Source organism: Pantoea sp. B566 (assembly GCF_024793925.1).
In the GTDB taxonomy this organism is placed as follows: domain Bacteria; phylum Pseudomonadota; class Gammaproteobacteria; order Enterobacterales; family Enterobacteriaceae; genus Pantoea; species Pantoea ananatis.
This window is the reverse complement of the sequence record NZ_JANUQL010000002.1, coordinates 230,686-341,935: the sequence shown is the minus strand read 5'-3', so window position 1 is coordinate 341,935 and position 111,250 is coordinate 230,686. Positions and strand designations below refer to the sequence as shown.

General features: G+C 48.2%; 125 protein-coding genes and 2 pseudogenes (2 of these 127 running past the window's edge). 58 read left to right on the top strand and 69 right to left on the bottom strand.

Annotated features, from left to right (window positions below; genetic code table 11):
* The 4 genes in view from NYE92_RS01690 to NYE92_RS01675 are tightly spaced (at most 4 nt apart) and all read left to right on the top strand, a layout consistent with a single transcriptional unit that may run on beyond the window.
* Positions 1–160 carry the 3' portion of a sodium:solute symporter family protein gene (locus tag NYE92_RS01690; RefSeq protein WP_013027813.1) on the top strand. The gene continues 1,262 nt to the left of window position 1, outside the view, so the window shows 160 of its 1,422 coding nt (coding positions 1,263–1,422); the start codon falls outside the window, past its left edge; the stop codon is at positions 158–160.
* Position 161: 1 nt separating this feature from the next.
* Positions 162–1,319, top strand: coding sequence for an exo-alpha-sialidase (locus NYE92_RS01685; protein ID WP_259018426.1), 1,158 nt, complete (start codon positions 162–164; stop codon positions 1,317–1,319).
* Positions 1,320–1,323: 4 nt separating this feature from the next.
* Entirely contained in the window at positions 1,324–1,794 is a 471-nt protein-coding gene (locus NYE92_RS01680) for a YhcH/YjgK/YiaL family protein (protein ID WP_013027811.1), read from the top strand.
* Between the two features lies 1 nt (position 1,795).
* Positions 1,796–2,476, top strand: coding sequence for an SDR family NAD(P)-dependent oxidoreductase (locus NYE92_RS01675; protein WP_078829093.1), 681 nt, complete (start codon positions 1,796–1,798; stop codon positions 2,474–2,476).
* A 184-nt stretch (positions 2,477–2,660) separates the two neighbouring features.
* Here NYE92_RS01675 and NYE92_RS01670 read toward each other — a convergent pair whose 3' ends face one another.
* On the bottom strand, positions 2,661–3,023 hold the full coding sequence (locus NYE92_RS01670) for a cupin domain-containing protein (RefSeq protein ID WP_259018438.1): 363 nt from the start codon (positions 3,021–3,023) through the stop codon (positions 2,661–2,663).
* Between the two features lie 287 nt (positions 3,024–3,310).
* On the opposite strand from NYE92_RS01670, the gene NYE92_RS01665 reads away from it, so the two are divergent.
* Positions 3,311–4,108, top strand: coding sequence for a MetQ/NlpA family ABC transporter substrate-binding protein (locus NYE92_RS01665; protein WP_013027808.1), 798 nt, complete (start codon positions 3,311–3,313; stop codon positions 4,106–4,108).
* A gap of 56 nt (positions 4,109–4,164) precedes the next feature.
* Here the strand turns inward: NYE92_RS01665 and NYE92_RS01660 are convergent, their stop codons facing one another.
* Positions 4,165–4,872, bottom strand: coding sequence for a phage antirepressor KilAC domain-containing protein (locus NYE92_RS01660; protein WP_014333068.1), 708 nt, complete (start codon positions 4,870–4,872; stop codon positions 4,165–4,167).
* A 435-nt stretch (positions 4,873–5,307) separates the two neighbouring features.
* Here NYE92_RS01660 and NYE92_RS01655 point away from each other — a divergent pair, with 435 nt between their 5' ends.
* The gene (locus NYE92_RS01655) at positions 5,308–5,742 is read left to right on the top strand and encodes a 6,7-dimethyl-8-ribityllumazine synthase (protein ID WP_013027806.1); all 435 of its coding nucleotides are present in this window, start codon (positions 5,308–5,310) and stop codon (positions 5,740–5,742) included.
* Positions 5,743–5,823: 81 nt separating this feature from the next.
* Positions 5,824–6,297, top strand: a complete 474-nt coding sequence (locus NYE92_RS01650; protein WP_014333065.1) for a nuclear transport factor 2 family protein — start codon at positions 5,824–5,826, stop codon at positions 6,295–6,297.
* Positions 6,298–6,530: 233 nt separating this feature from the next.
* On the opposite strand, the gene NYE92_RS01645 is transcribed toward NYE92_RS01650, so the two are convergent.
* The 4 genes from NYE92_RS01645 to budA all read right to left on the bottom strand — a co-directional run bounded on the left by NYE92_RS01645 (position 6,531) and on the right by budA (position 10,468).
* On the bottom strand, positions 6,531–6,968 hold the full coding sequence (locus tag NYE92_RS01645; protein ID WP_072137346.1) for a hypothetical protein: 438 nt from the start codon (positions 6,966–6,968) through the stop codon (positions 6,531–6,533).
* Between the two features lie 223 nt (positions 6,969–7,191).
* On the bottom strand, positions 7,192–7,965 hold the full coding sequence (locus tag NYE92_RS01640) for a (S)-acetoin forming diacetyl reductase (RefSeq protein ID WP_014604596.1): 774 nt from the start codon (positions 7,963–7,965) through the stop codon (positions 7,192–7,194).
* A gap of 24 nt (positions 7,966–7,989) precedes the next feature.
* The gene (gene alsS, locus NYE92_RS01635; protein ID WP_014604595.1) at positions 7,990–9,669 is read right to left on the bottom strand and encodes an acetolactate synthase AlsS; all 1,680 of its coding nucleotides are present in this window, start codon (positions 9,667–9,669) and stop codon (positions 7,990–7,992) included.
* A gap of 16 nt (positions 9,670–9,685) precedes the next feature.
* Positions 9,686–10,468, bottom strand: a complete 783-nt coding sequence (budA, locus tag NYE92_RS01630; protein ID WP_259018425.1) for an acetolactate decarboxylase — start codon at positions 10,466–10,468, stop codon at positions 9,686–9,688.
* Positions 10,469–10,572: 104 nt separating this feature from the next.
* On the opposite strand from budA, the gene NYE92_RS01625 reads away from it, so the two are divergent.
* Complete coding sequence (locus tag NYE92_RS01625) at positions 10,573–11,466, top strand: LysR family transcriptional regulator (protein WP_019105852.1); 894 nt, start codon at positions 10,573–10,575, stop codon at positions 11,464–11,466.
* Between the two features lie 530 nt (positions 11,467–11,996).
* On the top strand, positions 11,997–13,271 hold the full coding sequence (locus NYE92_RS01620) for a Glu/Leu/Phe/Val dehydrogenase (protein ID WP_013027799.1): 1,275 nt from the start codon (positions 11,997–11,999) through the stop codon (positions 13,269–13,271).
* A 55-nt stretch (positions 13,272–13,326) separates the two neighbouring features.
* Here NYE92_RS01620 and NYE92_RS01615 read toward each other — a convergent pair whose 3' ends face one another.
* The gene (locus NYE92_RS01615; protein WP_259018424.1) at positions 13,327–15,258 is read right to left on the bottom strand and encodes a methyl-accepting chemotaxis protein; all 1,932 of its coding nucleotides are present in this window, start codon (positions 15,256–15,258) and stop codon (positions 13,327–13,329) included.
* 159 nt (positions 15,259–15,417) lie between these two features.
* Here NYE92_RS01615 and NYE92_RS01610 point away from each other — a divergent pair, with 159 nt between their 5' ends.
* Complete coding sequence (locus NYE92_RS01610; protein WP_019105854.1) at positions 15,418–15,756, top strand: cupin domain-containing protein; 339 nt, start codon at positions 15,418–15,420, stop codon at positions 15,754–15,756.
* A gap of 333 nt (positions 15,757–16,089) precedes the next feature.
* Here the strand turns inward: NYE92_RS01610 and NYE92_RS01605 are convergent, their stop codons facing one another.
* From NYE92_RS01605 to fhuE, 4 genes are all read right to left on the bottom strand, one after another.
* Positions 16,090–16,416: a YebG family protein gene (locus NYE92_RS01605; protein WP_014333057.1), complete on the bottom strand. Its 327-nt coding sequence runs from the start codon at positions 16,414–16,416 to the stop codon at positions 16,090–16,092.
* Between the two features lie 136 nt (positions 16,417–16,552).
* Positions 16,553–17,347, bottom strand: coding sequence for an SIR2 family protein (locus NYE92_RS01600; RefSeq protein WP_013027795.1), 795 nt, complete (start codon positions 17,345–17,347; stop codon positions 16,553–16,555).
* Positions 17,344–17,904 (bottom strand): non-canonical purine NTP pyrophosphatase, encoded by a 561-nt coding sequence (locus NYE92_RS01595; RefSeq protein ID WP_013027794.1) that lies wholly within the window; start codon positions 17,902–17,904, stop codon positions 17,344–17,346. Before NYE92_RS01595 ends, NYE92_RS01600 begins: the two co-directional genes overlap by 4 nt.
* 213 nt (positions 17,905–18,117) lie before the next feature.
* Positions 18,118–20,331 (bottom strand): ferric-rhodotorulic acid/ferric-coprogen receptor FhuE, encoded by a 2,214-nt coding sequence (fhuE, locus tag NYE92_RS01590; protein ID WP_259018423.1) that lies wholly within the window; start codon positions 20,329–20,331, stop codon positions 18,118–18,120.
* 1,177 nt (positions 20,332–21,508) lie between these two features.
* On the opposite strand from fhuE, the gene NYE92_RS01585 reads away from it, so the two are divergent.
* Positions 21,509–21,904, top strand: a complete 396-nt coding sequence (locus NYE92_RS01585) for an H-NS family nucleoid-associated regulatory protein (protein ID WP_022623038.1) — start codon at positions 21,509–21,511, stop codon at positions 21,902–21,904.
* A gap of 61 nt (positions 21,905–21,965) precedes the next feature.
* On the opposite strand, the gene NYE92_RS01580 is transcribed toward NYE92_RS01585, so the two are convergent.
* The 3 genes from NYE92_RS01580 to NYE92_RS01570 form a co-directional block, all read right to left on the bottom strand.
* On the bottom strand, positions 21,966–23,066 hold the full coding sequence (locus NYE92_RS01580; RefSeq protein ID WP_014604590.1) for a site-specific integrase: 1,101 nt from the start codon (positions 23,064–23,066) through the stop codon (positions 21,966–21,968).
* Between the two features lie 467 nt (positions 23,067–23,533).
* Positions 23,534–23,725, bottom strand: coding sequence for a hypothetical protein (locus tag NYE92_RS01575; protein WP_259018422.1), 192 nt, complete (start codon positions 23,723–23,725; stop codon positions 23,534–23,536).
* 112 nt (positions 23,726–23,837) lie between these two features.
* Entirely contained in the window at positions 23,838–24,131 is a 294-nt protein-coding gene (locus NYE92_RS01570; RefSeq protein ID WP_033766331.1) for a hypothetical protein, read from the bottom strand.
* Positions 24,132–25,158: 1,027 nt separating this feature from the next.
* Here NYE92_RS01570 and NYE92_RS01565 point away from each other — a divergent pair.
* The gene (locus tag NYE92_RS01565) at positions 25,159–25,764 is read left to right on the top strand and encodes an Ail/Lom family outer membrane beta-barrel protein (protein WP_072006675.1); all 606 of its coding nucleotides are present in this window, start codon (positions 25,159–25,161) and stop codon (positions 25,762–25,764) included.
* 99 nt (positions 25,765–25,863) lie between these two features.
* Here the strand turns inward: NYE92_RS01565 and NYE92_RS01560 are convergent, their stop codons facing one another.
* From NYE92_RS01560 to NYE92_RS01490, 15 genes are all read right to left on the bottom strand, one after another.
* Positions 25,864–26,433, bottom strand: a complete 570-nt coding sequence (locus tag NYE92_RS01560; protein WP_259018421.1) for a tail fiber assembly protein — start codon at positions 26,431–26,433, stop codon at positions 25,864–25,866.
* Between the two features lie 4 nt (positions 26,434–26,437).
* Entirely contained in the window at positions 26,438–27,922 is a 1,485-nt protein-coding gene (locus tag NYE92_RS01555) for a hypothetical protein (protein WP_052651547.1), read from the bottom strand.
* A 75-nt stretch (positions 27,923–27,997) separates the two neighbouring features.
* Positions 27,998–28,807, bottom strand: coding sequence for a hypothetical protein (locus NYE92_RS01550; RefSeq protein ID WP_029569555.1), 810 nt, complete (start codon positions 28,805–28,807; stop codon positions 27,998–28,000).
* A 12-nt stretch (positions 28,808–28,819) separates the two neighbouring features.
* A complete protein-coding gene (locus tag NYE92_RS01545; RefSeq protein WP_029569556.1) occupies positions 28,820–29,041 on the bottom strand; it encodes a hypothetical protein in 222 nt (73 codons plus the stop codon).
* 203 nt (positions 29,042–29,244) lie between these two features.
* Positions 29,245–29,907, bottom strand: a complete 663-nt coding sequence (locus NYE92_RS01540) for a hypothetical protein (protein ID WP_029569557.1) — start codon at positions 29,905–29,907, stop codon at positions 29,245–29,247.
* Positions 29,908–31,035, bottom strand: a complete 1,128-nt coding sequence (locus tag NYE92_RS01535; RefSeq protein ID WP_029569558.1) for a baseplate J/gp47 family protein — start codon at positions 31,033–31,035, stop codon at positions 29,908–29,910. It abuts the gene before it with no gap.
* A 4-nt stretch (positions 31,036–31,039) separates the two neighbouring features.
* Positions 31,040–31,405, bottom strand: coding sequence for a hypothetical protein (locus NYE92_RS01530; RefSeq protein ID WP_029569559.1), 366 nt, complete (start codon positions 31,403–31,405; stop codon positions 31,040–31,042).
* Positions 31,406–31,417: 12 nt separating this feature from the next.
* Positions 31,418–32,014: a baseplate assembly protein gene (locus tag NYE92_RS01525; protein ID WP_029569560.1), complete on the bottom strand. Its 597-nt coding sequence runs from the start codon at positions 32,012–32,014 to the stop codon at positions 31,418–31,420.
* Positions 32,011–33,126, bottom strand: a complete 1,116-nt coding sequence (locus NYE92_RS01520; protein WP_029569561.1) for a phage late control D family protein — start codon at positions 33,124–33,126, stop codon at positions 32,011–32,013. Before NYE92_RS01520 ends, NYE92_RS01525 begins: the two co-directional genes overlap by 4 nt.
* Positions 33,127–33,128: 2 nt before the next feature.
* Positions 33,129–34,109, bottom strand: coding sequence for a hypothetical protein (locus tag NYE92_RS01515; protein WP_029569562.1), 981 nt, complete (start codon positions 34,107–34,109; stop codon positions 33,129–33,131).
* A gap of 185 nt (positions 34,110–34,294) precedes the next feature.
* A complete protein-coding gene (locus NYE92_RS01510; RefSeq protein WP_072006686.1) occupies positions 34,295–34,585 on the bottom strand; it encodes a hypothetical protein in 291 nt (96 codons plus the stop codon).
* 220 nt (positions 34,586–34,805) lie between these two features.
* Complete coding sequence (locus NYE92_RS01505) at positions 34,806–35,471, bottom strand: thioredoxin domain-containing protein (RefSeq protein ID WP_029569563.1); 666 nt, start codon at positions 35,469–35,471, stop codon at positions 34,806–34,808.
* A 149-nt stretch (positions 35,472–35,620) separates the two neighbouring features.
* Positions 35,621–37,903: a hypothetical protein gene (locus tag NYE92_RS01500; protein WP_029569564.1), complete on the bottom strand. Its 2,283-nt coding sequence runs from the start codon at positions 37,901–37,903 to the stop codon at positions 35,621–35,623.
* A 147-nt stretch (positions 37,904–38,050) separates the two neighbouring features.
* Positions 38,051–38,335 carry a hypothetical protein gene (locus NYE92_RS01495; RefSeq protein ID WP_029569565.1) on the bottom strand — a complete coding sequence of 95 codons (285 nt, stop codon included), beginning with the start codon at positions 38,333–38,335 and terminating at the stop codon, positions 38,051–38,053.
* Positions 38,316–38,846: a DUF2778 domain-containing protein gene (locus NYE92_RS01490; protein WP_029569566.1), complete on the bottom strand. Its 531-nt coding sequence runs from the start codon at positions 38,844–38,846 to the stop codon at positions 38,316–38,318. Before NYE92_RS01490 ends, NYE92_RS01495 begins: the two co-directional genes overlap by 20 nt.
* Before the next feature lie 495 nt (positions 38,847–39,341).
* Between NYE92_RS01490 and NYE92_RS01485 the strand changes: the two genes are divergently transcribed.
* The 3 genes from NYE92_RS01485 to NYE92_RS01475 all read left to right on the top strand — a co-directional run bounded on the left by NYE92_RS01485 (position 39,342) and on the right by NYE92_RS01475 (position 40,359).
* A complete protein-coding gene (locus tag NYE92_RS01485; RefSeq protein WP_029569567.1) occupies positions 39,342–39,605 on the top strand; it encodes a hypothetical protein in 264 nt (87 codons plus the stop codon).
* A 73-nt stretch (positions 39,606–39,678) separates the two neighbouring features.
* The gene (locus NYE92_RS01480; RefSeq protein ID WP_029569568.1) at positions 39,679–39,870 is read left to right on the top strand and encodes a hypothetical protein; all 192 of its coding nucleotides are present in this window, start codon (positions 39,679–39,681) and stop codon (positions 39,868–39,870) included.
* A gap of 48 nt (positions 39,871–39,918) precedes the next feature.
* Entirely contained in the window at positions 39,919–40,359 is a 441-nt protein-coding gene (locus NYE92_RS01475; protein ID WP_033774738.1) for a hypothetical protein, read from the top strand.
* Positions 40,360–40,410: 51 nt separating this feature from the next.
* Here the strand turns inward: NYE92_RS01475 and NYE92_RS01470 are convergent, their stop codons facing one another.
* The 16 genes and pseudogenes from NYE92_RS01470 to NYE92_RS01390 form a co-directional block, all read right to left on the bottom strand.
* Entirely contained in the window at positions 40,411–40,788 is a 378-nt protein-coding gene (locus NYE92_RS01470) for a hypothetical protein (RefSeq protein WP_029569570.1), read from the bottom strand.
* On the bottom strand, positions 40,785–40,997 hold the full coding sequence (locus NYE92_RS01465; RefSeq protein WP_029569571.1) for a hypothetical protein: 213 nt from the start codon (positions 40,995–40,997) through the stop codon (positions 40,785–40,787). The genes NYE92_RS01470 and NYE92_RS01465 overlap by 4 nt, the downstream gene beginning before the upstream one ends.
* Positions 40,998–41,245: 248 nt before the next feature.
* A complete protein-coding gene (locus tag NYE92_RS01460; RefSeq protein ID WP_029569572.1) occupies positions 41,246–41,683 on the bottom strand; it encodes a hypothetical protein in 438 nt (145 codons plus the stop codon).
* 181 nt (positions 41,684–41,864) lie between these two features.
* Entirely contained in the window at positions 41,865–42,236 is a 372-nt protein-coding gene (locus NYE92_RS01455; RefSeq protein WP_259018420.1) for a hypothetical protein, read from the bottom strand.
* Between the two features lie 10 nt (positions 42,237–42,246).
* Positions 42,247–42,678: a hypothetical protein gene (locus tag NYE92_RS01450; RefSeq protein WP_029569574.1), complete on the bottom strand. Its 432-nt coding sequence runs from the start codon at positions 42,676–42,678 to the stop codon at positions 42,247–42,249.
* Between the two features lie 33 nt (positions 42,679–42,711).
* Positions 42,712–44,265: a tail protein gene (locus NYE92_RS01445; protein ID WP_029569575.1), complete on the bottom strand. Its 1,554-nt coding sequence runs from the start codon at positions 44,263–44,265 to the stop codon at positions 42,712–42,714.
* A 43-nt stretch (positions 44,266–44,308) separates the two neighbouring features.
* Positions 44,309–45,112 carry a hypothetical protein gene (locus tag NYE92_RS01440; protein WP_029569576.1) on the bottom strand — a complete coding sequence of 268 codons (804 nt, stop codon included), beginning with the start codon at positions 45,110–45,112 and terminating at the stop codon, positions 44,309–44,311.
* A gap of 1 nt (position 45,113) precedes the next feature.
* On the bottom strand, positions 45,114–45,755 hold the full coding sequence (locus tag NYE92_RS01435; protein ID WP_029569577.1) for a hypothetical protein: 642 nt from the start codon (positions 45,753–45,755) through the stop codon (positions 45,114–45,116).
* 1 nt (position 45,756) lies between these two features.
* The gene (locus NYE92_RS01430; RefSeq protein ID WP_029569578.1) at positions 45,757–46,149 is read right to left on the bottom strand and encodes a hypothetical protein; all 393 of its coding nucleotides are present in this window, start codon (positions 46,147–46,149) and stop codon (positions 45,757–45,759) included.
* Positions 46,150–46,201: 52 nt separating this feature from the next.
* A complete protein-coding gene (locus NYE92_RS01425) occupies positions 46,202–46,348 on the bottom strand; it encodes a hypothetical protein (RefSeq protein WP_259018419.1) in 147 nt (48 codons plus the stop codon).
* A 68-nt stretch (positions 46,349–46,416) separates the two neighbouring features.
* A complete protein-coding gene (locus NYE92_RS01420) occupies positions 46,417–47,562 on the bottom strand; it encodes a P22 phage major capsid protein family protein (protein WP_029569579.1) in 1,146 nt (381 codons plus the stop codon).
* Positions 47,563–47,576: 14 nt separating this feature from the next.
* A complete protein-coding gene (locus NYE92_RS01415) occupies positions 47,577–48,329 on the bottom strand; it encodes a DUF6651 domain-containing protein (RefSeq protein ID WP_029569580.1) in 753 nt (250 codons plus the stop codon).
* 108 nt (positions 48,330–48,437) lie between these two features.
* Positions 48,438–49,781 (bottom strand): DUF4055 domain-containing protein, encoded by a 1,344-nt coding sequence (locus tag NYE92_RS01410; protein WP_029569581.1) that lies wholly within the window; start codon positions 49,779–49,781, stop codon positions 48,438–48,440.
* Between the two features lie 70 nt (positions 49,782–49,851).
* Positions 49,852–50,826 (bottom strand): annotated as a pseudogene (locus NYE92_RS01405) (DNA-packaging protein); the annotation flags it as partial.
* 6 nt (positions 50,827–50,832) lie between these two features.
* Positions 50,833–52,368 (bottom strand): annotated as a pseudogene (locus NYE92_RS01400) (hypothetical protein); the annotation flags it as partial.
* Positions 52,355–52,927 carry a terminase small subunit gene (locus NYE92_RS01390; RefSeq protein WP_116584903.1) on the bottom strand — a complete coding sequence of 191 codons (573 nt, stop codon included), beginning with the start codon at positions 52,925–52,927 and terminating at the stop codon, positions 52,355–52,357. The gene NYE92_RS01390 and the pseudogene NYE92_RS01400, both read right to left, overlap by 14 nt.
* Positions 52,928–52,952: 25 nt before the next feature.
* On the opposite strand from NYE92_RS01390, the gene NYE92_RS01385 reads away from it, so the two are divergent.
* On the top strand, positions 52,953–53,558 hold the full coding sequence (locus NYE92_RS01385) for a hypothetical protein (protein WP_133242602.1): 606 nt from the start codon (positions 52,953–52,955) through the stop codon (positions 53,556–53,558).
* Here NYE92_RS01385 and NYE92_RS01380 read toward each other — a convergent pair.
* The 7 genes from NYE92_RS01380 to NYE92_RS01350 all read right to left on the bottom strand — a co-directional run bounded on the left by NYE92_RS01380 (position 53,536) and on the right by NYE92_RS01350 (position 59,249).
* The gene (locus tag NYE92_RS01380) at positions 53,536–54,006 is read right to left on the bottom strand and encodes a lysis protein (protein WP_029569586.1); all 471 of its coding nucleotides are present in this window, start codon (positions 54,004–54,006) and stop codon (positions 53,536–53,538) included. The genes NYE92_RS01385 and NYE92_RS01380 overlap by 23 nt on opposite strands.
* Positions 53,990–54,493, bottom strand: a complete 504-nt coding sequence (locus NYE92_RS01375; RefSeq protein ID WP_029569587.1) for a lysozyme — start codon at positions 54,491–54,493, stop codon at positions 53,990–53,992. Before NYE92_RS01375 ends, NYE92_RS01380 begins: the two co-directional genes overlap by 17 nt.
* A 9-nt stretch (positions 54,494–54,502) precedes the next feature.
* Entirely contained in the window at positions 54,503–54,724 is a 222-nt protein-coding gene (locus NYE92_RS01370; RefSeq protein ID WP_029569588.1) for a phage holin, read from the bottom strand.
* Between the two features lie 209 nt (positions 54,725–54,933).
* Positions 54,934–55,638 carry an antitermination protein gene (locus NYE92_RS01365; RefSeq protein ID WP_029569589.1) on the bottom strand — a complete coding sequence of 235 codons (705 nt, stop codon included), beginning with the start codon at positions 55,636–55,638 and terminating at the stop codon, positions 54,934–54,936.
* Between the two features lie 68 nt (positions 55,639–55,706).
* Positions 55,707–55,976: a hypothetical protein gene (locus NYE92_RS01360; protein WP_029569590.1), complete on the bottom strand. Its 270-nt coding sequence runs from the start codon at positions 55,974–55,976 to the stop codon at positions 55,707–55,709.
* A gap of 17 nt (positions 55,977–55,993) precedes the next feature.
* Positions 55,994–56,593, bottom strand: coding sequence for a LuxR C-terminal-related transcriptional regulator (locus NYE92_RS01355; protein WP_029569591.1), 600 nt, complete (start codon positions 56,591–56,593; stop codon positions 55,994–55,996).
* Positions 56,594–57,467: 874 nt separating this feature from the next.
* Entirely contained in the window at positions 57,468–59,249 is a 1,782-nt protein-coding gene (locus NYE92_RS01350) for a GGDEF domain-containing phosphodiesterase (protein ID WP_259018418.1), read from the bottom strand.
* Between the two features lie 543 nt (positions 59,250–59,792).
* Between NYE92_RS01350 and NYE92_RS01345 the strand changes: the two genes are divergently transcribed.
* Positions 59,793–60,056 (top strand): hypothetical protein, encoded by a 264-nt coding sequence (locus NYE92_RS01345; RefSeq protein WP_029569593.1) that lies wholly within the window; start codon positions 59,793–59,795, stop codon positions 60,054–60,056.
* Positions 60,057–60,129: 73 nt separating this feature from the next.
* Here the strand turns inward: NYE92_RS01345 and umuC are convergent, their stop codons facing one another.
* Both umuC and NYE92_RS01335 read right to left on the bottom strand, forming a co-directional pair.
* Positions 60,130–61,392 carry a translesion error-prone DNA polymerase V subunit UmuC gene (gene umuC / locus NYE92_RS01340; RefSeq protein WP_259018417.1) on the bottom strand — a complete coding sequence of 421 codons (1,263 nt, stop codon included), beginning with the start codon at positions 61,390–61,392 and terminating at the stop codon, positions 60,130–60,132.
* A 47-nt stretch (positions 61,393–61,439) separates the two neighbouring features.
* Complete coding sequence (locus NYE92_RS01335; RefSeq protein WP_259018416.1) at positions 61,440–61,631, bottom strand: DNA polymerase V; 192 nt, start codon at positions 61,629–61,631, stop codon at positions 61,440–61,442.
* A 645-nt stretch (positions 61,632–62,276) separates the two neighbouring features.
* Here NYE92_RS01335 and NYE92_RS01330 point away from each other — a divergent pair.
* The 4 genes from NYE92_RS01330 to NYE92_RS01315 all read left to right on the top strand — a co-directional run bounded on the left by NYE92_RS01330 (position 62,277) and on the right by NYE92_RS01315 (position 66,408).
* A complete protein-coding gene (locus NYE92_RS01330; protein WP_029569596.1) occupies positions 62,277–62,669 on the top strand; it encodes a hypothetical protein in 393 nt (130 codons plus the stop codon).
* Between the two features lie 131 nt (positions 62,670–62,800).
* On the top strand, positions 62,801–62,965 hold the full coding sequence (locus NYE92_RS01325) for a hypothetical protein (RefSeq protein ID WP_161780561.1): 165 nt from the start codon (positions 62,801–62,803) through the stop codon (positions 62,963–62,965).
* Between the two features lie 444 nt (positions 62,966–63,409).
* Entirely contained in the window at positions 63,410–64,033 is a 624-nt protein-coding gene (locus NYE92_RS01320) for an AraC family transcriptional regulator ligand-binding domain-containing protein (RefSeq protein WP_052651553.1), read from the top strand.
* A 437-nt stretch (positions 64,034–64,470) separates the two neighbouring features.
* A complete protein-coding gene (locus NYE92_RS01315) occupies positions 64,471–66,408 on the top strand; it encodes a methyl-accepting chemotaxis protein (protein ID WP_029569598.1) in 1,938 nt (645 codons plus the stop codon).
* 308 nt (positions 66,409–66,716) lie between these two features.
* On the opposite strand, the gene NYE92_RS01310 is transcribed toward NYE92_RS01315, so the two are convergent.
* Entirely contained in the window at positions 66,717–66,842 is a 126-nt protein-coding gene (locus tag NYE92_RS01310; protein WP_259018415.1) for a hypothetical protein, read from the bottom strand.
* A 211-nt stretch (positions 66,843–67,053) separates the two neighbouring features.
* Here NYE92_RS01310 and NYE92_RS01305 point away from each other — a divergent pair, with 211 nt between their 5' ends.
* On the top strand, positions 67,054–67,338 hold the full coding sequence (locus tag NYE92_RS01305; protein ID WP_029569599.1) for a hypothetical protein: 285 nt from the start codon (positions 67,054–67,056) through the stop codon (positions 67,336–67,338).
* A 353-nt stretch (positions 67,339–67,691) separates the two neighbouring features.
* On the opposite strand, the gene NYE92_RS01300 is transcribed toward NYE92_RS01305, so the two are convergent.
* The 4 genes from NYE92_RS01300 to NYE92_RS01285 form a co-directional block, all read right to left on the bottom strand.
* Positions 67,692–68,792 (bottom strand): ABC transporter substrate-binding protein, encoded by a 1,101-nt coding sequence (locus NYE92_RS01300; protein WP_029569600.1) that lies wholly within the window; start codon positions 68,790–68,792, stop codon positions 67,692–67,694.
* 15 nt (positions 68,793–68,807) lie between these two features.
* Complete coding sequence (locus NYE92_RS01295; protein ID WP_259018437.1) at positions 68,808–69,584, bottom strand: ABC transporter permease; 777 nt, start codon at positions 69,582–69,584, stop codon at positions 68,808–68,810.
* 62 nt (positions 69,585–69,646) lie between these two features.
* Complete coding sequence (locus tag NYE92_RS01290) at positions 69,647–70,516, bottom strand: ABC transporter permease (protein ID WP_029569602.1); 870 nt, start codon at positions 70,514–70,516, stop codon at positions 69,647–69,649.
* Positions 70,513–71,580 carry an ABC transporter ATP-binding protein gene (locus tag NYE92_RS01285; protein WP_029569603.1) on the bottom strand — a complete coding sequence of 356 codons (1,068 nt, stop codon included), beginning with the start codon at positions 71,578–71,580 and terminating at the stop codon, positions 70,513–70,515. The genes NYE92_RS01290 and NYE92_RS01285 overlap by 4 nt, the downstream gene beginning before the upstream one ends.
* Before the next feature lie 209 nt (positions 71,581–71,789).
* Here NYE92_RS01285 and NYE92_RS01280 point away from each other — a divergent pair, with 209 nt between their 5' ends.
* From NYE92_RS01280 to NYE92_RS01255, 6 genes are all read left to right on the top strand, one after another.
* Positions 71,790–72,623, top strand: coding sequence for a glycerophosphodiester phosphodiesterase family protein (locus NYE92_RS01280; RefSeq protein WP_029569604.1), 834 nt, complete (start codon positions 71,790–71,792; stop codon positions 72,621–72,623).
* 31 nt (positions 72,624–72,654) lie between these two features.
* Positions 72,655–73,773, top strand: coding sequence for an ROK family transcriptional regulator (locus NYE92_RS01275; protein WP_029569605.1), 1,119 nt, complete (start codon positions 72,655–72,657; stop codon positions 73,771–73,773).
* Positions 73,774–73,844: 71 nt separating this feature from the next.
* The gene (locus NYE92_RS01270) at positions 73,845–74,549 is read left to right on the top strand and encodes a DUF1868 domain-containing protein (RefSeq protein ID WP_052651555.1); all 705 of its coding nucleotides are present in this window, start codon (positions 73,845–73,847) and stop codon (positions 74,547–74,549) included.
* 152 nt (positions 74,550–74,701) lie between these two features.
* Positions 74,702–75,106 carry a hypothetical protein gene (locus NYE92_RS01265; protein WP_029569607.1) on the top strand — a complete coding sequence of 135 codons (405 nt, stop codon included), beginning with the start codon at positions 74,702–74,704 and terminating at the stop codon, positions 75,104–75,106.
* A gap of 171 nt (positions 75,107–75,277) precedes the next feature.
* A complete protein-coding gene (locus tag NYE92_RS01260) occupies positions 75,278–75,697 on the top strand; it encodes a hypothetical protein (protein WP_029569608.1) in 420 nt (139 codons plus the stop codon).
* A 279-nt stretch (positions 75,698–75,976) separates the two neighbouring features.
* The gene (locus NYE92_RS01255) at positions 75,977–76,615 is read left to right on the top strand and encodes a response regulator transcription factor (protein ID WP_072006677.1); all 639 of its coding nucleotides are present in this window, start codon (positions 75,977–75,979) and stop codon (positions 76,613–76,615) included.
* A gap of 254 nt (positions 76,616–76,869) precedes the next feature.
* On the opposite strand, the gene NYE92_RS01250 is transcribed toward NYE92_RS01255, so the two are convergent.
* Positions 76,870–77,181 (bottom strand): hypothetical protein, encoded by a 312-nt coding sequence (locus NYE92_RS01250; RefSeq protein ID WP_072006678.1) that lies wholly within the window; start codon positions 77,179–77,181, stop codon positions 76,870–76,872.
* A 781-nt stretch (positions 77,182–77,962) separates the two neighbouring features.
* Between NYE92_RS01250 and NYE92_RS01245 the strand changes: the two genes are divergently transcribed.
* Positions 77,963–78,289, top strand: a complete 327-nt coding sequence (locus NYE92_RS01245) for a hypothetical protein (RefSeq protein ID WP_152551335.1) — start codon at positions 77,963–77,965, stop codon at positions 78,287–78,289.
* A 223-nt stretch (positions 78,290–78,512) separates the two neighbouring features.
* Here NYE92_RS01245 and NYE92_RS01240 read toward each other — a convergent pair whose 3' ends face one another.
* Positions 78,513–79,742 (bottom strand): ROK family transcriptional regulator, encoded by a 1,230-nt coding sequence (locus tag NYE92_RS01240; RefSeq protein WP_259018413.1) that lies wholly within the window; start codon positions 79,740–79,742, stop codon positions 78,513–78,515.
* Positions 79,743–79,927: 185 nt separating this feature from the next.
* On the opposite strand from NYE92_RS01240, the gene NYE92_RS01235 reads away from it, so the two are divergent.
* The 4 genes from NYE92_RS01235 to NYE92_RS01220 all read left to right on the top strand — a co-directional run bounded on the left by NYE92_RS01235 (position 79,928) and on the right by NYE92_RS01220 (position 84,735).
* Positions 79,928–80,884 (top strand): extracellular solute-binding protein, encoded by a 957-nt coding sequence (locus NYE92_RS01235; RefSeq protein ID WP_029569610.1) that lies wholly within the window; start codon positions 79,928–79,930, stop codon positions 80,882–80,884.
* Positions 80,885–81,090: 206 nt separating this feature from the next.
* Entirely contained in the window at positions 81,091–82,887 is a 1,797-nt protein-coding gene (locus NYE92_RS01230) for an iron ABC transporter permease (protein ID WP_259018412.1), read from the top strand.
* Entirely contained in the window at positions 82,880–83,941 is a 1,062-nt protein-coding gene (locus NYE92_RS01225) for an ABC transporter ATP-binding protein (RefSeq protein WP_029569612.1), read from the top strand. Before NYE92_RS01230 ends, NYE92_RS01225 begins: the two co-directional genes overlap by 8 nt.
* Positions 83,938–84,735, top strand: a complete 798-nt coding sequence (locus tag NYE92_RS01220; protein ID WP_029569613.1) for an inositol monophosphatase family protein — start codon at positions 83,938–83,940, stop codon at positions 84,733–84,735. Before NYE92_RS01225 ends, NYE92_RS01220 begins: the two co-directional genes overlap by 4 nt.
* Before the next feature lie 558 nt (positions 84,736–85,293).
* On the opposite strand, the gene NYE92_RS01215 is transcribed toward NYE92_RS01220, so the two are convergent.
* Entirely contained in the window at positions 85,294–85,752 is a 459-nt protein-coding gene (locus NYE92_RS01215) for a hypothetical protein (RefSeq protein ID WP_231858595.1), read from the bottom strand.
* Between the two features lie 771 nt (positions 85,753–86,523).
* On the opposite strand from NYE92_RS01215, the gene NYE92_RS01210 reads away from it, so the two are divergent.
* Together NYE92_RS01210 and NYE92_RS01205 are read left to right on the top strand one after the other, a co-directional pair.
* Positions 86,524–87,066: an RES family NAD+ phosphorylase gene (locus NYE92_RS01210; RefSeq protein ID WP_072006679.1), complete on the top strand. Its 543-nt coding sequence runs from the start codon at positions 86,524–86,526 to the stop codon at positions 87,064–87,066.
* Positions 87,067–87,351: 285 nt separating this feature from the next.
* Positions 87,352–87,561, top strand: coding sequence for a DUF6434 domain-containing protein (locus NYE92_RS01205; protein ID WP_072006680.1), 210 nt, complete (start codon positions 87,352–87,354; stop codon positions 87,559–87,561).
* A 164-nt stretch (positions 87,562–87,725) separates the two neighbouring features.
* On the opposite strand, the gene NYE92_RS01200 is transcribed toward NYE92_RS01205, so the two are convergent.
* Complete coding sequence (locus NYE92_RS01200; RefSeq protein WP_259018407.1) at positions 87,726–88,217, bottom strand: hypothetical protein; 492 nt, start codon at positions 88,215–88,217, stop codon at positions 87,726–87,728.
* A gap of 283 nt (positions 88,218–88,500) precedes the next feature.
* On the opposite strand from NYE92_RS01200, the gene NYE92_RS01195 reads away from it, so the two are divergent.
* Positions 88,501–89,202 carry a lecithin retinol acyltransferase family protein gene (locus NYE92_RS01195; protein WP_259018406.1) on the top strand — a complete coding sequence of 234 codons (702 nt, stop codon included), beginning with the start codon at positions 88,501–88,503 and terminating at the stop codon, positions 89,200–89,202.
* Positions 89,203–89,415: 213 nt separating this feature from the next.
* Here the strand turns inward: NYE92_RS01195 and NYE92_RS01190 are convergent, their stop codons facing one another.
* Together NYE92_RS01190 and NYE92_RS01185 are read right to left on the bottom strand one after the other, a co-directional pair.
* Positions 89,416–90,600: a DnaT-like ssDNA-binding domain-containing protein gene (locus tag NYE92_RS01190; RefSeq protein ID WP_259018404.1), complete on the bottom strand. Its 1,185-nt coding sequence runs from the start codon at positions 90,598–90,600 to the stop codon at positions 89,416–89,418.
* Between the two features lie 62 nt (positions 90,601–90,662).
* Positions 90,663–90,914 carry a helix-turn-helix transcriptional regulator gene (locus NYE92_RS01185; RefSeq protein ID WP_033774741.1) on the bottom strand — a complete coding sequence of 84 codons (252 nt, stop codon included), beginning with the start codon at positions 90,912–90,914 and terminating at the stop codon, positions 90,663–90,665.
* Positions 90,915–91,024: 110 nt separating this feature from the next.
* Between NYE92_RS01185 and NYE92_RS01180 the strand changes: the two genes are divergently transcribed.
* The 17 genes from NYE92_RS01180 (at position 91,025) to map (ending at position 101,779) form a co-directional block, all read left to right on the top strand.
* Positions 91,025–91,672 (top strand): LexA family transcriptional regulator, encoded by a 648-nt coding sequence (locus NYE92_RS01180; protein WP_033774744.1) that lies wholly within the window; start codon positions 91,025–91,027, stop codon positions 91,670–91,672.
* A 799-nt stretch (positions 91,673–92,471) separates the two neighbouring features.
* Positions 92,472–92,759: a hypothetical protein gene (locus NYE92_RS01175; RefSeq protein WP_072006682.1), complete on the top strand. Its 288-nt coding sequence runs from the start codon at positions 92,472–92,474 to the stop codon at positions 92,757–92,759.
* A 118-nt stretch (positions 92,760–92,877) separates the two neighbouring features.
* Positions 92,878–93,075: a hypothetical protein gene (locus tag NYE92_RS01170; protein ID WP_029569621.1), complete on the top strand. Its 198-nt coding sequence runs from the start codon at positions 92,878–92,880 to the stop codon at positions 93,073–93,075.
* Positions 93,076–93,145: 70 nt separating this feature from the next.
* Entirely contained in the window at positions 93,146–93,412 is a 267-nt protein-coding gene (locus NYE92_RS01165; protein ID WP_033774746.1) for a hypothetical protein, read from the top strand.
* Positions 93,413–93,744: 332 nt separating this feature from the next.
* A complete protein-coding gene (locus tag NYE92_RS01160; protein ID WP_052651563.1) occupies positions 93,745–94,353 on the top strand; it encodes a pentapeptide repeat-containing protein in 609 nt (202 codons plus the stop codon).
* Positions 94,354–94,750: 397 nt separating this feature from the next.
* Positions 94,751–94,936, top strand: a complete 186-nt coding sequence (locus NYE92_RS01155) for a hypothetical protein (RefSeq protein ID WP_029569624.1) — start codon at positions 94,751–94,753, stop codon at positions 94,934–94,936.
* Positions 94,933–95,229, top strand: a complete 297-nt coding sequence (gene gamL / locus NYE92_RS01150; RefSeq protein WP_259018401.1) for a host nuclease inhibitor GamL — start codon at positions 94,933–94,935, stop codon at positions 95,227–95,229. Before NYE92_RS01155 ends, gamL begins: the two co-directional genes overlap by 4 nt.
* Positions 95,226–96,029 carry a PD-(D/E)XK nuclease-like domain-containing protein gene (locus NYE92_RS01145; RefSeq protein ID WP_029569626.1) on the top strand — a complete coding sequence of 268 codons (804 nt, stop codon included), beginning with the start codon at positions 95,226–95,228 and terminating at the stop codon, positions 96,027–96,029. The genes gamL and NYE92_RS01145 overlap by 4 nt, the downstream gene beginning before the upstream one ends.
* Positions 96,030–96,043: 14 nt before the next feature.
* Positions 96,044–97,147, top strand: a complete 1,104-nt coding sequence (locus NYE92_RS01140; protein WP_259018399.1) for a RecT family recombinase — start codon at positions 96,044–96,046, stop codon at positions 97,145–97,147.
* A gap of 22 nt (positions 97,148–97,169) precedes the next feature.
* Positions 97,170–97,409, top strand: coding sequence for an ANR family transcriptional regulator (locus tag NYE92_RS01135; protein ID WP_033774748.1), 240 nt, complete (start codon positions 97,170–97,172; stop codon positions 97,407–97,409).
* Between the two features lie 172 nt (positions 97,410–97,581).
* Positions 97,582–97,890 carry a hypothetical protein gene (locus tag NYE92_RS01130; protein ID WP_052651565.1) on the top strand — a complete coding sequence of 103 codons (309 nt, stop codon included), beginning with the start codon at positions 97,582–97,584 and terminating at the stop codon, positions 97,888–97,890.
* Between the two features lie 132 nt (positions 97,891–98,022).
* Positions 98,023–98,829 carry a YadA C-terminal domain-containing protein gene (locus NYE92_RS01125; protein WP_259018398.1) on the top strand — a complete coding sequence of 269 codons (807 nt, stop codon included), beginning with the start codon at positions 98,023–98,025 and terminating at the stop codon, positions 98,827–98,829.
* Positions 98,830–98,961: 132 nt separating this feature from the next.
* Entirely contained in the window at positions 98,962–99,225 is a 264-nt protein-coding gene (locus tag NYE92_RS01120) for a hypothetical protein (protein ID WP_029569630.1), read from the top strand.
* 77 nt (positions 99,226–99,302) lie between these two features.
* Complete coding sequence (locus NYE92_RS01115) at positions 99,303–99,575, top strand: excisionase (protein ID WP_072006685.1); 273 nt, start codon at positions 99,303–99,305, stop codon at positions 99,573–99,575.
* A complete protein-coding gene (locus NYE92_RS01110; protein WP_259018396.1) occupies positions 99,544–100,629 on the top strand; it encodes a site-specific integrase in 1,086 nt (361 codons plus the stop codon). The genes NYE92_RS01115 and NYE92_RS01110 overlap by 32 nt, the downstream gene beginning before the upstream one ends.
* A gap of 122 nt (positions 100,630–100,751) precedes the next feature.
* Positions 100,752–100,994 carry a ParD-like family protein gene (locus tag NYE92_RS01105; protein ID WP_013028065.1) on the top strand — a complete coding sequence of 81 codons (243 nt, stop codon included), beginning with the start codon at positions 100,752–100,754 and terminating at the stop codon, positions 100,992–100,994.
* The gene (map, locus tag NYE92_RS01100; protein ID WP_013028064.1) at positions 100,994–101,779 is read left to right on the top strand and encodes a type I methionyl aminopeptidase; all 786 of its coding nucleotides are present in this window, start codon (positions 100,994–100,996) and stop codon (positions 101,777–101,779) included. The genes NYE92_RS01105 and map overlap by 1 nt, the downstream gene beginning before the upstream one ends.
* Before the next feature lie 98 nt (positions 101,780–101,877).
* Here map and NYE92_RS01095 read toward each other — a convergent pair whose 3' ends face one another.
* On the bottom strand, positions 101,878–102,936 hold the full coding sequence (locus tag NYE92_RS01095) for a diguanylate cyclase (RefSeq protein ID WP_259018395.1): 1,059 nt from the start codon (positions 102,934–102,936) through the stop codon (positions 101,878–101,880).
* 189 nt (positions 102,937–103,125) lie between these two features.
* The gene (locus NYE92_RS01090) at positions 103,126–103,437 is read right to left on the bottom strand and encodes a hypothetical protein (RefSeq protein WP_014333049.1); all 312 of its coding nucleotides are present in this window, start codon (positions 103,435–103,437) and stop codon (positions 103,126–103,128) included.
* 170 nt (positions 103,438–103,607) lie between these two features.
* Here NYE92_RS01090 and NYE92_RS01085 point away from each other — a divergent pair, with 170 nt between their 5' ends.
* Positions 103,608–104,294, top strand: a complete 687-nt coding sequence (locus NYE92_RS01085) for a hypothetical protein (protein ID WP_014598185.1) — start codon at positions 103,608–103,610, stop codon at positions 104,292–104,294.
* 290 nt (positions 104,295–104,584) lie between these two features.
* Here the strand turns inward: NYE92_RS01085 and NYE92_RS01080 are convergent, their stop codons facing one another.
* Positions 104,585–105,406, bottom strand: a complete 822-nt coding sequence (locus tag NYE92_RS01080) for a Cof-type HAD-IIB family hydrolase (protein WP_041457923.1) — start codon at positions 105,404–105,406, stop codon at positions 104,585–104,587.
* A 222-nt stretch (positions 105,407–105,628) separates the two neighbouring features.
* Here NYE92_RS01080 and NYE92_RS01075 point away from each other — a divergent pair, with 222 nt between their 5' ends.
* Together NYE92_RS01075 and NYE92_RS01070 are read left to right on the top strand one after the other, a co-directional pair.
* Positions 105,629–106,888, top strand: a complete 1,260-nt coding sequence (locus NYE92_RS01075) for a DUF1479 domain-containing protein (protein ID WP_259018394.1) — start codon at positions 105,629–105,631, stop codon at positions 106,886–106,888.
* 36 nt (positions 106,889–106,924) lie between these two features.
* Positions 106,925–107,683 carry a DNA-binding transcriptional regulator YciT gene (locus NYE92_RS01070; RefSeq protein WP_041458051.1) on the top strand — a complete coding sequence of 253 codons (759 nt, stop codon included), beginning with the start codon at positions 106,925–106,927 and terminating at the stop codon, positions 107,681–107,683.
* Between the two features lie 5 nt (positions 107,684–107,688).
* Here the strand turns inward: NYE92_RS01070 and NYE92_RS01065 are convergent, their stop codons facing one another.
* Positions 107,689–108,696, bottom strand: a complete 1,008-nt coding sequence (locus tag NYE92_RS01065; protein WP_013028057.1) for a LacI family DNA-binding transcriptional regulator — start codon at positions 108,694–108,696, stop codon at positions 107,689–107,691.
* A gap of 312 nt (positions 108,697–109,008) precedes the next feature.
* Here NYE92_RS01065 and ascF point away from each other — a divergent pair, with 312 nt between their 5' ends.
* Both ascF and NYE92_RS01055 read left to right on the top strand, forming a co-directional pair.
* Positions 109,009–110,457 carry a PTS cellobiose/arbutin/salicin transporter subunit IIBC gene (ascF, locus tag NYE92_RS01060; RefSeq protein WP_028716053.1) on the top strand — a complete coding sequence of 483 codons (1,449 nt, stop codon included), beginning with the start codon at positions 109,009–109,011 and terminating at the stop codon, positions 110,455–110,457.
* A 29-nt stretch (positions 110,458–110,486) separates the two neighbouring features.
* Positions 110,487–111,250, top strand: the 5' portion of a protein-coding gene (locus NYE92_RS01055; protein ID WP_259018392.1) for a 6-phospho-beta-glucosidase. 667 nt of this gene lie beyond the right edge of the window; only the first 764 of its 1,431 coding nucleotides appear in the window; its start codon is at positions 110,487–110,489; its stop codon lies off the right edge, out of view.

Below are 111,250 nucleotides of genomic sequence, written 5' to 3'. Positions count from 1 at the left end.
CTCCATCTGGTATCTGTTAGGCGATCCTTTTGGTATCAACAACATGTATATCGCGCTACTGACACCAGCATTGATTATGGCTATTGACCATATGATCCCAAGTAAAGCCCGGACCCAGGCCGCTGAAGAGGCAAAAAATGCAGCAAGCAAAGGAGAATAAAATGACCGTAACCGTAATTCGTGATGGCCATCTGAAGCCATGGGAAAAAGATGGCCGAGTAATGACGGCAATGTTGCCTTCGTCATGCCCGCAAAACCACGCCGCCAATATTTTGCCACTGCAGGACGGTTCCCTGCTCTGCGTCTGGTTTGGCGGAACACAGGAAGGGATTGCCGATATCTCCGTCTGGTGCTCTCGCTTGCCGGCAGGCGCTGACACCTGGAGCGAAGCCGTCAAACTGTCTGACAATCCCACGCGGTCTGAGCAAAACCCTGTGCTGTTTCTCGCGCCCAATAATGTTCTCTGGCTATTGTGGACGGCGCAGATCTCCGGCAATCAGGATACGGCGATTGTCCGATACCGCCAGTCCAGCGATCTTGGCCAAGCCTGGGGCCCGATCGATACGCTGTTAGATAAGCCAGGCACCTTTATCCGTCAGCCCATTACCGTTCTGGATAACGGTAACTGGTTACTGCCCGTGTTCTACTGCCGTACCCAGCCAGGTGAAAAATGGGTAGGTAATGATGATATCAGCGCGGTGAAAATTTCGTCTGATCAGGGCAAAAGCTGGCGAGATGTGGTCGTGCCAGACAGCCTGGGGTGTGTACACATGAATATCACCGCCTTGCAGGATGGTTCGCTGGTTGCCCTTTACCGCAGCCGCTGGGCGGATCATATCTATCTGAGCCGCTCCACCGATGGCGGAGAAACCTGGTCATCGCCCGAGGCCACTGTTTTACCTAACAACAACTCTTCTATTCAGGTGACGACGCTGCACAGCGGCGAGCTGGCGCTGGTATTTAACAATATGAGTGCGGCCGGGGCCACAGAACGTCGTGCCTCTCTATATGATGAGATCGATGACGGTGATGGCAGAAAAGAGCCGGAAACGACAGGCCGTACCGCATTCTGGGGGGCACCGCGCGCGCCCATGACCGTGGCTATTTCAGCGGATGGGGGCAAGACCTGGCCATGGCAGAAAAACCTCGATGAAGGCGATGGATACTGTATGACCAATAACTCTCAGGAAAAACGCAACCGTGAATTTTCCTATCCCAGCATCAAGCAGGATGCTGGGGGGACTTTGCATATCGCTTATACCTATTTTCGTCAGGCAATTAAATACGCGCGCGTCACGCCTGAGTGGGTGAAGGAGTAATCTGATGATTGTTGGAAACCTGAACAACCTGGCCCTGGCAGGATTACCTGAACCCTTACTGGCCCTGCTCCGTTTACCCTCATGCACGTTTGAGGCACTGGCAGCAAAAGATATCGGTAAATGGCAGCCAGAAAATGTTGCGTGGTTTTGTAATATTCAGCAGGCCACTACCGAAGATGCCGCGTTACGGCACACCGAATATCACCATCTTTGGGCGGATATTCAGGTGATGCTGGAAGGCGAAGAGATTATCAACGCCGGTACGCAGTCCGTCGCGAAGACGGATGATGAAGAGAAGAAACCCGATCTGTTCATCACCCGCCCCCGCGAATGGCCCGTGAGCATAACGCTACGCAAAGGGGACTTTGCGGTATTTCTGCCCGGTGAGCCTCATCAGGCGCTGTGTGCGGTCAACGAACCGATGACGGTCCGCAAAGCGGTGTTTAAAGTGCCAAAATCTATGTTAGGAGACTGAGATGCGTCACGCTATCGTCACGGGATACAGTTCCGGTATCGGCCAGGCCATCACCCATCATCTGCTAAATAACGGCTGGAAAGTGACGGGACTTAGCAGAACCCAGGGAGAGATGGCCTCACCGAACCTTAACTGGGTTGCCGTGGATTTAACGGATGCGGAACAGCTTAAGTCGGTTATCAGCACACTCGATACGCCGGATGCGTTGATACATGCAGCAGGGATGATGGTGGCCGCCCCGTTAGGCGAACTTGATAGCGCTGCCGGCACGCGCCTGTGGTCGTTGCACGTTCAGGCGGCGGAAGTCCTGGTGAACCACTTTGTGCCGATGATGCAGCCTGGCAGCAGGATTGTCATTATAGGTAGCCGCACGTCGCGAGGTGCCGCTAACCGCTCGCAGTACGCTGCAACCAAAGCGGCGCTGGTTGGCATGGTTCGCTCGTGGGGAATGGAGCTGGCACCGCGTAACATCACTGTTAACGTTGTTGCGCCTGGTGCGACCGAAACCCCCATGCTCACCCGACCTGAACGTACGTCGTCGGCCCCTATGGTTCCGCCGATTGGCCGGCTCATTCAACCAGAAGAAGTCGCCTCGCTAGTGGGTTATCTACTTAGCGAACGCGCCGCAGCCATTACGGGCCAGGAACTGGTTATCTGCGGCGGCGCCTCGCTGAAAGCGTAATGAAAGTTGCATACAAACGTAAACCAGCCTTCACCGGCTGGTTTTTTTGCGCCATGACCCTACACAGTATTCCAGATGCCAAATGCGCACTCTGAATCAGGTTTTCTGCCCCGTTCACGCGATCTGCAAAGGACTGGCTCCAGCGAGTGTTTAACCCGAAACTGTACCGGTAGGCATTCTCACGCTAGAACTCCTCAGGTTCGCCGGGAAGCGGGTCGGTCAGCTCCATCCCTTTCACCCCCGCATAGGTAATCACCAACTCGGCAGGCGTGTTCAGCGTAAAGCCGCGATGTGCGCTGTTCACCGTTTCATTTAACGCTTCGCCAGCCTGAAAGGTTTGCTGCTCACCCGTTTCTTTATCCTCAACTACAAGCGTACCTGACAGGATAAAACACGCATTCGGCATGGGATGCGTATGCCAGGGTAACGAAGAATGAGCCGGAATGGTCAGGCGCATCACGGTCAGTTCGGGTTCACCCTGCGGATAAGCGTCAATGTGTTGACCGTTCCATGCTTCACTACTTTTTAACACCTGTACGGCAACGATTTTTTTCTCTGATGATTTATCTTAATGATTCCCTGACATGGTTTCTCCTGACTCGCGTCGGCAATACTGAAATGAATAACGTGTTTAAACGTAGCCTATGATCGTGTTCGACGACGTCAATTACCCTGCCAGCGGTTAAAAACGCCAGGATAGCGCCTGATGACCATGCGGTGAATTTTTAGACAAATCATGCAGTAATGGTTATATCTTATATCGCCGCGTCAGTACGCAAGGCGGATAAATTGTATTAGGCTTTTGACATCTTTTACTGATGGGAATCGCTACTAATGAAAGGTTTATTTACGGCGCTAATCGCCAGTTCCGTATTACTGTTGTCCGCCTGCTCACCTGATAACGATCATAAAGTTAAAGTGGCGATCAACACCGGTCCCGACGAAGCTATCTGGCAGGAAGTTCAGAAAATTGCCAAAGACAAGTATCAGCTGGATGTTGAAGTGCTTAACTTCAACGATTACGTACTGCCAAACGAAGCGCTGAACAATAAAGAAGTTGATGCCAACGCCTTTCAGAGCCTCCCCTATTTGGAAGAACAGTCTAAAGAGCGTGGCTACAAATTTGCCGTTGTCGGTAAAACCTTTGTTTTCCCTATCGCTGCCTATTCTCACAAGATTAAAAACATCAGCGAACTCAAAGATGGCGATACTATTACCCTTTCTAATGAGGCCACAACGCTGGGCCGCAGTCTGTTGCTGTTGCAGGCTCAGGGCTTAATTAAGCTCAAAGACGGCGTGGGCTATTTGCCGACCTCGCTGGATATCATCGAAAACCCTAAGCATCTGAAGCTGGTTGAGGTGGATACGCCGCAGTTAACCCGTACTCTTGACGATCCAAATGTCACGCTTTCAATCATAAATACCAACTTCTCTGCCCAGGCTGGCCTGTCGGCGCGTCGCGATGGGTTGTTTATGGAAAGCGCCTCATCGCCTTACGTCAATGCCTTGGTATCACGTCAGGACAACAAAGACAGCGATAAAATCCAAAAGCTGAAGTCTGCGTTACAGTCTCCGGAAGTCGCGGCCAAAGCAGAAGAAGTTTACAAAGGTGATGCGATCAAAGGCTGGTAAAAGGCTGGCTGAAACAGGCCGCATCGTCAGCGGCCTGTTCCACGCTAGAAGTGAGGCTAAGCCGCCGCACCTTTGAGTTGAGCAGAGAGATGTCCGGCCCACAGGCTGGCAATCCATCTGACACCATTGGCGGTAAAGCGAGCCTGCGAGAAAGCATGCTGATTGTCCGCCGTACCTGAATGCAGTGTAAAGTAACCCGCCTGCAGATGGTAATGCTGGGGCCTTAAGGCTCCCTTGTCACGGAACATAATATTGCGCTCCAGCAGAAACTGGCGAAAATCTGGCTCTTTGGCTTTCAGCATTTTGCACAACTGACGGAAACCCAGAGACGTTTCAACGTTGACAAAGTGGTCAAAAAAAGCGGCTTTTGGTGCCGATTCTGCCAGTTGTTTCTCTGCTGCGCGTCGCTGTTCAAACTGTTCAGCCCAGGCACGAGCGGCTTCAGCAGGGTTCGTAAAATCTGGCAGATGAACACGCTCTTCAAGGGCCTGCCAGCGATCGAGCGCATCGGCCGTAAAACCCGGCGAAAGTCGGGCGACAGCCAGCAGAGAGTCGCGTTTATTCAGGCAGAACTCCTCACGCGTCTGGCCTTCGCGCTCATAGAGATTGACTGAAAGCGGCTGAGAAAGGCGCTGCGCCGTTTCAAGACTTTTAATTAAGCGTTTAACTTCGCCGTGCGTATTGCCGGTCATTTGGGCAATTTCACGGCTTGTCATCGTAATGGCATGATCCGTTGCTTTGAAGATTTCTGTCGATATCATCATGGGCTTTACCCCCTAATCATTCCAGACAACACCCAACGGGCAGTGGAATAATTATACAATTACCTGTTTAAATATCCAGTACTATTTTTAAGCTGATATATTAATGGAAAGCGTTACGCAAAAAGCGAGCATTGGCCAGACGGATAAAACACGACAGCGCTCTGGCGGATGATCCGCGCAAGATCGGTGCCGTCCGTAACGGTGGATGGCGGTAAAAGCGGATTAAAGATAAGCACGGATTATTGACATCAGTTTATAATGTCGGCCATAAGCAAGAGACGTCATCCGGCTCCGGCGCTCAGGTAGCCAGGTGATTCAAGAAGTGCTGAGCGAATTTACTGTGCTGCTCATCAGACAGCTTTATTTTTGATTCGGAAGAATGCGATCGTTTTGCGATTTCACGTGCACCGGATGTCACGTTTACTGGAGTAAGTTATGCAACCGTTAAGAGTCGCCTTTATCAAGGCAAACTGGCACAGCGACATTGTTTCTCAAACTCTGGCTGGCTTTAATCAGGAAATGGAAAACAGCGGCACGCCTTACGAAATTAAAACCTGGGACGTGCCTGGTGCCTTTGAGATGCCTTTACTGGCGCAGCGCCTGGCGCAGACAGGTCAGTTTGACGCCATTGTTTGTGCGGCCCTGGTCGTTGATGGTGGCATTTACCGCCACGACTTCGTGGCCCAGGCCGTGGTCAGTGGACTCATGCAGGCTCAGCTGGCTACCAATGTTCCCGTGTTTTCTGTTTCACTGACGCCGCATAATTTTCAGCCTGCCGACGAATTCGTGCGTTTTTATACCGAGCATTTTGTGAAAAAAGGTAAAGAAGCGGCACGCGCCGTTTGTCAGGTTCACGCCATTTCGCTCTAAAACCTGCCCGTCCATGAATGTCATCAGCCGGCACTCCAATGCTGAAGTGCCGCTGAGTCTGCCAGCGTTTCAGGAGACCTTATGGAATCACCACGTCAGCCTTTACCCCCGTTTAACGATGTACAGGATGCGATAAAGAAAGTGCGCCTGGCAGAGGATGCCTGGAACAGCCGGGATCCCGAACGTGTTTCTCTGGCCTATTCTCCCGACAGCGCATGGCGAAATCGCGATAGGTTTATTACGGGCCGGGCCGAAATTGTGGCGTTTTTACGAGACAAATGGCAAAGGGAAGCAGAGTATCGGTTGATCAAAGAGTTGTGGAGTTTTCATTCAAATCGTATCGCCGTGCGCTTTGCCTATGAGTGGCATGACAGCCAGGCAAACTGGTTCCGTTCCTACGGCAATGAGAACTGGGAATTTGATGAGAATGGCTACATGGTGAAACGCCATGCCAGCATTAACGACGTGGCCATTACCGACAGTCAGCGACTGTTTCACTGGCCTCAGGGCCGCCGACCGGACGATCATCCCTCTCTCAGTGAACTGGGGCTATAGGCATTCATTAACAGGCGCTATGGGTGATCCAAATTGCCATCGTGCCTCATGTGTCATGTGTCATCAAAAGCACAACGGCTGTCGTCAAGGGCGAGATTAACGCCATAAAGCACTGAGGTCACGGGCACTACACGGCAGGTCGACGTCAGCAGAGAGATAACCTGCTGCCGTCGTAACGCTATCTGAACGATCGCCAGGCAGTGAAATTCACGACCTGGCGTTAGCAGGACAGATTAGCCCTGTTCCTGCGTCTGTGCCGGCTGGGGTTCTCTCTGTTTAGGTTGTTCAACAAAGGTCGCCTTATTACGAGTCACGGTATAAGCCACTTTTTTAACGTCTTCAGGTGACGTTGTCACTTCAAGTGGATCAATAGTTACCCGCCCCAGGCCAAACAACGTGCGCACATAACCGCCGACTTCATGTTTACCCGCGGGAACATGAAGGATTTTGCTTTCACCATTGGGCAGTTCGCCTGCATCTTTACCATCTACCGTCAGATAAATATGTGAACCGTCATCCGCACGCGTAATCACGTGTGAAACATCGATCTGGGTCTGTCCGGTCGTAAAATCATCCGCTGCCGCAGCGGGGGGATTGGCGGCGGGATGCCGGGCGCATCCGGCTAATGTTGTGGCGACCGCAAGTGCGGTAAAAAGATTACGATAACGCATTATAGCTGTCTTACTCCCTGGCAAATGAACGCATTATTTTAGCCGTTTCACTGAACGATGGAAGCCCGGAAACGCTCGGTATGCTCTTAAAATTGTCAGGAAATGAGGGAAAAAGTAAGCGGCGTTATTTTTTCACAGAACGTCATGCAGGATATCAGCCTACCTCATGCGAGGTGACAGAATACCGGGCAGTCTGGCGCCGTAGCGCCAGACATTTTTCCGGTTAGCTAAACACCATGCCACCGTCTACCAGTAACGACTGTCCGGTGATGTAATCAGAATCCGGGCCGGCAAGAAATGCGACACAGGCTGCGACATCTTCGGGTTCTGATAACCGACCAAGCGTGATTCTTTTCGCAAACTCCTGAGTACCATAACCCACGGGTTTGCCTGCCGCTTCGGAAATCTGCCTGTCGATCTCCGCCCACATCGGTGTTTTAACAATACCAGGACAAAAGCCATTTACGGTGATCCCCGCCGGTGCCAGATCCCGTGCGGCAGTTTGTGTCAGGCCCCGAACAGCAAACTTGCTTGAGCTGTAAACTGCCAGCTCGGGATTGCCGACATGCCCGGCCTGAGAGCAGGCGTTAATAATTTTTCCGCCATGACCTTCAGACGCGAACGCTTTTATCGCGGCCTGCATGCCCCAGATCACGCCTTTGACATTAACGTCGTAAACCTTGTTGATGACCTCTTCGGTGATTTCATCAATGGGCGTTGAGGGCGCGACACCTGCGTTATTCACAATGACGTTAAAATCACCCAATACGCTGCGCGCTTCTTCAACGGCATGAAATACCTGATCCCGTTTTGTTACATCCACCTTGATGGCCAGCGCACGGCCGCCATCTTTCTTGATCTTTTCCGCAACCTGCGACGCGGTTTCAATATTGTAATCAGCCACGGCCACGGCAAATCCGTCTTTTGCCAGACGTAAGGCTATCGCCTCACCAATGCCCTGACCCGCACCTGTCACAAGCGCAACCCGCATTTTCATCATCGTTTCCTTATTCCGTTGAAATTAAAGTAACTGGCTGAGATGAAGCTGCCCCATCAGCAAGTGGTTATCGGCGTAATCCACTGGCACTGCCACAACAGCAGGCCCCTGAACATCCATCGCTTTGCGCAGCGTGGGTTCCAGTTCGGAGGCACTGTTCACCGCGAATCCCGCCGCACCGAATGCTTCCGCATAGGCTTTAAAATCAATGGGCCCAAAGTTCACGCCTGAAACACGCTGATATTTTTTCTCTTCCTGCATCGCCACCATGTTGTAAGCATTATCGACCCAGACAATGTGTAAAATGTTGGCGTTGAGCCTGACGGCGGTTTCCAGCTCCATGCTTGACTGCAGGAAGCCGCCATCTCCTGAAACCGAGACGACTTTACGCTGTGGATCGACCAGCCAGGCACCAATCGCCCAGGGCAAGGCCACGCCCATGGTTTGCTGCCCGTTAGAAATCATGATTTGGCGCGCGCGGAAGCTGTAGAGATAGCGGGCAATCCAGATATGGAAGCTGCCCATATCAACGGTGAGGCTGACGTCGCTGTTGATAATGTCCTGCATTGCACGCACGATGCGCAGCGGATGAAGAGCAAACTGATTCAGGCTCGCGCCCTGTAATGCAAGTAACTGCCGCTGCTGCTGACGGTCCTCAAGGATACTGGCAGCCTCCTTGCTGAGCTGTAACGGCTGGCTGACCTTTTGTGCCAGTTTACGCAGCGTGGCGGCGATGTTGCCGACCAGCTCCGCATCTGGCAAATAGCGGTTGTCCGTTTCCGCTGGCACAACGTCAATGTGGATTAAGGTGGCATTCCCGCTGTTCCACATGGCAGGTTCATACTCAACCGGGCTGTAGCCGATGGTAATAATCAGGTCGGCCTGTTGCAGCAGCTTGTCGCCTGCCTGATTGTTGAAAAGTCCCACGCGACCGGCAAAACGGGAAAAGTGCTCCTGACGAACGGCACCCGCAGCCTGATACGTGCTGGTTACCGGGATATGGCTGCGGTTTAACAGATCGTGAATGGCTTCGCTATTCTCAGGCTGGCTTGCCATCAGGCCCAGCAAGATCACGGGATTTTTTGCGTGGGCGATCTCACGACTGACCGCATCAATCATCACATCCGGTGCCGCACCCAGCGTGATGCGGCCGTGATGGCTCAGCACCTTACCCGTGACCGGCTGATCAACGATATCCTGTGGCAGGCTGACAAACGCACCGCCGCCGCGACCGTGTTCAGCGTGACGAAACGCGTTTGATACACATTCCGCCAGTGCCGACGAGTCGGTGACTTCAACCGCATATTTTGTCACCGGGCGGAACATGGATACGGTATCAAGACTCTGGTGAACCTGCTTGGCGCTGTCGGAGCGTTTGACCGCGCCCCCAATAGCCACCACCGGGTCGCCCTCACTGGTTGCGGTAGCCATACCGGTTACCAGGTTTGAGCAGCCCGGGCCGGATGTGACCAGCGCCACGCCAGCGTTACCCGTCAGACGGCCTACTGCCGCGGCCATAAAGGCGGCATTCGCCTCATGCCGCACGGGGATGGTCTGAATGGAAGAATCCAGCAGGGAATCAAATACCTTATCAATTTTTGCACCAGGGATGCCAAACACATGGCTGACGCCTTGCGCTTCAAGTTGCGCGACAACCAGGTCTGCACCGCAGTGCCAGAGTGTCGTATCAGAGAGAGTTTTCATATTTCAGGCCTCGTGATTAGCTTTCGACAGAACGGATGGCATCATCCAGATTTTCCGGCGTCAGGTTGGCATTAAGAAAGTCGGCGTTTTCAGGTAAATCGATCACCAGCTTGCTGATGGCACCAAAAGTCAGCGTGCCCTGCTCCAGCACATAATCCAGGATATGCCCACCGCCGGTTCTGTCGTCTGTGATGAAATGTTCGTGATATCCCGCGACGTTGATACCCTGCATGTACTGCGGCGTGCGGAAGCCAATAAGCTCGCCATGGCGGTGCATGAATTCAAATATGGGCTGGTTTCCCAGAACTTCAGGCATCGATCGGTAAGGCCGGCACTGGCACGGAACGGTACGCGTCTGGACGGATGAAAAATGTCCGCTTACACGCAGTGCACAAAACTGGTTGTCGGAGGTGATTTCACTGTCGATAAGCTGGTGCAGCGCATCGCGCTGAACCGCGCGTTCAAAAACGTGTTTATGCTGGGGTTGAAAAAAGGTCATTACCGCAAATGGCGTTTTCTGGTCAGGATCAGCAGGCCGGGCACTGCCATCGGCGCGCAGCTGATACACATTGCTGTCGAACGCAATGAGTTCACCATCCAGCTGATTGAAGGTTCCCAGACCAAAGTCACCTTTGCGCAGTAAGTCAGCAATCCTGGTTTCACCGTCATAAACACCACTCAGCAGCGCACTCATCAAAGAGGTTTGATACATAACACTTTCTGGCATGTTTTTTCGCAGCTTTTGAACGGTATCTTTTAGTTGATCCTCGCAGGAACAATCAGTTACAAAATTGCTCATCGGATGCCTCGTAGGTTAACTGTTAAGCCGTGTTAACATAATGGTGACCCTGTTTGCGGACAGAATCCAATAGCAAAACCTGTAAACTTTGAGACGTTTTTAATATGGAACTGCGCCATCTACGTTATTTCGTTGCTGTCGCTCAAACGCAGCACTTTACCCGAGCGGCCGAACTGCTTGGCATTTCGCAGCCGCCACTCAGTCAGCAAATTCAGCGACTGGAGCATGAAATCGGTACGCCGCTGTTAAAACGACTGACGCGCGGTGTGGAACTGACGGATGCAGGAAAAACATTTCTGGCGGATGCGATTGAAATCATTCAACTCGCCGATCATGCGCTGGAAAAGGCGAAAGGCGTTGCCCGGGGGATCTCTGGCAAAATGTCGCTGGGCTTTGCCAGTTCGGTGGCATTTGATCCCAACGTCTTTGAGATTATACGGCGATTTAAAGATCGCTATCCCGCCCTGGAGCTGATGACGCGGGAAGAGAACATGTCATTGCTTATTCAGGATCTCCAGGAGGGGTTGCTGGACGCGGCATTTCTTCGTCTTCCCTGCGAAAGCAGTAAATCGTTTAATTTGCGCGTCATTTCTACCGAACGGATGCTGCTGGCTTTACCTGCTGCGCATCCTCTGCAACAAAAATCCAGCATCGCGCTGAGCGAACTGGTGCAGGAAACCTTAATTATTTTTCCGCGAGACGTTTCACCCAGCCTGTATGAGCTTATTGTCAGTGCCTGTTTGCGCGCGGGTTTCTCCTCATCGTCTTTTCAGCAGGCTCCGCAAATCAGTTCTTCTCTAGGTATGGTCGGCGCAGGTTGCGGTATAGCCCTTATACCTGAATCGATGGTTTGCGTGCAGAATCCGCAGATTTGCTTCCGGGAAATCGCTAACAATACGCTTTTTACCGATGTGGCTTTTGCCTGGCGGCGGAATAATGCGTCTAAAGCGGTTAACCATCTGTTGTCGCTGATTTCAGAAGGTCACAGCGTAAACTGATGCACTGCTGTTCGCAGCCTTTTTCATCCGCTCATGGCCGTCTTCCTTATTCAGGGTAAAAATTTAGCGGTTGAGTTCCATCCCGTTTTAATAAACACATTTTGCTGGCACGTCTTATTTTCTGCTCTGCCGTCGATGAAAAAAGCGTGAGATATTGTCCGTTAGCCTCTTCGCATAAGTGAAAGTAACCTTCGCATTACTTTTATTTATGCACCCTGGCGGTGCAACAAAGTCAATATCCTTTGAAACAATTCATTAACTTTTTGACCCCCTTCAAAGAACTGATAAATCATAAAATTTTTGGTTTATGCACTAACAATGCCTTATTTATGCACGAAACAGCCGCATCCGGGGCAGATAAGTCGAAATATTATTCACTCTTATTCACCGTTAATCGAAATAGCATGGGGATAATGACCGCCTGGTCGACATCATATTTTCTCTGGTAATGATAAATTATGTCGGCGCGCTTAAGCGCGCGTCATTCCACGGCTCAACACAATAAATAACTTCGATAAGAAAGGTTTTGTATGGATAAGTTATCTTACGCGTCTGACAGTAGTACTTCAGCCTGGTCCACCTACCTACAACAAATCGATCGCGTTGCGCCTTACCTGGGCGACCTTACGCGCTGGATTGATACTTTACGTCATCCTAAGCGTGCATTAATTGTTGATATTCCTCTGCAAATGGATGACGGCTCCATTCGTCATTTTGAGGGTTATCGTGTTCAGCACAACCTTTCACGCGGTCCGGGTAAAGGCGGGATTCGCTATCATCCCGATGTCGATTTAAATGAGGTCATGGCCCTTTCAGCCTGGATGACCATCAAGTGTGCCGCTGTCAATCTGCCCTACGGCGGAGCAAAAGGTGGGATTCGGGTCGATCCTTTTAAACTGTCTGAAGGCGAACTCGAACGTCTGACGCGCCGCTATACCAGCGAGATCGGTATCATCATTGGACCGCAAAAAGATATCCCGGCCCCCGATGTCGGCACCAATGGCAAAGTGATGGCCTGGATGATGGATACCTACTCCATGAATCTGGGCACCACGGTGACGGGTGTGGTGACAGGTAAACCTATTCACCTTGGCGGCTCCCTCGGCCGTGAAAAAGCGACCGGCCGTGGTGTGTTCGTCACTGGCCGTGAGGTTGCTGGCCGAGCCGGCATCCAGATTGAAGGCGCACGTGTCGCCGTACAGGGATTTGGTAACGTAGGCAGTGAAGCCGCCCGATTGTTTAGTCAGGCGGGCGCGCGCGTTGTGGCGATTCAGGATCACACTGCAACGCTGTTCAACGCTGACGGCATGGATATGGATGCGTTGACACAATGGCAGACTGAAAACAAGCAGATCGCAGGCTTCCCTGGTGCACAAAACATCGAGAAAGAGCGTTTCTGGCATACGGAAATGGATATTCTGATCCCTGCCGCGCTGGAAGGACAAATCACGCGGGAGCGTGCTGAGATCCTGAGCTGTAAGCTGGTGCTCGAAGGCGCTAACGGTCCGACCTATCCGGATGCTGATGATGTTCTGGCAAACCGCGGTGTGATTGTTGTACCCGACGTGATTTGTAACGCCGGAGGTGTGACAGTCAGTTACTTCGAATGGGTGCAGGATATGGCCAGCTTCTTCTGGAGCGAAGACGAAATTAATAAACGCTCAGACAAGATCATGACGGAAGCCATGGTTCACGTATGGGAAAAAGCCAAAGAGAAAGCGTGCTCGTTGCGTACCGCAGCCTATATCGTGGCCTGCGAACGTATCCTGATGGCACGTAAAGATCGCGGTATCTATCCGGGTTAATGACTGAAAACACAACCCGCACCGTGCGGGTTGTGTTTTAGCGGTTTACCGCGCGTTAGCGGAACTGCTCCACCGTTTGCGCCAACTGCTGCGCCTGATCTTCCAGCGAGCTGGCGGCCGCCGACATTTGCTGCACCAGTGCGGCGTTTTGTTGTGTCGTACCGTCCATCTCGTTAACTGCGACAGTGACCTGACCGATACCGCGCGCCTGTTCATCAGAGGCAGAAACGATTTCATCAATGATGCTCTGCACTGACGATACGGCCTGCGTCATCTCATGCATCGTTTTGCCTGCTTCGTTAACCAGTTTCACGCCGCTTTGAACCCGAACGCTCGATTCTTCAATCAGGGCAGCGATATCTTTCACCGCGCCCGCACTTCGCTGAGCAAGATTACGCACCTCAGAGGCCACGACAGCAAAGCCTCGTCCCTGCTCGCCAGCGCGCGCCGCCTCAACCGCAGCGTTAAGGGCCAGAATATTCGTCTGGAAGGCGATGCTGTTGATCATCGTAGTAATGTCACCAATTTTCTTCGAGCTGTCATCAATCTGTGACATGGTCTGCACCACCTGCCCAACCAGCGCTTCGCCCCGGCTGGCGATTGAGGTGGCATTTTCGGTCAGATTCGTGGCCTGTTGAGCATTATCGGCATTCAGGCGAACCGTTGCGCTGATTTGCTCCATGCTGGCTGCAGTCTCCTCCAGCGCAGCCGCCTGCTGTTCGGTACGCGATGCCAGATCGAGGTTACCACTGGCAATCTCGCTAGCCCCTTCTCGCACCGACGCGCTGGCATCTTTGATTTGGCCCACAATAGATTGCAGCTGGCTTTGCATGGTATGCAGCGCATAAAACAGGCTGCTGTTGTCGCCCGGTGCAACGTGAAAGCGGTTACTGAGCTTACCTTCCGCAACCGCCAGCGCTATTCTGGCTGCCTCTGCAGGCTCGCCGCCGAGCGGACGCATGACTTTGCGATTGAACAAGAGCCCCAGTACCGCGCCGACCAACAGGATGCTTACCAGCATCAGTCCGATAGCCCAGTAGAGTTGGCGATTCGCCGCAGCCATAACCTGGCTGACCGGTGCGACAATTCCAACGTACCAGGGCTTATCGCTATTGCCTACCGTGACCGGATACCAGGTATACATGGCTTTTTCGCCCAGCACCGGGTCGTCATGTTCCACAATTTGCTGGGTGAAATTGTCTTTTTCCCCCTTCCACGCTTTGCCCGCCTCATCTTTATCTGGCGAGGAAACGACTTTGCCTGTGTTAGAGAGCAACAGGGCATAACCGGTGTCCTGCCAGGGTTTTATCTGGTTAACTTTCTTTTGTAGTGAGGCAAGGGAGATATCGGAAGTCACCACGCCGTAAAGTTTACCCTGATCGATAATGGGTGAGGCTACAGAGGTCAATAACGTTGGTATACCGTTGTAGGCATAACTGTAGGGCTCAATCAGCGTATCTTTTCTTGTCTGCTGGGGAACCAGATAATAATCACCCTGACCCGGCGTTAAAAAGGACAGTAACGGATGCATGGCGTAATTACCGGCCTGATCGCGGTCAACAAACCAGGCATAACGGCCCTGTGGCGGCTGTCCGCTCTGACCTGCAAATTCAGCATCACGACCATCAAACGCGTTGGGTTCAAAAATCACAGACATCGAGAGATAATCAGGATTGGCTCTGAGTGAATATTCCATGATTCTGTCAGCGACTTTACGATCGTTAATGCCCGCTTTGGGCAGAGCAATCAGACTTTGGCCTAAGCTGTGCGCCATATTAAGGGCATAACTCAGCTCTTGTTGAATTTGCAGCCCGCGACTTTGAGCGATCTGCTGCAGATAATGTTCGGCCAGCGTTTTTTGTTCTTTTGCCGACTGCCAGCTCAGAACACCAATCGTCACGGTAAACCCAAGCGTAATCGTCAGGCCGCCCGCAACAAGCATCTGCGTGCGGGTACTCATGGTTTTTTTACTGGGTTGAGTGGTCATATTGATTCCCCTGGAATACACCGGCTAGGTTGACCACCCTGTCAGATACACTCTTTCATGTCCCTGGAATAACTATCGGCGCGCCAGAATTTAACTTTAATAAGATGAATCAAAGCCAGAATCGGCTCACATTATCCGTTGCGGGCAAAAAGAGGATTTATGATTTCGAAAGACAACGCAGAACATTATGTTTGGGGAAATAACTGTGATGGTTGGCATCTGCTGAAACGCCAGGATTTAAGCATTATTCATGAACATATGCCGCCTGCGACTGCTGAAACCCGACACTTTCACGTTCAGTCTCGCCAGTTCTTTTTCGTTTTAGAGGGAGAGCTGACGATGGAAATTGAGGGCATCGTCCATCTCCTGCAGGCGCAGCAAGGCATTGAGATCTCACCGGGTGCGAAACATCAGGCACGTAACGACGGAAATGACAGTGTCACTTTTTTAGTTATTTCCCATCCGACGACCCGAGGCGATCGTACCGATCTGACCTGAACATGGCCATAATAATACGCAGGAATCCGTTACTGATCTGAATAGTATTGATATGAAACAATACATAGGCGGGGATTAAATGGCAGTCTGTGCCCTCTTCTAACCAGGCATAACTGAACCGGGAACCCATTCATGCTAAACAAATCAGGCTGGTTTCATGGTTATGTACTTTGCATGACGTGCATGGCCAGATACCTTCATCACTATGCTTTTGCCGTGACGCATTTGATTCGCTGAGAAGGATCAAAAACCCACCGCTGAGTCGGTCATTGACGGATAAAAGATGGGAAAAGAGAGTGTTTATGCTGGAAGCAGGCTTCCAGCATAAACCGGTCAGGCGGCTTTGACGGCGCGGACTTTCTTGTCACTTTGCGGCGCATGATCAGCATCCGTCGCTTCAGGGGCGCTACCGCCTGAGGTTGACTGAGGCAGTTTACTGGTGCGAAGAATGTGCTGCACGGCGTCTTTTTGTTCTGCCAGCAACAGGCCGAGTGTTTCAGCCTGAGATTCATCCATCTCCGCCTGATGAGTCAGCAACCAGTCGGTGAACGCTTCCGCCATATCCAGCATTTTGTCGTAGGCATCAGCCTCTTTTTTGTTGGCAAATGTCATCTTCTCTTCACCTTTTCTGACCACTACAAATTTTGTCTCAACAGCCATAGTTTTGCCCTCAGGTACTGTGTATTTATACAGCATACCACAGTAATCCGCATTTTCCAGAGAAGAATCACCACGCCCGATAAACCTGACATGCGGTTCAGATTTTACAACGACGTGGTCAGCCCCGCCCCGCGCATCACGCCAGAAGCGCTTGCATAAAATCGGCCAGGGCTTTTCGAGGATCGTCTTCTTCAGAGACGATCATTTCAATGCCCCACTGACCCAGCACTTCTTTTGCCACCGGGTTATTGCGGTTAGTGAAAAGGTACGACTTGGGGCGCGCAGTGGCCAGGCCCGTGCGCCCCCACATTTTGGTCAGGCGATAAAACAGCAGACGAATATTAAAGTCACTGATGCTGTAGCCCACGAACAACACCGAATTCCCCATGACATCATGGGTCAGTTTGATATCCAGCGGCGAATCAAAATAGAGGCGCTCAAAGTAACTGCTTTCATCTAAAACGATGGAGGTATCATCATCAAAGTCGCCGTGCAGTTTAATGATGTGGCGCTTGTCTTCAGTTAATGACACCAGATCGGCCGCATTCGCGACTTTTGAGTAAGGCACACCGTGCGCCTCATGTGCCGCTTCCAGCCAGCGGTCATAATTGGTGGTATAGATACGCGAAAAATTGCCCTGCGTGATCATGGTGTGAATTTCAGAGCTACGAACATCAATATCCGGCCGATGCCATTCGCGATCCATCCAGCTTCTTAACGGCCCTAGCGATCCTTTTTTTTGCTTATAGTATTCGGCCAGGGAAAGGTGCGTACCATAGGTATTAAAAATTTTGGGATCGTACCCCAGCTCGTTGGCCAGATGGGCAATGAGCTCATGCCATTCTGGCAGGCCAAGATTGCGGGACAGGCCTGCACCGGCAAAGAGTATCAGCTTACCGGAGTCATAAGCCCGCTTCAGTTCAGGTTTCATGCCACGCCTCGTGCTGTTTTTAAGAAGGACGCGAAGCGGTCCAGTGCAATGCGACGGTTTGAGATTTCATTTTTCTTGTCGCCCATTTCAGCGAAGGTTTGATCGTAGCCTTCAGGAATAAACACGCAGTCCCACTGAAAACCACGCGGGCCCGCCGGTTTTGAGGCAATAGTGCCACGTAATTCGCCGTAAAACTGATACATTTTGCGCCCGTCACAATAGCCCAGTACGGTTTTGGCCGTGACGCCCTGGCTATCGAGGCCATTAACGAGGGAGGCAAAACGATCGGCATCCAGCCGGTTCCAGAATATGCGCGTCAGCCCCGCAGGCAGGCCATTCAGCCCATCGAGATAAAGTCCGGTATGCTCAACGAAGAGAGGACGCCCAATAATTGAGAAGGCTTTTGTGAGTTTGTCCCGCACCAAATCCAGCTCATTCTCTGTTTGAATTTCTTCAATACGACGAGCGATCGGCAAGACTTCGACGCCCACTGGCTCCAGGATTTCACGCACCTCCGCCAGTTTTTGCTCATTAGCCGAAAGGAATCTGATTTTCATACTTCTTCCAGGTTAATTAGTTTGCCTCAGACAGCGCTATCATAGCGGCAGAATGGAGGATTAACGCTGGTCAGTGTAGCGCAAATCCCCGACTTTCTGGCCTGGCAATTACGTCAAAACGTGATGGATCAGCGATTTGCGCCGGGTCGAGGGGGAAAAAGCAGGGGAGCAAGCGCCCCGGGTGAGGCGCTCACTGGTGAAAGTCCGGCGTCTTCAGAAACGGTAGCTGGCAGTCACAGAGACGTTACGGGGTTCACCGTAAACGATATCCCCCGCAACATTCGTGTCATAGGTTTTATCAAAGAGATTATTAATATTGCCCTGAACAGCAAAATTTTTCGTCACCTGGTAGCGGCTAAATAAATTGACTAACGCATAGCTGCCCTGCTCAGCACGCCACGTTCCGTTTCCTTCCGGTGCCGAATTATCGCTCCAGACGTGCGTTTGCCATTTCACTCCGCCACCCACAGTCAGATCAGGGAACATGGGTAAACGGTAGCGCGTAAAGACGTTTAACTGCGTTCGCGGTAAGTCGGGTTTTACCGCCGTGCCATAACGCTGTTCGGCAATATAACGCGTGCCTCCCAGGGTCATCTGCCAGTTATCTGTGATTGCGCCGTTAATTTCGAATTCAATTCCTCGGCTTACCGTACCATTTTTGCCTTCATACGCTGACTCGGTGGTACCCGGAATAATGCGACCGGTGGTCTGTGCCACATTATCCAGCTCAGCCCGAAAGACCGAGACTGACGTGGTCAAGCGGCTGTCGAACCAGTCAGATTTAACGCCGGCTTCGTAGTTCTTACCAATAACCGGCGCCAGATAGGCACCTGAGAGATCACGATATGACTGCGGTTGAAACACGGAAGTATAGCTGGCGTACGTTGACCAGTTCTCATCAATGTCATAAATCAGACCCGCATAAGGCGTGATGTTATTTTTTTCCATATCGTTGGTCAGCGTATTTTTGCTCCAACGGGTGTAACGTGCGCCCAGTATCAGATTTAACGGATCCGCCAGTGAAATACGGGTGGCAAGGTAGCCCGAGCTTTGTCGGGTAATATCCTGCTGGGACAGGGTGCGCGCCGCCCAATCCGTTTCCGGGAACTGGCCGTCAAAAAGGTTAAAATTCCCCAATTCTTCTGGCGAGATATTCGCAAAAGTACCGTAGTAAGTGTTTTTTTGTTTGCTGTAGCTAACACCGACCATTAATTCATGGGTGCGTCCGAAGAGTTGATAAGGGCCACTGGCAAAGGTATCCACAGCATCGACTTGACGTTTGGCTGCATTATATCCCGTGCCCGCAACGACAGGATAATCCGCATAGGGAGAAACGCCTGCACCCGTATTTTTGTCAAAATAGCCGGCGATATACATCATTTTGCTGTTAAGCGTTGACCGATCATGGGTGCCGTTAAGGGTCCATTGCCATCCACTTGCAAAAGTGTGTTTGAGCCGGGCAAAAAGTTTTCTGCTCTCTTTATCGTTATAAGTCCAGTCAGGGGCGGTATTAAAGCCGCGACGAAAATGGGTTTTACTACCGTCTGTGTACCAACGCGGTAAACCGCCCCACATTGGGCTGTCAGTATTCAGCTGCTGAAATTCATAGCCTGCAGATAATGTGGTGGCGTCATTGAGATCGGCATCAATCACCCCATAAACAAATTTCTTTTCAGCACCATAACGCTCAATAAAGCTATTATTATCCTGATAACCCGCAATCACCCTGCCTCGAACATTTCCTGCAGCATTCAACGGGGACTGCACATCCATAACGTAACGCTGTTTATTCCAGCTGCCATAGCTGGCGGATATCTCGCCTTCTGGCTGATGACTGTCGGCATGTTTACGTACCATGTTAACGGCAGCGGAAGGATTACCGGCACCGGTCAATAACCCGTTTGCACCCCTGACCACTTCAATGCGTTCATATAATGCGCTATCCGTCTGTGCATCACCCAAATTCCAGCGTTCTTCGAATACAGTAGGAATACCGTCAATCAGGTAATTGTCGATTAAAAAACCGCGAGAATAATAGGTCTTACGATCCATATCCGCTGTGCTGGTCTGAATAGCCGTGGTGTTGTCCAGAACATCATTTAACGACTGTAGCTGTTGGTCTTTCATGCGCTGCGCGCTGATGATGCTTACAGACTGAGGAATATCGCGCACGGTCGAAAGTAACTTATTGCCCGCGCGGGTAACAGGTACGCTGTAGTCCGAGGAAGTATTTTCGGAAACCGGCTGTTCAGCCGCAGTAACGATAAGCGTCGGGTTGCTCTTATTCACATCCGATGGCGTCTCTGCAAACGCATTATGTGAAGATACGCCTGCCACAAGGGTTGCCAAAAGTGATAAGCGTGAGGGAACCAGAGAAAAAGTGGGCTTCACGCGATCCCTGTTCAGGAGGGGGATATTCAGAAACATTCTAACGCCTCGTTTTCTTTTTTTTAGCTGCCACTGCCCTGCATCAGTCCCAGTTAACTACCGTGCGGGCTGGCCATCAGGAATAAGGACAAAAACAACAACATGTAAAAACAAATGAGAAATATACTCATTTAGATTATCATTGCAAGTTATTGTTAACATTTATCTTTAAAAGCGTCAGAAAAGCCGATGTGTGTATTCTGTTGATAATGCAGATGTTTTAGCGCAAGTCGGGCACAGTACTTCTGAACCCGAGCGCGTGACGTAACGCTGAAATTAGCTGGCCTGGATATTTTTGAGCCATCCGTTTTACCCCTGTGTGAACAGAATTATTTCTCACACTCGCTTATGTCTTTTTTCCTTATATATAATGCGGTCATTATCTGAGACAGGTGGACTGCAGGTTTAAACAATATGGAAAAAATGGGTAAAGGCTGTTATTGACAACGGTGATGTGAACGTTATTGCCCTTATTGACGCTTCGCTTATGTTCAGATAATACAGACTTATGGCCGTTGGGTTGACAGAGAAAACGTTCAGCCTGGCATGAAGCCTGGCACAGGTTACAGGTTGCTTTATCGGGTTTGTGTAATTGCGAAATCCGGAATGCTATTTTTCTCAGATCGGGTAAAGCCGCTTCTCATCTTTGCAAAGCAGCCAACAGCTGCAACGGTCGGGTTATGGAAGGTTCGAGGGATGTCTGGCATCAAAATCAGGATTTACACATAACAAAACGTTATCCTCAATAGCGGTTTTTTTAGTAAGGCATTTCGTCCGCTCAGACCAGCTTTTATTTAAGGGTGGCTATTATTAACTATACGTTATCATTTCTCTCTGACGAGACAAATCACATCATTCCAGGTTTACAACGTGACGACAAATCAAGATAGCCAGGTATTAGGTTTTGATTTTCATTGATTTTTTAACTTAAAAAAGAGATTCTATAATTCATGTTGTGTAGAACCTGCTCGCCTTTCATTGGCATGAGGCGATTTAAATATGTTTAAAACATCAATGTATTCCTAAACTTTATGCCGTTTCTCAGGTTCTGAAAGTCAGTAATAATCTTTACAGTAACAAATTTGTACATTTCGGCCTGAAGAGATATTTCCTTCTGGGAATATTTTTCGTAGAATGGCTCTGTTTAAAATATTCGCTGTAATTTAAGGATTAATCAATGGATGCGCTCAAAGCATTAAATAACCTTCGTATTTTACGTGCACAAGCCCGGGAAATTGAGCTTGATGTGTTAAATGAGATGCTCGAAAAGCTTTCTGTCGTTGTCGCTGAACGCCGTGAAGAAGAAGAAGCTGAGCAAGCCCTGCTGCGTGAAAAAGCAGACAAGCTGGCTAAATATAAAGAAATGCTGATGAATGACGGCATCGATATTTCTGAGCTGATCGATTTACCTACAGAAACTAAAACAAAAGCTAAACGTGCTCCGCGCCCGGCTAAATATCAATATACCGACGAAAACGGTGAAAAGAAATCATGGACAGGTCAGGGCCGTACACCATCGCCTATTAAAAAGGCCCTGGATGCAGGCGGTTCTCTCGATGACTTCCTGATCTGACATAATTAAGCGGTGTTGATGAGGACACCGCTTTTTTATTGGAAACAGCCTGACTGTCCCGTTAAAGGCTCATGACCATGACAGAGGAACTGTCTAATTTCAGCCTTTCGCCTTCATAACGATGATGTAGAAAATGGTAACTATCACTGTTGATAATTACCTGTAATGATTCCGAATACTTTTCCAGTGCAGCGCGCATCTGCACGACATAGTCGTGCGTATCGTAAACACGATCTATCCCTTCTAATGCATGATTCATGATTTTTCTTGCCACGTCGTTGGGCGTGTCCAGTGCAGATAACTTTGAGCGTGCCGTTCGCCGCAGGTCACGTGGTGTAAAATGTTCCAGTCCCAGGCCGCGCGGTGCGCGTAACATGCGTCGCAGAGCCTGATTAAGCGCACCTTTTGACAGCGGTTGCATCACATCGCGCGGTGCCGGTACCAGCCAGGGCGAAGCAGGATCGCTGGCCTTTAACAATGACTCGATACACAGGCGCATCAGGGAAGAGACCGGCAACGTATGTTCACGCTGCGATTTGTTCCGCGTACCTTGTTTCCACAGCCCTGACTGTAAATTAAATTCTGCTTTACGAGCCTGAACGATCTCGTCTGGTCGTCGCGCGCTCACCAGGCAAAGCCGCAGTGCCCAACGGGCCTGTTCAGAGAGTGCCCAGTTGTCCAGCCCATGCCAGAACACCCAAATCTCAGCATCCGACAACTGTCGACTGCGCGGTGAGGCCGCACGGCCTGCAATGTCACGTTTTTTCATTGAAGCAACAGGGGAATGCTCAAGATAACCCTGCATTTCTGCCCAGGATAAAAACTGTTTTGTCAACGCGAACACGCGCCGCGCCTCTCCCTTTTTACCCTCTGAAATCAGTATGTTATATAGTCTGTTTAGTCGTAATCGCGTCAGATTCTTCAGCGGGAGTGAGCCAATATTCGGTAAGACATGCCGGAGAAGGGAGGAAATCGCGATTTCAGGACGGCGACGCGTAACGAGTAATGACAGCTTTACCCAGACCTTAATGACCTGCTCGACCGTGCCCTCGTCACCAAAATTATCGACTTCAGACAGCGAAGCCTTTCTGATCTGCTCCAGCCATACCATGACGTGATGGCCGACATGCGGCGACCTTGTATTTATGCTGATTTCAGCCACTGCCCTTCCCAGATAATAAAGCCGTATTGCAGATTCTACCTTTCTGCCGACTGTGACTCCAGACCTGTTAAGTCTGGAGTCACAAAGACGTCGCTACGCTGATTCTGAAAAGGAATCAAGGCAAAGGGATGTAAAACGGCAATGACTGTGTTAACGCCTCGACGCTACGCAGAGAAGCTGCCCTTCCCCGTAACATTCGTCAGGAGAGACGTTTTTCTTCAAATCGGCATTGCCGTCGGGATTTTCAGAGGGGAATAAGGTGTTCACTGGATTGCCCGGCACTTAACACGCCGAAGGATGTGGGGGCTTTACGCGGCGCTGTGCAGCAAGCGCAACATGGCGTTGCCCCGTCATCGCTGACGAGACAACGGGAAACACGTTAATGACGGGGCGGGCGCGCTAAGCGGAGGTTTTCACCATAGCGTACATCTGCTCAGATTAAGATTACGAGACAGGAGAGGAGTCTTCTACAAACACAGCGTGCGTTTGCGTGGCAGCATCCATCTGGCTAACCGGCAACACTGACCTGAAAAATGTCCTGCCTGTGTTGATGAGGACAGCGAAATATTATCCATGGCATCGGCCAGCTCACCGGCCATACCGACAATTCTCAGAATACGTTTTCCGGTGCCGGTTGGCTCAATGGGCTTATTGATCACATCCCTCCTGAACGAAGAGGAATACGTTAACTCCCTGCACAGATCCGCAATTGTGTTAACCTGGCAATACAATCACGTTTTTTATTGTGCGCAGAGATATCGGGATAAAACGTCAGCTTTTACTGAAGGTGTAGTTAAACACTTTGCCATTTTTTGTCTGTACCGTAAGCGTTTCACCTGCCGAGGTAGCCAGCGCTCGGGCTTTACTGTATTTCCACATCAGTAACTGTTGTCCGTTGGGATACGGGGATTCCGTGTCAGGCGGGCCAAACATCGCGATCAGATCCGCTCGGGTTGTCAGGCCTGGCCTGATTTTCTGAACGGTTGCTGTATCAACATTGCGACCCACTGAGCTGGAGCATGCGGCTAGCGCAAAGATCAGGCCTGTGACGAAGAGTGCTCTCATAAGGTTAATCCCGGTGGTTAAGTGCAACGTGGACACGCGTAATCCTTTTATGATGCCGTTTTAAGGCGTAAAGCCCCGGATAAAATACCACCGCCTGCGTTAAACCTCCCGCACATTACCGCCACTCTGCACAATCCACATCGCGTCTTGGCAACGGACATCCGCAACCGGCCTGTAACTGAAGCAGGAGCAACAATCAGACAAAAACAAATCTCTGTCTGATTGTACCCAACCCATGAATTGCAGACCTCAGCGCGATGGCCAGGACGGAACAGGCGTGATGCGTCAATATCGCAGATTTTCAACAGTAGATTATGGTTCATGATCTGCTAAGTAACATGAAAAGTTAACCTGGGTAATGCCGCATAGGTTTATGAAGTTTAACCCGGTCAGAGAATGGTGTTTGACTTTGCTGATCGGTCACATCAAAGACTAACTCTGCCCGGCACGCCAATAAAAGGCGCGGGATCAGAACAGATTAAATACGCACTCAGACTGTGCCATGAAGTTAGAAATTCATCGCGCTACCGGAAGAATGGCGCTTTAGGCATTTTATGACCGGTTAATTCAGCTTTCACTGTCACCCCAATAAGCGTAACCTATATATAAAACGTATTCATGAATTAATGATAAAAAATATTTATTTATCAAGTGCCTACGCCTTATTCCCGCAGAATTCAAGGTCGCAATACTTACCAATCCATGCTATAATAATCAATTAGTTATCATCAATATCGAATCTATTCGGACAAATTTCGGACATTAACCCGATCAAAATAAAAGTCGTTCAATCAAACTTCATTATTGTATTACCCGCCTGAGATCCGTTTTTCTAAACACCCATTTCATAAAATGAAATCAGGCATCCATCCTGTAAAACAATGTCATTGTCATGAATTTCACTTATGAGAGTGCTATATGCGCTACTTTTTCGTTTTTATGAATCATGGTTAGAAAATAATGGGTATCTGTTTTGCGATATGCATACAGAAAAATGCCTATCGGTTGAGTTTTTCGAGGAGCTAATATGTTGTTCAGTAGAATTTTATTGTCACTCATCTCGGCAATCCTAATGTGTTCAACCGCGATTGCTCATGAATTCGATAGCAACCCCACCTTATCCTTAGGTTTTCAAAAGGGGGGACTGGGAAGTTTTAGCAATCTCCATGGTTCCAATGTTAAATTACAGTATGAAACATCTTTGCTGTGGGGTGTCATGGGTTCATATACACAAATGAAAAATAACTGGCAAGATGAAAGTGATGTATGCAGAATCCATGATAAAAAATGTAGCACAGATTACAATATCAATCACGCATATGATAAACATGCAGAGTATTACTCCTGGATGGCAGGTCCTACTTATCGCGTTTCGAATAATCTCAGTCTCTTCGCTCTTGCTGGTATTTCACATGCCTGGATTGGTAATCCTGTACCCTATACGAACAATGGTTTGTCGACGCAGACGATGCATTACAGCTCATCAAATCAGTTTTCTTACAGCGCTGGCTTGATGCTAAAAGCGTCCGATAAGCTCCTATTTACAGCAGGTTATGAAGGGTCACATGCTTCCTATGAGGGTGGTAAACTTGACATGAAAAGTCTGTTTATTGATATAGGCTATCAGTTCTGAATCAGTGTTAAATGGCTCCGGGCATTTGTGCCATATTATCCTTCCGTAAAAGTGACATCCTAAAAGATCACAAAACTGAACAGCGTGAGCTTCATTAATTCATTTTGGCCATTCAGGCCACACAGGGGGATTAGCAGCTTTGAGGTCAAGTGTATTGAGCTGGTCAAGATAATGCAGCTGTTTTTCCAGCAGTTCTGACTCTTCAGCGGAGAGCTGTTTTTCCAGCAGTTCTGACTCTTCAGCGGAGAGCTGTTTTTTCAGCAACAGTTTTGCCATGCCTGGCATAATTTTCGTTACGGCCTTATCTATTAAATATTCCTTTTTATCTTCTAAAAACTTTAAATCTTCATCGGGCGAAAGCTTTATTACTTTTCCACCAATATATTTCCATAATCCGCTGTTATCAATCTGACGACTCTGATCATCATGCGTTATTTCGGCTACACTCAGATGAACTGGCCAGAGTTCTGATACATCGGTGCTCAAGCTCCATATTATCCCCTCCTTATCGTATGCAATTTTCAAAGTACCATCAGCATATAAACGCTGACTTGCATACCATTCATGCCCGGCATCATCAAACAAAAACTTCATTCCATATTCTTTTTCGCTTGCAATATCATCAGCAGAAACCGGCTTTCCCGGTTTGAAGTTCTTCAAATCAATCATGGGTTTATCCTTGTTCGATTGTCTGCCATCGATTTCCAACAAAAATTTGTAAGGGCCGGGCTGTAAATTCATATCCTTTCTTCACCTTGCCCGGATTTTTGAACCCTGTCATGACATAACCCGCATCAAACGTAACAGCCTCCCCCTTTTTCCTGACCTCAGCTCCGAGTCTTACACGCTTAACGCAGTTTTTTGTAATCTCTTCTGTTGAAGGGAATGGAATGATCTTGTCGCTTATCTTTTTCAGTTCCGCCATCACCCAACTGGATAAATAGCCATTTGCCTGGGACTCTTCAGTTTTCCATCGGGGCCCATTGATATTTCCGTCCTCGCTGAATGTCATATTCCCCATGAAGATTTTCTCAGCCGTCAGTTTTCCCTTAATATCAAGTTCGCCCGTAACTACACCGCCCTTTTTCGACAGGAAATCTTTCGCTGCATCTTCCTTACTGTAGCCTTTATTGTTCTCCAGATAGCGTTTATCAGCCTGTGCAAGACTAATGGCATGATGAGGTTTTTGTGCCTCTGAAACCGGTGTTGCACCGCCTGTGTTTCCGCACATCAGCCAGGCGTTTAATGAACTGTTCCATTGGACCTCTATGAGCCCGCCATTAATTATTTCTCCACCCTGCAGCTCCTGGTGCGCATGCGAATACAACGGGTAGGCTTTGCCCCCGTTGGCCGAGAACGTACAGGCTCCTGTGTTTGCCTCTCTGGCTTTAAACGTGAGACGCATGCCATCCGTCAGCTCGGCCAGCACAGGCTTGTAAGAGGCGGAATAGCGATTTGCTGTGCCGCTATCGTGAGCAAATGTCGGGGCACACTGCTGAATGGACGGATAGATCCCACCTGACGGCAGAAACGGCGCCCCCTCAATCATGAAAATACTGGCTTCCGTAATCGCACTCATGCCCGCCGTAACAGTAATCCCCCATGCCGCGACGTATCCTGCATCAGGCTGAGGCGTAACCTGTGAACCTGTAGGCGACGACACTCCTGCTTTTAACACCAGGCGGCAGACACCTGACCGTTTCCCCGGCTGAGCTTTACCTGAGTTACCGGGCCCGCTGTAGGCCACTGCAGGGTTTGCCGCATTGTAATAAGGCAGTATGGTTTCGTCAGAATCCACATCCTCATACCCGACCTGCACCAGGTAATTCATGCTGTGACCAGCAGAAGCAGGCGCGGTGAGCGTGAGCGGGGTTGCTTCACAGATGAGTCCCTGCTTCAGGATGAGCTGCGACGTATCTGTGGGGAGTGAGGAATACGGTGAGTTATCCATATTCTGTAAACTATAAATCTGACCGGGGCCAACAATGACACGCAAGGACGCAGGACTGTCGGGTGTACAATGCAGGCCATAAAGACAGGTATCGGAACCCAGCACGGCCACAGCCAGCTTTGCCATACCTGTCATGGCGAATTTATTGGTGTTAAGCAGGTCAGTTTCGAGCGGAATAGCGCCCGGATAAACTATCTGACGGTCCATAGTTACCCTATAAAAAAACCCGCCGTAGCGGGTTTAGTGATTAGTTAAGGTTTAGTAATTTAAACAGTCATTAGCTCAGAGGTCTTTAAGCTTGTGACGTATAAATGATGCTCGATAATACTTTTTCTTGCGCTTAAATCGCGTATACATATCTGAATTAAACAATGATACCGATTCAATTTGGTCTCGTGGTATGACGTGTCGATATTGTGACAAACTCAGTGGAGAAGAGTCGTAAGTAATACCGCAATCGCTATAGTGTTCTGCGTAGTTAACTTCTTCAACAAAGCTGAGCGTGTCTTTATCACGATAACCGCTTAAAAATGGGATGATCACTATAGTATCAGTGTCATGGTCCTCTAGCCTGGCTTCGTGCACAATGCCAATGTAGACTTTGCGAGACTTCATTGATATTGAAACCATCAGATTTTGATTACTTGTCATTGATTCAAGCAGAATAGCCTCTATAGGGTTTGCGTTGGCTATCTCCTTGTATAACCTTAATCTTTCATCATTATTCCTCAGCTTTTTTTCTTCGTTTTTGGATTCCGCAAAGCTCAGTAAGGCTGTGGTGGCAACTAATAAAACGAATGGCAGACTCAGGCCAACAAACTTAACATTCAAAATGTCGTAGGCATAAGTGAAAGCTTTGTATTTGTCCGTGAATAACAGCGGCGTATTCAAAAGCCACATCGTCGCAAGGAGAAGAACCCATGTAACGAAAAGAATGATGAAAGAGATGAAAACGTAATAAGAACCTTTAAGAGCGACCTGAAAATATGATTGCCAACCCGTAGATTTTTTGAATTTATGTTTTGATGGTATGTGACTATTGATATAAAGATAGCCACACACCAAAACAATAACGATGAGTGCCGCGCTCATGAGTCACCTTTACTATTTTTTCTCAGCAAGCACCCGCACGTTGTGTGCAATCGCGCTTTGTACATCCTTATTATTTAGGTTGATACGTAAGGCGCCACTACGGTCAAAGTAGTATCTCTCGCTGGTTTCTCCACCAGCAGGGTTTTCTCTCGTGTCCCAACGATTTTTTACAAACAAATCCATGATTCGATCGGGCTCAGATGCTGCTTTAATAAACTTTTTCAGATTCAACATATTACCTCCTTCCCAGAGCTCTGTATGCAGAGGTTAGGCATCCACTAACGACATCTGATCGAAATCAACATTGTTATGGGTATCTATACAGTGAATATAATACTATTAGGAATAAATGGGCAAGGTTGTTTTATCAACAATTATTGACAGAGCCTTATTCAGACAAATGCGAGTTGATCTGTTCATATCATTAGCAGCATGGATTACATCAACTTTACCCAGACGAGCGTCCCTTCCATTTTGACGGCAGCGATAGCTGCATAAATATTTGCATCTGTAACGCCGCCAGTGAACATGTACCTTGAGATATACTGGCCACGCGAGGCCTTGCTGTATCCAGATGATGAGATGTGGTAGCCAGCCACCCACGGGATGCCTTCACCTTTGGGGCGTCTGACCACGACAAATGCCTGATAAGGCAAAAAACGGGATCCATAGCCACCAGCTGCACCATACCCGATTGCCGGTCCGCCATATGCGCCCGTATCTTCAGGGCGTAAGGGCTCAAACACATCTGGGCGACTTCCGATTAATGTCTCAAGTACCTGGATAATCGCCTGGCGCGTGCCGCGCTCCCGCAGCAGATTTGTTCTGATCTGATTACGGAACTGCTCGTCGGTCATCCCTTCGCGCCTGATAAGGCTGCTGCCGAAAAAGTCACACGCGGCGAGGTCGAGCCAGCCATTACTGGCCGATGCCAGACGTGTCTGCGCCCGGGCGTAAAGATAAAGTGCGTAGCACCAGGAAAGCGATTTCGCGCACGCTGTCAGCGTGCCGTGCATAACCGGACTTTCGTCTGCAAACCAGCCAGCAGGAAGGAGGGCCTTAAGCCGTTTGTAAAAGTCGTGTTGATCGCCTTTGGCCATTCAGATCACCTTAACCGTTCCGGGACGAATAACCTGCCTGTGCGAAGCTGCCATATCGGCGATGCCGCCATTCAGCGTCAGTGAAGAAACATTTGTCACCAGCGGACTGGCACTGTAGGCCACCTTTACCAGTTGGGTGTATGCCAGCAGTTTTCCCAGCGCCAGCTTGCCGATGAACTTAACAATTGCTGTTCTGACCTGCGTGACAATGTCGCCATGATTAGCTGTGTCATCGGTAGTGATCACCAGAATGACATCGGCTTTGATTACATCTGGCGGAAATACACCAAACGTGACGGTAAATCCCCGGACTGTTTCAATGGCCATAGCTGCACGCTGAACAAAGGTGGCATCCGGTGTGCCACTGCCATCGTCCACAACGGCATAAAAATAACCAGGCTGATACGAACCATCCCACGCGGCATTTTCCGTGAGGGTATAACTGACTCCATTCTGGAGATTACTGATAGCGAAGCCGATAGCCGTTTTAGTTGCTTTCGACAGTGAGTCGATCCACAGCACAAACCTCGCCCGGTAGCTGTCATCCCCCTCTGCATTTTTGCCGTTAGTAAATGCAGTAGTGTTGGTTACTGTGTCCACGTAGAGGATTGTCCCGGAAATGACCGTGACAGTTCCCGGCTGCGCATTACCCTCAGCACCCGCTATGTCCGCTTGCACAGGTACAACCAGAGAGCGGATGCCCGCAGCGATGACATAACCTGACTGCTCCGTATCCCAGGCATCACTCGACGTGTCAGCGATTACAGAATAGTGCTGGGTTCCGTCTGTTGTACTTACCTTCGCGCCTAAGGGAATCAGCGCCTGACTGGTTACCGTAAAGCGGCTAAACGTCACCATTCCTGTGGCCTGCACGGAAGAAAGGCGGGGAAAGCTGAAATCCGCCATCCAACTGTCCAATTCTTCACCCGAACATGTTGCCGCGCGGGTCGTTACCAGAAGTTTCACAATCAACTGTTGTATCCACATGGTGACACCGGCATTCGATTCAGCAAGAGACCTGAGAATACTGCCGATGGAGAAGTCCACCAGGTTTAACGATCTCGCCTGGATAGCGGTGACCTGTTCCCGAACAAGCTCCGAAAACGATTTGATGTTCAGTAATGGCATAATCTCACCTTGTGATGTCAAAACTCAGTGTTTCCTGAGAACCGCTCAAAGCATCTGTGTAGGTTAAGGAAACGCTTACGCCTTCCTCAAAGCGTGTGAGTTTTACCTCTGGTGGCGGTTTGCTGGCTACGGCCTCTTCTAGCAACATCTGTCCAGTAATTAATGCCTTCCATTCCCCTAGTTTCACCGCTTCCCCAACCTTTTTACCCAACCCAGCACCATAAGTGGGATGGAAAACATAGTCGCCAGGATTGGTCAGAAGCCGGCGCAGGATCCTCTGCTTAGCGCGTTCACTGCCCGATGATGTCAGTAGTGACCCTGTAGATGAAACCTCTAGGTCTCCCCCAATGACGTGAAAGATGTCGTGCATGTGTTACTACCATTAGGTCGATGTGAATTGCTGATTAGGTGGCTGGGTATTAAATCCTTTCCCTTTCTCCAGATGGGTGTGCCCCTCATAGACGGTCCGGATACGATGAACGTTGCCGTAGCGGTCATTGTTATCGCGAATATCCTTAGCGACGGTCAGATTTCCGTCCATTGTTACGTCGCCACCAGTGAAGTGATGTGCCGGAGCGTCATAGGTGAGTTTGTCTTTGGCACTCAGCAGGACTTCACCGCTGTTGAGAAACTTCAGCATTGAGCCGCTCTGGTGCACCAGCCAGAATTCCCCAGAAGGCGGGCCCGGACAGCGGTCTGCATCGTTGTAAAATTGGCATGTAGCCATTCCCACACCCATCAGGCCAGAATCAAATTCTACCTCTACCACTGCACCCATCATTGGCCCGGCGGCCAGTCCCCATCCGTTACCAACCCAAAGAGAACTAAGTGGGATCCAGCCTGTTTCTTCTCCGGTCGGCTGAAGCTGGACTTTAACAGCGTAACAGTTCGGATCATAGGCGGTGATGATGCCCTGCCGTGTAGCATTTTTACCACTCTGCCGGGCTGTAGCCGCCATGGCATTCAGCAGAACTTTCATGTCTCGACTTCCAGTGCAGGGCTTTGGTTTTTGCCAGAAATATTCATCCTGTAACCCGCATCCCAGCTCAATGTGCGTCTTACCTTGTCGCAGAGATAAACCTGATCGAAAGGGCTTTGTGTCCCTTCAATTCGAATAGGTGTATCCGGCATGAGAAGATTATCGCCTGCTGTGGAACCTGTGAATTTCATCTCATGCTGGACGATTTGATGATAAACAGATTGAGCCAACGCCTGAGCGGCTTCAGGCGTTAATCCGTTCCGTATGAGGCGGTAGACTTGCGTTTCTGCAGTGGCTTTACCGGGTGAAATGCCTTTGGTTGCTTTTGGGTAGCAGACCCTAAACTTCTTATTTTTGAGCTTCACGTTCCAGCTCATTACTTCAACTGTCACCCCTTTCGAAATGGTTAGCGCACGTGAAAAAGAGAGATCATCAGAGATATTGCACTGTGGATATGCCTGCATACCCGGCGGCTGCCAGCGTATGACATAGCTGCCTTTGTCAATATGAGCACGTTTAGGTTCAAAGTGCAGGCAATCGCCGTTTACATAAATCGAGTAATTCTCGATACTTGCCAGTGTTGTAATGATGTCCCATTCGGTCTGCTCGCCTGTCAGGTGTGCCGTATCTATTTGGTAATATTCACCCACCCGTCTGTTTGTGGCGGTGATCACCGGCGTCAGGCCGTGACGCTGTGCCAGCGTGGTGACTATCTGAGAACTGGTGAGATTCTTGAAGCATTCACCAGACGTCTTTGCATCAATCAGCTTCGCAATGAAATCCCGGCCCTCAGCCACAATTTCAAAGCGTGCTGGATCGTAATGCCAGGTATCTATGTTTCCCGTCATGTGCTTTTTCTCATCGATACCGGAATTAGTGATAACCGAGATGAAAAGCTCTACCCGTATAGTCTTTTGTAAAGCCCACCAGTTCAGTAATCGCATGACTGGCGGCAGTGCTGAGATGGCAAGGGTAAGGTCGAAGGTTCCTGCCCCGCGAAAGCCATTGGCTTCCACGCTAAACGAAACAAAGGGTGCGTTCTGGCCGTTTAAAAGACAACGCCCGCTGATTTGGCGGGCGAAAGATTTAACGATGGGATTGTTTATATGCACAACTAAGTCTTCGGGTTGGTGGGTATATTAAGGGTATGAATACCGCTCAATTGGGGATCGGTCAGATGATTGACTTCGGCGATGCTGATCCACTGTGAAGCGTCGCCATACTGCTCTGAAGCCACCTGATAGAGGTTACCGCCCGAGAGCGTTACTGCCCTGATACCTCCAGACATCTGCCCTGCGCTCACGTTTTTATTGAGTCGTCCCAGTACCTCTTGCAGACGATATAAATCAGGGATCCGCGTAACATGTTCTGACTGTAAAAGGAGGTTGCTGATGGTCTTAGATATGGGATGGCCTGGCACCAACCCACCCAGGGAGGTAATTTCTCCGGCAGCGGCTTCCAATAGGGCCAGTTCATGCTCAAGAATGTTGCGTGCAGCAATAAGTGGTCGGATAACCGACTGTACCTGAACAACCGTGGCATGTGCGAAATCTGTGACCTGTTTTACAGCCTGGTGAAGAGTTTTTACCCCTTCTTTTACCGCATCTACGTTAATAATATTTGCCAAACCCAGCGCACGACCAATGTCACTGTCAATAAGCCCTTGCAATGCGCCAGTCAGCGCATCTGTTTTATCCGGTGCCCCCTCGTTCCTGAGCACAGCAACTTCAATCGTATACGGTCTGCGCCAGACAAACTCATAAACAGAATTGAAGGCAGTGATGACAACCGTAAATCGATAGTCATCCAGTGTCAGCATCTGCGGGTTACCCATGTCCCGCATGCGCTCAAGCACACTCACCCTTGCACTTGCCTCTGGGCCGGTAATGACGCCAGACCAGGTTATGGGTTCGTATTCCGTACCCAACACATCAATGATCCGCCGTCCGCCTATAAGTTGATGCTGCACTGTCTTCTGACAGCCGCGAAAAGCAATACGCTCCGGAACTTCAAATTCCATGAATTCGAACTCGCCCAGTGTCAGTCTGGTGACAGTCGGATCAAAGCCTTGGGAGAACTGCGTCAGGTAATTCATAAATGGCAAGTGTGTCTTACACCTATGTTTGGAAACTGCAAATAAGGCAGAAAAGGCCAGTCCCGACTCTTTGCTTTATGGCGGTATTCCCATAATTCGGGGTTTTCTTGCCAGACGTTTAGCTAATGACCGGGATGCGAAGATGCATCACTGTGGCATAAAAAAACCTGCTTTCGCGGGTTTGGTTAAGCAGCTTTATTTTTACGCCACTCATCTACCATCTCTTTTGAAACTTCTTTCTTGTAGCAAATTGGGGAGTAACCACCCTGCTTACTCCACGCGCTTCTTCTTCCACAACTACTGCCATTCCGGGCGGTATTGAAAGGGCAGGCACAAACGCCTGGGTATGAAGCAATAGAATCTTCAATAATTAATTGACGAATTTGGTCGTCAGTTTGTCGAGCTGATTTAGCCTCAGAAGCGCCAACCCAAAGCAAACTCATGGCCATAACAAGTGAAACAACAACAGTACGCATATCCATATTCCCCTTTTATTGATAAGAGGAATAAATTAATTCAAGACACTGAAAATCTATTGAATGAAAAGGGACCATTAACTGTGTTTATTTTGGACAGGTCAACATGTGCTTTTTATAAGCGGTATAAGAGCCTTTACCCCTTAATCAGGCTTGTCAAAATTGTTGATGCGCTGGATTTTTTGTAATGACGATACATAGAGACTTCCATCACCCTTGCTTATGAATTTCTTAATGCCTCATCCAGGGCCTTCTCAAGGATTTGATATGGCACCACCCCAGTAAGAACGTTGTCACCAATTATCGTCGTTGGCATATCTGTTAAATGCAATCGTCTGAACAAAGCCTTGTTCACGTCAATAATGTGCTGAGTATCCTGCCTGTATGTTTTCAGTTTAACTCCCGCATCGCTGACTGCAGAACGGATGCATGAATCGTCTGGCATTCCTCTGTAGAACATCAATGCATGGTGAAAGGCATAGAATTTCTCGGGTTGCTCAATCCAGACAGAAAGGGCAGTCCGAGTAGCCGCGGTGGTCATGTCAGAACCATAGGATAGCAGCTTGTATGTGATAGCAATGTCGATATGATTTTTCAGAAGCCTTTCCAGGTTTTTCTCGAGCTTTTTGCAATCCATACAGTCATAGTTCGTGAAGGTGACAATCTTCAACGTAGGGTACTTTGCCCCTACAACTGGAGACATCGGGTCATTCAGCAGTTTAGCGCGAATCAAAGCTTCGGTCTGATCACCCCCGTCCAGTAATGGAGCATGGAGCTTCGATTTTGCACCCTCCTCCTCTGCCGGGCGATTTGGCAAGCCAGCCGAAACGGACATAGCGCCAGAGCCCATTAAAACAAGAGCAACGACAAGACGACTCTTAAGCATAATCCCATCCGATAACTGCTGTTAAATACCAGCTCAAGTGATTTCACAATCACCCCTGTAGTGAACAGCATGGCGATATCAAGATTCAGAATCCTAAGAAAGCGGGAACAGGTTGTGAGCACCCTCAGTTTTGGTCGCGCCGTATGACGTTACGGTATTGAGAGTTCACCTGGCTGCCCGGGATAGACCATCAGCATTGATGGGTCGAAGGTGCTGGTGGATGAAGGCGCTCTGGATGCCTGCTGACTTAATCCATTGATGACCGTCGCGACCAGTATCTGCCGGCCTTCATGTGTCATAAGGAGGTTGACTGGCTGCGATGTTCTCGGAACTTCCACAGGCGGTATGTTGGGATAGATACCGGTTTTACGATAAGTCTGCGCGCGCAATCTTTGATTATCGAAATCAGCCTGCGTTGGTATCCATGGTCTGTATGTGACACCATGCTCTCTCGCATTCTGCCTGGCAAGTCTTTCACGTTCGGCCATTTCCCGGCTCTGAGTCACCGTTCTTGCTGGATACAGCGCTGCGAGCGTGACGGCTGAGAGGATGCCCGGAAGGCCTGAGAGAGCAGCCGCAAGGCCAGTCAGGCCCGTTGTGGCACTCCGGCCAATTAACAGGTCAATGCCGGTATTCACAAGCTTAAAGGGTGTGATTAACGCCCCTGCCGCATGTTTAAGTGCCCAGAACCCACCGCTGAGGGTCGCCAGACCCGCAATGGCCAGTGCAGCATGCCCGGCAAACTTGGCCATGTCTGGATGGTGGCGCGCAATTGCCGTCATCATTTGAACAGAATGGGTAAGGCTTTCAAGCCAGTGCGTGAACGTGTCCAGCAGCCCCCCGTCTTTACCCATGACCAGTTGCAGATTTTGCCATTTTTTATGAAAGTCGATGAGCTTACCGTTGTAGGTCCCGCTGACCGCGCCATAGGCCTCGTTAAGTCCGCGCGCCATTGCGTACGCATCAACACGGTGATGAATGGTCTCAAGCTGTTTATCGATGAGGCTGAACATCTTGCCGCCAGTCCGCCCGAATATCATGGCATTCATGCGTTGCGTCTGTTCTTGCGTGAACTGATGATTGCGGTAAATGGGCAGGATGACGTTTTCATAGTATTCAACCGGTGACTGGCTGAATAGCTTTGGGTTGATAAGCGGATTGCCGCGAAAGCGCTTCACTCCGCCCAGGCTGTTGAGTTCAATTTTGCTGGCATCCCATATGCCCAGAGTAATCATGTCGTGCGTGACCTGATTAGGTAGCTTCACAATACCGTTTAACCGGTTATAAGCCGTCATCAGCGCATCACCCGCTGAACTGCCCTTAAGCTCGCCGATAATCGGCTCAAGCTCAGCAAACAAGGCTTTGTTGGTGAGGTTAAACGCTGAGGTGCCCGCTTTTGCCATGAATTGACGGTACTGGGTGAAGTCAACATTTCCACCAGAAGACTGAATGGCACGGAAAGCCGAATCCATTAGCTCATCAAAACGCTCTGGACTTTTAAGTCCGCCAGCGGTTTCCGTGAAGCGTAACATGTCCATTTGCTTAGCGGTCGTGGCTTCGCGCTGATGTTCATCCAGCCCTCTGGACGCGAAATTGATACGCGCTAACACCGGTGCCGCTATTTTTGCGGCGCGCAGCTGCTCATCGAGCGTTTTAGCACCGGACTCGCTGAATACCCCCTGAGCCTCCATGAGATATTTCAGCATGTCGGTTGTTGATGCTCCTCGGATTCGCGATGTTTCCGCGAAATGCTGAGCTTCACGCGTAGCAGCCGGACCCATACCGAACTGCCTGAACTTTTCATTCATAGTCTGGTACCGGGCAGCTTCATCCACAAAGCCTCTTAGCAGTTTCAGACTCAGATATCCGGTAGCCAGATTAGTCATGCCGTCTGAAAAGGAGCTCCCGCCAGCCACACGTCTATTGCCACCGCCACTCCCGCCGCCCCAGCCCCCAGGTGGTACACCATTTTTCCAGCCATGCCATCCCGCGCCCGAACCCGGAGGGGGAGGAAGACCAAGTGCGCCACCATTATTGCCGTATCCACCACCGCGCCCACCTGCTCCTGCAGTTGCTGCGCCAGCGGCCAGAAGCGGTAGCGTCATCGCTGCACTGTAGCTTCCAGCAACCAAAGGCAGATTACTTGTAACGCGGTTCATGCGCTGTGCCTGTTCGGTCACTGAACGGATAGCACCGGCATATTCTCTTGCACCTCGGGCGGCAGCACAGAATTGATTATTCAGAGAGCGGTTGAGTCCCCGCAGCGCTGACGACGCCTCTCGGGCTGCGCTGCTCAGCGCTTTGATGTTTTTAGTGATAGTTACGAACTTCTTGTTGAGCTCGATTGTATCACGGCTGACCTTCAGCATTTGGCGCGTAATCTGGTCATCCAGCGCCAGACGCACTACTACACGGTAAGCCTGAACATCCATGAGGACCTCGTTTTATAAGCATAAAAAAACCCAGTGTCAGCTGGGTCTTATCAAATTGACCTGTTTATTGGATTTCATTTAACCAGTAAACCCATACCAGAACTCACCTGAGCCAAGTTTGTAAATCAAGGGGTTGTGAAATTTAGCTTAAGAGAATTTTTTAGTGACCGAAAAAATGCGTCTTATAATTCTCGATATCAACCATCCTAGAAACAACACCGCTAACAGAGCCACGAAAAAAGTAACGGGATCTTCTCCCCACTGGTAATCACTTCCAACCCAGCCCAGTCCTCCCGGGCCGAGCTTGAAGAAAAGCCATGAACCAAAGGTGAAAATAAGATTGTTGAGTGGTGTGATGTACTTTATGAGAAGCACAGCTGAAACCAGCGAAACAACACTTACGGCGATCTTTTTAATCAACGCATTTTGCATAATCAGCTTTGCCCATCACATCTACGTAGCCATAAGCCATTAACCCACTACGTGAGCCAGGCACTGTCATTTTACTTGTTCGCAACAGGGCTTGTCTTATCTGCTCAAAATCACTCACCCTGAACAGCGTTATGCAGCCCCATGATTCACCTGTACCGTCCGGGCGCAAAGGGTGCAGCCGAAAACCAGTACGTTTTACACCATTGACATAGGTGTAATCATTCATAGTTTGGGTGTTATAGAGACCGAACCACTCTGAGTGATTAGTGTTATGCAGAAAATCGAGGAAAGCCCGCCTGGCTTGGGTGTAAACGCCACCCTGCGGTGCATCAACAATCCAGTAGCGGCCTACGGGAATTGAACCCTCGTCGGCAAGATATTCACAGTTAGGATCGTTAATGTGCTGTTTGCGGCCGCTGAGCACAGGAAACCTTCCGATTCCATAGACAATCAACTCCCCTTTGCCGCTCTTACGCGACTCATCGTCGTAAACCATTCGCATCTTGAGCATAAGGCGAAATCCATTCGTCCAGATACTGAAATGTTAACGCGGAATGCTAAGTTTTTTAACTGTTGATTTGAACAGCATTCGTGTTTTGTTCACACGAAAACCCTGTTCTTTCATCAGGATTCTTATTTCTATACTTGAGTGTATATTGCTAATGGGGCGTTCCCATATGGCAAGGTTAAGAACTTACAAATGAAAAAACAATCATAGCACTAATCACTCTGGCTCTTCTGGCTCCATCTATAAGCTATGCACGTGGCTGGCACTACGCTGGAGGACACGGCTCATCTCACAAGTATGGGAAATACAAAAATTCCCGTACTGGCAACCATTATGAGAAGCGATACTGAGTGATCGTATGGCATCTTTACTCAAAGTCCACTCTCTTGGGCTTTTTAAGATGACTAAAAGAGTGAAAATACCAAAGAACAGCTTAAGTTTTCAGTCAGGGTGCCGAAATACAATAGTACGCCTGAGCCAATCTTGTGAAAGACGAGCATGTCAGTAGAAACCATTTACCGGCACTTTGAAAAAGCCTTGGCTGAAACGCCACATGAGCCACTTAGTGATGCTCAACTCCGTTCAATCGCTGGAAACTGTCGCCGGGACGAAATCGCTGCAATTCACTTTGTCATAAAACTGTGCAATGCCGATCTTGCTACATGCCCTGACTGGAATGTTGAAATGCAATACATGCTTCACAAAAACATTCACACATTACAGCGCCTGCTTGCTCAGATTAATTTGCTACGCAACCAATGAGCAGTGTTCATCATCTGAACATTATCAGGCCTGCTGCCGATACCAAAGACGTGCAAATCAAGGAGAACGATCAATGGAACAACCAAACCCTCTCGCAGCCCTGTCGCTGATCATCTGGTTTTTAATGTTTATCCCCTGCTTTCGCATGGCTCAGAAAGCTGGTTTCGGATGGAAGATGGCTATCCTACTTTCCTGTCCAGGCCTTCACTTTTTCATGCTTTTTATCTTCGCTTATAAAAAGTGGCCAAGTCTTCCGCGCGGATAATAAAAGCACAGAATAATCTTGTTGAGATTTACGATAATGAAAAAATCAATGTTAGTATTAGCTTTTTTTTCAATGATGCTTACTTCTTTAACTGTAAATGGTACTGAAACAAGCACTGACAAAGTTGGTGCTTCAGGTAGATGCCTTGGCTACTTGTCTATGTTTAATGTAGATGAACTTCAGGCTAAACCAACCCGAACTCGAGAGCTTCTTCATTTATTCAAGTCATCTTTAGCTGAAGCCATGCAGACATCTTCAATTAGGAAGGCAATAGACAGTGGTTTTTTTGCTAAATCTGGTGCTGAATTGAACAACGATTTTTATGAAGGCTTTATACTAGCTGGTATTTTTGAAGAGAGCACAAAAAAGATTAAAGATAAAATACCTAAACAGGAAATTACCAAACTATCTTTTGCAGAGTTAAAGCAGCGATGGGGCGAAGAGGCAGCTAAAGCATATGCATCAGAAAATTGTGAGCTAATTAAATAATAAAACCGATTGATTGTGGGTTACTTGCAATCAATGAATGATTGATCTCATTTAATTCACAAACAATTCGTATTTGTCATTCGTAAAAAATGGGGCTTTCCTCATAACCGTCATCACTGTGATCTTCATCCAAGGTTTACCATGCTTTCTAGTCAACTCAACGCCACATGGTAAATTGATTTTTGATTTCTTGCACTTCAGTACGAAGGTATCACTTGCAGAGTAGCCAGACACGATTTTGGCATGAGCCGCTTTGAATTTATTGAAGATATCTTCAAGTTCTTTAAGAGTTATGGCAGGGTTATTCCTCGGGTCGTTTACTCTATCGAAAGAGAAATGTCCCGAAAATGTCATCTCTATGCACTCAGTCTCAAGGCAATCATTAATTATCGCCTCAAGATCATCCAAACCTTGACGCGTTATCGTCATAGATAGTCTGCCGTTACTCGCTCTAACTTCTCATTTAGCTCTTCGTCAGAGTATGCGCTCACTGTCCCAATGTGCTTACTCTGAGCAATAGTACCGACGCGCACATCGAATTCTTGGTTATCAAAGCTGTCAACAATCACACACTTATCACTTTCTTTAAAAAAGAAAGAAGCATAGTTCTGCTTAACCTGCATGTTAAATTTTGTCATGATTGTTCTCCTTAGCCGAGACTATTGGAGCCTGCGATAGCTTAAATGGTAGATTAAACGGACGCCGATTTTCTCTCATTTTAGAGCAAAATCCACCCATCTGTTGGATGATTGTTGCCGAAAACACGATTTCATCAACTAATGGCGTTTTATGTGTTGCTCAAGAAAAGCATAAAACATACTTCCTGAGCAACTCCCTTTTGCATCTATATCGGCAATTTCTAGCTTAACCTTAACCTCACATACATTCAGAAAACCTTCAATCCACGTGTTATCGCCAATCCAATCAAATCCGTCAACGGGTCAATCTTCCTGACGTATGCAGTTCCAATGAAAGGCCTCGGCGGAATACGGTCAGTACCCACTTCCTGCCACAACCCGATTTCACTTTTGGTTCCGACAATGGCCGCCAGCCCCACAATTTCACTCTCGATTGAGTCTCTGAGCTTTCCTGAACGCAGCAATGGGTTGTCTTCGGTATAACCCAGGCGAACGCGATCGGCTTTGGTTGATTCAGCAAGCGGGGACCAAGCTTCGAACGGCCCGTAAGCAGGCTGGTAAACGCCAATCTCTTCTTTCGCAGTTTCCTCAATCTCTTTCACGATGGCGTGAAAAGTGAATTCAAGATCAGTGGCAATTTGTGCCGAGGCTGAGGACAGTTGCCTGGCAAACTGCTCGAGGTCCATTACTTACTCTCCTCCCATCTACCCGTATTCCAGTTATAGATGCTACCTTCAAACTCACGCATTACGACACCCATGGCGATACGTTCATGGGGCATCAACACGGTTAGACTGGGAAATATGACGCTGAACGGAACCCCGGATTTCATCAACCAGCACTGGTTAATAAACTCGGGGTTCTGCGCTAGTTTTTTGCGGCAGTTTCCGTAGCCTCGTCATCCGCTTTCGACTTTTCGCGCAGCGCGGCAGTCACCGCCTTGAGGCCGCCTTTACCAAGAATGGCCAACATGCTCTCAATCTGTTTGGGAGTCTGCGGGACTGGGTACTCTTCACCATCAATGTCAGCAACCGCCGCGACCGGGAAGACATACATGTTCATGTACATGACGTTGATGGCCATTTCCGGGCCAACGGCGACAGTAAGACGGGATTCCTGAACGGGGTCCAACTCCCTTAAGGTGATAATTCGACCAGTGGCATCTTTGAGCTGGTTTGGTTTGACCTCTTCCTCAGTAATTGATGCCGTAGGTGTTTCATGAACTTTTACGTGAACCACATTTCAGTCCTCAGTTAACTTTTTTACGGCGACTTGCTGTCCAGGACAGCGTCTGGTTGACCGTTTTCTCACCCTGCTTGTTACCGGCATCGGTGAGGTGAAACGACACGCCTTCATAGCGATACACACTTAATGTTCCGCTGGCTTCTGTGATGGTTTCGGTGATGGTGCCACGGGGCTGGTCGATGCCGTTGTAGTAGTTGTCTTCCCACTTTGCCCAGAAGTCGTCCAGCGTGGCATCCATTCGCTCGGCGGTGATGGTGCCATGCCAGCCGGTCGGGATTTGCAGTTCGTCGGTGATGCCGTTTAGCGGCGTTATTTTCTGCGTCGAGACCTGTGGCTTTGAATCAAAACTGATGATTTTGGGAATGCGCAGCCTGCCCGTCGGCGTATTGATGTCGACAGCAATGTCGCGGCCTACGGTATAGCCAAGGGTTGGCATGATTTATCTCCGGATTGATTGACGTTTTACGCGTTAGTGAGTTAAGTCGTTTGCGACGGAGATGGATACGCTGCCACCGCCTTCCAGATTCACCAGGAAGTAGCGCACCACGTTAAGATATTTCACCTGCACATCTGCGGTCATGTAGCCCTGGGCAACGCGGGAGTCAGGGTTATTTACCGCATCAAGGCGCACAGTAAACGCGGGCCCGCCATTTGGGTCGCCAATCATCTTCAGGTTCTCAAGATTGGACAGGAATGATTCAAGAGTGCTCTTGGTTTCGCGGCGCAGATCAGCCGTCTGATTGTCACCGACCACGCTGCCAAAGCTCGCCGCAATCGTGAGTGACAGGAAGTTGGTCATTCGGGTATAGGTGTCGTCGTTCTGGGTCGGACAGGAAGAGGTATTTCGCCCCGATCGCATACCGAAATAATTTCCGCCCGGACAGGGATTGGTAATGACATCAAGTCGTGCTGAGTTAATGTTGCCAATTTCGGCGACTGAATAAGGGCGGCCAGCGAGCTGACGCTCAGTCGCAATGATGCCTGGTATACGTTTGTTAAGGGTAGAGATATGAGGTGATCGGGCTGCAATATTCGCTGCCTCGAACGTTGCAGGTGCGATCATGCGGTTAGTGCCGTTAGCAGTGTCTTTCCAGAATGGCCAGTCACCTACCATCAGTTTGAAGTGCCAGTCATCCACGCCTGAACTGTTGAGTGCATCGGACATGACCTTGCAGTCGGTTGAAGCCGCTCCCTGGGCGACGGCATACGCCCCTTCTGAACGAGCAAATTTCGCCATGGCTGGCCAGCATTCTTTTGCGGTAACATCCACCAGATTAATGACCTGCGAGTTGGTGCCTCTCAGGACATACATCCCCTTGCGGGGCATATCTGTGCCATCATTACCAAGTAAAATGGAATCTGTAATGCCGGTCGCGCCATCCGCGCCGCCGCTGAGAGTGACTTCTGTTACGTGTGTCTGAGCCGTTGCATCAGACTCAATTACTTTTGCGCGCACCAGTTGGCTTGGGCCCCGGATGTTTAATTGTCCCTGATTAACCGCATCGGTCATAGCCTTCCAGAGTCCATCGCCTTCACCTTTGAGGTTATCGAACACCTCAGCGCTCACACCCGGCAGACTGACTGTAAGCTTTTTAGTGTTTACCGCGGTACCGGGGCTTATTCCTGCGCGGATATTATTTCCGCGTGTACCACTGTAAACAGCCGTCAACAAGAGCGCTTTCTTAAGGGTGTTATCAGAGAGTTTGCCATTGGCCGATTTATCCTGGCCATTGGTCACACGCACACAGTTGAGATTAGAGGCACCCAGTTGAAGTGAAATCGTAGTTGCGGTGGCCAGGTCATATTGCCGGTCTTTAGGTGGGCCAAGGAGAAACGCCATGTCATTATCTGATCCTATCTTAAAGACGCTGTTAACTGGCCCCCAGCTTGCAACACCCACTAACCCCAGACCGTCGGTGGCGATGCCATTAATGAAGCGTGTTTTAGGCGGAACCACCTGAACATAAAGGTCAGGTGCGGTAAGTGCAGATGTGTTGAGGTTGCCGGTTGAATAAATCGGCATGAAGAAGTACTCCGTGTTTTGCGTGATTCGGATGGTTCGTGCTTTAGGGCTTAACAGGCTGGCCATTAACGCTGACAACAGCGTGGATAATCTCGGGTGCAGTCATGGTCTGAGTAGTGGCAAAATTCACGCTAAAAAACAGGTCTCGCCGGTAAACATGCCAGCTTTCTGCCTTATCAGAATCAAACTGTCGAAGGTAGAGCAATTGAGCGGGCACCCCATCATTGAGGTCGATATGACACTGCTCTGACAGCGTACCATCGATGGCACTGCCGATTCGTTCTCTGAGGACGGGCGAAGGCGCCCAGACCGTAACCTGAAAATCTTTAACTTGCCTGTGCAGCTCTCTGACGGCTAAACCCGCCGTAGTGACCGTGACTGAAATGTTTTCAGCGTTTAAGACGTACAGACTTCTGCCCACAGTGAATATGTGAGGAAAAGCTCCCGAGAGGATTTTAACGGCCTCTTCAGCTGTAGTTTGTGGCCTGAACTGGAAGCTGTAGTCTTTCCCGTCAAGTCTTAACCCCACGTTTGTCAATGCCGATGAGACACCTGAAAAGCTTATAACATTGCCATTCACTGTAATCTGCAAGGACGGTTCGCATTCAGGCAGAATGCGCCAGGGCCTGCCCAGTGCACAGCTGAGTTTGCGTTCTGCAGGCAACGGCCAGACAGAAATGTGCACACCACCGGCATCAATGCCTGACTCTAAGCTGCCCGGCACTGGCCAGCCTGGATAGATTTTTACTGCTGCATTAATGATGCCGGGCAAGCGATTACCCCCCGGATAAATCGTATCTTCCACCTGCTTCGCAATAAAGAGGCAGACATCACCTACGCTTGCCACGTTACACCGTCATCTTCATAGCAGTCAGACGCCAGCCTTTGTCAGTCAGCTCTGTCCCGGTAAGGACGTAACGCTGACCGGTATCATCTGTTATAGAATCGCCGCTATGTACGGCAATGTCTCTGAAAGCCGGCATCAGAATCGTATGCCACGCGCTGCTGGTTTCACCGGGGATTTTCAGCGGCGAGTGTGCACCCATTCGGGTCATCAGAATACTCGCAGGCCAGTCCGACATGATAAGTTTTTCATTGGCGGCAGTGATACCGCTGTAATCCTGAATACCCGTTCTGTGGACATTATCGCCGGTTCGCCTGAGACTAATCAGGCGTTCGGCTTTGACGCAGAGAACAGGTTGCAGCAATGGCATTGCGGCAACGTAATACGTCCCCTCTGATGAGACCAGAACATCACCTACTTCAACACCGGCTGCATCAAAAATCCCGATTCGCGCCGCCTCCCCAAATCGCGCAGAGCGCATATAACCGTAATCTTTAGTGAATGAAGCGTGCAGATGCTTGAGAGGTTCTGCTTTAAGTGGACTAAAGGCTGTTGTGGCACGGTAATGAATTGTCTTGCTGCCAAGGCGTTTTGCTGCTTTACCATTCCCCTGATTCACCTTAGAGGCAAGTTGTATTGCATCCATATCAGTTCCTGGATATGTGGACAATGCCATTGCCCAGTGACGGACCCGGCGCAATACCGAGTAAACCGCACAGCTGACGCCTCCACTGATTATAGAGGCGCGTGCGGTCTGACACTTCTGAGCGATTGCGCTGCCAGACGGCTGCTTTATCGGTATCGAGGTTATCTGCTGCGCTTGCAATGCCGCTTTCAAGGCCTGAAAGCGTGATGAGAAAACTGGACACTATCGCTTCCTCTTCATCCCGTAACGTATTCAGGCGATGAGCCAGCGTCTGAAACAGGCCTGACGTGACCTGGGCATAAGCCGCATCACTGCGATCATCAGGCAATGTGTCACCTGTCATGGGATAGCCCATATAGCGACGAGCATCGACCAACTGCTGATCAGTAAGCATCGTTCATCACCTGTTAGCTCTTACCCAATACCCAGCCACCGGAGTAGTAATTCTACACTTCATCAGGAGTGACCTGAGCAGAGTGCGGTGCCGTGTGCGTGGCTTCATCACAAACCATCTTGAAGAACTGAATGCAGCCATCATCAGCCTGAGTCTGCGCTTCAGGCTCAGCGTGCAGTTTCCGGGTAAGTCCTGCCATTTTTGTCTCCGAAAATAAAAAAGAGCCGAAGCCCTTATTTTTTATTCATCACCTTTTCAACCGGCTATCTATCCTAACAACAAACAGCTGTGCTCCGGCTTGATGTTCTGACAGCCCCATGCTGCGGCGATTTCGTAGCGTACACGGCGGTACTGTTTGTACATGGAGACTTCGAACGACATATTGGTGCGCGGGTCGGTGATCATGATACGGTCATCAGCCATATCGCCTTCCTCCGGCAGCGCGGGCGCGCGGGTGGCCAGGATAATGGCGGAACGGCTGAAGGCGAAGTTGGCGGTAAATTCATTCATAACGTCGAATTTTGCTCCTGCCTTAACATCATCCATCAAGCCGGGCGATTGAATGTAAAAGGCTCCGTCGCCAAGTTTCTCTACAACATATTGATACTTGCCCAACTGCACAATGCTTCCCGGTTTAATGGATTCCGGAATTTTTGGTTTACCTTCACCCCCCGTTCCTGCAACAGTGATGATAAACGTTCCCGCCTCAAGGTCGTCTCCAACAGACAATTTTTCTGATTTAGGGCCTGTGCTTTCCGCAACCCCCGCAGATTCACGCAGTGTAAAGCCATGCAGTTCCAGAAGTGTGCCCTGAGAACGCAGCGCAGTAGTACCTGCCTCATTGGCTTTGGTCAACTGGGCCATGGTTCGCAGTGCCGCTCCTGCTGTGGTATCAATGACGCACTGCAGATCGCTCAGCGGTGCACCATTGTCGGTGAGAATTTTACGCACCTGCGCCGTGTCGGAAAGCGTGTCTTTAAATGGCGTTTTACCCGCCTCTCCCGCTGCGCGTGATGCGCGACGGAACAGCATGCCCAAATCCTCTTCGATTTCATTGACCAGCGTGCGCATTGCCTGAGTCACCTGGTCGCGACGAATACCGTGATAACCCGGACCGGATTTAATGCCCTTCTGTTGTTCGCCTTCCCAGCGGAACGGCACCATGCGGGATTTGGTGATGACCAGGGGCACGTTACCAATATCCTGGTCGCCATCATCCGGCGGAAGCTGCCCGGGCTTGACGTCTTTAGCATCCGATTCCGGCGTGACCGGAATGCGGATAGGCTGGTTCAGCGCAGCACGTTCCGCCGTGGCGTCAAGCGTGATAGAGGGAATGAACCCGCAGAGTTCACGAGATACGATATCCAGCGACTGGTACAGGTCAGGAATGAGTTGAGTCAGGGTATTAGACATGCAGGGTTATCCTGTTAATCGGTAATCTGTACACCCGCGCACGCTCTTTCACTCTGCTCATGAGGGCTGAGAGATTCAAACTGTTCACGGGTAAGCGTGTTAGGGTTGATATTTCCATTTCCTCCGCTGGAACCGCCGCCTGATGCACCGGTGCCTTTGAGGATCTGGTCTTTATAGGGGTAATGTTCAACGAGAATGCTCAGCGCCTCATCAAATTCGGCAGCTTCGCCGGGTTTGATTGCGCTGAAGATTTTATTCCCCTGCCTGTCGAAAGCCGTGACAACGTCACCCTCGATTTTGAAGTTATTTCCAAAGCGTGCTTCAACTATGTCAGCGGGAATGCTGAGTTTTTCAGCAATGAATTTTGAACGGGCAAAACTGCCGCCAATTTTCTCAGCAGTAAGTTTGTGGCTAAGGTCATCACGTTCCTGGACGATGGGCGCATACTTTTCTTCCAGTGCACGTACGGCCTCTGCGCGAACCTTTTCAACCTCACCAGCATCCACCAGTGTTTTGTCTTCCAGATTCTTTACCGTATCCAGTGCAGCAAGGGCTGCGGCCGGGTCGGTAATACCTTCAAACGTTTTAAGTTGCGTCTCTGCCGCCTCCGCACGCTCGCGATGCGACTTTGCCTCACCGTTGAGACGTGCGATGGTGTGCAGCGTGCCGGGGGCATCAAACGCGACTTCTTTACCGTCATCGCGAACATACACAGGCATGCCTTCGTTCAGGACAACATGTCCATTCTCATCAAGTTTCAGTTTCATAAAGGTCATCCAACCAGGTAAGAGCCATCCGGCCCATGGCGCCGCGCTGCATCTGCAGCGGCCGGCAATAAAAAAGGCCCATGCATCTGCACGAGCCTGAAGAGAGAGTTATACCGGAACGGTTTTTGCCAATGAGCTTTGCAAAGGAGGCGGCATATCGCGGATACGAACCTGTTCTTCCGCCCAGCGGAGTTCGCTGTTGATGAGGCCCCGGCGCTGTATTTCGTTGAACAGCGTCTCGTCAGACAGCGCACGCGTTTTATACATGTCTACCAGGAAGTCAGCCGATGCTTCAGCCAGGGTGGTGGCACCAAAGTCACTGAAGATGGTGACGTGACCACCTTCAGATTCACCCATCCACTCCGCCATATACTGCAGCGCCAGTCGGGCCGCATCGGTAAGGTCACACACCATACGCTGAAGAGCACTGGTGCTCGCTTCATTATCTGTCAGTGTCTGCACCACGGTACGATGTCCGGGCTTAACCACCAGCAACTCGGCCCCCACCTGACGCATCTTTTCTTCAAGGTCGATGATGTCTGTGCGCCCGGCTTCGATGGCTTTACCGCTGTGTTCGACATAGCGCAGGTCTGCATCGTCTTCATCTGACATAATTGCCGAGGCAGCACCCAAAGATATAGGTCCATCGCCAAGCTTTTTGCCAAAGAGTACGGGGACGCGCGCCACATGAAGAATAGTCTGCTGGTCACTACGTGACTGCCAGTGCTCGACGTTGAGCCAGGCCAGCTCAGCAAGCGGCGGCCTGCCGTTCATAAAGCCACGCTTGTCGCCATAGACTGGGACAAAAGTAATCTTGTTAAGGCTCGTCGTGCCCTCGTCATGCAACTGCCACTCCAGTGCACCGGTTGTGGCGTTGGGTTTTTCACGATAGACACGCCAGCGGCCAGGATTCAGTACCCTGACCTGCTCAATGTCTTTCACGGCGAACTCATTCTGTGGGTCGCGCTCACTCACCTTTTCAACAAACCGCAGCAGGGTAAACGTCTCCTGCCCATTGACGCGTTTCGAGTCATAATCCAGCAGGCTGTTTGCGGTAACTTTGACAAAATAAGGTCGCAGCCCGCGCTTACGCTCTTCAGCCAGTGACAACGACTCATCGGCTGGTGGATGTTCAACCAGAATGCCACACAGACCATATGCCATGGCTTCTTCAAACGTGTCAGCCAGAAACGAGTGAAGGTTTGTGCCCTGCAGATCAACATCTACGAACATCTCACGTATGCGTGCGGGCACAACCTCTTCATTCCATGTCACCGGTCGGGAAAAAGGTTTGCCGCTTAACACCTCGACTGTTCGGGAAAACGCCGGGAATAACGTGGCGACCGAAAGTCTGTTCTGATAGAAGGCCTCCTCCTCGTTCGGCCATTTAGGCAGGTATGTTTTGCCTGCCTGCCGCATAGCAGCCGTACCACCCAGCAGTGCTGTAATCATTGGCCAGCATCCGGCCATCGACTCAATTTTCGGCGATCGCTTTCGGACGTCGTTGCTCATAGAGTTTCAGTTATGCAGTGAATGGTCGCACTGTCGTGCCTTTTGGCTGGAACAGTTCAGTGATGGCCCAGACCAGAGCATCCAGGCGGTCCGGCGATTTTTTTGCTGTTGCGGGCACATACTCCAGCAATTCGTTCTCGAGCCGGTAAAGGTTTCCGCGATGCGCCACCCGCCCCTGTTCATACAGCGCTGAAATCGGCTCTGCACGGGCAAACTTGCCCTTACTGGCATGGACACGGATGATGCGCCCGCGAAATCCAGCATTACGCAGCGTGTCTTCTGCCATATCTCCGCCCTGGTTGGTTTCAATCACAATCGCTTCAGCCCGATGTTCTTCGTAAGCCCGCATTGCCCGTTTAGCCCAGCCATTAGGTGTGAACTTGCCGGAGTAATCAGCATTAGCAGAAAAAAGCCGGTCATTACCTCGCCCGTAACTGCTTGCGACAACAATACCGGTTTCATCACTGTCTTCATTGTTAGTCGCCTGCGGGTCAATGGCGACAACCGTGCGGGATGGCTCTAGTGCAATCTCAAGCGTCCGAGCGTCGGACACCAATGCCTCAGTCCAGAGCGCACCCTCAGCGTTAAACCGTCTCGGGCGCTGCATGTACTGCGCTTCAGCAGTGCGTCGGTGCGAAAACAAAGAGATTCGATGCGATTCGTTGTGCTTATAAGGCCACAGCCAGCCGTCAGGCAGACCATGTTCGATCGGAATCGCGTGCGAGTTTTCCGGATACAGAGATAAATACGGCTCGCTGTTATCAATCAATACCGGCAAGTTGAGATGATGCCAGTGCTCACCACTACCGCCGCGCAACAGGTAACCGCTCAGGTCTTGGTAGTGGATACGCTGCATGATGACCACGATAGGCGTGGTCTCGATGGCCAGTCGGGAACGGATGGTCTCGTTAAAGCGGGTATTAACCCCGTTCCGTACCGTCTCACTAAAGGCGTCGTCAGGTTTGACCGGGTCATCCAAAACCAGACAGTTGTGGACTAGAACCTTACCATTCGAAAGAATAAAATTATGATTGGACCTAACTGACAAGCAATAGGTTTTACTGATATGACCGACGCTGCGAACGAACAATGGGCTCCTGCCAATGGATATGAGAGGATTTACGAAGTCAGCACTTATGGTCGCGTCCGCAGTTTGGACAGGCTGATAGTTTCCTCCACCGGGCAGAAGTACATGCTTCCTGGAGTTATGCTTAAGCTTCAATTGGACAGAAGGGGATATTATTGGGTGGGTTTCTCCATTCAAAGCAGAATCAAACGCAAATACGTTCACCAACTTGTTCTTGACACCTTTGCACGTCAAAAAAAACCTGGAGAGGAAGGGCGTCACCTTAATGGCTGCCCGACCGATAACAGACTTAATAATCTTGCCTGGGGTACTAAGGCTGAGAACATGGCGGATGCAAAGGCTCATGGAACCTTTCCGGTTCTTGAGCGGCGTCCGGGAGCCAAGCTTACACGTGCTCAGGTACGCACAATCTTTATCAGCAACGAATCGTCCTCTGTCCTTGCTCGCCAAAACGGAGTTGGGATAGGTGTAATTAGGCAAATTAAGCTTCGAGAGACCTGGGCATCTGTCACTGAGGGACTCACTCCCGACAGATACGAACGTCGAGGAACTTGGTTGAGTTCGGTTTCTGATGGAGCTCTTTTCGATAACACCCTGCCGATGGTTGAAACGGCCAAATTGCTCGGAGTGACTGTCGTTCAATTGAAAAGTATGCGGCGAACACGCCGGAAGCAGATCGCTGCTGGTAAGTAAATCTGCGCGAACATAACCCCTGCTTGTATAGATGCGATGATCTGGCGTGCATTGGAAAACAGTACCATCGGATAAACCCACCTCAACTATGTCGTTAGCTGGATTTTCCCACCAGCCAACGATTGGTTGCAGCTCAACATTGCCAGTTTCAATGTTGCAAGACCACACGTTGAAATCAGATCGAGACTCAACAAGTTCTTCGATTCGACGGGGTCCGCGTTCTGTTTCTACAAGCGTTCCAGCAGGAAAGCAGCCCTGCCAGCCCGGTTCCATATGCCCGGCACGAAAGCCGGTAACCTGTCCTGCCGCCGACGAGGCATACACCCCGCCACCGTATTCGGTCCACCACATGGCTTTACTATCAGCATCATCGCGCAGCGCCATCGGCCACATGCCCTGAAAGGCGGCAGACTTCACAATGCTGCGCGTGGTCGATGAGTTCAGTAACGCCAGGTTGTGGGAATAGGACAGGTGCATGAAGCGGGCACGGCGGTTCAACGCCAGCCCGCGGCCCATCATATTGATGGTGGCCAGTTCCGTCTTGGTATAGCCGGGCGGAACGTTGATGACAAGTCGCCGAATATCGCCATCAATCACCCGGTCCAACGTCTGTTGAATCACCTTATGATGGGGCGCGACAATCATTCTGCTACCGGTGCGCTGCTTAAAGAAGTAACGTGTAAAATAAAGCCCGTCCTCTTCGCACTCTATACGGCGTGCAGCATTCTTATATTCAGCAGTCGTCATCCTCCAGCATTTCCCGGCGCGCCTGCCGGTATTCCTCGCGAGTAAGCAGTGCAACATCCACCGGGCCACCGTCTTTACCCGTCAGCGCTTGAGTAGACTGTTCCCGGAATGCCTGCACTGAAATGTGTTTGCCGAGCAGTTCGAGATTTCTGACTTTGTCAGGCCACTTAATCTTTTTCAGTATGCCGACCATCTCACGCTCTTCGCCCCGGCCTTCAAACATCTCAGCCAGATCGAAACCGCTCAGGTACCGACGCCATGACACGGGCCATTGTGAGACGGGCTTAATGCTCATGTCATCGGTCATGATGTCGAGCACGTCCATCTGGTCAATTTCAACCAAGCGATGCAGCACATAATCTGCCTTTATCTCTACCCTTTCGTTACGCGCTGATTTAAGGTTAATAATACGCTGTGAAATATCAGGTTTCGTCAGGTTTTCAGAGCCGGTACGGTTTGCAGTCTTTTCGCTGTACCCCGCCCGAATGGCCGCTTGCGTGGCGTTCAAATCGATGAGGTACTCGCGACAGAACATTTCTTGTTTGTCGGTGAGTGCCATATTTAGCCTTTGGGATTATTTCGCTATGAATCTTTTTATATTTCGTAAGCTGTTTGATACAGATTCTGTCAGAAACGCCTTTATTGCATCAACTGACAGTGCAGACGATATAGGCGTAGTGCTAAGATTACACTTGGTCACAGAAAGCTTTCTTGAAGCACTTATTTGCTCAGCAATTCGTAAAGAGGACCTATTTGACACGGAACCTGAAGAAGGGAAGGCATTTAAATTAAATTATTTTAAAAAGCTAGAGCTGGCAGCCAAGTTTGGCCTCCCCTTGCCTTCATTTAAGGCATTGGATAAGTTAAACCTTTTAAGGAACAACCTAGCCCATAAAATCCAAAATGATTTTATAGAAAATAGCGTCATTGAATCTTTATCTTCTCATGTAAAATCTATTGGTGGAGAGGATAAGGTCCCTTTAGCAGAGGAAGCCGCTGAGTTTTTTAATGAAGATGGCAGCAAAAGAGCTACATATCGTTTAGTGGACGCTGATACACCAAACCGCGTCAAACTAATGATATTGATATCCTCTCTTATACGACGCACCACTGGGGAAACCTTAGGTTTCTATCAGCTTCATACCCATCATCAGTTCACTATGAAATCTACTTTAGACACTGCTCAGTAATATACTGCTGCAGGCCCGCTATTTGCTTTCCGGCGACTTCGATTCGCTGTCTGAGGGTGAAATAATCCTGTTGAGCGGCGTCAGTAAGTCGGGCGCTGGCTGCATCACCCATGCCGGAGGTGCCGGTGGCGTATTGCTTCGTGCAGGTGGCGTTGAGCTGCAGCCGGCGCCTGCCAGTAGCGACATCATCATGCAGTTGGTCGATAGTCGCTTTAGCATCGGCTAATTCCTTCGTGTATTTCTCATCAAGTGCGGCCACATCTCGCTGGCGTGTCTGTAAGTCGGTGATCGTGTCTTTTGCCAGACTGAGATTCTTAGTCGCGGTGTCACGCTGCGCCTTGTAGCCAATGGCATTGCCGCGGTAGTAGAGTGCAAATGCTGTCGAGGTGGCTGTAGAGATGATAATCACCAGAGCCAACGTCAATAGCAACTTAGCCTTTAAGGTCATCGCCGCTCTCTGTAAGGCAAAGTGCACGCTCGGTTTCTCGGCGTTTCATCAGCCCTTTCCACTTCCTGCCGCCGGCAAAGACCCAACGGCGCAGTTCATTGCATGCACCAACCTTATCACCGGCGTTAAGTTTTTTCAGGAGAGAAGATTTGGAGAAAGCTTCAGGTCCGACATTGTAAGCAAAGCTGTAAAGTGCGGCCCGCTGGTACCTGCTCAAGGGAATTGTCACCAGGCTATCCACTTTTGCCTGTATTGGCTTCAGGTCAGCATACAGGAGACTGTCACACTCCCGGTCGGTATAGGTCTTGTTTCTGACAATATCTGCGCCGGTATGACCGTCACAGACAGTCAGTACACCTGCGACGTCGCGATACGGGACATAACGCCGCCCTTCTAAACCATCCTGACCACCAAGCAGCGTCAGTGCCAGAGTGAGTGCACCCGTTCCGGCTGCGCCCAGAAGCCTTTTGCGCAGGACCGGAGAAATGGTCATGCTTCAGTTGGTCTTATCCTGGCATTCGCATCGAATTGCCTGAATTTCAGCGAGCGTCGCTTTCCGTCTGTAATACCAGTTGATGATACAGGTCACAGTGGCAATGCTGATGCCCGTTAAAACGCCCACCGCACTCCACTCCTCCGGGCTGAAATAGGTCAGGACACCATGCAGAATCTCGCCCACAGATACACTATATGCGACACCAGTTGTCAGTTTGCTCATCAGGTTTTGCCACGCAGAGAGAGGAGGAATGGAGCGAAAGGATGGTCCGGACAAAGTTTCTGCGCGACAGACCAAATGAAAAAGCCCTGACAAAAATGTCAGGGCTCAGGAAGCGTTCTGAAGAGTCATTAACCCATCATTGGGTGTAATTTAACACAAAAAATGGAAAAGTAAATAGCAGCCTATATCATAGCTAGCGCTTATATCGCTCACGACTTAGTGATATTCAAAAGTTGCTTTTCAGCCCAGGCTTCTTCTCTGTGTAACTCTGTAATCAGGAAATTCAGCAACTGCTTGACGCTTTTGTTCCAGGTATCGAGCGAAATAGCCTTCGTTACCTGAGATACAGCCCTGAAAACAACAACAGACGCAACGCGTTCATAACCTCGCCCGGAGCACCGCTTGCAGGGCTGATAAACCGGCACACCCTGCGACTGACTTTTCATCCGGTTCATCGAAAGCCCACGTCCCTTACAATCCTTACAGGCAGCACGAATCGTCCCCTTTCCACCGCATTTACTGCAGAGTTTTCCATTCCTGACGCCGGTACTTTTGCAGCCATGACATGGCGACTCAGTGTCTGGACCCCGCGCGTAATCAAGAAATGCATAATGAGCGATAATCTCAATAACAGCTTCTCGTTTTTTCTCACTCAGGCTTACGAGCGACGGATAGCGGGATGACTCTCTGAGACCGGTGGCCTTGAGCAAACGGATTGCGCGCTGCCTGTCGTGACGACTGAGGTTCATCTTGGCGAAAAAGGCGCAATAGCCGAGGGGCGCACGTTTTAGCGTCATACCCAGCGCAGCCATAATATCGCTGCCATTCATTGCATTGGGTGAGAGGGAAGAATGAGTGATAAAGGGCGTAACGGTGCATGGACTATGGTACTTAACAACACTTTCAAGTTTCATGGGATGACTCTGTGCCGGTAAGGGATTCACCGGCACTATGAGTCGCTTCGCGTTCATTTTTCTGAATGTCAGCTGTTACGTCCTGACGAGTGAAAAATGAATTTCCGCACATATTTCTCTTTCGGCAACTGGCTTCGGCTTTTTCCAGTCACCCTACACCACAACTCGATGAGCGCTTCACCGGTATGATGCCGGGGGCTTGCGCCTTTTTTCCACCCGATAAGCGTGGAAGCAACTACATCCAGTTCTTCCGCGATGTCCTGCAAAGAATAACCGTGGCGGCTAATGTCTGTAAGAAGCCGGAACCAGTCGGTTTTATGAATGTTTATGACGGGCACTTTACTTCCCCTGATGACTAAAGCCTGAGTAAATCTTTAAGATTTCTGACGCCGAGTTTGTTGGCACAGTTTTTTCGATGCTGATAGAGCGTTTTCGTCTCGATGCCAAGGTTCATTGAGTGGGTTCTTGCATCAATGCCGTTGAGGAAGCCATCGATCACGGAGAGTTCGCGCTTTGAGATTTTACAACGTACAGGCTGAGTATGCTGTTTGCTTAGATGATGCTTTAAAACCACCTTAATGGACTCAACTGGCATGGAAGCATCCATAACATCTTCAATCTCACAGAGTCGATTCAGCAACCCTTTCTTGCGCTGATTGAGCAGATCAAGACTGTCAGTAAAAACCAAAACATTTCCTTCCGCCTGCCAGGTTAACGTCAGAAATTTACTCAGCCAGCGTGGAAAAAAATCCCCATACTCTAGGCACAAAATGGCAAGTTCATAACAACTTGGAAATCTTTCGGAAGGGTGATTAAGCCGAAATTGTCTAACCTCTTTTGAGTATTGAACAAGCAGGTTTTTTTGAACGCATTCTGTTTCGATAAGTCTGAACAATCCTTGGTGCAGGATATTAATACTGCCATTAATAACTACGCCGCGCTCGTGGCTTTTCATATATTTATTCCCTTTTTATGAATGCTATGACTGACCAAAACCACCCTAAAAACGGCATCCATTACTACTCAAAATGCTCAAGACATTCAATGTGATCCTTTAGCCCGCAAATTATAGAAAAACCAGAACCCAAAGCTTACCGATTGAATACATTAGAAAAAACAACCAGCAACCTCTTAGTTAAGATAAACTTTCAGAGTCTTTTTAGTCCTTCATCCTAATAAAAAAGCAAAAGCTAAACCATTCTCACGAAATAGAATATTCAATAAGATACATATTCATATCGATTAAGAGGTATAAAGTCATAACGCATTATTTAATTGAAGCAGGCCTGTTGATAGGTCATTAAGGGAATAATACCTTCAAATTCGTCAAGAGTATATAATGACATGTTACAAGCCTTTTCAGGCGAAATTAAGCCACATAAAATTTTTTACGTTAAATATTCAATTTTTTCCAACTATACAGAGGTACTTTTAATATTAGAAAATCATAAAATTTAATGACAGATGCTGTGGCGGGGTAAAAAAAAGGGGCCAGGGGGCCCCGCAATCAAAGTTGAATTTGCTAATGAAGAATGAAGGTTCGGGTGCCTTTCTTCTTTCAGTAGATTTATCGTCAACAAAGACCATAACTTTAGAGGGTAGCAACGAAACCGGAGGCGATACTGTAGTTGAAGAATGAGAGCGCTCTTACCTCAACTCCTGACTCTCACTCAGAGCTTAAATTGCCAAATGTCGCAAGTAATTACCTGCAGTATCTCTTTGGATTTTGATAGTCAGCACGGGAATTTAATTAAAGTCATAACAGAAATTAGGCCACTGCAATTTTGTCTGTTCCTTCCAAGCAACAGCTATCAGTGAAGACCTTTGTTTCAACTATGCCCGCGTAGCCTCCAGCTCAACCACTGGTCCAGTTCGGGTTCGGCAAGAGGTCGTGAATAAAAGAAGCCCTGTGCGTGATCGCATCCATACTTCATTAAAGTCTCAACAGTTTCCGCATTTTCCACCCCTTCAGCCAGCACTTCATAGTTCAATTCCTTAAGCATGCTGATGATGCTGCGAGCAATAATGCGCGATGCTGTATCTGATGAGAGTCCGCTAATTAGTGAACGGTCGAGTTTGATAACATCTAACGGAATACGCCGTAGGTAGTTAATATTGCTGTGACCAGCACCAAAATCATCAAGCGAAATGCTGAAACCTTTTAATCTGAGCGCTTCAAGTGTCTTTATCGCAGCAGCGTTTTCGATGATTTGCTCGGTTTCCAGGCATTCAATCCCCAGCAATGAAGCTGGAAGCACTGCCCTGGTCATTTTCTGTGCCAGCATGTTGGCAAATTCCGGACGAGCGAGATCCTGACCGCTGACGTTCAGCGAGACAGGCAACTGGACAAAGTTATTGCGAAGCCGCACAAGGCGTGCAATCACCCGATCTACCACCCAGTCAGTAAGGTCACTGAGTAACTGCGTCTGCTCAGCAAGAGGAATAAAAGCAGCCGGTAAAAGCTCGCCGAACGTCGGATGACGCCAACGTATAAGCGCCTCAAGCACAACAGGAATGCCGCTCTGGAGAGAAATTTTAGGTTGGTAAACCAGATAAAGACCAGTGTTATTGCTCAAAGACAAGGCCAGATCGTTAAGCAGGTTAAAATCGCGTGTGCGACGAACGTCTGATGCTTCACTGAAACGCTCCCAGGCAATCTTATTTCCAACGGCTTCATGAAGCGCGCTTACAGAACGGCGAAGCACCTCTTGTGAGGGCAGCTCGTCTGCAAAGAAGTCAACTTCACCAGCGCGAGTGGTCAGAGCGACACTAAGACCATCACCCATATCAGCATGAATGCCCTGAAGCCTGTCCACCACCCATGATGAATTGATTTTGCTGTCAGCACGTGTAAGAAGAGCAAACCTTCCTGTGACCACAGTATAAATCGTATCGTTTGGTGCTGGCCTCAGGCGAAGCGGCATGAGCGTAGCTACGTCTTTAAGCAGGTTTTCCACCGGCTCTATTCCCATTGAACGCGCCAGCTCGTAAGCATGTGAAACATCGATACAGTCAATCAGTATCAGCCGCCTTGGCGTTTTATCACCTGCTGCTTTCAGGTACTGAAGGTCACGCATGAGGCGCTGGCGGTTTGGCAGAGATGTCACGGGATCGATAAAGCTTGTAGAGTGCCATGCCTCTAAGAAAGACATAATCAGTGCAGCTAAAAGTTTAAGTGTGGCAACTTTATCATTACCAAAATCATGAGGGGTTTTATCGGTTACACAGAGCGTGCCCAGAATGACGCCTTCGCTATTCTTTAACGGCGTGCCGGCATAGAAACGGATATATGGCGCGCCGGTTATCAATGGATGGGTTCGGAACCGTTCATCATGCAGAGTATCTGGAACCACCATTATTTTATCATTATCTACAACATGCCTACACAGGGAGTCAGCGCGCGATGATTCCTTGAGATCGAAATTTCGTGCTGCTCTGACGTACTGTCTCTCATCATCCAGCACGGAAATAAAACTACCCGATATACCGAGAGCCTGACTGGCAAGTCGCACGAACTTTTGCAGTACATCATCCCGGCTTTCGTCAGGCCTGCGCAATGTTTCGATGGCTCGAAAGCGGCGTTCTTCATCACCAGTAAGATTGGTCAGCACGTGTCTCAGTCCTCCGCGTCACCCTTGGTTCGGCGCGAAAAAAATCAAAATGAAAGCTATTAATACAGCTTCCCGCAACAATATGATTTATAAAATACATAGAGCTTTTAGTGGTATTTTTATATATCAGTCTTTTTTTTCGAGTGTAGTGAAACCCATAGATATAGTTAGACAGCAAACCATTTAGGGGAAAACTATTAGTTTATCTTTTTATTATTTTTATTGATTTCCATTAAGTAATGTGCGGCCTAAATTATGCACCCACACATTATAATAGTTGATGGCTTTTCCAGCTTTTAAAATTGTAAGTAAATTCTCATGCACGACACGCCCATCTTTTAGATGCATCAAAAGCCTATCTCGGATTTCCCAAAGTATTTACCCTCAAGATTAAACCCTCAAAATTTTCCGGAAAAGTCTGTTTTGTATGTTTTGCTGGACCTGAGACTATACTCTATAAAAAACAACATAAGCTACCGCCAAGAAGCGGCAGCATAGTCCGAGTCGTCGGACCCTTTAAAACCAGGTAATGAGGAGTATGCTATGTTAGGAGACAACGAAAAAGTGACGAATGTTGTCACTGGTGAAGCCCTTTTATCGTTGATCAAAGAAAACGCAGTTGTCAGTAACGAATCTCTTGCATCACGTCTGCAGTTTTTTCTGAGAACTGAGAAAGATGCTCAAAAACGTAGGGCAATACTCAATGCACTTCAGGCGATAAGCGTCTTGTCCGAGCATCCTGAGTCATGTGCCAATCTCAAAAAATCTGTTGCGCACATTTTCCCCCCTTCCGGGTCGATACACTGATACCAAAACTACCAAACCGTCTTGTATGACGGTTTGGTAGGAACATGACCATATTTACTTAGGGGCATTCACCTTATTTCGCAATTGGTAGGTCAGTGATTCGGGTCGTGTAGGCTGGCGAAAGCATGTCGCGTTTCATCGCCCAACACTTTTCAATCCCCTGACCCGCAAAAAATAAGCTAGCTTTACCGCTCTGATTGAGTCCATCGATGACTCGCATCAGTGTCTCACTGTTGGCATGGGGCCGATACTCATCAAACAGATTGAGCTGAACAATCCCCTGGCTGTAAAAATCGCTCAGCATGACGCCTGCTTTCATATAGCGGTGTCCGTCCATCCAAACCTGGTCGAGCGCCTCTACTGCCATACGGATGATGTCACGCGTATCATTAGAGGGGGCAAGCAGCTTACCTGTCGCCTGATTCCCGTAAAAGACCTCACCCTCTGCATGTGGACTGGTTCGGACAAAAACAGCTATCTGTTTACAATACTGTCTTTCTTTTCTCAGCTTTTCGGCCGCGCGTTCAGAAAATGAACATACGGCCTGCCGCATATCCATATATTGAGTAATTCTCGAGCCGAAAGAACGTGAGCATACAATCTGCTGTTTAGTAGGGGCAAATTCTTCCAGCTCCAGACAAGACTCCCCACGCAGCTCTCTGACGGTACGCTCAAGCACAACATTGAAATGCTTACGGATGATGTAGGTGCTTTGCTCCGCGAGATCTCTGGCTGTGGTAATACCCATGGCGTTGAGTTTTTTGCTGATACGCCGACCTACACCCCAAACGTCCTCAACTGGCACAAGCGCCAGCAATTTTTTCTGCCGTTCGATATTAGAGAGGTCAAGCACTCCTCCAGTTTTAGCCCATTTTTTAGCAGCATGGTTAGCTAATTTGGCCAGCGTTTTGGTCTGCGCAATACCCACGCCGACTGTCAGGTGTGTTTCCATTTTAACTCTGGCGCGCACCTTCCTACCCAACTCCTCAAGTGACGTCAGCCTCTCTATACCATCCAGGCACATGAAGGCCTCATCAATCGAATAAATCTCTACAGCCGGAGCCATATCTTCAAGCGTTGTCATTACGCGGTTACTCATATCAGCATACAGCGCATAGTTGGAGCTGAAGACATGAACGTTTTGCCGTCTGAATTCATCCTTAAGCTTGAAATAAGGCGCCCCCATTGGTATCTGTAACGCCTTTGCCTCCGCTGAGCGGGCAATGACACAGCCATCGTTATTACTTAGTACCACGACGGGTTTTCCACGGATGTCTGGCCTGAAAATCGTTTCGCAACTCGCATAAAACGAATTTACGTCAACCAAGGCAAACATCAGATGCCACCGTTTGGATTGAAAACCTGAAATATCCTTTCCTCACCTTATGCAGGAGAGATATCACGAAAGGTTGTCGTATGGGTTTCGATCCATTCGTTAGCCGCCCGAAGCGTGTACTGCCAGTTAAGCCGTTCGAGCTCACGTACGAAATCGAGCGTGCTGAGTGTGTAGCGACCTTTAACGTCACGTTTCATTGCCTGCCTAAAGGCGATCATAATTTCGTAGTCACGGGGCATTTCAATGCCCTCCAATAATTACTGTATATAATTACAGTAAAATCAAACTTAGTAAATGATCAAGCCGCCTCGGTTAGGAGTTTTGTAAAGCTGTTGGCTGGAAAGGGGTTTTTGTGCGGGAATAAAATGCTTGGTGCAACTTTAACCAAAACTTACCCCCTGCCACAGAAGTAGTTCTGAATCATAAATGTATGTCCTGCCCTGATTCAAACAGCAAGGTTGCGCCCCATTCATAAAAATCTGCGAGTGTGTTGTTCCGGCCAATTTCAGGTCAATCTAAAACCTATCCACTGAAGAAAATGGTGGTGTCTAGGGCAAAAAGAGTCCCCAGACAAAATTTTTATGAAACTCTTCAAGACATACCATGTGACTGAAATGTGCATGTTCTAAAGAGAAAACCACTTTATGAATCTAATAATGATATTGTCATCAACCAAAAAATGGCAATATTTAACACCCCTGCAACACGCCATTTAATTATATTAAAATCAGCAATTTACGATGATTTTCATTTTTGTTATTAGCTATAGTTTTTTATTATTTCATTCGCAAACATGATTCAATCAAATTCAGCTTAAGAGGCCCTCCCAATTTTGGTGGGACCGATTCAACGTTAAGCGGCTAAATTCTCAAAAGGAGATAAACATGCCAACATGTATAACTGAATTGACAATTCTTAATGAAGGAGAACTGGTCATAAGCCTTGAAGATGGAAGAACATATTACGGTGCGCCACTAGCTGGCTCAATGGGCTACGCCATGCCCACCTTATTCAAAAAAGAGGTAAAACTCAGCCTTAAAAGCAGTTTGGATTTGAAGGATTTATATAGAGCTTATTATGCTCGCATGATATATAAAACCCGAAAAGACAGGCCAGTAGATAATTTAATTATTAGTCTTTATACCGTTCCGTGTTTGAGTGATTCCTCGTTGTTAGCTGAGATACGAATGAATATTAAAGAAACTGAACACAGTGTAACTGCCAGGACAGCAGGACTGTGGGCCCCGTTAGACGAAATAGGGGACAATGATCTCTGATTGAGAGAAAATAAAACTTGAATATAAAAGTGCGTAATATACCCGGCCTTTATCGGCAAACCGTTGAAACAAATTTGCTTATATAAAGACAGAGTATAACGCACTTTTCATGTCGCTGTAATGGTTGAGCAATGCAAAAGCATGCTTTTAACATACAATTCATACATTTACTTTTTGGAGTAGTAATGGAAGGAGATAAAACACATACAGTAAAAATGTGGTTCGTTGCTGGCTGGGATTTAGAAAATAAAAAATTATTTCAGATAGATGAAGAAGATACCTCACTTAATAAATAATGATGTTAAAATTGAAAAAAATTTATGCCTTGTTAAGGAATATAAGAAACTAAAAAATCTCAACCTGTTACCTGAAGGGGCATATCATTTTTCTTACCAAGAATTAAGAAACTGTTGAGCTTAACTGACTATCTGCATCTTGTATCAACAACTCCGTATGTTTATTCCCTTGTCGCACCTTCTTAAGGCGGTTAGCCCGCTACTCGCTATGGCGAAGGCTCTGCGGTTAGAAAGTAATTCCTCAGCCAACAGGTGCATCCGCAACGCCAGTAAAGACCATGAGTAACGTAAAAAAGCGGATTAATTTAGCCCTGATCACATACTACCGCTTCGCTTTCATGAGAAAATCCTTTTGGAGAAGGTAGAGTAAAATGCCTTTGGCATTACATCTAGCCTGTTAGCGCAATTGTGTGCTTGTATGCCAGACTCATACGTGGAGTGATTATGGTTCTAAATACCCCCTTCCCAGTGAGTAATGCTTGGCAGACTTTGGTCAAAAATTTGAACCTTCGGCCTGAAAATATTTTGCGTCGCGCGGCACTTCCAGAAGATTTTTTTAGTAAAAGGCTGGCGCTTTCTCCTGAGGACTGTTTCCGCTTATGGCGCGCGATGGAAACTGAGTCTGGTGATGCTATGTTTCCCTTGCGAGTCATTGAAACCTTAACAGCTAAATCGTTCAACTCCGCTTTAGTCGCAGCACTGTGTAGCGGCAGCTTCATGCAAACAATCAAGCGGATTGCTGTATATATACAACTTGCATGCCCCATCGAGCTTGAGATTGATGTAAATGAAGCAGGCGAACTCAAAATTACGCCTCGGTGGATGATGGTTAAGATGGATGTGCCAACATCACTTCAGGTCGCTGGAATTGGTTTTCTTCTGCGACTTGCCCGAATCGCTATGCGTGAACCCGTTAAACCACGTCAGGTAATTCTTCCCGCCGTTCCTACCGGTGCTCATATAAGAGGCTATGGACAATTTTTCGGCATTGCTGTCAGTCAGGGTACGGTCCCCTCAATAACCTTTTCAGCCCTAGATGCTTCTCGACAATTCATTACTGCCGGTTAGCCATATCACAAGCAAAATATCCTGACCTCGGGCGAAGCCTGAAAAAAACTGGGCCTATCGATGGCACAACCATCAGTGATGGTGTCGAGGTGGGCCCAGAGGTGAACGCTCTCTTCGACAGGGCCTTGCCGCGATATGCGAATAATCTGGTGTGCCTCCGGTATCTTTTTCAGTCGACTCAGAAGCCTTAGTAAAGGTAATCAAACGAAAATCCAGTAAAGGCTAATGCTGATGTGTTCAGAACTTTATCCCATGAAATGATGATTATTTAGCTTAAGTACTTTGTTTAACGTTGCTAAAAATTAATTGCATAAAGAAGTAATTCAACCTCGCGGTATAAAGTTAATGAGTGAATTACCGATATAATGATTAAGGTGCGTTACAAATGTATCTTTTGTAATTGTCACTATAACGAATTAATTCACCAGGAATTAAAAATGAATAAGATTCTTAACAATATAAGTCTTACCGCCAAATTTGCCATTCTGGGCCTGTTTTCCCTTGTTCTGTTCTCAGTTCCTACCATGCTTTTTGTGTCCGAAGGTAATAAATACATTCAGGATAAGCAACGAGAGGTAACAGGTGTACCCGTAGAAAATAAGATTTTAGCCCTGCTCAATTTGATACAGCGCCATCGTGCAGAAACCGCCCTTGCCATTGCAACCAAAAATCCCGCAACACCGTCCCGCGTTCAGGTCAGAGATGAAATTGAAAACATCACTGATGTTATTACCAAAGATATGGCCAAGACAGAAGGCAGCGCTGCCATAATCAGCAAAATCAATGATGTGCGCACACAGTGGAGCCAGCTACAGCAGAGAATCGATTCTTCACAACTGACTCTGACAGCCAGCCTTGATGCGCATGCCCTCCTCATCCGCAACCTTTTGAACGCGAACCGTGATGTGCTGGATTTTTACGGCCTTTCACTTGATTCAGATATCAACACGTACCGTTTAATTACGAGTAATTTTTCATCATTGCCTGAGCTGACCGAAAGCCTTGGGAAAATACGTGCATTCGGCACGTCACTTCTTGCCCGAAATGAAACCATAAGTGAAGCAGACTCTGTCCGTATGGAGTCTTTAATCAGTAATGGTTCGTATAACCTGAATTTATTTGCTCAGGATTCTGAAAAACTATTTTTATCTGATAACACACTTAAGCAAAAATTTAGCGCAAATGCAGATGCAGCCGTTGAGGAGGCAAAAAGTGCTCTCAAAACCGCTGAAGCGATTTTCATTAACCGGAGCATGACGAATCAGAACCCGAAGGACTATGCAGCGCTCTTTACGCACGCTATTAACAAATTCAGCGACTACGCCATTGCCGGAGGTAATGAACTGAATGAAATGCTGAATGGGCAGATTAAGGAACACCGGTATGCACAATATGCTCTACTGACCGTTCTTGTTTTTATCGTTTTGTTAGCAGTAATTTTCGCTCTGATTATCATTCGCTCCGTTACCAAGCCTATCAGTGCAGCCTCAAAGCTTGCGCTTGAAGTCGCAGGTGGTGACCTTACGTCAACATTTACGGTGAAAGGACGTAATGAAACTGCCGGACTGCTCAAGGCATTACTGCAAATGAGTCAGCGACTTACACTTACGGTTGAAAACATCAAAAGCAACGCTGTCACTATTGCTACGTCATCTGAAGAAATTGCTCGCGGAAATGGTGATCTGTCGGCACGAACGGAAGAGCAGGCAGCCTCTCTGGCTGAAACCGCGGCCAGTATGGAGCAGTTATCGTCAATCATCGGCAATAATGCGGATAACACCCGTCATGCTGCTGAAATGGCCAATTCCGCTACCAGTGCGGCCTTAAGAGGCGGTGAGGCGATGGAGTCAGTGCTGAATTCAATGGAAAAGATAAGCAACAGTGCGGGGCAGATTAAAGAGATCATCTCCGTTATTGACGGGATAGCGTTTCAGACGAATATTCTTGCTTTAAACGCAGCCGTTGAAGCTGCCCGGGCAGGTGAGCACGGCAAGGGCTTTGCTGTTGTTGCATCTGAAGTCAGAGCACTGGCACAGCGATCGGCTGGAGCGGCGAAGGAGATTAAAGGACTGATTGAGCAGTCAGTTGAGCATGCCGAACAGGGAATTTCGATGGCCCGGGATGCCGGTGAAAAAGTTAAGCAAAGCGTGGAAGCTATTGAGCAGACATCGCAACTAGTCAGAGAGATTTCATCTTCTTCTGAAGAACAGAGTGCGGGCATATCTCAGATAAATATTGCTGTGACACAGATGGATCAGGTTACGCAGCAGAATGCCGTACTGGTTGAAGAGTCTGCATCATCTGCTGATGAACTTGCAAACAGGGCAGCAAGCCTGAGAGATGCTGTCAGCGTTTTCCGTACAAACGCTGTATAAGTGGTTAAAATATTTTAGTTGTGTGCCATTTAACGCGGCAACACTTTTACAAAACTGCGTCTGTATTTGCACTTGATAAGCCATCTTCAGGGATGGCTTATCTCATTTAAAGCCATGATAAAGTTATACTGTTGCAATTAAAGGCCCGGCGGACTAATCAAACGCCTGTTCAAATATTTGGCATTAATCACCCAATTACCCTATGAGCTTCGCTCATAACATCCGAAGTGCGGCCTTAAACGGGTTCCTCTTTAAAGTTGTTTCTGTTGCAGCTGGCCTTCATACTTCCTCTCGTGCCGGACGGCGCGTTACACCTTCCCTTTGGGGCGCTGTTCTGCACCCGCGCCGTCCGGCCGTCCAGTCAGGTTCTCACTGCGCAATTTAATCAGGTCGGTTTTTTCAAACAGTTTCTTCTTAATCAAATTGATTGTCATAACCCGGGCAGTTCCTCAGCTAAATAGATTCATCGCCTGAGTGTGAGCGCCCACGGAGCTTCAAGCGTGGCGGCATGCTACTCAATATCCAACCATGGACAGCTAAACCGTATCTGTTAGAAGGTATGACAGGGTTTGATTCATCATCAATTTGTACGCTCCTTTAAAGCGAACAACTCAGTTGCATAACCCGAAACGTAAGGATTTACCTATGTCATATACCGACGACGAGATTGAGAAACTGCAGGATTATAGTACGCTGCTCCGCAGTGCCGTTCTGGACAGCAATGAAATGCTAGGTTTAGGCATTGAAGTGCTCACGCTGGTCAAAAACGATATTGACAACGGTGCAGCTAAAAACATGGAAATCCAGACGCAATATCAAGTCAGACAAACGCTGATGTACATGAAAGAGCATAAAAAACAAAACGATCAGTTCCGCGAGGACGGAGACCCGCCGCCACGCAACTTCCAACAGATCGAGCATCCCGTTTAACTTAAAGGCCGCCTACGGGCGGTTTTGTGACATTATGCAGCGCTATAGACTTGCTCATGGCGGACAGTCTTCACCCATTATTGTGATGAGAATAATCTTTTAAGGCGCTTTTCCTCCAGCTCCTTTCAGGAGCATTTACTCTGGAGAAATTACGCCTTTGATCCCTGTTGTTATGTCTGACAAATGATAAATAACGTTAGGTTTAGCGATAGGCTCGTTTAAGTGTTCAGATTTTCACTCAGCGCGATGAAATAGTGACGGCGATTCTCATCACTTCTGATAATAATGCGGACTCATCACCGCCAATATTCCTGTACTTTCAGCATGCCCGAGAATTTCCTGTTTGGAATCTGTCATTGCCCAAGTAATACGCGATTCGAAAACTCTTTCCTGAGCTCAATGCTGTAAGCACTGTTATAAAAGCTGACCCTCTCTTGAGCTTTTTCGAATTCGTTACTGACCTTTTTATTCACAGGGACGGAACCGAATACATTTTTAAGTTCACTTTGCGTCTTTTCACTGACTAACCAGTTTATGAAAAGTGCGGCGGCGGCAGGGTGCGCTGAGTTTTTTGCCATAACGACAATATTAGCACCGGCGGGCATGCCAAAATCAGGTATGTAAAACTTGATACGTGACGTCACTGCTCCTGTTTTTTGAAGGGTTAACAAATGATCCTCCCAGGCCGGAGCAAGAGCAAGCTCTCCGTCATTAATGCGGGTCAGGCTATCAGCCTGGGATTTTGTAAGTGTTATCTTATCTTTATTATTAATGAACCATTGCCATCCTTTCTTCCATTGCTGCAAAATGACAGGGACTTTTTTATCTGCAAGATTATATTTACCCTCTCCTTTTAGCGTAAGAACTCTTTGTATAAAAGCTTCACCGGCTCCGCCATTTTGAGGATCATTGTATCCAAAAAGTTTTGGGTTGCTGTCGATGAAAACCTGAAGCTCGTCCAGCGTTTGCGGAAGTGTGTTATTTTTCATTTGCATTGGATCATATGCAAACCCCGTCTGATTACCCCAAAATGCAAGGCCATATCCCTGAAAATCCGTGCCATGCAGCTTGCTGAATCCATTTTGAAACTCAGGCAACCATGCTACAGGTGAAACAGTATGGGAATTAAGGACAACTGGCATCTGGTTTATCGTAAAACCCACAACATCAAGTTTACCGCTTTCTTTATTTTTTTCTGCTAGGAGTTTGTTTAGGTTTCCGTCAATAGTTGACTCGGGAATAACCACCCTGACGCCATACTCGTCTTCAAATCTTTTTACGAAGCTTCGCCACTGCGGTTTCAGAAACCATACATTAAAGTTCACAGTTCCTTCTTTTTTTGCCATCGCAGCTACATCGGCCCATTTCATTTCAGACACATCCGTTGCTGCTGCAGCGGATAAAGAGAAAGAAGCCAGCATTACAACAGCAGTTTTATACTGTAAAAATTTCATATAAACCTCTTGATGTTAATGTTTTCCTGTTGACTCAGCAGCATAGTTACCCTTGAGTACTCTCTCGATAACGATCATAAGTAATACGTTAGGGATAATCAGGATCATGGAGACGACTGCGGCATCCGGTCTTACAAAGGTATAACCCAGGAAGGAATACAATATTGTTGGGACAGTGATGAAATCCGGTGAACCCAGTACGTAAGAAACAGAGAACTCCTCAAGGCTTCTGACGAAACAGAGTATCAACGCAGCCAGAAATGCAGCTTTCATAAAAGGAAAATAAGCATTCCTCAGCGTTGCCCACCGGTTTGAGCCCAGATCGCGACTTGCATCAATAATTTCCTGAGGTACGGCGCGGAAGCCGGCGGAAAGTATTCTTATGGCATAGGGCAGTGCGAGAACAGTGTGTCCTGTCACGATACTAAAAAAGGGATTGTCGAAGTTGAGTTGCAAAATCATGGCACTAAAAAATATGCCGATGAGCATGCCTGGCATGACAAGTGGGATCAACGTCAGTACTTCAGCGATGGCTTTACCTCTGAACGGTATGCGGCCGAAAGCATAAGCCGTGGGGAGTGCCAACAGCACAGTCAGTGGTGCCACTGTTAAGGCCAGCGAGTAGCTGTTAAACAGAGCATCAGGAAGTGAGGCCGTCTGCCAAAGCGTTACCCATCTGGCAAAAGAGAGGCTATGCGGAAAAATGTCAGGAAAACTCCAGGGATGAGCCGGATCAACCATCGACCAGAGTACCGCCATGCTCAATGGCAGGCCAAGCCATACGACATTCATGATAATAAAAAAGACGACAGAAATTCTGACGACGACACCTGCTTTTTTTTGACTGTTATTGTTCACTTCAGCTCCCCTTTGCGTGTCATAAAAGGTGCCATCAGTAACTTAAGTAATATGCTGAACAACAGTGATGTTGCCATGATAATCACTGCAACCACGGCAGCGTTATTCCACTCCCCGTACTCCATTGCAGTTGACTGCATCAGTCGCGCGAGTGAATAGACATTATGAGGGCCGGCGACTGAATAAAAAGCAAAGTCACCGATGGCGTCGATGAAAACAATTATAAGGGCAACCTGTACAGCAGGAAGGGTGAGCGGCAACACAATACTGATAAATCGCTTCCACTTATTTGCGCCTAAGTTTGCAGAGGCGTACAAAAAATCATGTTTTACAGAATTCACTGCCCCACTAATCAGAATCAGAGCAAAGGGCATATTTTTCCATACCTGCAGAATAATAACCCCCGTTCCAAAGCTGTCATTTTGCATTCGCAGTGGCGTGCTGATAATGTGTGCAGCCAGCAGTAACTCATTGATTACACCATGAAAGGAAATAATATTTATAAACAAAAAGGCTGCAACAAGACCCGGAATAAACATGGGTATACGCAACGTAGCTATAATACCCTCTTTCATTGGCAGAGGTTTCCTCAGCCATAAAGCCAGCGGGTATGAAAGCAGTACTGCCCCCAATGCGCCGATTAGAGAAACCTTCACTGAATAGATAAACGAGCTGATTAATACAGAGTTGCGAATCATCTCAGACCAGTATTTCAGGGTAAAATGACTTTCACCCATAAGGTTAAAATAGCCAATACTCTGCGCAACCAAAACATAAAACGTTGAGCCCATGAGTAAAAGAATGGTACCAAGTCCACTGGTCATAAGTAACCAGGCCAGTAATGTCTGACGCATATCATTTTTCATGTCACCGGTTCCAAAAACACAATGGCATTTTCAGGCAAGTAGAAACATGCATGGGTGCCGGTTTCAATGGAGGGTTTTTTTAAGAGTTGAAGCCTTACGCTGGTTCCGTCACTTGTACGCCCCGAAGCCTCGGTATGGCTCCCCATAAAAGCCAGACTCTCAACGGTAATGGTAAAATAATTAGCGCCTGTTTTGTGTTCCGGCATGTAAATGACATCTTCTGGCCGCCAGCATATCCAGCAATGGTTGTTTTCAGGCTTTCTGGAAGAACTGACATAGAAATTACCCACAGAAGTAGACACCCGGTAAAAGCCCGGTTGTTCAGCCTCGGTCACGGTGGCCTTAATGATATTGGCCGCACCAACAAAATCTGCGATAAAGCGGTTTGCCGGCTGATAGTATATCTCTTCTGGCGTGCCTGCCTGCGCGATTTCCCCTGCATTCAGCACCACAATTTTGTCCGACATGGACAGCGCTTCACTCTGGTCATGCGTCACATAAACGGAAGTAAGATTGTGATGTTTCTGGAGCTGTTTAATTTCATACCTCACACTTTCACGCAACCTCGCATCCAGATTTGAAAGCGGTTCATCAAAAAGCATGACATGAGGATTAGTTACCATGGCTCTTGCAATGGCGACTCGCTGTTGCTGCCCTCCTGAAAGCTGGGAAGGCATTTTGAGTTTCTGTGATTCAAGACCCACCTGTTTCAGCGCGGCATTGACTCTCGAGCCAAGCTCTTCGAAAGATGTTTTTTTCTGCTTTAAACCATAAGCAATGTTATGAACAACATTCAGATGAGGAAATAATGCATACGACTGAAAACACATTGCAGTGCTTCGTCTCTCCGGAGGAAGCGTATTAATTGACTCTCCATTCAGGATGATCTCTCCACTGTCGGGCGTGACGAATCCCGCAATCATCTTCAGAAGGGTTGTTTTACCGCAACCGCTGGGCCCTAGCAGGGTGACGAACTCCCCTTCTTCGACATCGAATGAAATCTCCTTTGCCGCATAGTACTCATCGAAACGCTTGGTGATCTTATCAAGTCTCAGTTTTGCCATCTTACTGTACCTTCGAAAGTGTTCATTAAGTTTAATAACTAAATATTTAAATTTTGTGACAGACAGCATAAGAGCATAAAATGAGACTAAATAATTCATAAGTTATTGTTTATTCTGATTAAAAACATATAGACTTTTTTTATGTTTTCTTTATTAAGTTTAGATGATATACATAAAAAAGAAATTGCTACTTTTCGGTTAAGGAACAGATCGTGTTCAACTTCCATCAAAGCAGTGACGGCATCGTGCTGGCCAACGGTCATCGCGGATATTCCAGTCAGTATCCGGAAAATACGCTGCTCGCATTTGAAGGGGCACGTCTGGCCGGAATGTCAAGCGTTGAGCTCGATGTGCACATGACCCGGGATGAGAAAATGGTGGTATTGCATGATTACCACATTGGAAGAGTATCGGATGGCTCTGGCTATGTCGAAAGCATGGCTCTTGACGAACTTAAGGCTTTTAACTTTGGTGCCCATTCGCTTCCTGAAGGGATGGTCAATATTGCCATACCGGTTCTCGATGAAATCTTCGACTGGGCGATCAGACACAATACCGGGCTGATAGTTGAGACAAAACAGCGCAGTCGCCTTGACCGTTTTGTTGAGAAATTCTCTGAACTGGTTAATACAAAACCGGGCATAGTAGACAGGATGCAGTTACTCGGATTTAACCATGTTCTGCTTAACCGGGTTAAAGAAAGGGTTCCGGGCCTGATGTTACAGACTGTATCGCTTGAGCGTTATAACTGTCAGCTCGACGCCATTCTCAGTTCGAATGCAGACTGCGTCTGTGTTGAATATGATCATGCCCATATTGATGATCTGAGGGCCTATAAGCAGGCCGGACTGGGTGTGCGGCTCTATCTTCCTCCGGGCAAGTTCGGTCTTAATACAATGGACTACTTTAGTTATAAATTCGGACATGATGTTCGCAGCGAGATACTTTTCTGGATGAAAGAAGGCTTAATTGACATGCTGAGCCACGATGATGTTCTTTATGCAAAAAGACTCATCGAAGAAGCCGGTTTAAAATGCGCCTAGAGAAGTCCAATGCGTGTATGTAAGGATTAACATGAATTTAGATATTGCCCCGATAGAACTGAGCGCCACACAACGTAACCTGATAGACCTAATCAGAAACCACGGAACCGTCACTCGTGCCGAGCTCAGCCGCCTGTCAGGCCTCACACCGGGAGCCATAACACAGCAGTGTCGGGAGCTGATTTTCTCTGGACTGATTATCGAAGGAGAACCTGTTCATGATGGGAAGCGCGGACAACCCTCTCTACCGCTGCGTCTTAATCCATGGGGAGCCTGCTCAATTGGTGTTGCATTCAGCCCAGGGTTTATTGACATTGCCATCATTGATCTAAGCGGAAAACCACTCATACAAGTGTACGAAAAGCATCCTGAAAATCAGGAGATTTCACTTACGGTTAATCAGGTCGTGCGTATGGTTGCCGATACGCTCAGAAAAAAACGATTAAAAAACTCAAGAATACTGGGCATCGGATACGCCGTTCCAGGTTTTCTTAAGAAAGACGGGCGCAAAAGACAGACGGTAGCATGGCTTGATACCTGGAGGGAGGTTGACCTTCAGGCGGTTTTTTCCGCTGCGTTACCCTACCCAACCTGGGTGGAAAACATCGTAAATGCTTCTGTCATTGCCGAATATTACTCCGGTAATCACAGCAATATTTCTGACCTGGTCCTTATTGACCTCGGATACGGAATTGCAGCAGGCATTATTGCTGACAATAAACTGCTCAGCGGGGGATTTTCGAATGCAGGAGAACTTGGAATGAGTTTCCCCCTCGAGATGCCGAGGCCTTCTTATAAAGACTTACTTATCACTCTTGAGAAGGCCGGACTGAATACCGAGGAACTGGATGGCCTCTCTGACAGCGGGAATAAGGTTATTGAATGCTGGATGGCGCGGGTCAGTGAACAACTGGAACCCCTTATATTCAGCTGCATCCAGTGGCTTGATCCTGAAGTTATTACACTGGGCGGCGCCATGCCCAAACAAATCGTCGGCCGCCTGGTAAAGGAGCTCAGGCAGAGAGTAAGCGGACGATTAGAGCCGTTACGACCCTCAGCACAGATTGAAGCTTCTGCTTTCAGTAAAGAGGGTGCGTCACGCGGTGCAGCAATGCTGCCGTTATATTACACACTCAATATTAAAAAATAGCAGTGCGGTATTAGTGTCGCTCTGGTGTGCACAGGTACGCTGGCCGGTATATCAGTCACAGAGGATGGGATATGTCACGTGTTGCTGTCAGTTACGCACCCGATGTGGGAAGAAAGTTTTCACCCTCGGGGTGTCCCTTACCTTTTGCGGGTAATACATTCCTGGGCCACCTTGAACAGCAGGGGGAAGGGTTTGATACTTTTGATAATATTCTGAATATATCGAGATTACTTCCAGAAACTCTTTTTTTCAGAAAGCTGGCGCTTGTACCCTCCAGCAGTTACCACGTTACGCTTTTTGGCGGTGTGAATGAATGGGATCGCCGCTCCGGGCTCTGGCCTGTCGGAATATCCCGGGAGTTGTCTCTGGAAAGCCTGAATAAGCAATTTTTAGAGAAGCTGAAATCGCGTCAGCCATCTTTTTCAGCCCCCTGGGAGTTTACTGTTGACTCTGGTGCCCCCTTACCGGGAGAGGCCGATAATTTATTCATACCGCTTAAACCGGCCGATGAGGCAACCCATGATCGGCTACAAAAAATCAGGAATGAGTTGTCAGAAGTGACGGGCATACGACGCGACGATCATGATGACTATCAGTATCATATTACACTGGGCTATCTGACAGCCGTTCTTGATGAAGTGGAATTAATTGAATACAGAGCAAAAAACAGGGAATGGAGGGAAATGATAGCGAAGGCCGGTAATATTACTATTCAGGAATTTGAGTTCTGCACATTACGGGACATGTATTCATTCCGCAGAATTTACGTTATCTAGAAATTTTTTTTAATCCCCGCACACCATCACTGAACTTTCCTGATTAAGGGAGTCCTGTTGAAAAGGAGTCTGCGGCGGCGAAAGAGAATAAAGGTGCGTTATTAATCTTTAAAGATTACGAGCATTATAATTTTTCTTTTATGGAGAAAAGCATGAAGTTAGTTTTTTTAATTTTATCCGTATTACTATTATCAGGGTGTGTAGGATCTCCGCTCGGCAACCTGATTTTTAATAAACGTTATGAGACAAGTAGAGATGTCTCTGCATCATGGGTAGGAGCATCAGCAGATGAACTGGTAATGGCCTGGGGGCCGCCACAAAACAGCCAGGCGCTGAGTAACGGAAGCAGCATACTGGCTTACAGTTATAACTGGGTTGTAAATGGTTACGATTCAAGCATGTGGAATTATATTCCTGAATATGCACACTGTGAACGGCGGTTTCTGGTCGAGCAGGGAATAGTAACAAAATGGTATTCATCAGGTGGCTGTCCAAAAAAACCAAACGGGGCAAAATTAATTGATGGAAGTATACCGGTACCTGAACCAACGCTTTAGCCAGTCCTGCTCTTATCTTTTTTTCGGGGATTGACGTAACTCTGGACTTGTAAGGAGAATGCCAGTTATAAGCGCTTCCATATTCATGGCAAGCAGAAATGTACATTTTTTTGCTAAAAAACCAATCACGAAAAACAAATTTAATTCAGATATACCTTTGAGGTGAATATTATGAAGTTTGCTGTCATTGTATTTCCAATTATGCTGTTGATGTCAGGATGCAGTTCTTTCAGTGGTGAAGATAAGTTTTCACGAAGTTATGTTGCTTCTCATATCATAAGTAATAAAACAACGGAGTCAGAAGTTAAGGCTCTCTATGGCACACCCGACGATCAGACATCACGTTCAGACGGTAGTTACGTGTGGTATTTTCAAAGGGATGGTAAAATGAATTTCCTTGAAAAAGCTGTTTCTTTAATTCCCGGAACCTCTGCGCTAAGTGGTGCTGTGACCAGTGCGACAATTGCTCAGCATACCAAAGAGGATATGAATTCTGTTTCTGATAAAGTGACCGGAAATTCAGAACATCGTAGCGGAACACTGACAATTTATTTTACAAGTAACAAGGTTGTTTCTGACTGGATTATGTAACTTACTCTGCCTGCACATCATGCGTGCAGGCAGAGTTTTTAAAGTTTTTTGCTAATGCATTAGGACCAACAAAAATCAAATAATTAAATGATAAATTTAAAAATGATTTTCTTAGCTTCCCTCTTTCCCTCAGGCTTATATCGGATTTAATTTTGATACAATCGAAAGACGAAAATTCAATTATAAATATTCTCATTTAAATTTAACTAGAACACGCATAAAAAATTAAAGTGCGTCAGTGGGATTTATATAGGTTCAACAAAGAAGTGTGAGGGGTAAATGAATCAGAAAATAATGGTTACATCAAATGGCTACCCTTTGTTTTTGGAAGGTGTTTCCTCAACAGTAGTCAGAGTGTTTCCTAACGCAGAAATAAATCACACGGAAAACATAAATGATATTACCAGAGAACTGAAGTCTGGAAAAAAGTTCGATGTTGTAATATTCTGCCTCTGCCTTTCACATTTAATGGAAAATAATTTACCATCTAATTTAAAAGAACTATTAGTCGATGCAAAACTAATAGTATTAACGATGTGTGATGATGTGGAAAAAGTATCAAGTCTCTTCCCTTTTAATATTGATGGGCTCATTTGTAGCAATGTTGAACCCTCAACTTTCATTGAATTACTGTGCTCTATACTCAGAGGGGAAAAAGTAGTATATTACAAAAGCACTCATCGAGAAATTAGTTACAGAAGTGAGTTTGACAATCTGACCTTAAGGCAAAGAGATGTCTTACGCTTAATCGCGTCTGGGGACTCAAATAAAGAGATAGCAAAAAAACTAGGTATATCCCCCTTCACTGTTCGCATTCATGTTTCAAAGTTATTAAAAACATTGAAATTAACGAGTCGTTCTGCTGCCGCAGTGTTTTATATTAATACAACAAACAACCTTAAGGAAAATCAACCATAGCCATTATTGTTCATTTGGTTTCAAAAAAACTTTAAAAAGCCATTAAAATCATAAAAGGATAAAGTTTTGCAGTATAATATCTTATGGAATTAATTTAGCTGTGATACATTCCTTTTGAATTAGCAGACGTGGATTTATTATAATTCTTGTGAAAGCTCGTTAAAAAACGAGCGCGCCATTTTATTCACTCCTCATACTTAAAACTTAATTATTATAATGTTCCTGCATCACAAGGATACAGGAGTCACATATATTTAATAAGTTTTAATAGGTTGGCATTTAGGCGTTGTTACAGTAGGATCCTGCAATGGAAGACCGGGTATAATCTGTGCTTCACAGTCTAAAATTCGGCCTTTAGTTGTGGTGGCACGGTAAGAAATCATTTGAGAACCTAATAAATCAGGTTTGGATGTGGAAACATTTGTGACAGTAATTTCTTCTGAAGATCCTAATCCAAGCATCTTCGCTGTATCTGCTTGCAAAATAGGGATTGCTAGGTTTGGCGACATTGTAGAACACCCACTTAGCATAATAATACTAATGCCGATAAAACTAAATTTTTTCATAACCTCACCTTAAAAATATGATTGGCGCATTGTTTAAAGAGTGACTGTAGATCTGAATTTCTTGACAGAAAACTTACTAAGTTGCAGGCTTAACTTTTATATTAGCTATCATAATATTGACTATGAGCACAAAAAGTTCAATAGTACAAATGAGCTATTATGAAATGACTCATTTGTACTAGATGCAATGGGCAACTACACGACAAGCCCAGTAGCACTATCTTTTTTTCAATCGCTAATAACTAGCAGTAAGGCATCAGAGATTACCGTCAGGAAAAGATATTACTTTTAAATTTAACAGTTAGCAGTTAGCAGTTAGCAGTTAGCAGTTAGCAGTTAGCAGTTCTATTTTTGCACTCTAAATAAATTTCACTGTATTTTATAGATATCGGTTGCATTGCCAAAACTGTGACAACCGCTTCTGCCGCTATCAATATTAAAATTATTACAATAATTTTTTTATCAGTCTTTCTCATTAATCACTTACCGGCTAATAGGTTTTCACCCCTAACTTCGGAGTATTTTTCAGGAGATGGCGCTTTAATTGCTTTCATTTATCCATCACTTTCAAAATGGGTGATTTAAAATAATACAAGCATTTTATTTTTTCAAGGCCGACATCTAATGTTACTTAATCAAAAAGATAGTACTCATGATGTGTTTACAAGTAGTTCATTTGTGTTATTGAGATTCTAAATGTTCATGAGCTATATTCATTGAGCTGTATTTTTTGTAATTAAATAACGACTACTGTTACTTTAAATTAGGTAAGAGGCATATCATGAAGAAAACAAAACTCGTTACTGTACTTCTGGCCTTTGGTGTAGCATCATCGACCGCAATGGCTTCAACACAATCCCATAATGTGCTGCAAAGTGTCCCGACATCTGCGGTAACTGCTACATCCTATTCTCTTTCTCACGACCTCAACACCGTTTCTGGCGACGTTAAGCTCAGTGACCTTAAGTCTGAAAAGATGAACTCCAGCGCTGCCGAAGGCCATAAACTTGCTTCATTTGCAAATGGTTGCAATGATGCGAACTATCGATGGTACGAGTATAGCGGAATAGAAGCATTGACCTGTTACTTCAGTGGCCAATGGGGCTAATTAATTAGTGATTATATCCTGCACACCACTGAATCTCATATTTCAGTGTCAGTGGTGCGTCAGGATATTATAACAAGTGCGTATTTCTGCTTTTTGCTCATAGCGGACATCATCAATGAACAGCCCGCTTTGTGCCAAAACCAGACCTCATTTGAGGGATATAAAAATTAAAAAAAGAAAGCACGGTTAGGGATGTTTGCATGGTATCCAACTGGCAACGAATTTAATTAACCTTACCAGCAATCCGATCAAATAAGACCTCAGGATCTATAGTTTGAGTTCTGGTGCGCATCAGCGAAAGTTGTCTGAAGTGCGGGCTGCCATGCGCAATAACAGGCAAAAGTGCAGCGCCAGTTGCAGGGGCCATAGCCCCAAGACGCGCACTTTCTAACCGCGACGTGTCTCTTGTTTTTCGGGCAGAGACAGAAGGAAGTAATGGATAGGTGCGATCAACCAGCGAGGAAAACAGCGCTGAAGGAAGATAGCCCCCAATCAAAATTTTCTGCGGATCGAACATGTTTTCAATGACTGAAATAAGGATACGTAACCGCTTACTGTTGCATTCCAGCCATGACATCAGCTGACTGTCTCGTTGAACGTACAATTTTTCAAGATAGCCGGGCTTTTCAACCGCATCCAGGTCAACGTTCAACGTGGTTGCCAGTTCCTCTAATGAGAAAGGGGGAATATCGCGGGGGCACTTCGTTAACTCAGGTGGCCAGCAGATCATCCCAATCTCACCCGCATTGTTAAACGCCCCCTGAAACGGCAGACCGTCGACAATGATTCCGGCACCCAGTCCGTGACCGACGAAGATATAGACGTAATGCGTCAGTCCACTGGCTGCCCCCGCATGGCGTTCTGCTATCGCAGCGGCAGTCGCATCATTCTCAACAATAACCGGTACCCCACAGCGCGCTTCAAGCCTGTCGGCGACGGGAATCTGGCTCCACGACTGCCAACCCGGTGCACCGACGTACTCCTCGTATCCGGCCTCCTGCAGGGTCGGCATCGCGATGCCGGTTCCCCACACAGGTATCCCCTCACACTTCAGCGTCAGATCGGCAATGACGTGGGCGATGGTGTCAAGGCTCGCTTCAGGATTATTCCACTCCATTGGCGCGTGCAGGCTGGCTAACGCATTTGCGGCAAGGTCACAGGCGACAGCAGTAATCCCTTTCCGATCAAGATGTATTCCTAAAGCACAACCTGCGCGATGGTTAAGCCGCAACAACTTTTGCGGGGCACCGCGTCGGTGTTGCAGGCGCCCTTCCTCACTGATCAGCCCACGCTCAAGCAAATCCTTTGTGATGTTAGTAATCGTTTGAGGCTGGAGTCCTGTTGCGTTGACCAGGTCCGATCGCGATAGCACACCAGCAGTACGGATCAGATCAAAAACCAGCCTGCGATTATAGCGGCCTGAAAAGGCATGGTTATTACCCGGGTATGCCACAGTGCTTTCGCCTTTGTTAAATCCATTAAATGGATAATAGAATGGAGAACCTAATCACGTCCAGCGCTCAATTTTTAAAAAAATCGATTTTTGTCATAAAAAAATCATAAAACCCCCGTTTAATTGCCCACATTCACAATTTAATTAAACCATTAACTGGATTTAAATGCAGGAGTGTGCCGACAATGAGTAAGGTGTTTTATTCCCTGGTCGCGTTGACCGTCAGCGCGTTATTAATGACGGGCACCGCCAGTTCTTCTGAGTTGGTGATTTACACGGCTCACGGTGAAACGACGACATCACCTGTCCTTGAGATGTTTAAAAAAGTGCATCCGGAAATTAACGTCACACTGGTCAGAGGCGGTACTGGCGAAGTGGTCGAAAGGCTGCGGGCCGAAGCAGGCAACCCTTCAGCCGATCTCCTGTGGGGCGGCCCCACACAGATTTATGATGAAAATGCGGCTCTGTTCCAGCCTTATGAGAGCAAAACGGACAGTGCAATGGTCACCGCAGATCCACGTCATATCTGGCATCCTTTTACCCTTCTTCTGCAACCCATCATCGTGAGTACGAAGCGTGTCCCTTCAACAGAAATGCCGTCCTTGCAGGCCGATATGGTGACAGGAAAATGGCGAAAGCAGGGGACATTGATCATTCCCGATCCTGCCCGTTCGGGAACCGGTTATACCCTGATATCGGCGCTTGCCGGACAATTTGGTTGGCCGTTTATCAGCAATCTGGTCAAAGGCGCACGGATCGCAGCAGGCTCCGATGATGCCTTCAACGCCGTCCGTGATGGCGAAGCCGCGGCAGGCTGGATAAACGAAGATTTGGGCGCTAAATGGAAAGCCAACGGACTGCCGGTCAGCATTGTTTATCCCACTGATGCGGTGACCGGTCAGATTGATGCACAGGCTGTCGTTCAGGGCGCTCCTCATCCCGATCAGGCCAAAATGTTTATCGACTTTCTCGGACAGAAAGACACGCATGAAAAAGTCAGGGATCTCACGATACGTCGTTCAGCCCGCTCAGATGTCGCGCCTCCCGCTGCGCTTCCCGATCTGAGCACGCTCAACATTATCTCGCCACAGGATCCTAAACAGGTTGTCGTTGCACGTTTTCAGGCGGCGTTACAAAAATGAGAGGGCTTCGTGATTCATGGCGGTGGTTCACCGTCTTTATGCTGCTGTTCTGTGGAATAACCATCCTTTGGCCTCAGGCTCGCCTCCTCAGCGCATCATTGCTGAGCGACAGTGGCAAATTTACCCTTGTGAGTCGGGCTGTAGGACTTGACGCCGTCCCGGAAATGACACGCGGATATACGCTGAAAACGGATAAGGATGGCGTGATGGTGACAAAACGTGGTGATGAACCACTGCGTTTTGTCGCCTCGGGCACAAATAAAATAGTGATTCACAGTACATCGCCGCTCAGCGCTACCTCTGCAAGCCGCGGAGAAATTTATTTAGGCGTGGGCAGTGACACTTTAATCCTGACTCAGCAAGCGCCGAGAAGCCTTTTCAGTCGAACAGCGGCAAAATCGCTAACGGCTACCTTGCAGCCAGACGGTACAGTCATTCTTGAGCACGCGACGAATGCGTTTATCACAGCAGAAAATCCGACGCTGACCTATACGCTTGGCCATTATTTTGCCTTTTTTGCCACCAGTGAAACGCTGCACGCTACCCTGAACAGCCTGATGATTTCCTTTTTTGCCACGACGCTCGCCGCGTTAATTGGCGTTACGCTGGCCTATATGATCGCGCGCTTCAGAATTGCAGGCGCCAACGCGCTTGTTTTCATGGTGACAATGGCATCGGTTTCTCCCCCTTTCCTTGGTGCCTATGCCTGGCGGCTTCTGCTGGGACGCAACGGGATTGTGACGGCGTTGCTGGACTTGCAGACGTCAATTGTGGGCATTTATGGGGTCATTTGGGTCATCACCTGGCTGGTTTTTCCGGTTATTTTTCTGCTCAGTTACAGCGCCTTTCGGCAACTGGATGCGTCCCATATTGAGGCAGCTGAGTCTCTGGGCGCATCCCCCTTACGTGCCCGGCTGACAGTGGAGATTCCGTTAGCCATGCCGGGAATCGTGACAGGGCTCTATCTGGCCATGATGGCGGCCCTGTCAGACTTCGGCACACCGCGCATCATTGGTCTTGATTTGAATGTCTTACCTGTACTGATCTATAACGCGTTTCTGAGTGAAGCGGGAAGAAACCCTGCACTGGCGGCCACGGGTTCAGTGGTTCTGGTCGCGATTTCCAGCCTTTTTCTCATGATGCAGCAGCTCTATCTTTCGCGACGTGGCTATGCTGCCGTTTCATCACGGCGTCCCGAACAACGCGAACTCTCCCGTGCAGGTCACTGCCTGACCCTTATCCTGAGCGGCTGTGTTCTGCTGCTGGCCTTTGTCCCGCACATCACTGTGCTGGTTACCAGCTTTGTTAAATGGCGTGTGGGCCTGCCAACGCTGACGCCCACGTTGGCTAACTATGTAACCATGTGGCAAAACGGCTTGATGCCCGCGTGGGTGACGCTGTCATTAGGTCTTTCAGGCACGCTGGTTGCCTTTGCCGGGGGACTGGGCGTGGCTTACGTTCTGGTGCGTAAACGCTACACATTCCTTGCGCCTTCGCTTAGCGGTCTTGTCATGTTGCCTTATGTTATTCCCGGAACCGTGCTGGGCATCGGGCTGATCCTGATTTTCAATCAGGCACCTCTGCAGCTCACCGGGACGTGGTTTATTCTGGCGCTGGCTTACGTCGTGCGAAACCTGCCCTTTACCGTTAAAGCGTCTGAAGCCGCACTCCGCCAGGTTCATCCTGCTCTCGACGAAGCCGCCATCAGCTTAGGTGCCAGACCCGCTCGCGTTTTTCTGACCATCACGGCCCCGCTAATGCTGGCCGGGGCACTCACCGGTGCGACGCTGACGTTTTTACATATCGTCACTGAACTGTCTTCGACAATCGTCCTCTATCGTCCGCCCTGGAAGCCCATGACGGCCGTAATATTTGAAAACACGCTGGTCGATGCCGATTTTGGCATTTCGGCAGCCCAGACGATTTTGCTGATGCTGATTATCTATGTGCCACTTTATGCCGTTGTCCGCTACGGGCAGTCGGAGAGGAACAATTATGTCTGACATTCATCACGACGCAGCATCGCGGCGAGGCTGTGAGGTGACTATCCAGTCTGTGTCAAAACGCTACAGCACGCATCTTGTTCTGGATGATGTCTCAATGACGATCCGACCGGGTGAGTTCTTTACGTTGCTGGGCCCGTCAGGCTGCGGTAAAACGACCTTACTTCGTTCAGTGGCAGGCTTTCATGCGATTAACAGCGGCCACATCTTATTTGACGGCGTCGACGTGTCAACACGCGCCCCCTGGGACAGAAATATCGGTTTTGTCTTCCAGAACTACGCGCTGTGGCCCAATAAAACCATCTTCGATAACGTGGCTTACGGACTTAAGTTACGGAAAATCAGTAGAGAAGACATTCAAAAACGGGTTCGCCTTGCACTGGCTCAGGTGCAGCTTCACCATGTGGAAGACCGCTATCCGGCTGAAATGAGCGGCGGCATGCAGCAGCGCATCGCAATGGCCCGCGCACTTGTTATCGATCCGCCACTGTTGTTACTGGATGAGCCGATGTCCAACCTTGACGCAAAACTCCGCGTCTCGTTAAGACAGGAACTGCGTGAATTACAGCAGCGCATCGGTGTGACCGCTATTTATGTCACACACGATCAGGAAGAGGCGTTGGAACTGTCTGACCGTATTGCCGTGATGAAGGGGGGGAAAGTCGATCAGCTCGCCTGCCCGGAAGCGATCTATTCCCGTCCCGAAACGCGCTTTGTGGCAGACTTTGTCGGTCAGGCCAACTTTATCGACGGCGTACTGGAAGACCAGGGCTTCAGACCGGATGACGGTCCTTTTTTAAACATCATCGATCCGTCACGCAGAGGACGAGCAACCTTTTTCGTGCGTCCCGAAAGCGTTCACTTTTGTGAGCCGGGCACTGGCGCCTGCGACGTGACCGTCACGGATGTACGTTACATTGGCCGCGCATGGATTCACACCTTGTCATTCAGCCCCCTGCACAGCCTCTCAGCTGAAGCCAGCGCCCCTCTGCCACGCGGCAAGCGAGTTGGCATTACGTTTGGCAACCCACGTTTTATGAAGGAGGAGGCATGACAAAAAATGACCTCGACAGACCTCGCCTTCTTCTGGCGGCGAAACGCGCAGCCCGGGCAGGCGGTGCTGAGCTGGTTAAGCGCTTTGGCAGTCTGGAAGACACCGACATCAGTAAGAAAGGCACCGCAGATTATGCTTCTGCCGCCGATCTGGCTGCAGAAAGCATCATCTTTTCGCGTCTTAACGAAGACGCGCCGGGTTTTGGTTTCCTGGGAGAAGAAACGGGGTTTACCCGCGGCCACCATTCGCAATACTGGGTCGTCGACCCGCTGGATGGCACCAGCAATTTTATCTGGGGTATCCCTTACTTTGCGGTCAGCATTGCGCTCTGCGATGACGAGGGGGAAATACTGGGCGTTGTATACGATCCGCTTCGGGAAGAGTGCTTTACCGCCATCAGAGGTCACGGTGCCTGCCTGGATGGTATGCCGCTTCCCGGTTTGACGGCGAAAACACCGGCTGAAGCACTATGCTCAGTCTCGCTGCCCGTTCCAGGCCAGTTAAAGGTGATTGACCGGGCGGTGCTGTTTAACGGCCTGGCGCGGCTTATGGCTGAAAGCGCAGGCGTCCGGCGACTGGGTTCAGCGGCGCTCGATCTTGCCTATGTCGCGTCAGGCAGACTGGACGCGTTTTTTGAGGACGGGTTGAGTTATTACGATATCGCCGCAGGAAAATTGATTGCCCAGGAAAACGGCATTCAGGTCAGGCAATTTTCTGGCGAAGAAGCCCATGAAGGTTCGGTGGTAGCCGCGCGTCCTGAACTTTATAGCTGGTTTCACGGAAGCTTTTCATAACCCCCTCTGTACGCTATATCTGCATGCAGATATAGCGTACAGGCCAGATGTGTCAGCTCATAACTTTTTAAAACTATATAATCCCACTAACCTCAAGTATGCATGTCAGTGGGATTCGTTTTAACTTCTGACTCGACTTTGACCGGCTTCGCTTATAACGGAATCAGGTATTCTTTGAGGTCCGCTTTGTGCCAGGAGCGGACGTTGCTAACATATCGGTTTATTAATCAAAGGGGAGTAGGTCATGACTACGCGCCAGACTGCCGGGCATCTTGATTTTTGGAAAGACAATGTGGCCACCTTCTCAAGCGATACCGTGCAGACTACTCGCTTATCATAGTTGTCATGCGGCACGATAAGCTCAACATTGAGCAGTCACTCAACTATCTGTCCTGACAAAAACTTAAGATTACCCGGGAACGCAGTTCAGACTCTGGTCTGCGAGAAGCGCGCCCGGTTGCTCAGCATAATTCTGACTAAAGACACTGAAGATGTGCTTATGATGTATTGAGGATTTCTGTGCCCTGCACAGGCGCAGATTCCTTTTCTAAGATAAAACTATCTATTTTTTATACAGGAAGTATGAAGTGCGTCTTTGTAGAGAGGTTGTTGTTCATTGTATTCCAGCTGATAAAAACCAGAGCTCAAATCAACAGCATGTAATTCCAGGACCGGGGCCAGCGAAGGTGCATCTAAATTATACAATAAACTTTCATTAGGTTTATTGGCAAACTTTACCCATGCATCTCTCCATGAGCAAAGACGTTGATAATTATTTAAGGGTATTTCATGGCCTGAATCATAAAAAACATCTCTAACAACCCCTTGCTTTTCTGAATAGGTCCTGAAACAGTATGAAAGTAAATCCTTACCATTATTATATTTTTCGGGGGTGCATACAGATGGATTTTTTATTAATTCTTTTTGAAAGAAAACGAATCCTGTGCGAACCACAAGAGTGCTTATATCACTATGGAAAAATTTACCAACCGTGAATACTGCCAGAGCAATTACCACAGCATCCATCCATCGTAACAGTATTAAAAACCATATAAAACATGTCAATAACAAAAGCGACGCTATTTGAAACACAGTGAAACTGTAAGCGTTGAAGTTAGCATACCTGGTAAATTCAAAATACAACACTGACAAAAAATATAATACGGATAACAACACTGACTTTTTTGGAGCGAAAATGGCTTTTTTAAGTGTGAGTTTTATAATTCCTGTCTTTTCCATCCTGCACGCCCTTGATTGAGTTTGTCAATTCTAACCCGATTATATTCTAACGTATTAAAACAGTATATAACCCAACGCAATAAAAATAAGTCCAAGTATCAATTAATATTTTAAATGTTTCCCATGACTACAATCATTCCAAAGGTTGGGGATTGGCAGAATATATTTAACGGGAACCGGCTTCGCCAAGCTATCGGCGACATGTGGCCAGTTTATCCTGGCGGGCATAAGTTGGTCCCTTCATGCCGCTGAAGCATCATCTTCAAGAATATTTCACTGCGGTGGCTGCTAACCTCGTTTTCAGTTGATTAGCAGGTTCTGGACTCGTTAAGGTTTATAATTCGAGTGAAGTACAGTTTTGGTGATTTACTCCCTGTTGATTCATACAGAATACTGTTAGCTATGTCTGCTCCTCGCTCATAGCGGACCTTCAGTTCAGTCACCAAGTCCGCTCTGTGCCATTAACAGACATTTTGTAACTTTAGATATGCATCATCGGACATCTTACCTTCATCGTATAAGGCAGATTTTTTAATTCTGTGAGGTAATATGAGTCAGGCCGACAAGAAATTTTTAAGAAGAATGAGTGGCTATTTTTTTCGCACTGTTCCCATAGAAAAGTTAGCTTATGTCCTTGATCTCCCAAAACCAGAAAGTAGCGGGCGGTATCATCGCCCTGGACAGCCTATACTCTATATGAGTCCCGTAAAAGAGTGGTCAATAAGGGCTGTGTCCGGGTATATGCGGACTGACGGAATTCGACGCGTAGTTGTTCCACTCTATATCGACGAAGCATTTGTCTTGGATCAGAATGATGAACTGGCTTGTAGTGTGTTGGGGATTGATCCAGAGCTTTCAAAAAAGCCATGGATACCTGCATTACAGGTAAATGGTGAACCACCTTCATGGAAAAACTCTGATCTTGCTCGTGGTTACGGTGCTGATGGACTTATTGATTGCTCAAGATTAATACCGGGCGGCTGGCATCTTAATCTGTTTCGATGGAATGAACCTGGTGCTCCAACTGTACACATTTGCGGAGAACCCATGGAATTCAGACTATCTGTGGAAGGGAAAAAATGGGACCTTTGACAAAAGAATCAGCTGTATGAACCACCCCATTACATCATTATGAATGTTAACTCTCTAAGATATGAATAAGCTATCAAACCAAGGAATAAAGTCGCGTAAGTAATATTTGCAGCGATTCTAGTAATTATTAGACTTAAAAATTCTTCTCTTCGCCAACTTCTGCTCCTCGCTCATAGCGGACGTCCAGATCAGTCAGCCTGTCCGCTTTGTGCCATAAGAGGACACATCAATAGTCATTGTGCTAGTTTTGAGGCTGATACCGTTTGTTTATATAGGAGTAAACAAGTGAAGATCGACTGGCACAGTTCTTCTTTAACCCGCACCACTGTCGTTGATAAAAATTACAAAAATACACAAAATGTTCGTCGTTTCATGATTGATGAATGTAGCCCGGATTTTCGATTTGATCGTGCGTTTATGGTCTGTATAAGAAATGATGCCCCAAAAAATTTAGGGGATGTGGTGGATGAGTGGAATCGCAGACATTCACTGTAAATTAACCTGCTGCTTGCCCACTGCTGGCATTGCCGAGCATACATGTCCGTTCCGTTCCGTTCCGTGCCAGAAGTCGAAGTATATCTCACTTGCTGAAAACTATATGAGTTATGCGTGGATACAACCACCTTACAGTTTATCGGAACATCAGCCTGAATTATCATTCACTGGCAATATTTTTTGTTAAGCTCATTAAATGACTTCATCTGCAAGTGATACTCATAAACTAAGGATTTATCATCAATCGTGTATGCAATCGGACGTCGTGAGTACTTAACGTCTAATATCAAGTGTTGTGGCTCTGCAGAGATAAACCGAGCACCTATTTTTTGATTTATTTTTGTTCGGCCAGAAATGATTCCACACACATAATTCGCCCCCTCTAAGTGATGAGTGCTCATTTCGGAGAATGATATTGGCTTTGAAAAATCAATATCGCTATCGCAAAAACCCAACATCATTTTCTTATTATTTTCATTTGAAGGATCTTTTGCTAAAAAATCTTTGAATAAATCACAACTTGCCGATGAACTCGCTACTTTTTTAATAAAATTAATCACATATGGTTCAATTTGTTTGTGCTGAATATTTTCTTGACCATACGAAGCTGGAACTATAGTTAATAGAAACAACGCAGATAAAACCAAACTTCTCATGAGCCTTCCTCCGTGAATGGATGTCCATGTTACATCGGCAAAAAAACACCTAACTTTAATGACCTGTGATTTTCAACCACATTAGACGCTTAAATCACCTTGTGGTGCAATCAATAGCAATCCGTCCGTTCCTCAATCAACGCGGACATCATTAACCTCGTTTAACTTCTCCTGTCATAAGGGGGAAAAGTCTTTACAAAATAATTTGAACGCTTGGTGATTTCCAAACAATACTTTCGGGTATAAACTCGGCGGATATGATTAGCTGAAAATGGAGTAATCGATGTTTACCCTTGGCGCACACCTTTCCTCCAAACGTACCGGATATACTCATCATGGTATTTACATTGGGATTGGTAAAGTTATCCATTATTCAGGTCTGGCAAGTGGGTTAAGCAAAGGTAAAATCTGTGAGACTTCGCTTGAAGACTTCAATCAGAACCAGAGCGAAGTTGCCATTATCGAACATCTGGATGCTAAATGTGTTTACTCCAATGTAGATATTGTGAAAAGGGCTAAATCCAGACTAGGTGAGGATGGATATAATTTATTCAACAACAACTGTGAGCATTTTGCGACATGGTGTGTGACTGGCGTTAGTGAAAGCGCTCAGGTCAAAACAGTGAAGACTATGGCAGTATCTGTAGGGCAGGCGGGGGTCAATGCTTACAGCTATTATAAAATAACTCAAACAGCCCCCACGGTATTAAGAACTGCGGCGTCCATGACAAGCCGTCAGGTTGCTACGCGAGCTATAGCATCAGGGGCAATGACATCCGGTACTTCAGCATTGACCGGTATATCGTCTGTTGCTAGTGGTGCAGGGTTAACTACAGCAGCTTTCTCTGGTGGAGCGAGTACTATTGTTGGCTTAACTGGAGCTTCAGTAGCTACAGTAGCTGCGGCCCCCGTTGTGCTTGCCGCGGGAGGCGTAGCTTTAGTTGGGTATGGTGTATATAAAGTATGGTCGTGGCTTAGCGACTAATTCTCAAATAAGCATTTAAACGCCGTGGTCGTAGTGTCGATGAGTTCTCCGAGGTGATCGGAATCGACGTTGCGGATGCAACGCTGGAGGGCTATGTAAAATACGGTGATCTGCTCCCTGTCGGTTAACACACGGGAAGGTGAGTAGAGCTTTATCAATGGCGATGATAGTTGTGAACGTCTGCTCCTCGCTCAAATCGGACGCATAACTCTCTCACCCTCCTCTGAACCCCTCAGGTATTGCGTAATCCATTTCTGAAGCTTGCGTGAAGTCTCGTCTTTCTCTGAAGCGCTTTGTGGGAGGCTTTTTACGCCCCTTCTCAATGAACCGTGCCAGTTTTATTTCCCACTGGCTTTGGTAGTACGCCACGTTTTCTGCCATCCAGTAACGCACAAAATCAGCCAGCTGAAGCCTGTCAGGTGTATCTGAAATCTTTATGCCTATATGACTGGCGGTTTGAGTGAATGCTTGTGAAGGCTGCCACCCGTCAAACATAATGAACTTATGCTCTGGAGATTCTGCACTAGTGGGATATTGGCTGACCGCTGGAGGAATTTGCTGAAGTGCATCACGCTGCGTTACTACAGAAGCGTTACGTTGCACCAGTGCTGATGCGTTACGCTGCGTTACGGTAGCGTTATGCTCGGGCGTTACGCTTTGCGTAACGTAACGCGTTACGCCATTATACTGATCAACCTGTGGCTGCGTCGGCTGAAGCAGCACCTCCGCCTTAGCCCCCTGCTCTGCCATAAATCCTTGTGCCACGTGGCTTTGCAGTATATCAGACTCTGGGTTATCCACAGTACCACCGGAATTTTCACGCGCGGTATGTGTGTTGTATTGATTTTTATGTGTTGTTTTAGATCTTAAATAATCAAAACACGCGTCACGCGTTACGCTCGGAGTTACGTCACGCGTTACGCTTGGCGTTACGTCTGAAGCATAACGCGTTACGTTACGCGTTACGCTTGGTGTAACGCTTTTCTGAGCACGCTTCTTATCTCTGTAACGGCGCTGACGTTCAGCAGCGGCAGAGGGTTTTGAACTCTTAACCATTTCAAGCTCATCACTGGTTGTTAGAACAACACAGTGATTTTCAGCATCGTAAACGGCCCACCCTACCGCAGCCATTGCCTCACCAAACCCTTCAAACTCAGCTAGTACATCCAGATAGCTTAGGTCGGCATTAATGAACACGTCATTTGGGGCGTATTCTTTTGCTGCTCCCCAAATACTGAGCAAACCAGTGACTGTAATGCACCTGGTAACGTTTCGTGTCAGGAGTAACGATTTCTGCCCATCAAGGGAGACGTCCAATCGTTCACACCCATCTGGCTTGCGCTCAAGCCATGCGGCGATCTGATTGACTTTGGGATGTGTCTTCAGCAAGGCATTCATTTTTATACTTGTGCCGCACATACAGAACCTTCGCATTTATTACACATTGATTTATCTGTAAATTATGTGGACTGTGAAGTAAAGTTGTCGGGAGGAGTTGAACTTGGTTGGGTTGAAGAAGTTACAAATTGATCCATACTTGTACAAAAACCATAAGAACCGAGGATGTCTATCATCTTTCGGCAAGTATTAATTGTCATCTGACGCTTACCTGATTCCCAATGTGATATTGCTCCGGGAGAACAGTTAGCTAGATGAGCAAGCTCCTTTTGAGTCAATCCGATAGCTTTTCTATAAAGTTTTAAGTTGTTCATAAGTACCTCCACAGGGGATCTATACATTATGTATATATAAGATGCAACGATGCATACAAAAATATACGCCGAGGTTAAAACAACACGAAACTTGTAAGGCATTGATACTCATGAAATGGAACGAAGTCGCTAAAAGCCGAATGAAGGATCTCGGAATCACTCAGGAGAAACTGTCAGAACACTTAGGTATTACACCCGGTGCAGTAAGCCATTGGCTGAATGCTCGTCGCTCACCAGAACTTGAAGTCATAGCAAAAATTCTTCATCTGCTAAATGTTAATGAATTCAAAGTGGATAAAGATGGATCAATATTAACTTTGGATAGCTTTAAAAATTGTGAACATGAAAAAGCAATCCAGTGTTATCCGCTGTTTTCTAAAGAAATTATCCTAGGGAATGTTAATAACTTAGGTTCAAAAGAATCCGAGGTTATTGCTAATGAGTGGATCGAGTCAGCTGCTGTCGTTCTTGGCAAAGGGTTTTGGTATAGGGTCGAGGGTGATGCCATGCTGTCTCCTACCGGTTTTGGTGTGCCGTCAGGTTCTCTGGTTTTATTTGATATGGGTAGAACCCCACAAGACGAGGATCTGATACTTGTTACATCAGATAGCGCTAGTGACCTTAGCTTCAAAAAGATTCAATCGGATGGCCACAGGCGCTTACTAGTACCAATGAACCCAAGATGGCCAGTGGACTCAATGACTGATAAACATAGGATTTTAGCCGTAGGCGTAGAGTCAAAACTAAAATTGAAATAGGGCAGAATAAAACACTAAGTATACATAAGCAGCAACCAAAAAACAGAACATCACCTCTTCACCCCCACATTATCCTAATAAAATCAATGAAATTAAACTCGCCAATTAACGATACATTTTGTATTGAACATTAAAGGCGCAGTGGGTACTCTTTATCACAAGCTGAACGGCACAGCATAATGTCGGGCGGGAGGAGTGCAGAAGCGCGAGACCCCGAAGTGGCAAAACCCAACCTCCCTGCAACAAAAGAGATGGTACTCACCAGTATCATTTCCTTTGTTGACGGAGGATTGTATGAAGAAGCACATTATCGACTGCCCTCTGTGTGGCCGCAGTTTTGACCCGAGGGCACCCTATCCCCATATCCAAGAGTATCATGCGCTAGCAAGCGACGCTGAGTTAGCTCCGTTACGTGACGCCCGACGTCGCTGCTTCGGAAAGAGTAAGCCCATAAAGAAAAAATCCTACTTACTCACTTTCAAGTTATCCGTATCCCGTTGATTCCCCGAACCTTCATACTGCTTAGTGGACCATCACATTCCTGAGTTTCAGCATTTATTCAGAATTATGAAAACGGGATTCGCTATAAATATATCGTCAGGCCAAGCACGACAGCCTGATGAAAGGAAAGTAGTGATCCCCTGGCCATAATAATGATAACTCTTGTTCTTTCCCGCCCCCTCGTGCGGGATTTTTTTTGCCGTGAAGATGTTCACCTCTTAGGTCAACACCAGGGTTTTTTTTCACATCAGTAATCATTTCACGCTGCCCTTAGGGCAGGCCTACAGGAGGAGTAGCCATGCTGTATCGTGAAGCTGCAGTTCGTATCAGCCAGACAGTGATGACGTTATCCCGAGAACTCAGAGTGTCTGTTGCCCAGATGCATCAGTATCAGAAAGAGGGGAAAGTCACTGAAGAGCAGGCGGGTACGCACATGCACAAGGTGAATGTGATCCTGGAGATCCTTTATACCGAACTTTTGGACCCCATTATTATGGGCGGTTATCCAGATTTGTGCGCCGAATGCCAGCCTTATGAGGGGGAATATGACAATCCCCCGCATGAATCTGAGCAGCCGCAAATCTGATTGATATACACCCACACCTCGCCGTTTAGGTGATACCGCGATCCATGCGGCAGGTCAGTCAAACCAAACTCAACCCGCTTCGGCGGGTTTTTTAATGCCTGATAAAAAGGAACAACACATGCAAAAAAACACATCATCGAATGCTCTCTCCTCGAAAGAAATGCAGCACCTAGCACTGATGCATATGAAGTCTTATCTGAAAGCCTGTCAGTGCCAGTCCCGTGTTGACGTGCTTCGGGCACTGACTCAGTGGCAGAACGTGGGCGCAGACTTGGCGGATTTCATCCGCCACATCCGCATTATCATTATTCATTAACCCAGGTATGCCCTGTGTGGCGTGGAACCCCTTCAGGCCGCAGGGCATTCAACCCACTTGGAAACCCATTATGAAAAACCGTGAAGCAGCAGAATTCGTTACTGAAACTCTGCTGGCATTAACAGCACTCGTCACTACATCCGTTCAAAAAATCTATGACATGAATAAGGATGGCAAAGTGAGTTCAGAGGAAGCAGCGTTTTATCGTCAAAGCCTCATGGACCCACTGGATAAAATGCTCGGTGCAAACCTGAAAGGCATCTTTGAACAACATCCTGAGATGAGGCCTCAATGCACCTGTTGTGAATCTCAACAGGACGAAAAAATGGATGACTAAGATACAGGTCATCACGTCAATTATGACCGCCCCCAGGGCGGTTTTTACGTCGGCAGGCAACATTTTATGAGGCACAACTAGATGAGGGTTAGCTGATGCCCAAACCTCATGCTCCTGCACGAATAAGGTTGCGGGCTCAGCGAATCAAGCAACACTGGCGCGCCGGTCTGGTTCATGCGAGACGAACTTACCGGGGCAAATATCTCACCCTGCGTGTGACGCCTCAGTGGCGACTGTTATCAAAAGACAATGGTCAGCACTGGGAACTGCTCAGTCACGCGGACTATGACAAACAAATATAGGCAGCGTTTTGCCTGAAACGAGGAAACATCATGAAAAAAGAAGAGTTTCAACATCACCTTGCTGCTCATGAGCGCTGGCTGGACTCTGAGGGCAGAGAAGGAAAGAGACTGCATTTAACCAGTGCATGTTTAGCGGAGTATGACCTTGAAAAGGTGAGACTAGACAGCGCTATTTTCTACCATACGAATTTCCAGGGTGCCCGTCTGCATTTCACAAAACTGAGATACGCAACGCTTGAAAAATGCGATTTACGTAACGCCTCGCTTCATGGCGCGAAGCTTAACAATGCCTCACTCAACAATGCGATTGTCAGGTTTACCGATTTCAGTTTATCAGACCTTCGTGGAGCGAGCCTGCTGGGTGTAGACCTGCGTTACTGCCATTTTTTAGCAACCCGCATGCCTGAAAAAACCTGGCTGATTGTAGGTGAACGCTATGACATCCACATCATGAACGGTATCTATCTGAAGGCGGGATGTCAGCTACACACTATCGAAAACTGGCGCACAATGACCCGTGAGCAAGTTGAAGAAATGGATGGACAAAATGCGCTCAACTTTTACCCGCGGTTGCTGGATATTCTCGACTGCCATATGGGCATCGGTGCACGGCCAGAATGGGTGCAAAGTAGTCACTGAAGTCTACGGTTATTTGAATTAACGACAGAGGACTCAAAAAATTGAGAATTCAATATATTGCGACACCAAAACGCGGAACGCTCCTCATTAAAACCTGCATTCTGAAGGCTTTCGTTCATGACCGAGTGGTTCAGGCAGCTCTTAAAGTCGCACCTGACGCTGAGGTCACTCACACAGGCCTGTTTATTATTCGCACATTCATATCTGGAGACCCTGCACTCATCTATGCAGCTACCCGCGCGGCCCGCCGCGAGGAGGAAATCTGAACGCGGAACTGAGACCAGTTTCACCATAAATAATGATACTTCACCAAAACCCTAATCCGTAGCCCTCTCCACACCGCCGGACGTTTCGGCAACGAAGCCATTTAAACAGACCGTTCAAAGGAACATTTCCCATGATGCAACCAGACATCAGGGGCGATGCCGCTTTTGCTCGCCCCTTTCACGCTGTTCGTTCAATCGAATTCAGCCCTGAAAACATTCTCAGTAGCGCCAGCTTCCCTCCAGCGCCGCCAAAACCTCTGCTGCAGTTGCTGGCAGACAGGCTGATTGAAATTTTGCTTAAGGAGTACGAACCATGAGAGACCCCTGTGCATTACTTGAACTTCACAAGGACCACCTTGATGCCCAGGAACAGGAGGCTATCAGGAAGGAACAATGGATTGATGACGAAGCAGAACGTCTGCTGAGCTGCTTTCCTGATTATCTCTACCTTTTCCGCCACTGGAATCTGCATCCTGAAGCAAAGAAATGTTGTGCCCATCCGGAAGCGGACGAGGAGTACATCAGCTTCATCAGAAATCTGGCCTACCTGCAGGCAGCAAGGAATTACAACCTGCAGGTCGTGCTTGGCTGGGAGGACACGGTCTCATGAAAACGGGCATTTATCATGGCCTCAGCAATGAGGCCTACCATGCCGGACCCGGCGTCAGTAAATCGCAACTGGATGACATCGCCATTAACCCAGCAGTCTACCTGTGGCGTAAACATGCGCCTGTTGATGCTGAAAAAACGGCGGCGCTCGACATGGGGAGCGCCCTGCACTGCCTGCTGCTGGAGCCAGATGAATTCGCCAAACGTTTCGTTGTGGCCCCCTCGTTCAACCGGCGTACCACCCAGGGTAAAGCGGATGAGCAGGCATTCATAGAAGAAACCCGTGAGCACGGTCTGAGCGTTATGGACGCCGAGCAGGGCCGAAAACTGCAGCTGATGCGCGAGAGCGTAATGGCACACCATACCGCGCGTTTTTTACTTGAAGCAGACGGCCATTGTGAATCCTCTGTTTACTGGACTGACAGTGAAACAGAAGAGTTATGCCGCATCCGACCCGACAAAATGCTGATGAACCGGCCTCTTGTCATTGATGTAAAAAAGGTCTGTGACATGTCCCGCTTTGCTCGCCATATCGAGGAATTCAGGTATCACGTTCAGGCAGCCATGTATTCCGAAGGTTTTTTCAACACCTTTCACACGCATCCGCAGTTTGTCTTTATTGCGGTAAGCGAAGCCATTGACTGCGGACGCTACCCAGTCCGGGTTTTTGAAGTCCATGAAGATGATCTGAGCGCCGGATACAACCTTTTTCGTCGCGACCTCAACACATTCCATGATTGCCGTCTCAGTGGTCACTGGGGCGGCGTTGAAACTATCCGCCGCCCTGCATGGGCACGTTAAAAGGAAAAACCACGATGAACACCCAACTAATGAATACTGACGCTGAAAACGCAGGCACTGCAGCCACGATTTTCAGTCCGGATGCACTGGACAAGCTGATTCGCTTTGCTGACATCATGGCCAGCAGCAGAGTTTCCGTACCAGCACACCTTGCGGGCAAAACGGCTGACTGTCTTGCCGTCGCCATGCAGGCCGCACAGTGGCGCATGAACCCCTTCGCCGTCGCTCAGAAAACCTTCCTGGTCAATGGTGTACTCGGCTACGAAGCACAACTTGTGAACGCCGTTATCACAACTATGGCGCCCACCCGTGACCGCCCACATTATGAGTGGTTTGGTCCCTGGGAAAAGGTCTTAGGCAAATTCGTCGAGAAAACGTCTGGTAAAGGACATAAGTACACCGTTCCCGACTGGAGACTTGAAGATGAAGCCGGCTGCGGCGTCCGCGTGTGGGCGACAATGAAGAATGAGCAGGAACCTCGCGTTCTGGAACTGCTGTTATCACAAGCACAGGTGAGAAATTCAACGCTGTGGGCGAGCGATCCGAAACAGCAGCTCGCGTATCTGGCCATTAAAAGGTGGGCCCGGTTGCATTGCCCGGATGTCATCCTCGGTGTTTATACGACCGATGAACTGGAAGGTACGGTTAAGACCGAACGTGATATCACGCCATCCACACAGGATGGTGATCTGAACGATTACATTAATCATTCGATGAAAATCGATGACGCAGAAATCGGTAATAATGCAGAGAAGGTAGAGGTGCTTTTGCCCGACAACCCAAAAGCAGAGACCCCTGCCCCCGCTTTGCCACCTGAACCTCCTGCGAGGTCACCCATTAAGCCATCAGATAATACGCAGCCGGTTCCGCTTCAATGCGGAGCTGAGGTTATGAGTGAGGCGGATACTGGTAAACAAAAACGCTCCCCAGAGGAGTTGCTGACGGATTTTTGTGAAGCCGCCATGAACAGCAAGTCAGTCAGAGTACTCGACCGATGTTATGCGTATGCGGTAAAAGTTTTGCAACCAACGCCAGCTCTGCTGGAAAAAGCCACAGATGCCTTTCTTGTCAGAAAGGCTGAAATCGAGGACGAAGCCTTAAACACAGAAACGCACTAGCTGCTTTTAGCAGGAGTCATCAATGAATCCCGATAATCACCCCTTAATCGAATTACGTAACGTTCGATATTACACGGTAGCCGAGGCCGCTGCATTTGCCGAAAGCCGCGGCCAATATGAACATGCCGAGAAACTCTGGTCACAGGCAACAAAGCTCGCAAGAAACATTATTAATGTCGAATGGGCAGAGCACCGTAACCATTATTGTTTAAGCGTCATACGTAATGGTTGGTCTTATAATTATTTTCCTGCCAAGGCCTGAACTCAGGAATTTAAAAAACATGGTCTACAAACCACACAAATTCATTTTTATGACTTCACTGAGCATAACCTCAGTGATAATTTACGAACTCAACGCGCAGGGGTAATAAGCAATAAAATAAGAACAACCAAACTCGGCACTCTCAGATTTTTTACACCTGAAGGAGAAAGTGGTGAAAAATAAAATCTTAGAATATATTGATAACTTCCTTTTCCATTCCTCATCAGACCCCTCTGAGCAGTTGGTCTATCTTATTGCAAAGCTCTCACTTACCGCTTATCCGGTGGCCTGGGTCATCCTGCCATCAGGAGGTAAAGGAGAGGGTTTATTTTTCTCCCATTCAGAGGCAGTTGAGTCGCTTAATAAACGTGCGCGAAAAGATGAATATATTGCTCCTTTATTCGCGACTTTGAAGTTTGATTTTTGCGAAAAAACCGGTGAGTTTTTCGACTCACCTATTCAAAACAGCCCTGATAAATAACATTAACAAACAAGGAGAATAACCTGAAAAACCCTTAACTTCTAACTAGTCAAAATATTTTATTCACGTATGCAACAGATAAAGCCCACTAGGAAATTAATTTAAACTTAGCAATTAAGGCAAAAAAAAGAAATGAACATCAGAACAGTTTCGTCGGTTCTAATTTTATCATTATCTATAATCACATCTGCACATGCTAATTTGTTTTTCTGGCATCATAAAAAAAATAAAGACAGGGAAGATATCAACCGAAATACTGCAAATATCAAGATTAACCAGCAGAGCATCGGTACCAATGCTGCAGGCATCGAGGCCAACCAGCAGAACATCGGTACTAATGCTGCAGGCATCAAGGCCAACCAGCAGAACATCGGTACCAATGCCGCAGGCATCAAGGCCAACCGGCAGAGCATCGGTACCAATGCTGCAGGCATCGAGGCCAACCAGCAGAACATCGGTACTAATGCTGCAGGTATCGAAGCCAATAGAAAAGAGATAGGGGCCAATATCGTCAGATCAAAAGTTAACAAGAACGAAATCAACCACAATCGTTCAGCTATTGCGGCCAACCATGAAAGTACTCTTCATAATCATGAGCTCATTACTGATAATACCCATGCTATCCAAACGGTTACCGGCCAGTTAAGTACATTCAAATTCGAAGCTGAAAGCCGATTCAGCAGCATTGAAGATGATATTAGAAAAAACGACAAAAGAGCGATGGCCGGAATAAGTGCAGCAATGGCAATGAACGCGATCCCGTTTGTGGAGGGAAAAAACGTCAGCATGGGGTTAAGTGGCGGCTCATACGGTGGGCAATCGGCGCTTGCCTGGGGGGCGATATTCAAACTGGGTGACAACGTCCGAAGCGGAACCTATCTGAGTTATGACACCAGTAAAAACCTTGGCGTGGCGGCCGGTCTTTCTGTTGGGTGGTGAGTGATTGCCTGACACCCCCGTTCAATCAATGTTCATTTTCCAAGCTTACTTAGCGAATGCCTGAACTTTTTTGTCAAGCATCCTTACCCTAACGTTTTTTTCATTTCAGCCCTCAATAAAAGGAGGCGAGTTATGCATAACCGCGAAGCAGCTAAGCACATAACAGACACTTTACTGGCGGTGACCACAACGCTTAAAGAGTCAGTTAAGTTTATTGAAGAACTGAAATTTAAGGGTAAGGTCAGTTCCAAAGAGGCCAGTCAATATCACCAATCCGTAGCCGATGCCCTGACCAAATTGCACAACGTGAAGCTCAATAACCTCTTTGGGCTTCACCCGGACCTGAAACATGAGTGTCCATGCTGTGGAAACGCGAGTGAGAAAGAAAAACACTGATCTGAGCAAGTAGCACAGCGACAGAACCTGACCGCCCGCTGGGCGGTTTTTTTATGCCGTAATTCCGGAGGCAGAACATGACGAAGCTACTCAATTTGCAGGAATGGGCGAGCACAACATATTCCATGCCACCCTCCCTCTCAACCCTGCGGCGCTGGGCACGGGAAGGCCGTATCTATCCCTGCCCTGAGCTGCACGGCAAAGAATATAAGCTCCACCCTGACTCTGTTTATATCAATCCCCGGAAACTGACAAGGAACCTGACCAGTCACCCAAACAGTTCTGACTCAGGTAATTCGCTGCTGGAGAAAATCATCAATGGCGAAAAGGCCTCAAACCTACGATCCTAACCTTCCCCGTAATCTGACTTACAGGCACAAACGCAAAACCTATCACTGGCGCAATCCTCAGACGGGAAAGGAATTCTCTCTGGGCAGTATCCCCCGGAGAGAAGCCATCGCTCAGGCGTTAGAGGCGAACAACTATATTGAGCAAAATTACACGCCCTCCGCCCTGCTGGCGAAATTACAAACGAATGCGGTAATGACGGTAGGTACCTGGCTTTCAAGATATGAGCTTATTCTGGCCAGACGTCATATTAAGCCCGCCACAATGCGTCTTCGCCGTTATCAGCTCAAAGTTATCGCAAAACATCTTGGTGACTTCTGCCTGTCTGCGGTTACAACCCGCCACATCGCGGAATTTATTGAAGGTTACATTGCTGACGACAAGAGGACCATGGCCGTCATTCTGCGTAGCCTGCTCAATGATATTTTCCGCGAGGCTATTGTGGCTGGTCTGATAGAAAGAAACCCTGTTGAGCCCACGCGTGCCAGACAGCCAGCGGTAAAGAGAAGCCGGTTAACGATGGAACAGTTTAATTTGCTCACCGAATGCGTTCGTGAATCAGAACCCTGGTTATACAGGACGATGTTATTAGCGCTGGTAACGGCTCAGCGACGTGAAGACATCAGCCGCATGAAGTTCAGCGATGTCAGCAACGACCGCCTGTTTGTTATTCAAAGCAAAAAAGGAAGCAAACTCGCCATACCGGTTGATCTGGAAATGAAGGAAATCGGTATGACCCTCAATGAGGTCATTGGATTATGCCGTGAAAACAATCCTTCTGAGTACTTCATTTACTCCCCCACCCGACGGAACGGACGCAAGCCTGGCCCGGTTTCGCCCGGTAATATCACCCAGGCATTTGCCCGCGCACGTCGGCGTTGCGGTCTGAGTGAAGAAACCAATCCTCCCACCTTCCATGAAATTCGCAGCTTATCCGGAAGGCTTTACGAAGCCCGGTTTGGGGAAGAGTTTACGCAGCGATTACTGGGCCATAAAAACCTGTCGATGACCAAAAAATATCTCGATCCACGGTCGAATGAATTTGTTCTGGTATAAACAATGTATGGAAAATTCGGACAAATTTCGGACATTTTCGGACGGCCTAAAATTTTCCCTTGCAACTCATGGCGTTATCGTTATGCTATATATAAAACGTATACATTACATATAGGCTTCACATGGGCATTGTAAAAATATCCGATCTGATGCATGAAAACTTACGCATCGCCAGCCAGGCGATGAGCCGCTCAATAAATGCGCAGGCTGAGCACTGGTTAAAACTGGGCATGCTGGCCGAGCTGTATCCCCAGCTGACACAACACGAGCTTGCTCAAACATTAATCCGCATCGAAATGAACGGCGGTGCCGATATTCGCCAGGTACTACATCATGCCGATTTAACCCCACAAGGAGAAGTGTAATGGGGAACGTTAAGATCCATTCTGCAGAAGAGATTGAAAAAGCCCGTGCTGCCGGGCACGCTGCCGCCCAGGTGCTGGCGATGATCACCCCTCATGTACGCCCGGGGATCACGACAGAGCAACTGGACGATATCTGTCATGATTTTATTGTCAATGAACTCAACGTTACGCCCGCCAATATCGGTTATCACGGTTACACCCGTACCACCTGTACTTCCGTTAACCATGTTGTTTGCCACGGGATCCCGGCGGCCAAAACATTAAAAGAAGGTGATATTGTGAATATCGATGTCGCCATTATTAAAGATGGCTGGTATGGCGATACCAGCCGAATGTATTTTGTGGGGACGCCATCCGTGCGTGCAAAACGGCTGGTGGATATTACCTATCAGTCCATGGTTGCAGGCATTAAAACGGTTCGCCCGGGCGCGACACTGGGCGATATTGGCGCCGCTATTCAGCGCCTTGCTGAGAGCGCGGGTTTTTCCGTGGTCAGGGAATATTGCGGTCATGGCGTCGGCGAGATTTATCATACCGAACCTCAAATTCTTCACTACGGCACGCCGGGCGAAGGAATGCCTTTACAGGCAGGGATGATTTTTACCATCGAACCCATGATCAATGCTGGAAAAGCAGGGACCAGTGTGCTTTCTGATGGCTGGACGGTGGTTACAAAAGATCGCTCGCTGTCTGCCCAGTGGGAGCATACCGTCGCCGTCACCGAGACGGGCTTTGACCTGCTCACGCCCTGGCCTGAAGGCACTGGCGACTATCCGGCTATCTGATACTTATGCCGCCTCAGAGGAGGCGGCATTGATGACGGTCGGGTGATGCACTACGGATGGACGTTACCGAACCCCGCGATGCGTTGTTCCGCTGGGGATCAGGCCCGCCATAATTTCAGGCCATTCCGCCCTGATCGTTTCACTTCATATAACGCTTTATCAGCGCGCCGCAGCCACTCATGTATTGAGTCGGCTTTATCAGCACTGGCAATGCCAATACTGACTGAACACCTGAACGTTACAGAAGCAGGCAGGCGTAATTGCCCAATGTTTCTTTGAAGCGATTCGGCCAGGCTGATGATGTCAACGTCATTCGAATCACGAATGATAACGCCAAGTTCATCTCCGCCAAACCGTGCCGGAATGTCTTTCATACCTACGCTGTCACGTAACAGGCCGGAAATTTCAGCCAGCAAAAAATCCCCGGCTTCGTGACCGAACGTATCGTTAACGTTTTTAAAATGGTCGACATCTATCAGTATCAGATACGCTCTGGTGTCACCCCGCAAGGTGCGCAAAAGCTCGCTTTCAAGCCGGCGTTCGAACAAACGACGATTAGGGATTTCCAGACCGGGATCCATCAGCGCAATTCTCTCCAGCTCACGGTTCTTCTGACGCAGGCTCAACGTCAAATTGTGTGATACAACGCTGAGTGCCAACATATAGAATGTGGCCAGTGGAAGGGTAAGCCATGCTGTGCGCGTACTAAACTCCATCAAAACCGGCGCGCCTTCAATCGTCCATACCAGAATAAAGGCAAACAGAAATGCCTGCGCAGCAGAGAGCAGCTGAGGCCAGCCTCCTGCGGCGTAACGGTCGGCCATCAAAACCGCGATGATGACAAAGGACGGCATAGGACTCACGGCCATCAGCGCAATACAGATACCGCCAAATGCGGCATCCAGCGTTAAATTTGAACGCTCCCGCGCGGTGGAGTCCCGTGATTTTACGGCAAGGCGGTATGCCAGATAAGGCCAGATAAGAACGTTGCTAATCAGTAATACCAATATCGCTGGTTCTTTCCCCAGTTCCAGGAGAACGGATGCAATCGGCAAAAAACATAAAAGCGTGCCAAGCTGGCGCATGGCAAACATGCGACGGACAAATCGCGTGGATCGCATTTTAAGATGATGATCATCAGGTGAGTAATAGGTCATTCGCACGCGTAATTGACAATATATTTAGCGCAGTTTATCCACAAAAAACGCCCTGCGCTTTAATTTTTAAGACTTTTACCCTTTATTTGTTATTGCCGTTAAGATGACTTATGCCGATGATTTGGCCGGGTCCACATGGCCCAACGATCCATGTTATATCGTCAGGCCTTAGCGCGACTGGGCGTTACTTTATCTTCTGCGGCCTTTAGCCACTGAGGCGGACCAGTTGAAATCGCCGACTTCACTGGCCGTTAGCGAAGAGGGTTTCTTTTTCCTGAGCGGTTTTTTACTTTCTTTTTCTGCTTTTAACTTTTCATTAAGAAGTTTATCGGCCATGACCTGCTGACGAGCTTCGCTGTTTAACTCTTTCTCTTTTTTTGCATCAGGTTCTTTGCCGGTGCGTTGACGGTGCTTCTGCATCAGGTTTTGAAGAACTTCATTAACGGCGAGTCGCTCTTCATCACTGAACTGATCGATGGAAATCATTTTCTTGTCATTCATAATCGCTTTCCTCGTGGTGAGTTCATAAGCAGTGTACATCATGCCGTGCTCGCAAAGCGCATTACCTGCGAGTTAAGTGGCTCAGTCTGACAAGGTTAATCACGTTAAGCAGGTATCATTTCCCTTCAGGCAGACTAAAATAAGCGGAAATTTCAACGAGAATCGACGTCATGAAAATTCCCCTGCACAACGACCACAAACCTTTTATCACTGCCCTGCTGGATGAAACGGTAGAGGCGATTGAAATGCACTCACCTCAGGCTGAACATATCGAACGCGCCTTTACCGTCGCCCTCCAGCAACAGAACCGCGAAGCAGAGGCGGACTGGAAGCGCACGATAACCTTTTTGGCGCTATTCGTTTTTCTGTATGCCGCACTGGGCGCCTCATTAACGCTGGACCTGAGCCCGGCTGGCGCAAGCCACAAAAGCATTGAGTATGCTCTGGAGGCTGTTCCGGTACTGATTGCCTTTTCAGGCTTTTTTATCTCCGTACTGTATCTGTTTATTGTTCGCGCCGGTTCACGGCAACGCCGTAACTGGCAAAAAACGATTTTGATGCTGGAAAAATACACCCTCGGGAACCTGTTTAAACTGACGCACCAACAAGGTGCCGGCACCAGCAACTATTCACTCTCATCGATTATGCTTGCCCTTTCCCTGTTCATTTGCCTGACCTGGTTGATTATCTATAACTATCTGACCTTCACCACCAGCGGCGTATTCGGTAGCGTGATTTCGTTATTTATTAGCACGATGGTTTACGTCATTCTGGATATTCAACTCCTCAAGCCCTGGCTGTCCGTTGCTGAAGCGGAGCCGTCAGGCGCTGAGGATGAGAAGAAAGCGGATAAATAATGCCTGCCCGCCCGGCCTGGACCGGGCTTTCCGTGATTTTCTTGCCCAGACAAAGACGACGTCGATCTAACCGAACGGTGTTAAGAAAATCATTTAAAGTATGTTGTAACTATTACCATTAACCTGTCTTTGCATGCGGTTTCTTTGCGCGGTACTGACATCCCCTGCCAGCACCTTATACAGTCCGAAAAGATCAAAAGCAGGCAAAATAAGTGACAGCGTCACGTTAAGTTTGTTTTTTGGAGGGTTTCCGCTTCCGCGCTCATGATTGAAAAGCCGCCATTGCGGCGTTAATCAAAAGGGAATTCGCGCGCCAGCACTCTGGCAATGACGTTTAGCGCCCCTTCATCCTGATTGCTTTCCGTTTTAAACCGCGCAACGGCTGAAACCGACTCAACAGCATTGGCCATTGCAAAACTGAAACAGGCCTGGCGCAACATTTCGATATCGTTTGCACTGTCGCCGATGGCCACCACCTCACAATCGCTGATGCCCCATTTTTGTTGCAGCAAAGCAATACCATGTGCCTTGTGACAGCCTGGAATAATCAGATCAATAAAGCCATAGCCGCTCGATACGGGGTGCATAATATGATCGATTTCACCGAGCTGGTTATGCAGACGATCCATCAGACTGTCTATGCCTTCGTTGGCCAGGTTAAGCGAAAACTTAAAAATGGTGTCATCGATATCATAAAGATTATCGCGCTTTTCAAGTCGGTAATAATGATTGTTAAGCATCTGAATAATGCTGTCTGGCATTGAAGAATGGACATAAGCGCCCTTGCGTCCACAAACGACAGTGCTGATATCCGGCTCTTTTGCCAGGATATCCAACACGCGGTGCACGCTTTCCTTTGCCAGCTCACCACAAAAAATTTCATCATCGCCTTCTGATACCCACGCACCATTTTCGGCAACAAACGCAATGTCGTTTTTGATGTCAGGAAAGTAGCGCTGTAGCTGATAATATTGATTGCCACTGGCGACAACAAAGTGAATACCTTTTTGCTTTAGCAGGGCGTACTGGCGTGAAAAGCGCTGGACGTTGTACTGCTTGTTTTCGTCCAGAAACGTCCCATCCATATCCACTGCAATCATCCTTACTGCCATTGTCATCCCCCTTTTCCCGGCCTGAACAGGCTCACTCTTTTTTAAGCTTACTCGTTGAAGGGGATAATGAGAATTCCAGTCATCAAAAATCCTTCTGTTCGCTCACATTGTGCGCCAGTTCCGGTTTTCACCAACAGCAATCTGTTAAACATAGTGCTGACTTTCGAATGAAATGAAATAAATCTTCATATGTAAAATGAAAACACTGTTAAGGGCGCAGTCATGAATGTAAAGCTTCAGCACACAGCGTTACCCACGGATATTTCAGCCACCATCCGCCAGTTTAAACAGCAGATCCGTCAGCAGATTGGCGATGTTGAAGGCTTATTCAGGCAGGTTTGCCAGAGAACCGAGCAGGCGATAAGCGACGCAAAAGCGGAAGAGCGGCTAAACGGTAGCGCCTGGCCGGTTATTTCACCCGAGGAGATCACACAAGGGCTGACGCCTGAAACCCGAGAAAGCATTAAGCGCCGTGGCTGTGTAGTGGTTAAGCAGCATTTCCCTCGGGAACAGGCGCTGGCATGGGATACCTCCATGCTGCGTTACCTGGACGAAAATCAGTTTGATGCACAGTACCGCGGCCCGGGCGATAATTTCTTCGGCAGCCTGGAAGCATCCCGCCCTGAAATCTATCCCATTTACTGGTCTCACGCACAAATGGAGGCGCGTCAGAGTCCTGAAATGGCCCAGGTGCAGTCATGTTTAAATCGCCTGTGGACGTTTGAATCCGGGGGCCAGCAATGGTTCGATCCGGACGTGAATCTTATCTATCCGGATCGCATTCGTCGGCGACCGCCAGGAACGACCTCGAAAGGGTTGGGCGCACACACTGACTCCGGCGCGCTGGAACGCTGGCTGTTGCCCGCTTACCAACGCGTTTTTCGATCGATTTTCGACGGCAATCTTGAGCATTACGACCCATGGCATGCCGCACATCGCAGCGAAGTGGATGAGTTTGATGTTCCGGATACCACAAAATGCTCGGCTTTCCGGACGTTTCAGGGCTGGACGGCGCTGTCCGATATGATGCCGGGTCAGGGCTTACTGCACGTGGTTCCTGTACCGGAGGCCATTGCATATGTGCTGCTGCGCCCATTGTTATCGGATGTCGCTGACGATGAATTATGCGGTGTTAAACCGGGGCGCGTACTCCCGATTAGTGAAAAATGGCACCCGCATTTGGTAAAAGGATTATGCTCCGTACCGGCGATCACCGCAGGCGATTCGGTATGGTGGCACTGTGACCTGATTCATGCGGTCGCACCGGTTGAAAATCAACAGGGATGGGGAAACGTTATGTATATTCCCGCGGCGCCAATGTGTGATAAAAACCGCGCTTATGCGCATCAGGTGGCGAGTGCACTTGAGCAGGGTCATTCCCCTGCTGATTTTCCGCCTGAACATTACGAGGCCGGCTGGAAGAACCGGTTTACCCTCGCCGATCTCAATTCGGTGGGTAAACGTGGACTGGGTTTAGCCTGAAACCAGTGAGACTCAACGTCAGAGCAGAGAACCATGATGAATACGCGTCAGCAGAAAATTATTGAACTGGTTAATACCCGAGGCAATGTCGCCGTCAGCGAACTGGCTGAGCTGGCCGGTGTGTCGGAGGTTACCATTCGCCAGGACCTCAACCTGCTGGAAGAAAAGCGGGTTTTACGTCGGGTTCACGGTGCGGCTCAGGCATTAGACAGCGACGACGTTGGCGTGCGAATGCATACCCGCTATGGGATAAAACTGGCGCTCGCCCGTTATGCAGCCGGGCGGATTAACGATGGCGAATCTGTATTGATCGAAGGCGGCAGCACCAACGCCCTGCTGGCACATATGCTGGCCAGCCGCAAAAATTTGACGTTAATCACCGTAAGCCATTATATCGGCCATCTGCTTAAAGACGCGGCCTGTGAAGTCATTATTCTGGGCGGCATGTTGCAAAAGCGCAGCGAATCAATGACGGGGCCTTTAACCCGGTATTGCGTACAGCAAATGCACTTCCATAAGGCCTTTATTGGTGCAGATGGCTGGCACCCGGAAACCGGCTTCACCGGCCGGGATATGCTGCGATGTGATGTCGTGGATGCCGTGCTGGCTAAAGGTGCAGAAAGCTACGTTCTGACCGATAGTTCTAAATTCGGGCAGATCCATCCTTATCCCCTGTCTTCCGGTTTTCAGCCCGGTCACGTCATTACGGAAAAGGGGCTTTCTCAGGACGTGGTGGCCGGACTCGCGGCGCAAGGTATCGGGTTAATACAGGTCGCGATCGACTCAGCACAGTAAAGGCATCAGGTGATGCCGGTAATGGAATCACGCACAACGAGGCTGCCCTGATAGGGAGTAAACGGCGTTAATTCACCGCCATCCAGCATAAAGACCAGTCGATTAATGGTGTCATTGATCATATCGGTAACGGGAAATTTAACACTGGAGAGCGCAGGCGTTATATAAGGGGCCAGCGGAATGTCATCAAAGCCAATGACCGAGACGGTTCCAGGTACAGCAATATTATTTTCTGTAAGCTGTTTGATCGCCCCGATAGCCATTTCATCATTGCTGGCGACGATAGCACTAAAGGGCTGTCCGCTCGCCAGCAATGTTTTCACCGCCAGCATCCCACTTTGCGCCGTCCATTTGCCCTGCACAATTAGCTGCTGATTCGCTGCGATTCCCTGAGTGTGAAGCGCGGTTTTATAGCCCGCAAGTCGCTCCTGACTGGTCGGCGAATCCAGTGATCCCGTAATAAATGCAATATTGCGATGGCCCTGTTCAATCAGGTAACTGACGGCCCTCTGGCTGGTTGCCTGCTGATCGCTGTAAATACAGAAGCTGTCATTAATTCGCAGACGACGATTAATGACCAGCACAGGCTGCTTGTGCTGCGAAATAATCGCATCCAGCTCGTCGATGCTGAGAAAACGCGGATAGATGATAACGCCATCGCAACGTAAATCGAGCAGAAACTGGATGGCAGCGCGCTCCTGCTCAGCGGTATGTTTGCCATCGGCCAGGATCAACTGCCGATTTTGCTGCTCCATAATTCTGGCAGAGTGAGACATTAACTCACTGAAAATGTTGCCACTGTACAGTGTATTGGTTACAACCAGCCCGATGGTTTGGGTACTTTTATTTGCCAGATTACGTGCCAGCAGATTAGGTCGATAGCCTGTCTCCGCAATGGCCAGCAAAACCCGTTCCCGCTTCTCCTGCCCTACATAACCCTTACCTGACAACACCCGCGAAACTGTCGCTTTTGAGACGCCGGCGCGTTTTGCTACTTGTGAAATGGTTGTCATGTTATCGCTGCCAGAATCTTCTGAGTAAATGGAGTTTACCTAAGCCTTTCATTATTTGAAATATTTAGCCTTAATGTCGTGCCGCCTGCTTCGCCACTCAAAGTGATTATCATCACAAAAATAACATCAGCCTATTTTACACTCTTGTTTAAAAGGTGAAATCTCTTCATGATTTTGTGAAACCGGTTTCCTATTTAGCCGCACCGTGGGTCAGATGCAGAGTAAGGCAGGCTGACTGGCGAAGTAAAACAACAACACGACGGTGAGAGCGGAAACCCGAGCGCACTTTCCTCTTCCCTACGAGATAAAATCATGCCAGGAAATTATGCAGAGATTTCACAGGCTATCGTCAGTAAGCTGGGTGGCCTGACTAATATCAGTGCGGTAACCCATTGCATGACCCGCCTGCGTTTTGTGGTGAAGGACGACCATCTGGTTGACCTTGCCGGCCTGAAAGCCATTAACGGCATCATGGGCGTTGTTCATACCGATACTCAGTTACAGGTGATTATTGGTAATGAGGTAGCAAAGGCTTATCAGGCCGTGCTGGCATTAGGCGAACCGCAGTCGGACGGCGCCGCGCCCGTAAAACGCAAAATGACGCTTAAAAGCGTAGGCGCCGGCATTCTGGATGCGCTGGTTGGCACCATGTCACCGCTGATTCCGGCTATTATCGGCGGTTCAATGGTCAAGCTACTGGCCATGATACTGGATATGGCTGGCGTATTTGAGAAAGGCTCATCAACCCTAATCATACTTAACGTGATGGGTGATGGTGCCTTCTTCTTTTTGCCCATTATGGTGGCGGCGTCTGCCGCGCTGAAATTCAAAACCAATATGTCACTGGCTATCGCCATTGCTGGCGTGCTGGTGCATCCCAACTTTATTGACCTCATGGCTAAAGCCGCACAGGGACAACACGTCGACTTTGCTTTTATCCCGGTCACGGCGGTGAAGTATACCTATACGGTGATACCGGCGCTGGTGATGACCTGGATTTTGTCTCACATTGAACGCGGGGTGGATCGTATCACCCCTGCAGTGACAAAAAACTTCCTTAAGCCTATGTTGATCGTGTTAATCGCCGCGCCGATCGCCATTGTATTGATAGGCCCGATTGGTATCTGGATCGGCAGCGGGATTTCCGCTCTGGTTTACACCATTCACGGTTATCTGGGCTGGCTTTCTGTGGCCATTATGGGTGGGCTGTGGCCGTTGCTGGTCATGACAGGTATGCATCGGGTTTTTACTCCCACCATCATCCAGACCATTGCCGAAACGGGTAAAGAAGGCATGGTGATGCCTTCTGAGATTGGCGCCAATTTATCGCTTGGCGGCTCGTCGCTGGCGGTGGCCTTTAAAACAAAAAACCGCGAATTACGTCAAACCGCGCTGGCGGCGGCGGCCTCCGCTATTGTGGCTGGCATTTCCGAACCTGCTCTATACGGCGTGGCAGTGCGATTAAAACGCCCCTTAATTGCCAGTTTGATCAGTGGATTCATCTGCGGTGCCGTGGCCGGCATAGGCGGTCTGGCCAGCCATTCAATGGCCTCACCGGGTTTATTTACCAGCGTCCAGTTTTTTGACCCGACCAATCCCCTGTCGATTGTCTGGGTTGTCGCGGTAATGGTACTTTCCGTGGTGCTGTCGTTCATTCTTACCCTGATTCTGGGTTTTGAAGATATTCCAGAAACCACCCCTCCGGCGCCATCACAACCTGGCGCATCCCCCGAACAAACGAAAGCGGCTAACGCCAGCTGATCATTAATGACCCTGTTAAAGAGGATTTCATGTCTGAAGCAACATTCCCTGAAGGCTTTTTATGGGGCGGTGCCTTATCCGCCAATCAGTCAGAAGGCGCTTTTCTTGAAGGCGGGAAAGGACTCACTACCGTTGACATGATCCCCATTGGCCCCACGCGTATGCCAGTAAAGCTGGGGCAGGAAAAACGCGTTGAGTTGCGCGATGACGAATTCTATCCCAGCCATACTGCGATCGATTTTTATCATCGTTATCGGGAAGACATTGCCTTGATGGCAGAAATGGGCTTTACCGTCTTTCGCACCTCAATTGCGTGGAGCCGTATCTTTCCGCGTGGCGATGAAAGCACGCCGAATGAACAGGGCCTGGCTTTTTATCGTGATATGTTCACCGAATGTCGTAAACATGGCATTGAACCTTTAGTGACGCTCTGCCATTTTGACGTTCCCATGCATTTGGTTACGCAATACGGTTCGTGGCGTAATCGTAAAATGATTGAGTTTTTTACCCGCTATGCCCGCACCTGTTTTGACGCATTTGATGGTTTAGTGAAGTACTGGCTGACCTTTAACGAAATTAACATCATGCTGCACAGCCCATTTTCGGGTGCCGGATTAGTGTTTGAACCCGGTGAAAACAGTGAGCAGGTTAAATATCAGGCAGCTCACCATGAACTGGTCGCGAGCGCCCTGGTGACAAAAATCGCGCATGAAATCAACCCTGATAATCAGGTGGGATGCATGCTGGCTGGTGGCAATTTTTATCCCTGGTCGAGCAAACCTGAAGATGTCTG

What these genes read in the sequence shown, in the direction of transcription:
- NYE92_RS01685 (WP_259018426.1), top strand. Translation starts at nt 162, where the DNA reads ATGACCGTAACCGTAATTCGTGATGGCCATCTGAAGCCATGGGAAAAA.
- NYE92_RS01680 (WP_013027811.1), top strand. Translation starts at nt 1,324, where the DNA reads ATGATTGTTGGAAACCTGAACAACCTGGCCCTGGCAGGATTACCTGAA.
- NYE92_RS01675 (WP_078829093.1), top strand. Translation starts at nt 1,796, where the DNA reads ATGCGTCACGCTATCGTCACGGGATACAGTTCCGGTATCGGCCAGGCC.
- NYE92_RS01665 (WP_013027808.1), top strand. Translation starts at nt 3,311, where the DNA reads ATGAAAGGTTTATTTACGGCGCTAATCGCCAGTTCCGTATTACTGTTG.
- NYE92_RS01660 (WP_014333068.1), bottom strand. Translation starts at nt 4,872, where the DNA reads ATGATGATATCGACAGAAATCTTCAAAGCAACGGATCATGCCATTACG.
- NYE92_RS01655 (WP_013027806.1), top strand. Translation starts at nt 5,308, where the DNA reads ATGCAACCGTTAAGAGTCGCCTTTATCAAGGCAAACTGGCACAGCGAC.
- NYE92_RS01650 (WP_014333065.1), top strand. Translation starts at nt 5,824, where the DNA reads ATGGAATCACCACGTCAGCCTTTACCCCCGTTTAACGATGTACAGGAT.
- NYE92_RS01645 (WP_072137346.1), bottom strand. Translation starts at nt 6,968, where the DNA reads ATGCGTTATCGTAATCTTTTTACCGCACTTGCGGTCGCCACAACATTA.
- NYE92_RS01640 (WP_014604596.1), bottom strand. Translation starts at nt 7,965, where the DNA reads ATGAAAATGCGGGTTGCGCTTGTGACAGGTGCGGGTCAGGGCATTGGT.
- alsS (WP_014604595.1), bottom strand. Translation starts at nt 9,669, where the DNA reads ATGAAAACTCTCTCTGATACGACACTCTGGCACTGCGGTGCAGACCTG.
- budA (WP_259018425.1), bottom strand. Translation starts at nt 10,468, where the DNA reads ATGAGCAATTTTGTAACTGATTGTTCCTGCGAGGATCAACTAAAAGAT.
- NYE92_RS01625 (WP_019105852.1), top strand. Translation starts at nt 10,573, where the DNA reads ATGGAACTGCGCCATCTACGTTATTTCGTTGCTGTCGCTCAAACGCAG.
- NYE92_RS01620 (WP_013027799.1), top strand. Translation starts at nt 11,997, where the DNA reads ATGGATAAGTTATCTTACGCGTCTGACAGTAGTACTTCAGCCTGGTCC.
- NYE92_RS01615 (WP_259018424.1), bottom strand. Translation starts at nt 15,258, where the DNA reads ATGACCACTCAACCCAGTAAAAAAACCATGAGTACCCGCACGCAGATG.
- NYE92_RS01610 (WP_019105854.1), top strand. Translation starts at nt 15,418, where the DNA reads ATGATTTCGAAAGACAACGCAGAACATTATGTTTGGGGAAATAACTGT.
- NYE92_RS01605 (WP_014333057.1), bottom strand. Translation starts at nt 16,416, where the DNA reads ATGGCTGTTGAGACAAAATTTGTAGTGGTCAGAAAAGGTGAAGAGAAG.
- NYE92_RS01600 (WP_013027795.1), bottom strand. Translation starts at nt 17,347, where the DNA reads ATGAAACCTGAACTGAAGCGGGCTTATGACTCCGGTAAGCTGATACTC.
- NYE92_RS01595 (WP_013027794.1), bottom strand. Translation starts at nt 17,904, where the DNA reads ATGAAAATCAGATTCCTTTCGGCTAATGAGCAAAAACTGGCGGAGGTG.
- fhuE (WP_259018423.1), bottom strand. Translation starts at nt 20,331, where the DNA reads ATGTTTCTGAATATCCCCCTCCTGAACAGGGATCGCGTGAAGCCCACT.
- NYE92_RS01585 (WP_022623038.1), top strand. Translation starts at nt 21,509, where the DNA reads ATGGATGCGCTCAAAGCATTAAATAACCTTCGTATTTTACGTGCACAA.
- NYE92_RS01570 (WP_033766331.1), bottom strand. Translation starts at nt 24,131, where the DNA reads ATGAGAGCACTCTTCGTCACAGGCCTGATCTTTGCGCTAGCCGCATGC.
- NYE92_RS01565 (WP_072006675.1), top strand. Translation starts at nt 25,159, where the DNA reads ATGTTGTTCAGTAGAATTTTATTGTCACTCATCTCGGCAATCCTAATG.
- NYE92_RS01560 (WP_259018421.1), bottom strand. Translation starts at nt 26,433, where the DNA reads ATGATTGATTTGAAGAACTTCAAACCGGGAAAGCCGGTTTCTGCTGAT.
- NYE92_RS01555 (WP_052651547.1), bottom strand. Translation starts at nt 27,922, where the DNA reads ATGGACCGTCAGATAGTTTATCCGGGCGCTATTCCGCTCGAAACTGAC.
- NYE92_RS01550 (WP_029569555.1), bottom strand. Translation starts at nt 28,807, where the DNA reads ATGAGCGCGGCACTCATCGTTATTGTTTTGGTGTGTGGCTATCTTTAT.
- NYE92_RS01545 (WP_029569556.1), bottom strand. Translation starts at nt 29,041, where the DNA reads ATGTTGAATCTGAAAAAGTTTATTAAAGCAGCATCTGAGCCCGATCGA.
- NYE92_RS01540 (WP_029569557.1), bottom strand. Translation starts at nt 29,907, where the DNA reads ATGGCCAAAGGCGATCAACACGACTTTTACAAACGGCTTAAGGCCCTC.
- NYE92_RS01535 (WP_029569558.1), bottom strand. Translation starts at nt 31,035, where the DNA reads ATGCCATTACTGAACATCAAATCGTTTTCGGAGCTTGTTCGGGAACAG.
- NYE92_RS01530 (WP_029569559.1), bottom strand. Translation starts at nt 31,405, where the DNA reads ATGCACGACATCTTTCACGTCATTGGGGGAGACCTAGAGGTTTCATCT.
- NYE92_RS01525 (WP_029569560.1), bottom strand. Translation starts at nt 32,014, where the DNA reads ATGAAAGTTCTGCTGAATGCCATGGCGGCTACAGCCCGGCAGAGTGGT.
- NYE92_RS01515 (WP_029569562.1), bottom strand. Translation starts at nt 34,109, where the DNA reads ATGAATTACCTGACGCAGTTCTCCCAAGGCTTTGATCCGACTGTCACC.
- NYE92_RS01510 (WP_072006686.1), bottom strand. Translation starts at nt 34,585, where the DNA reads ATGCGTACTGTTGTTGTTTCACTTGTTATGGCCATGAGTTTGCTTTGG.
- NYE92_RS01505 (WP_029569563.1), bottom strand. Translation starts at nt 35,471, where the DNA reads ATGCTTAAGAGTCGTCTTGTCGTTGCTCTTGTTTTAATGGGCTCTGGC.
- NYE92_RS01500 (WP_029569564.1), bottom strand. Translation starts at nt 37,903, where the DNA reads ATGGATGTTCAGGCTTACCGTGTAGTAGTGCGTCTGGCGCTGGATGAC.
- NYE92_RS01495 (WP_029569565.1), bottom strand. Translation starts at nt 38,335, where the DNA reads ATGCAAAATGCGTTGATTAAAAAGATCGCCGTAAGTGTTGTTTCGCTG.
- NYE92_RS01490 (WP_029569566.1), bottom strand. Translation starts at nt 38,846, where the DNA reads ATGCTCAAGATGCGAATGGTTTACGACGATGAGTCGCGTAAGAGCGGC.
- NYE92_RS01485 (WP_029569567.1), top strand. Translation starts at nt 39,342, where the DNA reads ATGTCAGTAGAAACCATTTACCGGCACTTTGAAAAAGCCTTGGCTGAA.
- NYE92_RS01480 (WP_029569568.1), top strand. Translation starts at nt 39,679, where the DNA reads ATGGAACAACCAAACCCTCTCGCAGCCCTGTCGCTGATCATCTGGTTT.
- NYE92_RS01475 (WP_033774738.1), top strand. Translation starts at nt 39,919, where the DNA reads ATGTTAGTATTAGCTTTTTTTTCAATGATGCTTACTTCTTTAACTGTA.
- NYE92_RS01470 (WP_029569570.1), bottom strand. Translation starts at nt 40,788, where the DNA reads ATGACGATAACGCGTCAAGGTTTGGATGATCTTGAGGCGATAATTAAT.
- NYE92_RS01465 (WP_029569571.1), bottom strand. Translation starts at nt 40,997, where the DNA reads ATGACAAAATTTAACATGCAGGTTAAGCAGAACTATGCTTCTTTCTTT.
- NYE92_RS01460 (WP_029569572.1), bottom strand. Translation starts at nt 41,683, where the DNA reads ATGGACCTCGAGCAGTTTGCCAGGCAACTGTCCTCAGCCTCGGCACAA.
- NYE92_RS01450 (WP_029569574.1), bottom strand. Translation starts at nt 42,678, where the DNA reads ATGCCAACCCTTGGCTATACCGTAGGCCGCGACATTGCTGTCGACATC.
- NYE92_RS01445 (WP_029569575.1), bottom strand. Translation starts at nt 44,265, where the DNA reads ATGCCGATTTATTCAACCGGCAACCTCAACACATCTGCACTTACCGCA.
- NYE92_RS01435 (WP_029569577.1), bottom strand. Translation starts at nt 45,755, where the DNA reads ATGGATGCAATACAACTTGCCTCTAAGGTGAATCAGGGGAATGGTAAA.
- NYE92_RS01430 (WP_029569578.1), bottom strand. Translation starts at nt 46,149, where the DNA reads ATGCTTACTGATCAGCAGTTGGTCGATGCTCGTCGCTATATGGGCTAT.
- NYE92_RS01425 (WP_259018419.1), bottom strand. Translation starts at nt 46,348, where the DNA reads ATGGCAGGACTTACCCGGAAACTGCACGCTGAGCCTGAAGCGCAGACT.
- NYE92_RS01420 (WP_029569579.1), bottom strand. Translation starts at nt 47,562, where the DNA reads ATGTCTAATACCCTGACTCAACTCATTCCTGACCTGTACCAGTCGCTG.
- NYE92_RS01415 (WP_029569580.1), bottom strand. Translation starts at nt 48,329, where the DNA reads ATGAAACTGAAACTTGATGAGAATGGACATGTTGTCCTGAACGAAGGC.
- NYE92_RS01410 (WP_029569581.1), bottom strand. Translation starts at nt 49,781, where the DNA reads ATGATTACAGCACTGCTGGGTGGTACGGCTGCTATGCGGCAGGCAGGC.
- NYE92_RS01390 (WP_116584903.1), bottom strand. Translation starts at nt 52,927, where the DNA reads ATGGCACTCACCGACAAACAAGAAATGTTCTGTCGCGAGTACCTCATC.
- NYE92_RS01385 (WP_133242602.1), top strand. Translation starts at nt 52,953, where the DNA reads ATGAATCTTTTTATATTTCGTAAGCTGTTTGATACAGATTCTGTCAGA.
- NYE92_RS01380 (WP_029569586.1), bottom strand. Translation starts at nt 54,006, where the DNA reads ATGACCTTAAAGGCTAAGTTGCTATTGACGTTGGCTCTGGTGATTATC.
- NYE92_RS01370 (WP_029569588.1), bottom strand. Translation starts at nt 54,724, where the DNA reads ATGAGCAAACTGACAACTGGTGTCGCATATAGTGTATCTGTGGGCGAG.
- NYE92_RS01365 (WP_029569589.1), bottom strand. Translation starts at nt 55,638, where the DNA reads ATGAAACTTGAAAGTGTTGTTAAGTACCATAGTCCATGCACCGTTACG.
- NYE92_RS01355 (WP_029569591.1), bottom strand. Translation starts at nt 56,593, where the DNA reads ATGAAAAGCCACGAGCGCGGCGTAGTTATTAATGGCAGTATTAATATC.
- NYE92_RS01345 (WP_029569593.1), top strand. Translation starts at nt 59,793, where the DNA reads ATGTTAGGAGACAACGAAAAAGTGACGAATGTTGTCACTGGTGAAGCC.
- umuC (WP_259018417.1), bottom strand. Translation starts at nt 61,392, where the DNA reads ATGTTTGCCTTGGTTGACGTAAATTCGTTTTATGCGAGTTGCGAAACG.
- NYE92_RS01335 (WP_259018416.1), bottom strand. Translation starts at nt 61,631, where the DNA reads ATGCCCCGTGACTACGAAATTATGATCGCCTTTAGGCAGGCAATGAAA.
- NYE92_RS01330 (WP_029569596.1), top strand. Translation starts at nt 62,277, where the DNA reads ATGCCAACATGTATAACTGAATTGACAATTCTTAATGAAGGAGAACTG.
- NYE92_RS01325 (WP_161780561.1), top strand. Translation starts at nt 62,801, where the DNA reads ATGCAAAAGCATGCTTTTAACATACAATTCATACATTTACTTTTTGGA.
- NYE92_RS01320 (WP_052651553.1), top strand. Translation starts at nt 63,410, where the DNA reads ATGGTTCTAAATACCCCCTTCCCAGTGAGTAATGCTTGGCAGACTTTG.
- NYE92_RS01315 (WP_029569598.1), top strand. Translation starts at nt 64,471, where the DNA reads ATGAATAAGATTCTTAACAATATAAGTCTTACCGCCAAATTTGCCATT.
- NYE92_RS01310 (WP_259018415.1), bottom strand. Translation starts at nt 66,842, where the DNA reads ATGACAATCAATTTGATTAAGAAGAAACTGTTTGAAAAAACCGACCTG.
- NYE92_RS01305 (WP_029569599.1), top strand. Translation starts at nt 67,054, where the DNA reads ATGTCATATACCGACGACGAGATTGAGAAACTGCAGGATTATAGTACG.
- NYE92_RS01300 (WP_029569600.1), bottom strand. Translation starts at nt 68,792, where the DNA reads ATGAAATTTTTACAGTATAAAACTGCTGTTGTAATGCTGGCTTCTTTC.
- NYE92_RS01295 (WP_259018437.1), bottom strand. Translation starts at nt 69,584, where the DNA reads ATGAATGTCGTATGGCTTGGCCTGCCATTGAGCATGGCGGTACTCTGG.
- NYE92_RS01290 (WP_029569602.1), bottom strand. Translation starts at nt 70,516, where the DNA reads ATGAAAAATGATATGCGTCAGACATTACTGGCCTGGTTACTTATGACC.
- NYE92_RS01285 (WP_029569603.1), bottom strand. Translation starts at nt 71,580, where the DNA reads ATGGCAAAACTGAGACTTGATAAGATCACCAAGCGTTTCGATGAGTAC.
- NYE92_RS01275 (WP_029569605.1), top strand. Translation starts at nt 72,655, where the DNA reads ATGAATTTAGATATTGCCCCGATAGAACTGAGCGCCACACAACGTAAC.
- NYE92_RS01270 (WP_052651555.1), top strand. Translation starts at nt 73,845, where the DNA reads ATGTCACGTGTTGCTGTCAGTTACGCACCCGATGTGGGAAGAAAGTTT.
- NYE92_RS01265 (WP_029569607.1), top strand. Translation starts at nt 74,702, where the DNA reads ATGAAGTTAGTTTTTTTAATTTTATCCGTATTACTATTATCAGGGTGT.
- NYE92_RS01260 (WP_029569608.1), top strand. Translation starts at nt 75,278, where the DNA reads ATGAAGTTTGCTGTCATTGTATTTCCAATTATGCTGTTGATGTCAGGA.
- NYE92_RS01255 (WP_072006677.1), top strand. Translation starts at nt 75,977, where the DNA reads ATGAATCAGAAAATAATGGTTACATCAAATGGCTACCCTTTGTTTTTG.
- NYE92_RS01250 (WP_072006678.1), bottom strand. Translation starts at nt 77,181, where the DNA reads ATGAAAAAATTTAGTTTTATCGGCATTAGTATTATTATGCTAAGTGGG.
- NYE92_RS01245 (WP_152551335.1), top strand. Translation starts at nt 77,963, where the DNA reads ATGAAGAAAACAAAACTCGTTACTGTACTTCTGGCCTTTGGTGTAGCA.
- NYE92_RS01235 (WP_029569610.1), top strand. Translation starts at nt 79,928, where the DNA reads ATGAGTAAGGTGTTTTATTCCCTGGTCGCGTTGACCGTCAGCGCGTTA.
- NYE92_RS01230 (WP_259018412.1), top strand. Translation starts at nt 81,091, where the DNA reads ATGGTGACAAAACGTGGTGATGAACCACTGCGTTTTGTCGCCTCGGGC.
- NYE92_RS01225 (WP_029569612.1), top strand. Translation starts at nt 82,880, where the DNA reads ATGTCTGACATTCATCACGACGCAGCATCGCGGCGAGGCTGTGAGGTG.
- NYE92_RS01220 (WP_029569613.1), top strand. Translation starts at nt 83,938, where the DNA reads ATGACAAAAAATGACCTCGACAGACCTCGCCTTCTTCTGGCGGCGAAA.
- NYE92_RS01210 (WP_072006679.1), top strand. Translation starts at nt 86,524, where the DNA reads ATGAGTCAGGCCGACAAGAAATTTTTAAGAAGAATGAGTGGCTATTTT.
- NYE92_RS01200 (WP_259018407.1), bottom strand. Translation starts at nt 88,217, where the DNA reads ATGAGAAGTTTGGTTTTATCTGCGTTGTTTCTATTAACTATAGTTCCA.
- NYE92_RS01195 (WP_259018406.1), top strand. Translation starts at nt 88,501, where the DNA reads ATGTTTACCCTTGGCGCACACCTTTCCTCCAAACGTACCGGATATACT.
- NYE92_RS01190 (WP_259018404.1), bottom strand. Translation starts at nt 90,600, where the DNA reads ATGAATGCCTTGCTGAAGACACATCCCAAAGTCAATCAGATCGCCGCA.
- NYE92_RS01185 (WP_033774741.1), bottom strand. Translation starts at nt 90,914, where the DNA reads ATGAACAACTTAAAACTTTATAGAAAAGCTATCGGATTGACTCAAAAG.
- NYE92_RS01180 (WP_033774744.1), top strand. Translation starts at nt 91,025, where the DNA reads ATGAAATGGAACGAAGTCGCTAAAAGCCGAATGAAGGATCTCGGAATC.
- NYE92_RS01175 (WP_072006682.1), top strand. Translation starts at nt 92,472, where the DNA reads ATGCTGTATCGTGAAGCTGCAGTTCGTATCAGCCAGACAGTGATGACG.
- NYE92_RS01170 (WP_029569621.1), top strand. Translation starts at nt 92,878, where the DNA reads ATGCAAAAAAACACATCATCGAATGCTCTCTCCTCGAAAGAAATGCAG.
- NYE92_RS01165 (WP_033774746.1), top strand. Translation starts at nt 93,146, where the DNA reads ATGAAAAACCGTGAAGCAGCAGAATTCGTTACTGAAACTCTGCTGGCA.
- NYE92_RS01160 (WP_052651563.1), top strand. Translation starts at nt 93,745, where the DNA reads ATGAAAAAAGAAGAGTTTCAACATCACCTTGCTGCTCATGAGCGCTGG.
- NYE92_RS01155 (WP_029569624.1), top strand. Translation starts at nt 94,751, where the DNA reads ATGATGCAACCAGACATCAGGGGCGATGCCGCTTTTGCTCGCCCCTTT.
- gamL (WP_259018401.1), top strand. Translation starts at nt 94,933, where the DNA reads ATGAGAGACCCCTGTGCATTACTTGAACTTCACAAGGACCACCTTGAT.
- NYE92_RS01145 (WP_029569626.1), top strand. Translation starts at nt 95,226, where the DNA reads ATGAAAACGGGCATTTATCATGGCCTCAGCAATGAGGCCTACCATGCC.
- NYE92_RS01140 (WP_259018399.1), top strand. Translation starts at nt 96,044, where the DNA reads ATGAACACCCAACTAATGAATACTGACGCTGAAAACGCAGGCACTGCA.
- NYE92_RS01135 (WP_033774748.1), top strand. Translation starts at nt 97,170, where the DNA reads ATGAATCCCGATAATCACCCCTTAATCGAATTACGTAACGTTCGATAT.
- NYE92_RS01125 (WP_259018398.1), top strand. Translation starts at nt 98,023, where the DNA reads ATGAACATCAGAACAGTTTCGTCGGTTCTAATTTTATCATTATCTATA.
- NYE92_RS01120 (WP_029569630.1), top strand. Translation starts at nt 98,962, where the DNA reads ATGCATAACCGCGAAGCAGCTAAGCACATAACAGACACTTTACTGGCG.
- NYE92_RS01115 (WP_072006685.1), top strand. Translation starts at nt 99,303, where the DNA reads ATGACGAAGCTACTCAATTTGCAGGAATGGGCGAGCACAACATATTCC.
- NYE92_RS01110 (WP_259018396.1), top strand. Translation starts at nt 99,544, where the DNA reads ATGGCGAAAAGGCCTCAAACCTACGATCCTAACCTTCCCCGTAATCTG.
- NYE92_RS01105 (WP_013028065.1), top strand. Translation starts at nt 100,752, where the DNA reads ATGGGCATTGTAAAAATATCCGATCTGATGCATGAAAACTTACGCATC.
- map (WP_013028064.1), top strand. Translation starts at nt 100,994, where the DNA reads ATGGGGAACGTTAAGATCCATTCTGCAGAAGAGATTGAAAAAGCCCGT.
- NYE92_RS01095 (WP_259018395.1), bottom strand. Translation starts at nt 102,936, where the DNA reads ATGACCTATTACTCACCTGATGATCATCATCTTAAAATGCGATCCACG.
- NYE92_RS01090 (WP_014333049.1), bottom strand. Translation starts at nt 103,437, where the DNA reads ATGAATGACAAGAAAATGATTTCCATCGATCAGTTCAGTGATGAAGAG.
- NYE92_RS01085 (WP_014598185.1), top strand. Translation starts at nt 103,608, where the DNA reads ATGAAAATTCCCCTGCACAACGACCACAAACCTTTTATCACTGCCCTG.
- NYE92_RS01080 (WP_041457923.1), bottom strand. Translation starts at nt 105,406, where the DNA reads ATGGCAGTAAGGATGATTGCAGTGGATATGGATGGGACGTTTCTGGAC.
- NYE92_RS01075 (WP_259018394.1), top strand. Translation starts at nt 105,629, where the DNA reads ATGAATGTAAAGCTTCAGCACACAGCGTTACCCACGGATATTTCAGCC.
- NYE92_RS01070 (WP_041458051.1), top strand. Translation starts at nt 106,925, where the DNA reads ATGAATACGCGTCAGCAGAAAATTATTGAACTGGTTAATACCCGAGGC.
- NYE92_RS01065 (WP_013028057.1), bottom strand. Translation starts at nt 108,696, where the DNA reads ATGACAACCATTTCACAAGTAGCAAAACGCGCCGGCGTCTCAAAAGCG.
- ascF (WP_028716053.1), top strand. Translation starts at nt 109,009, where the DNA reads ATGCCAGGAAATTATGCAGAGATTTCACAGGCTATCGTCAGTAAGCTG.